Origin of the sequence: Tessaracoccus sp. ZS01 (genome assembly GCF_022342445.1) — a bacterium.
GTDB lineage: Bacteria > Actinomycetota > Actinomycetes > Propionibacteriales > Propionibacteriaceae > Arachnia.
The window spans coordinates 1-113295 of the sequence record NZ_PQFE01000008.1; the positions used below are offsets into that span (position 1 = coordinate 1).

Below are 113295 nucleotides of genomic sequence, written 5' to 3' on the forward strand. Positions count from 1 at the left end.
CCCCGGAGGCGCCGCCCGCTGAGTCCCCCACGCCGCCCCCGGCCGGCACCGGGCTGGTCGCTGCAGTGGAGCTGCCGGCCCCCGGCGTGCTGCCGGACCGCGCCGCGCTCGAGGCGAAGATCGGCGCCCTGGACACCTCCAAGCTCGTCCCGGCCGAGGGCGGTGAGCCCGTGGTGATCGGCTACGAGGTGATCGATGTCGCCAGCGGCGAAGTGGTGGCTGCGGCGCAGGAGAAGACCCCGCTCATCCCCGCGTCGAACACCAAGACGCTGACGGCGCTGGCCGTGATGAACGCGTTCGAGGGCTCTGAGACGTTCGCAACACGGGTCGTCCAGCCGGCCCCCGGTCAGCTGGTGCTGGTCGGTGGGGGCGACCCCATGCTGCGCAGCATCGCCAACGCGGAGGGCGCCTACCCCCAGCTGCCCACCACCGAGGAACTGGCCAAGCGCACCGTCGCGGCCCTGCGCGCCGCCGGGGTGACGTCGGTCACGCTCGGCTACGACGAATCGCACTTCGCCGGCCCGGGCTGGAACGAGACCTGGCCGGAGAACTACCGCGACCAGGTCACGGCCATCTCGGCCCTGTGGATCGACGAGGGGCGCGGCCCCAGGGGCGGCCCGCGAAGTCTCACCCCCGCCCTGTCGGCGGCCACCACGTTCGCCGCTCAGCTGAGCGCCCTGGGGGTCGCCGTGACCGGTGCCCCGGTCGCCGCGCCCGGCTCCGGCGACGCCGAGGAGATCGCCCGGATCGAGTCCCTGCCGGTGCACATCCTCGTGGAACAGTTCATGCAGCGCTCCAACAACTCCTTCACCGAGGTGATGGGTCACCAGTTGGCGGTCAGGACGGGGCACCCGGCCACGTTCGCCGGCTCGGTGGCAGCCATCCAGGAGCAGCTCACGCAACTGGGGATCTGGGATGAGGGCACCGTCCTGCACGACGCCTCGGGCCTCTCGCGGGGCAACCGCTTCACCCCGAACATGCTCGCGGCGGCCCTGGCCACGCTCGCGTCGGAGCCCCGGCTCTCCGTCATCCTCGACGGGCTGCCCACCGCAGGGGTCACCGGCACCCTCGCCGAGAGGTTCGCGGACCCCGTCTCGCGCCCGGCCCGCGGCATCGCCCGGGCCAAGACCGGCTCTTTGTCGCTGGTGGCCACTCTCGGCGGCACCACTCTCACTGCGGACGACCGGCTCCTGGCCTTCGCCTTCTTCATCAACGGCACGCCGGATGGCTTCGCCGCGCGGGTCTGGACGGACCAGGCCACCGGCACCCTCGCGTCGTGCGGCTGCTGATGGAACACGCCCCGAGCATCAACTGGCGCCTGGCCCACAAGGTCGCGGCGTTGCGCCCCGACGACCTCCCGGACCTCACCTCCCGGGAACTCACCCGCCTCGTCGCGGACCTCCGCGTGACCGCGCGGCGCGCGGGCGAGATCGCGGCGAAGCACCTGGGTCTGCAGGCGGTGGGCGCCACCCGCATCCGCGTCGTCGACTGGGACGGCTGGGGGAGGGGCGTGCGCGGCATGGTGGACGGCGCCGTGGCCGAACTCGGCCTCGGACCCGCCGACGCCGGTATCGCGGCACGGGGCACCGCGGTGCGCAACGGCCTGCTGATCGGCGTGGGGATGCGGGCGGTCAGCCGCCGGCTGCTGGGGCAGTACGACGCCTTCACCGGCTCGGACACCCTCTACCTGGTGGCGCCCACGATCGTCGCCCACGAACGCTCGCACCGCTTCACTCCTGCCCACTTCCGGATGTGGGTGGCGCTCCATGAGCAGACCCACGCCCTGCAGTTCCGGTTGGCGCCGTGGCTGCGTGACCACGTGGCCGAACGGATGCGCCTGGTGGTCCACGACGAGGTGCCGCTCGGCGAGGGCCTGCTCCAGTGGGCCCGCACGCGGGACGTCTCCGCCCTCCTGACCTCTGCCGACGCGGCCACCGCGATGGCCGAGCTCACCGCGACGATGACGTTCCTCGAAGGCCACGCGGACTACACCTCGGACTACGCCGGGCGGCGCCACGCACCCACCATCCCCGGCATGCGCCGGGCGTTCGCGAGGCCGGAGCGGGCGGGGCTGCTCGCCCGGCTGTCGAAGTCCCTGGACAAGAACGCCCAGTACCGCGACGGGCTCGAGTTCTGTCTGCGCGTACAGCGGCTGAAGAACCGCGCCGCCTTGAAGCGGGCCTTCGAACGGCCCGACAACCTGCCCACCGCGGAGGAGATCTCTGATCCGGCGCTCTGGCTGAAGCGGGTCCATGGCTAGGCGCGAGCTCGGCCAGGCCGCGCTGCGCGTCGCGCACGCCGTCCATGCCGTGCTGCCGGAGGCGGCCGTCGTCGGGTGCTCCGGTGGGGCAGACTCGCTGGCCTTGGCGCTCGGCGCCCAGTGGGCGGCGCGGCAGCGGGGCAGCAGCGTCAGGGCAGTGGTCGTGGACCACGGTCTCCAGGCGGGGTCCTCCGAGGTCGCGGTCAGGGTGGCTTCGCTGCTCGACGATCGGGGGATCGCGGCAGAGGTGGTGCGCGTCACGGTGGACGGGTCCGACGGTGGGCTGGAGGCCGCCGCACGGGAGGCCCGGCTGGGGGCGCTCACCGCCGCCGGCCTGCCGGTGCTGCTCGGCCACACGCTCGACGACCAGGCCGAGACGGTGCTGTTGGGCCTCCTGCGCGGCTCGGGTACGCGGTCGCTCTCGGGGATGGCCGCCTCCACCTCCTTCGCCGCAGCCCCGTCCGCCCCGGGGGGCGACGCCCGGGCCGTGACCCTCCTGCGGCCGCTGCTCGGGCTCCGGCGCGCGGACACGGAAGCCGCCTGTCGCGACTGGGACGTGACGCCCTGGGAGGACCCCATGAACGACGACCCCAGGTTCGCCAGGGTCGCCTTCCGGCAGCACCTCACGGAGTTGAGGCGGGCCGTCGGCCGCGACCTCGCGCCATCCTTGGCGCGCACTGCGCAGCTCGCCCGCGCGGATGCCGACCTGCTCGACGAACTGGCCGCCCGGGCGGTGCCGGTCGACGGCGACCTCACCGTCGACGACCTCGACCCCCTGCCAGACGCGCTGCGCTGGCGGGTACTGCACCGTTGGCTGGCCCGGGTGTCGCCCACGGTGGAATTCCAGCACGTGCTCGCCGTCGACGCGCTCGTCACGGACTGGCGCGGTCAGGGGGCCCTCGCCGTCCCGGGTGGCCAGGTGCTGAGGGTCGGACACCTGCTCACCGTGCGATAGGCTCGTCCTCGTGGATGCTGCAGACGTTTCAGGCGACCTCGAGAAGGTCCTCTTCACCAACGACGAGATCCAGGCCCGCGTGGCCGAGATCGCCGCCCAGATCGACGCCGACTATGTGGGTCGCAACCTGCTGTTGGTGGGGGTGCTGAACGGCGCGGTGATGGTCATGAGTGATCTGCAGCGCGCGATGCGCAGCCACGTGGAGATGGACTGGATGGCCGTGTCCAGCTACGGCGCAGGCACACAGTCCTCCGGAGTCGTGCGCATCCTGAAGGACCTCAACGCCGACCTCGAGGGCCGCGACGTCATCGTGGTGGAGGACATCATCGACACCGGCCTGACGCTGAGCTACCTGATGAGCAACCTGGCCACGCGCAACCCGGCGAGCCTCGAGATCATGACGATGTTCCGCAAGCCGGACGCCGCCCAGATGGATGTCGACGTCAAGTACGTGGGCTTCGAGATCCCCAATGAATTCGTCGTCGGCTACGGCCTCGACTACGCCGGCCGGTACCGCAACCTGCGCGACGTCGGCACGCTCGCCCCCCACGTCTACGCCTGAGCTCGCGTCCCGTCCGCTCTCAGCGGACCCGGAGGTCTTGCGGCCGCTGGTAATGTGACCGTGCGCCCGTGTCAACTCACGGCGCGTCCTTAACGCCGCCAGAGAGCTGACCCTAAGTTGCAGAGATTTTTCAAGAGCCCGTTCGCCTGGATTCTCATCAGCATCGTTTTCCTCATGCTGGGGATGCAGATGATCAGTTCAGTCACCGGCTACCAGACGGTCCCCACCTCGGAGACCCTGGAGTTGCTCGCCGGCGACACGAAGCTGACCGAAGTCATCCTGGTGGACGGCGAACAGCAGATCCAGGTCACGGACGACACCGGTAAGAAGACGCAGTCCCAGTGGGTGGGCAACCAGGTCGACGACGTGGTGCCGCTGCTCGAGAAGCGTGCCGAGGACGGCACCATCGACAAGTGGACCGGCCGCAACCCCACGCCCGGCCTGCTGCAGATGTTCCTCTACACTGGCCTGCCGTTCCTCATCATCATCCTGGTCTTCTTCTGGCTGATGCGTTCCATGTCCGGCGGCGGCGCCGGTGGGCCGCTGTCCTTCGGCAAGTCGAAGGCGAAGCTGGTGTCCAAAGACACCCCCAAGACGACGTTCGGCGACGTCGCCGGCGCTGACGAGGCCGTCGAGGAACTGGAAGAGATCAAGGAGTTCCTGGCGGAGCCCGCGAAGTTCCAGAAGCTGGGTGCCAAGATCCCCAAGGGCGTGCTGCTCTACGGACCGCCCGGCACCGGCAAGACCCTCCTCGCGCGTGCGGTCGCGGGGGAGGCGAACGTACCCTTCTTCTCCATCTCCGGCTCTGATTTCGTCGAGATGTTCGTCGGCGTGGGTGCCTCCCGGGTGCGTGACCTGTTCAACCAGGCCAAGGAGAACGCCCCCGCGATCATCTTCATCGACGAGATTGACGCCGTCGGCCGGCACCGCGGTGCCGGCATGGGCGGGGGCCACGACGAACGCGAGCAGACGCTCAACCAACTGCTGGTCGAGATGGACGGCTTCGACGTGCGCGGCGGTGTGATCCTCATCGCCGCCACCAACCGGCCCGACGTGCTCGACCCGGCGCTGTTGCGCCCCGGCCGTTTCGACCGCCAGATCGGCGTCGACGCCCCGGACGCCGACGGACGCGCCAAGATCCTCCAGGTCCACGCCAAGGGCAAGCCGCTCGCCAGCGACGTGGACCTCGTGTCCATCGCCCGCCGCACCCCCGGCTTCTCCGGCGCGGACCTGGCCAACGTGCTCAACGAGGCGGCGCTGCTGGCTGCCCGCATGAACGAGGAGATGATCCGCCAGCCCATGCTGGACGAGGCCATCGACCGCGTGATCGCCGGCCCCCAGAAGCGCACCCGCCTCATGGACGACCGCGAACGCCTCATCACGGCCTATCACGAGGGCGGCCACGCCCTGGTCGCCGCCGCGATGCCGGGCAACGACCCGGTGCAGAAGGTCACCATCCTTCCCCGCGGCCGCGCCCTGGGCTACACGATGGTCATGCCGGACGAGGACAAGTACTCCCGCACCCGCGGTGAACTCCTCGACCAGATGGCCTACATGATGGGTGGCCGCGCCGCGGAGGAACTCATCTTCCACGACCCGACGACGGGCGCCGCCAACGACATCGAGAAGGCCACCAAGGTGGCCCGGGCGATGGTGATGCAGTACGGCATGAGCGAGCGCGTCGGCTCCGTCAAGCTCGGCGGCGGCGACTCTGAGCCGTTCATGGGCATGCGCGGCACGGATTCCAGCCAGGAGTTCTCGCAGCACATGGCCGCGATCGTTGACGACGAGGTGGCCAAGCTGATCCACACCGCGCACCAGGAGGCGTTCGACGTGCTCGTGGAGAACCGAGCGGTCCTCGACGAGCTCGTGCGTCAGCTGTTCGCCAAGGAGACGCTGAACCGCAAGGAGGTCGACGAGGTGTTCAAGAGCCTGGCCCGGCGCGACAAGCGTCCCGCCTGGACGGGCTCCGATCTCCGCGTCCCGTCCACCGACCCCCCGGTCGAGGTGCCCCCCGCACCGGAACCCCTCCCCGAGCAGCCGACGAAGCTGCCGCTGCCCGAGACCGGTCCCTCCCCGTGGGGGCCGCCCACCGCACCCCCGAGCCACTGATGGCCGTGGACCAGCCGCGCGCCGCGGCCGCCATCCGTGAACTGCTCATCGCCCTCGGCGAGGACCCCGACAGGGACGGCCTGCGGGAGACCCCTGACCGGGTCGCCCGCGCCTGGGCGGAGCTGAGCGCCGGGTACCGCGCCGACGTGACCGAGGTCCTCGGCACCACGTTCGACATCTCACACGACGAGATGATCCTGGTGAAGGACATCGAGCTCGTGAGCCTCTGTGAACACCACCTCCTGCCGTTCACCGGCGTGGCGCACGTGGGCTACATCCCGTCCATGGACGGCCGGGTGGCGGGTCTGTCCAAGATCGCCCGCCTCGTGGAGATGTACGGCCGTCGCCTCCAGGTGCAGGAACGCCTCACGTCGCAGATCGCCGAGGCCCTCGTCGAGCACCTCGGTGCGCGGGGCGTCATCGTCGTGATCGAGGCCGAGCACACCTGCATGACCATGCGGGGCGTGCGCAAGCCCGGCTCGCGGACGGTGACCTCGGCGGTGCGCGGCCTGTTGCGCGACCCTGCCACCAGGGCGGAGGCCATGAGCCTGATCATCGGGCGGTGACCCGATGACACTCGTGATGGGCATCCTCAACGTGACGCCCGATTCGTTCTCCGACGGCGGCGCCTACCTGGACGCCGATGTCGCCATCACCCACGCCCGGGCCATGCTGGCCGCAGGGGCGTCCATGATCGACGTCGGGGGCGAGTCCACGCGCCCGGGCTCGGCCAGGGTGGGTCTGCGCGAAGAGCTCGGCAGGGTGGTGCCGATCGTCGCCGCGCTGGCCGCGGACGGCATCACCGTCTCCGTCGACACCATGCGCGCCAAGGTGGCCTCGGCCGCCATCGACGCCGGTGCCCGCATCATCAACGACGTCTCCGGTGGTCTGGCGGACCCGGACATGCTCGGGGTGGTGGCCCAATCGTCGGCGGATTTCGTGCTCATGCACTGGCGCGACCATTCCGCCCGGTTCCAGTCCACCGCGCAGTACGGCGACGTGGTCGCCGATGTGCTGGGCGAACTGCTCGGGCAGCGCGACAAGGCCCTCGAGGCGGGCATCCCGGAAGGCCGCATCATCCTTGACCCGGGCCTGGGATTCTCGAAGACGTGGGACCACAACTGGACGCTGTTGCGCCACCTCGACCGGTTCCAGGGACTGGGTCACCGGGTGCTGGTGGGTGCTTCCCGGAAGGCCTTCCTCGGTGAGCTGCTCGGCGGCCGCGAACCGTTGGGCCGCGACGGCGCCACGGCGGCCGTGTCGTTCTGGTCCGCGCTCCACGGGGTGTGGGCGGTGCGCACCCATGACGTCAGTGGACAGGCCGACGCCATCGCCGTCGCCCGTCGGCTGGACCGCGAGGCGCCCCTCGGGAAAGAGGTCCGGTAAGGTGCCAGTGGAAGCTAAGGGGGATCCCGCCATCGACCGAATCACGCTCACCGGGCTCACGGCCACCGGCTTTCACGGTGTCTTTCCGCAGGAACGCCGTGAGGGTCAACCCTTCGTCGTCGACGTCGAACTGGAGTTGACGGTTGACACCGTCAGCGACCAACTGGCCAACACCGTGAACTACGCCGAGATCGCCGCAGATGTCGAAGCCGTTGTCACCAGCGAACCGCGAAATCTCATTGAGACCGTCGCAGGCGAGATTGCGGACAGATGCCTCAGCCATGGGAGAGTGGACCGGGTCACGGTTACGGTGCACAAGCCCAAGGCCCCCATCAACCAGACCTTCACGGACGTATCCGTCACGATCAGCAGGAGCAGACATGTCTAACGGCCCCTTCGAAATCGATGTCGACACCCTCGGCAACCTGCGCCCCATCTCCAAGGTGGTGCTCAGCCTGGGTTCGAACCTCGGTGACTCGGCCGCAATCCTCCAGGAAGCAGTTGACTTCCTCGCAGAGACGCCTGACCTGATCCTCGTCGACGTGTCGCCCGTCTACCAGAGCGAACTGGTGGGGGAGGGCCCTGACCAGGGTGACTTCCTCAACATGGTGGTGGTGGCCGAGTCCACCCTCGAGCCCCTCACCATCCTGGACCGCTGCCTGGCGATCGAGGAGAACTTCGGCCGCAGCCGCGAGGTCCGCAACGGCCCCCGCACGCTCGACATCGACATCATCATGGTGGGGAAGCGCATCTCGGAGGGCGACATCGAGCTGCCGCATCCCCGCGCCCACGAGCGCGCCTTCGTGCTCGTGCCGTGGCACGACGTGGACCCGAACGGCGAGATCGCAGGTCACGGCCCCATCGCTGAGCTGCTGGACGACATCGACGCCAGCGTGCTCACGCCCCGCCGCGACATCACGATCCAAGCCAACACTGGCTTTTGACCAGTAGGGAGCCCAGGCCGAAGCTGGGGTTGACCACACCCCGGCAGGCCGTCGTATCGGTGCTGTCCGGGGCGGTGATCTTCGCCCTGGTCATCCTGGGGTTCGAGGCCGCCGGCCAGTTCCCGCCCGTGGTTCCCTGGTCCGTGCCCATCATGCTCGTCGGCCTCGCGTTGGCCGTGGCCATCTACAGCAGGGCTCTGCCCAAGCGGATCGAGGAGAAGCGCCTCGCGCCGCAGGAGGGCCTGGCCGCCCTCGCCGTCGGCAAATCGATGATCATGACCGGTGCGCTGTTCGCCGGTGGGCACATCGTCTACGTGATGCGCTATCTCTCCCAACTGGACGCGGCACTGCCGTCGGCCCGCGTGATCCAGGGCAGCGCCACCATCGTCGCGGCCCTTCTGCTGGCCGGCGCCGGCGCGCTGTTGGAACGGGCCTGCGTCATCCCCGACGACGACGATGACGAGGACAAGCCCGACGGGGCCTCGCCCTCGCCGGCCTGAGATAGCAGGCCGCCGGCAGACGCACGGGAAGACACGGCAACATGCCCGTTTCAATACACGGGTGTTTGTTCGACCGTACCTACAATGGGCGCCATGGTTGGTCGTCGCGCAGCTCACAAGTCCTCAGAGCGCACTATTGCACTCACAATTCTCGCCGTCGGCACCGTTGTCTCGCTCGCCTCGATGGCGGGCAACGTCTGGCTCGTCCGCGCGGGGGTCGTCGTCGCTGTCCTCATGGCGGTCGCTGCCGTCTATGTGGTGTGGCGTCAGCTCAGCTTCGAGCGGGTGCTGCACTCAGAAGAACTCAAGCACGAGGTGGATCTGCGCTCGCAGCAGGCGGACCGGCACCACGCCGAATCTGTTGCGATGATCGAGCGGTACAACGCCCGGGCAGACAACCTCAAGGCCGTGATCGCGAAGCTGCGTGGCCAGTTGGGAGCCGCCAAGTCGGAACTCAGCTCCATGCGCGGCAACAGCGTCTGGCTGCGCGCGGAGGTGGCTGAGCGGCAGGCCCGCATCGTCGCCCTGGAGAAGCGCATCGCAGACCTCGAGGCGGAGCGCGCCGAGCGTGAGGCCGAGAACACCGCCAACATCGTCGAACTGCCCAGCCGCGCGCTGCACCCCAGCATCGACGACATCTGGGGCGAGGACGAGCACCCCACGATGGTGGACATCGCCAAGCTCAACCTCGACGTACTGCCGGACCTGCGCAGGCACGCCTGAGAGGCGCAGTACCGCCCTACTTGTCCAGATCCCCGATGGAGTAGCCCAATGAGGCTATGACGTCGGGGATCTGCGCTGTGGTGGCGCCCTCGAGGGCCTTGCCCAGCGCGGACACGTTGGCGAACGACGGCGTGCGCAGCGCCACCCGCCAGGGAGTCTGCCCGCCCCGCGAGTTCATCAGGCACGAGGCGACCCCCCAGGGTGCCTCGATGTCGGTGCTGTGCTCGCCCTCCGGCACCCGGAGACGACGGGAGAGTTTGATGTTGACCTCACCAGGCGTCTGCGCCGCCAGGGAGAGGGCCACGCGGATCATGTCGACGGAGGTCCCCACCTCGTCGATCAGCACCCCGAGGCGGGCCTCGGCGTCTCCCGCGGTGCGGGTGTGGACTGGGCGGAAGACACTGCCGTAGGCGAGGTAGCCGTCGGCCCGCCGATCCGGGTCGAAACCGGCAGCCCGGGCCACCGGGCCGGTCAGCCCGAACCCCAGGCAGGCGGCCTCGTCCAGGATTCCCAGGCCGGAGAACCTGCTGGTCCGGTCGAGAGTCGCGCGGAGGTCAGCCGACAGCCGGGCCACGTCGTCCAACAATTCGTCCAGAGTGGCGAGCCACCCGTCGGGGGCGTCCGCGGAGAGGCCTCCCACCCGGTTCAGCATGGGGTGGACCCGGTTGCCGCTCCAGGCCAGGAAGCGGGTGCGGATCTCCTCAATCACCCGCCACAGGCGCTCATGTGGTTCCGTGCCGGGTGACACATAGCTGAGAAAGGAAAGGTGGGAGTGAATGCGGGCCAATTCGGCGAGGAGGGTGCGCAGAATGATTGCCCGTGGTGGGGCGCTGAGGCGCATGGCATTCTCCAGCGTGAGAGTCAGCGACAATTCACCACTGAATGCCGAGAGCCAATCATGCCTGTCCCCGAGCATGATCATGGTCCGGTAATCCCGCACCTCGAAGAGTTTCTCCGCACCCCGGTGGCCGTAACCGCTGGTCACATCCGCGGCGACAATGCGGCCGGCCTCAGTGTCGACGGCGATGGTGATCAGGCCGGCGCTCGTGGGGTGGCGTGGGCCTAGGTTGATTGGCCGGTGGTCAGGAAATGCGAGCCCGCCAACGCTGTATCTCGTGGAATTCATGGTGGCACCCTCTATTCATAGACCCGACCGAAGCGCTAATCTGCTGGTTATCCTAGCTTTCTAGGGATACATCCAATAAGGAGATTTCAATGGCCCGACTGGTCCGCGTGGTTCACATCGACGACTTCGACGGCGCCGAGGGTGCTAAGCCGGTGGAATTCTCCATCGGTGGTGACGCTTACACGATCGATCTCACGCCCGAGAATGAAGAGGCGCTGCGGGAACTGCTCGCCCCCTACATCGCCAAGGCGGACAAGGTCGGCCGCCGGCGTTCCTCCTCCGGTCGCGGTGGGGCCAAGAAGGTGACCAACTCCGACGTGCGCGACTGGGCTCGCGCCAACGGGTACAAGGTCTCCGATCGTGGCCGGATCGCCGCCGACATCGTCGCTGCGTACGAAGCCGCCAACTGATCTCCCGGCGGTGTACCACCGCCGGGCACCCTGGTCCATCCGCGGGTCTGTTCGCCGCGGGAGAAGCGTAGGACCTTTGTTCCTCTCCAAGCGTTAGTAAGCTTGAGACTCAAGTTGCCTCCGTGCGCGTCGCGCGGCAACGGGAAGGGAAGAAGTTCTTATGTTCGAACGGTTCACGGACCGAGCCCGCCGCGTGATAGTGCTGGCGCAGGACGAGGCTAAGCTGCTCAACCACAACTTCATCGGCACGGAGCACATCCTGCTCGGCCTCATCCATGAGGGCGAGGGCGTGGCTGCGAAGGCTCTGGAATCGCTGGGCATCGCGCTCGAGGCCGTGCGTGACCAGGTCGAGGAGATCATCGGCCAGGGCCAGCAGGTGCCAACGGGGCACATCCCGTTCACGCCGCGCGCCAAGAAGGTGCTCGAGCTCTCGCTCCGCGAGGCTCTGCAGATGAACCACAACTACATCGGTACCGAGCACATCCTGCTCGGCCTCATCCGCGAAGGCGAAGGTGTGGCCGCCCAGGTGCTGATCAAGCTCGGTGCTGATCTCAGCCGCGTGCGCAACACCGTGCTGCAGCTGATCACCGGCTACCAGGGGCGCGAGTCCTCCATGTCCGGTGCACCAGAGACCGGGGCTGAGAAGTCCAGCTCGCAGGTGCTCGACCAGTTCGGCCGCAACCTCACACAGGCTGCGCGTGAGAACCAGCTCGACCCTGTGATCGGCCGCGTGCACGAGATCGAGCGCGTCATGACGGTGCTCAGCCGCCGCACCAAGAACAACCCGGTGCTGATCGGCGAGCCCGGCGTCGGCAAGACCGCCGTCGTGGAGGGCCTGGCCCAGGCGATCGTGCGCGGTGACGTGCCGGAGACGCTGCGCGACAAGCAGATCTACACGCTGGATCTCGGCGCGCTGGTCGCCGGCTCCCGCTACCGCGGTGACTTCGAGGAACGCCTGAAGAAGGTGCTCAAGGAAATCAAGACCCGCGGCGACATCATGCTGTTCATCGACGAGATCCACACGCTCGTCGGGGCCGGTGCAGCCGAGGGTGCCATCGACGCCGCGTCGATCCTGAAGCCCATGCTGGCCCGCGGTGAGCTGCAGACCATCGGTGCCACCACGCTCGACGAGTACCGCAAGCACATCGAGAAGGACGCCGCGCTGGAGCGCCGTTTCCAGCCCATCCAGGTGGCTGAGCCCTCCGTCGCGATGACCATCGACATCCTCAAGGGCCTGCGTGACCGCTACGAGGCCCACCACCGCATCACGATCACCGACGAGGCCCTCGCGGCCGCGGCCACCATGGCAGACCGCTACATCCAGGACCGGTTCCTGCCGGACAAGGCCATCGACCTGATCGACGAGGCCGGCGCCCGCCTGCGCATCCAGCGGATGACGGCGCCGCCGGACCTGCGTGAATTCGACGAGATGATCGCTGCCAACAAGATGGAGAAGGACTCCGCGATCGACGCGCAGGACTTCGAGAAGGCAGCACGCCTCCGAGACGAGGAGCAGAAGCTTCGCGCGCAGCGTGCGGAGAAGGAGGAGGCCTGGAAGCAGGGCGACTCCGACATCCCCGCCGTCGTCGGCGAGGAGGAGATCGCGGTCGTGCTCTCCGGCTCCACCGGCATCCCGGTGTTCAAGCTCACTGAGGAGGAGTCCCAGCGGCTGCTCCGCATGGAGGACGAGATCGGCAAGCGGATCATCGGCCAGAGCGACGCGGTGCATGCGCTGTCGCGCTCCATCCGACGCACCCGCGCAGGCCTGAAGGACCCGAAGCGCCCCAGCGGCTCGTTCATCTTCGCCGGCCCCTCGGGCGTCGGCAAGACGGAGCTGACCAAGGCGCTCACGGAGTTCCTGTTCGGCGACGAGGACGCGCTCATCACACTCGACATGTCCGAGTACTCCGAGAAGCACACCGCCTCCCGGATGTTCGGCTCGCCCCCCGGCTATGTCGGCTACGAGGAGGGCGGCCAGCTCACGGAGAAGGTGCGCCGCAAGCCGTTCTCCGTGGTCCTGTTCGACGAGATCGAGAAGGCCCACCCGGACATCTTCAACTCGCTCCTGCAGATCCTCGATGAGGGTCGCCTCACGGACGCGCAGGGCAGGGTCGTGGACTTCAAGAACACGGTCATCGTGATGACGACGAACCTCGGTTCGCGCGACATCTCGAAGTCGGTCAACCTGGGCTTCTCCCGGGCCGACGACCATGGCTCGAGCTACGAGAAGATGAAGAACAAGGTGTCGGACGAGCTCAAGCAGCACTTCCGCCCCGAGTTCCTCAACCGCGTGGACGAGATCGTCGTGTTCCACCAGCTTCCGCAGGAGGACATCGAGCGGATCGTCGACCTGATGGTCGCCCAGATCGAGGGCCGCCTGAAGGACAAGGACATGGGCATCGAGCTCACGCCCGCGGCCAAGACGCTGATCGCCAAGCGGGGCTTCGACCCCGTGCTGGGCGCCCGTCCGCTTCGTCGCGCCCTGCAGCGCGACATGGAGGACATCCTCGCCGAGAAGATCCTCTTCGGTGACCTGACCGCCGGTCAGATCGTCCTGGTGGATGTCGCGGAAGAGGGAGCGGAGCTGCCGTTCACGTTCACCGGCGTCGTCAAGTCCGCCGTCGAGGCACTGGAACCGGCGAAGACCGCCGAGTAACCGTCCGTACAGCTGTCGCGGGGTGGGTCCGGAAGGGCCCATCCCGCGCTGCGTCCCGGCCCGCCTCAGGGTGGTGGGATGATGCCCACGCGCACGGCGGCGACGGCGGCCTCTGCCCGGCCGCGCACGCCGAGCTTGCGATAGATGGCGCTGGTGTGGTGCATCACGGTCTTCGGGGAGAGGACCAGGCGCTCGGCGATCTCCTTGTTGCGGTGCCCGCTCACCAGCAGGCGCAGCACGTCCCGCTCCCGGGCGGTCAAGTCGCCCGGCGGTGACGAGGTGGGTGCGGCAGCCGCGCCGGGGCTCGCGATCCGCAGTACATAATCGACTGCCTCCGCGGCGGCGCTCTCCAGCGACAGGTACGTACCTTCCTCCGCGCACCTGCCGAACTCGGCCTCGCCCAGGGAAGCGCTGGCCATCGCCACCGCCTCGTAGTACTGGGTCTGCAGCACTGAGGGGAGCGCGCCGAGGATGAGCTCGTTCCACTGCAGCAGTGAGCCGTGCAACCGAGCCGCGACCCGGGGATGCCCCATGCGGGCGGCCAACCGCAGCGTCAACAGCACGTGGGGCACCAGGGCGTTGCCGTTGCGGTTGCGGGCCACCAGCCGGTAGCGCGCGATCAGCCAGGGCGCGGAGCTGAGGGGGTCTGCGGTGGAGAGCGCCTGGACCGCGAGGAGCACCAGGGTGAAGGATTCGAGGCGCCGGTCACCCAGTTCCCGGGCGAGCGACAGCGCCCGGCGCAGGGCAGGCAGGCCGCCGGGGGAATCAGGTCTGGTGGACGGCAGCCGCCCGAGCAGCAGGGCGCTGTAGATCATCGCCTTCTGGTCTCGGGCGTTTTCGGCCCGCTGCCAGGCGGACATCGCGATGTCGGTGGCTCCCTTGTGGTCCCCCAGCACGTGGCGGATCGTGGCGACGCCGAACTCGAAGCGCGCCCGCCAGCCTTCCAGTCCGAGACGCGCGGCGATCGCCAGACCGTCAGCCGCGGACCTGCCGGCACGGTCGTAGTCGCGCAGCACGCCCAGCGTCAGGACTTCGGCGAGGCGTGGGAACAGCAGGTCCTCGGGGCGCCCCAGCGCTTCCGCTATCGCCACCCCGGCGTTGAGGTTCTTCTGGATGCGTGGCACCCGCTGGACCGCGTCCGGGGTGAAGGACTCGATGAGGGCCAACCAGGTGAAACCGTCCAGTTTCACCTCCAACGGGGTGTCGGCCCGGTTCAGGAGCCGGTACAGGACGTCGCCGATGATGTCCTCGTCGCCTCGGCGGTCCGCCTCCGGCAGGAGGTCGACGGCGAGCCTCGCGGCCATCGGGGGGTTGACCGCCTCCAGTTCGTGGACGGCGCCACGGGCGGCATCGTAGGTGGAGGCGAGCACGGCGATGGCCGACAGGTCGTCGCCGCTCGAGCGGTGGAGTGCTGCCTGCCGGGCGATGGCCGCGTACCGCTCGGGACCGACTGCTGCGTCGTGCTCCGCCGGCGCCCGGGGCGGTGGCTGCTGTTCCACCGGGCCGAGCGAGAGGGACGCGAGCAGCCCGCCGCTGAGGCGGTGCCGGGACACGGCGAGCACGGCCACTCCCTCGCGCTCCGCGGCCGCCGAGACCTGGGCCTCGCGTCCCGCCAGGTTCTCGGCGTGGTCTGCGACGAGGAGTTCCGGCTCCCACATGGAGGACCGCCCGGGAGCGGAGGTGCGGCGGGCCGGCAGCCTGCGCATCGCGGTGAGTACCCGCGCCAGCGCCTGGTCGGCGTCGAGCGTGGTCAGGTCGACGTGGGAGGGCTCCCGGTACTGGCCGGTCAGCCGCTGCAGCGCCCCCTCGACGACGGCGGAACGGTCACCTGCCGCGCCTCCGCTGACGCACACCACCCCTGGCGACAGCCGCGCGAGGACCGCGACCAGCCGATCTGCCATCTGTGGTGACATAGCCCCCGCACCTTCCACGCCCATCGGGCGCCGTTCGGGCAATCTTATCCCCGGTGTCCCTGGCGGGGCAGGGGGAAGGAAACTAATTTACGCGTGCGGCGGTGCCGGTTGCCGCGTCAACCAGGGCCCTGGCGGCGTCCACCACCGACGGAATCAGCTTCTCGGGTGGAAATCCACGATCAAGCTGCACGAACGCGGCCTGGAGGATGCCGCGGGTCAGGGCGACGTTGAGGCGCATCAGATCAGGGTCCGTCAACAGTGCGCGCCAGGCGCGGATCAGTGAGGCGCGCAGCACGTCGTGGGCCTGGTCCGCGATGGCGGAGGTCACCCTGGAGGCTCCAGGTTGCTGGGCCATCTGCATGAGCCACCCGTGGCCGGTGCTGGCGGCCTCCTCGAGGTTGGCTCGCACCCAGGCGACAACCTGGTCCCCGGGGTCCGACACCTCGGCGACGGCGTCACCGACCGTCTTGGACCACAGGGGGAGGTAGCGGGCCACGACCATGCCACGCAGGTCGTCGATGCTGTCCACGTAGCGGTAGATACTGTTGCGCGCGATGCCCGCGTCCTGCGTCACCTTCCCAGCGGTGAGGGGCAGCCCGGCGCGGAGCAGCGCCTCGGCTGCGTCGAGGAGTTTGACCTCCACCTGCGCGCGGTGCTCTGCGACGGAGGCAGCGGCGATCTTCGGCATGGCGACATTGTGTCACGCCGGAACGATCGCGCCCCCGACGAGGGTCAGCCGAACTGAGCGCGTGTCGAGTTTCGACGGCGAGGCCACCGTCGCCGTCTGGCCGTCGGGCAGCAGCACCTTCACCTCGACGTCGTCGATGGTGAGCGTCTGGTCGACGACCTGCAGTTCGACACCGTGCGGATCCAGCTGGAGCGAGGCCGGGCCGATGCCCAGCAGCTCGCCCGTGGCCAGGCTGCCCGTCCAGCCCAGGCGGCGTGCCTCGGCCTCGACGACGAACGCGCGGTAGCCCAGGAAGGCGGCCACCTGCCTGTTGTGCGGCCGCTCCCGCAGGATCTCGGGGGAGGCCAGCTGGAGCAGCCGGCCCTCGTCGAGCACGGCCACGAAGTCCGCGATGGTGTACGCCTCCTGGTGATCGTGGGTGACGTAGACGGCGGTGGTGTGGGTCTCGCGCAGGATCCTGGCGAGGTCGTCGGCCAGCCGGCGCCGCAGACCGGTGTCGAGCGCGGAGAGGGGCTCGTCGAGGAGGAGGGCCCGCGGCGACGGGGCCAGCGAGCGGGCCAGCGCCACCCGCTGGGCCTGGCCTCCGGACAGTTCGGTGGGCCTGCGGCTGCCGTAGCCTGCCAGGCCCACGAGTTCGAGCATCTCCTCCACGCGCTCGTGCTGCTCCGGCTTGGGGAGTTTGCCCAGACCGTAGGCGATGTTGCGGGCCACGTTCATCGTCGGGAACAGCTGACCGTCCTGGAACACGAGGCCGAAGTTGCGCTTGTGCACCTTCACGGGGGCGAGGTCCTCTCCGTCCCAGAGGATGGCCCCGGACGAGAGGGGTTGCAGGCCGGCGATGGCCCGCAGCAGCGTCGACTTGCCGGATCCGGACGCGCCCAACAGCGCCACGATCGTGCCCGGCTCCACCCGGAGCGAGACGTCGTCGACGGCGACGGTGCGGCCGTAGTGGACCGACACATCGCGCACTTCCAGACCGGTTACCACGCGGCCACCTCCTTCGGCCGCAGGCGTTCGGCGGCGGCCATCGTGATCCCTGCCAATCCTGCCAGCACCACGGAGGCGGCCAGCGCCACGCCGTAGTTCTCTGCGCCCGGGCGGCCGAACAGCCGGAAGATCAGCACCGGCAGCGTCGGGTTGTCCGGCCGGGCCAGGAAACTCGTGGCGCCGAACTCGCCCAGCGAGGTGGCGAAGGCGAACCCCACCGCCAGACCCACCGCCCGGCCGAGATGGGGCAGCTCGATACGGCGCACCACCTGCCAGGGCGTGGAGCCCAGCGTGGCCGCGGCCTCCAGTTGCCGGGGGTCGATAGCGCGCAGGGTGGGCAGCAGCGTGCGGACCACGAGCGGCAGGGCGACGACGGCCTGGGCCACGGGGATGAGCACGATGCTGGAGCGGAGGTCCAGCGGCGGCCGGTTCAGCGTGATGAGGTACCCGAAGCCCACGGTGACGGCGGACACGCCCAGTGGCAGCAGGAACAGTGACTCCAACACGGCCAGGGCCGATCTGCCCACGGCACGGCGGGGTCGCCGGGAGGCGATGAGCGCCACGAGCAGCCCGAGCGTCACGGCGATGGCCGTCGCTGCGAGGGCTGTGACCAGTGAGGTGCGGAGTGCTTCCCACACGCTGACTCCGGCGCCGCCCTCGGCGGCGAGTTGCAGGTAGTTGACGACGGTGAACCCACCGTCGCGGTGCAGTGAGCGCCACGCGAGGTTGGCGAGGGGGAGGCCGAGCAGCACCACGGCCACGGCCAGCGTCAGGCCGAGCGCCAGGCCGTCGCGGCGCAGGGAGAGGCCGCGCTCCGAGTCGACGTCGGGTTGCAGCCTCAGGGCGCGGGTCATGCGGGCCTGGGCGCGGCCGCTCAACCAGAGAGCGGCGGACACGATGATGAGTTGGGTGATCGACAGGGCGGCGGCGGACGGCAGGTCGAGGAGTTGGGTGGTGAGGAACCAGATCTCGGTCTCGATGGTGCGGTAGCGGGTCTGGCCCAGCACCATCACGATGCCGTAGCTGGAGGCGCTGAACAGGAACACCAGGGATGCGCCGGAGACGATCGCCGGCGTCAGCGCCGGCAGCGTCACGGTGCGCAGTGTGCGGAGGGGAGAGGCGCCCAGAGTGCCGGCGGCCTGGGCCAGGCGCGGGTCGAGGCGCGCCCAGAGGGTGCCCACCGTGCGCACGATCACGGAGTAGTTGAAGAACACCATCGCGGCGAGGATGGCGGCCGGGGTGCCGGCCAGGCCGAGCCAGCCGAGGAGCCCGTCGGGGCGCAGCAATGAGCCGAATGCGACGCCCACCACCACCGTGGGCAGCACGAAGGGGATGGTGATGAGGGCGCGCAAGGTGTCGCGGCCACGGAACCGGCAGCGGTAGAGGAGGTAGGCGCCCGGCAACCCGAGCACCAGACACAGCAGCGTTGAGGCGGTGGCCGAGCCGAGGGTGAACCAGATGGCCCCCCAGGTGCGGCGGGAGTCGAAGACTGAGCTGAAACCCTCGAGCGTCCATGAGGTGTCGTCGTGGAACCCCCGCAGCACGAGCGCGGCGGCGGGCCACGCGAAGAAGAGCGTCAGGAAGGCGGCCGGGACGAGCGCCGTCAGCGCCCATCCCAGCCGCCAACCCAGGGTCGATCTCACCCCATGGCCTCGGTCCAGTCACGGATCCACTGGTCACGGTTCGCGTCGATCTCTTCGGGGGAGACCTCCACCGGCGACGGCGCCAGCGGCGCGAAGCGGGCCCACTCCTCGGGCAGTTCGGTGTCGGTCACCGCGGGGTACATGTACATCTCGGTGGGGAACACGCTCTGCACATCGGGGCTGAGCAGGAAGTCGACGAAGGCGCGGGCGCCTTCCTCGTTCTGGGCGCCCGCGAGGACGCCGGCGTACTCGACCTGGCGGAAGCACGTGTCCAGCAGCGCCTCGGTGGTGGATTCGTCCCCGTCCACGGTGTACGCGGGGGAGGTGGCGTAGCTCAGCACCAGCGGGCGGGGCCCTGCGCCGTCGGCACCCGAGAAGTCCGTGTAGTAGGCCTCGGTCCAACCCGAGGCGACCTTCAGGCCGTTGTCCGCCAGGGCGGACCAGTAGTCGAGCCAGCCGTCGCCCTTCTCGCCGATGGTGGCGAGCAGGAAGGCCAGGCCCGGCGAGGAGGACGCCGGGTGGGTCACGACCAGGAGGTCCTTGTATTCAGGCTTCAGGAGGTCGTCGAGGGTGGCCGGGATCGCCACGTCGTGCTCGGCGAACCAGCGCTTGTCGGCGTTGATGCACACGTCGCCGAAGTCGATGGGCGTGAGGCCCTCGGTGGCCATGGCCTCGGCCTCCTCGGGAAGGGCCTCAGACTCGTAACCGGAGAGGACACCCTCCTCCGCGGCGCGCGAGGCGTAGGTGTTGTCGATGCCGAACACCACGTCGCCGAGCGGCGAATCCTTGGTGAGGATGAGCTGGTTGACGAGGGTGCCGCTGTCGCCGGGCTGGACGTAGGTCACGTCCAGACCCGATTCCTCGGCGAACTTGGCCTTGAGGTCGTCCGGCAGGCTGAACGAATCGTGGGTCACCACAGTCAGGGTCGACGACGAGGTGACCGCCTCGGACGTCTCGCCCGCAGGGCTGTCCGTGCCCCCCGGCGTGGCCGCGCCGCCGCAGGCCGCCAGCGCCAACACGGCGGTGCCCGCGATGGCCGAGTGTGCGAAGAACTTCATGTCCGCTCCTTCAAGAGGAGGGCTCGGCGGATGCCGAGGAGAATTCCCAACTCCCTACGCCGGTGCTAACCGGATCAGGTTTGAGGGTCTGCGGCCTCCCGCACTCTCAGCGCCCCGGTGGCGCTCCCCTGTGTTCGGCGTCCACCATAGCGCAGTCCGGGAAGCGCTCCGCAGGGGGTTCGGGGCTGACGGGCGTCTGTCAGGAACCGCTGGATTCCGTGATCCGCAGCAGAGCGTCGCGGATCTGGCGCGCACGGCGCGGGCCGATCCCGTCGATCTCCATCAACTGCGACACGGAGGCCCCGAACATCTCCTGCAGCGTGTACCTGCCCACCAGCTTCGACACCATCGGCGCCGGCAACCGGCCCACCCGGGAGAGGAGTCGCACGCCGCGCGTCTCCAGGCTCTGTTCCAGGTTGGCGTTCGCCCCGAACCCCAGCCGCTCCGCCACCAGGCCGCCGCTGAAGAGTTCCTCGGGGGAGAAGTTGTGCAGCGCCAGCAGGTCGAATTCCGAGGGGTCCGCCAGATTGTGCGCGTAGTCCTCCGTCAGCAGATCCGCGACCCCCTCGAAGTGGCTGGCCAGTTCCGTGTGCTGCAGCGCGACCAGCCTCCCCTCGACCCCGAGGATGTCCACATGGAACCGCATCTCGGTGGACAACCTGCGGGTGAGTTCCAGGCGGTGCGCGACGTGCGTGAGGTCGCGCAGGGTGACCTGCTCGCCGATCTCGAGCAGCGTGAACTGCTCCATCTGGTCCGTGAGCCGCGTGACCACGCGCGAGAGGGTGGCCAGCGTCTGGTTGGCCCGGCTGATCACCTGCGGCACGGTCTCGACGGGATGGCGCCGGCCGCCCAGGAACAGCGAGACGGTGCTCATCGAGGCCGACACGGTGACCACCGGCACGCCGGCCGACTGGGCGGTGCGGTCCGCCGACCGGTGCCTGGTGCCCGTCTCCGCCGTGGGCAGGTCGCCCTCCGGCACGAGGTGCACGCCGGCGGCCACGATGCGGCTGAGGTCGTTGGTGAGGATGATCGCCCCGTCGAGTTTCGCGAGTTCGCGGAGGTTCTGTTCGGTGCAGTCGACGCCCAGCTGGAAGCCTCCCGAGCAGACCTGCTGGACCTTCGTGTTGTTGCCCAGCACGATGAGGGCACCCGTGCGGCCGAGCAGGATGCGATCCAGGCCACCGCGCAGCTGGGTGCCCGGCGCGAGCAACCGCAGATAGCGGCGGATGGCGGACCTTGGCACCTGGACTCCTTACGTCGGGGTCAGTCTACGGGGGCGTCGTCGTACAGCTTGCGGCGCCTGTCACGACGCTTGACGCGACGGACCGGGGGCCGGTCCTCGAAGAGGATGCCGACCACCATGACCAGGCCGCCGATGGCGGCGATGAGGAAGAAGATCGCGCCCAGCGCCGGGTACCCCAGGAGGCGGGGCCCGACGTCGGCGACCATCAGCAGGGCGGCCGCCACCGTGATCGCGGCCAGGATCAGCGCGACCGACACCCGGTTGGCCACCTGGTGCAGCACCATGTGGAGCCGGTCCTCGTCGACGGCGTTGATGTTGAAGCTCAACTCGCCCTCGGCGAGGGAGTCGAGGATGCGGTTCGCGCGGCGGGGGAGCCGCTCGATGAACTCCTTGCCCTCCAGCCCGCTCAGCAGCGTCTGGCCGGCGCTCGGGCTGAAACCGGCGCGGAGGATGGTGGAGACGTTGGCGCGGATGGCCTCGATGGGCGTGAAGCCGGGATCCAGGTGCTGCGTGGCCTGATCCAGGTTCAGCAGCGCCTTGCCCACCATCGTCATCTCCGCGGGAGGACGGAGTCCGTGTTCCCCGGAGAGCCGGGCCAGTTCCATCAGCACGGTGCCCGCCTGGAGATCCGGGCCCATGGCGAGCGTGGTGGACACGAGGTGGGTGACGGAGTCACGGAAGGCCGCCGCATCGTAGTCCTCCAGCGGGTGGCCCATCCCGGCCAGCACCATGGCCGCGGCCTCGCCGTCGGCGTCGCCGATGGCCACGAGCAGCTTCACCAGCGACGTCCGGACCCGCGCGGGCAGACGCACCACCATGCCCACGTCGAGGATGGCGATGCGGTGGTCCGGGGTGAGGAACAGGTTGCCGGGGTGGGGATCCGCGTGGAGGATGCCGTCCACCAGCATGGCCTTCAGCATGAAGTGGAACAGCGAACCCGCCAGCGCCGGGCCGTCGACGTCGAGCAGTTCGATCCTGCCGACGTCGGTGATCTTCTTCCCGGGCATCAACTCGAGCGTGAGCACCTCGTCGGTGGAGTAGTCGTCGATGGGGGTGGGCACCACGAGGTCGCGTTCGTCCTCGGCGAGGTCCGCGAACAGGCGCAGGTTCGCCGCCTCCTTGCGGTAGTCCAGCTCGTCGGCCATGGAGCGCCGGAACTGGGCCAGCATCCGCGCGGCACCGAGGCGGGGGCCGACGGGTGTGTTGTGGTCCACGAAATCTGCCAGGCCTGCGAGGGAATCCAGGTCGTTGCGCACCCGGTCGCGCACGCCGGGGCGCAACACCTTCACGACGACGTCGCGGCCGGACTTCGTCACCCCCCGGTGCACCTGCGCGAGGGAGGCGGCGGCGATCGGCACGTCGTCGAACTCCGAGAACATCGCGTTCACGGACGCGCCCAGCGACTCTTCGATGCGCGCGCGAATCTGTTCGACGGGCACCACTTCGACGTCGTCCTGCAACCGGCTGAGCTCGTCGGTGTAGACGGCGGGCAGCAGGTCACGCCGCGTGGACAGGAGTTGCCCGAACTTGATGAAGGTGGGGCCCATCTCCTCGAGCGACCGCGTGAAGTTGCGCGCGTCCTCAGCCGTCTTGTTGCTGTCCGGCGAGTCACCAGGGATCTCGGAGCTCTGCGTGCTGAAGGCGCCCATGTGGCGCACCAGCAGCGTGCCCAACCTGGTGATCATGGCCATGTCCGGCATCGTTGCTCCCTGTCCCTGGTTCTGCCCACAGCGTAGTCGACCCCGGTTTCGCCGGTTGACCTTCACGCGACGTGAGGCTTTACGTTCTGAGGCATGACACGAAATGCCCAGACCCTGATCAATCAGCTCGATTCCCCCGTCGGCACCGACCGTCGCATGGCCGCGCTGGCTCTCGGGTCCATCAAGGACCCGGCCGTCGTCCCGGCGCTGCTGGCGCACCTGAAGACGGAGACCGACGGACGCGTGCGGGAGGACCTCACGTGGGCCGTCGTGCAGCACGCCGACGAGGCGAACGACGAGATCCTCGCCATGCTGCAGAGCGACTCCGAGCACGTCCGTTTCACCGGCGCCCACGTGGTGAGCAAGGTGGGCAACCCGGAGCACTTCGAGCACGTCCGTGCGCTGGTGGCGGACCCGCACAAGGACGTCGCACTCAAGGCGTACCGGGCCGCTGCCAACACGGGCGGCCATCTGGCCGCCGGTGACCTGGCCGCGCGTCTGGGTGACGGCGACGACTGGCAGCGCGACGCGCTGAGTGACGCCTTCCGCAAGCTGGGCGAGGGTGGTGTGGCCGCACTGGTGGCACGGCTGACCGACGAGTCGACGGCCGTGCGTGAGCACGCCGCCGAGGCGCTCGGCTACGTCGGCGGACCCGAGGCGGACAGCGCCGCTGAAGCCCTGGAGAAGGCCACGGCCGACGAGGACGCCGACGTGCGGCTCGCCGCCGTCTCCGCGCTCGGTCAACTGGGCTACGCCTCTGACGAAGCCCTGGCTCGCGTGGCTGAGGGCGACGACCGCTCGCTCGCGGCCGTCGCGCGTCGCTTCCTCGAGGAGCGGGTGCACAACCCCTCCTGAGCTCCCCCGGTCAGCCGCCGAGATGCTTGGGCTGGACGGGTGTGAACGGCACCGCGCCGAGGCGGTCGGTGCCGTCCTCGTCGATGTCGTCGTCAAGGTCGTCGTCGTCCGCATCCAGGATGGTGCCGGTGTCGGAGTCGATCGCCGGATCGTCTTCGAGTTCGTCGGCGATCTCCTCGTACGAGCGGCGGGGGTCCTCCGCTCCCGTGTCCGGGTCCTGCGCCTTCACACCGGGGAGGGGAGTGATGTCCTCTGGGAGCTGGCCGCTGCCGTGGTACTGGTCGCTGTTCATTGCCGTCCTCCTGTTTCGGGTGATCGACGCTACCAGCCGGGGCGCTCATTCGGCGGTCAGCGGCGACGCGACGTGGGGCGGCGGGCTAGGACGACCCGAGCAACCGCCGCGCCACCAACCGGGTGCGATCGTCTGTCGACGAGGCCTCCTCCCGGATGGCGGCGGCCGCCTCGGGTTCGGGTCGTTCGCCCAGCGCCAGCAGGGCGGCCAGGCGCACCTCGGGGTCCGCGTCGTGCAGCGCGGCGATGAGCACCGGCACGTCGGCCGGGTCCGCGTGACCTGCGAGGGCCTCGATGGCGTGCAACCGCGCGACGGCCGAAGCGTCCACGGCTGCGTCCCTGAGCAACCACCCAGCTTCGGGGATGCGCCCGAGGCTCCGGGTCACCTCCTCACGCACCGCGCCGCGCTCATCGGAGAGCAACGGCACCAGCAGCTTCGCTGCGGCCTCACCGCCGACCTGTCCCAGCCCGAAGGCAGCCTTGGCGGCGACCTCCTCAGAGTCGTCGTGCGCGAGTTCTCCCAGCGTGGCGATCCCCACCGGGTCGCGGAGTTTGCCCAGGACGTGGGCCAGTGACCGGCGGGCCTGCTCGTCACCGTCCCTGAGCGACGCGATGGCGTTCATCACGACGGCGCCGCGGTGCACCAGCGCCCAGGTGGCCGCCTCCCTGACGCCCGGCTCCGGATCTGAGCGGAGCCTCTCCACGAGGTCTTCGACGGCGGCCGCCCCCTGCTCGGTGAGCGCCGCCCGGAACCGCACATTGGGGTCCTCGTGTTGGAGTTGTTCGCCCAGCGACAGCACGTCGAGCACGTCGTCCCACCCGGTCTGCGCGGCTGCCCGCAGCCGCTGGAGCCGGGCCAGCCGTTCCTGCTCCTCGCCGATGCGCGCCTCGACGGCCACGATGTGCCGGCCGATCAGTTCAGCCGCGTCCGTTCCCGGGTCGTCCAGCACCTGCCGCACCTCGTCCAGGCTGAGGCCCAGCGACTTGAGGTGCTGAACGGCCAGCAGCCGCTCCATGTCTTCCGGCGAGTAGAGCCGGTAATCAGAGTAGGAACGGCCGCTTGGCACCAGCAGGCCGAGCTCGTCGTAGTGCCGCAACGTGCGGTGCGTCAGGCCGGTGAGGCGTGACACCTCGCCGATGCGGAGCCACTCAGTCACGGCCGGCCAGCTCGGTCAGAGCCCCGAGGATGATGTCGAGGTGGGCGTCGATGCTGTCGGCTGCCGTCCTGGCCGCCGCGTCGCCACGGCCGTACGGGTCCGGCACGTCATCAGCGGTGTCCGAGGTGCGGTGCCTCCAGAGGTGCTCCGTGACGCTGCTGAGGGTGGCGGACTCCGGCAGGGTGGCGAGTTCCCGGGCGATGTGCCCGATGACGAACACCTTGCGGCCCAGCGCCGGCCAACTGTCGAGGATGTAGCGACGGTGGTCTGCGGCCATCGCGATCACCAGGTCTGCCTCTTCGAGCATGGCCCGGGTCAGTTGCTGGGCGCGGTGGGTGGAGGAGTCGCCGTCCACGACACGTGCCGCCATGGGCGGGTCGATCTCATGCCCGACGAGGGCCTGGATTCCTGCCGAGAGGAAGCGGAGACCCGGCACCCTGCGCGCCCGGGCGACGACATCTGCATAGGCCGAGCGGCAGATGTTGGCCGTGCAGACGAACATGACCGTGTAGGGCCTGCCCGGCATCCTTGCCGCTGCTGTAGCGGCCTCCCCGGTGGCCTGCAGCGGTGCGGGCTTGGCCCCGGGCACCTTGTCGATGAGGCCCAGCCACGCGTTGTCCGGTGTGAAGCCGGTGGCCTTGATCTTGTCGAGCCGCAGCAGGGCGGGGGATGGGGCATCGGCAACAGCCGAACTGTGCACCAGAGCCGGATCTGCGCCGACGATCTGGAACACCCGCTGCGCCGCCTGCGCCCAGCTCACCGACCGGCCGTCACCGGTCAGGTTGTAGACGCCGGGAGCGGCCCCCGTCCGGACCAGGTGGATGATTCCCGCCGCGAGGTTGTCCGTGAAGGTCAACCGGCCGAAATGATCTCCCAGCACGGTGACCGACTGGTGGTGCCGGGCCCGGGCGGTCATGTCGCGGAGGAACCCCTCATCCGAGTCCATCACCCACCCGGTCCGGATGATCAGGTGCCTGGGGACTGTCGCGGCGATCAGTTCGCCAGCCGCGAGCACCTGTCCGTGCGGATGGCTGAGATCGAGCGCGTCGGTTTCGCCGTGCTCTGGACCCGGGCCCTGGAAGGCCCCGTCTGCCGAGAGGTGCACGTAGCGCAACCGGTGCGTGCGGGCGATCTCCGCGAGCCGGTGTGCCCGGCCGGCGGCGGACGACCACGTCTCTTCGCGCTCGAACTGGTCCGGGAGACCGGTGGGCAGTCTGCCGGCTGCTCCGATGATGGTGTCGAACGCCCAGAGGTCGACGGGGGCCGCTCCAGCATCGAAGGCGGAGGAGGGCAGGCCCACGGCCTGGGGGAGTTGGCGGGCCAGGGCCCTGCCCAACGAGGTGTCGGTTCCGACGACCAGCGTGCGTCGTGGGGGCATCGGCGGGGCGTCCCGCAGCAGCGGCAGCGACGCGTCACGCTGGGCGACGAGGGCCCGGTCCCGTGAGATCGGCCACGGGATGTTCAGCGCCGGGTCGAAGAGGTTCGCGGTGGCGGACTGCTTGCGCGCGTCTGGGGTCCAGTGGTGTTCCAACAGGTAGGAGAACGTGGTGCCGTCCTCCAGGACCTGGTGGGCGTTGGCCACCCCGCGCGGCACGAACACGGCCACCGAGGTGTCCAGGTCACAGTAGAAGGTGCGGCCGAAGGACTCGCCGGGCCGGAGATCCACCCAGGCGCCCATGGCGCGTCCGCTGGTGAGCGTGATAAGCCTGTCCCATGGCTCGGCGTGGAAGCCGCGCGTGACGCCGCGGTCCACGGTGTGCGTGACGTTCTGCTGCATCGGCCCGAAATCCGGCAACCCGGCCGCACCGAAGGACGCCCGGTGCCAGTTCTCCTTGAACCACCCGTCGTCGTTGTACTGCACGTTCAGGTGCAGCACCAACAGCCCCGGGATGGAGGTGGTGGTCTTCACGTGTTGCTGCCCTCCGTCTGCTGTCTGCGCCCTCGTATCCTAAGCCGCGCCGAGCGGTGGCGGCGTGCGCATCCTGTCACCGCGGCAAACCGCTCAACGGGGCCGGGCGAGGTCAGGGCCGCCGGAGATCCAGTACCCCCAGGGCGTCCGCCAGAGTGGGGACCTCGACCACGCGCAGGTTCCCGAGCTTGGGCACCCGGGCCGTGACGTCGCGCGAGCCGGTGGGGATGATGGCCAGTTCGAAGCCGAGCCGGCCCGCCTCTGCCAGACGACGCTCGGCACCCGGCACCCTGCGGAGGTCTCCGGCCAGGCCCACCTCGCCCAGGGCCAGGAGCCGTTTGGGGTAGTGCCTGTCCAGGGCGGCTGATGCGATGGCCACTGCCGCGGCGAGGTCTGCCGAAGGGTCTGTGACCCGGGCTCCGCCCACCGTCGAGGCGTAGACGTCGAACGCCGACAGCGGCAGCTTGACCTTGCGCTCGAGGACGGCCAGCACCATGGCGATGCGGGAGCCGTCGAGCCCGTGCGTGGTGCGGCGCGGCGACGACTGCGGCGAGGGGGCGATGAGCGCCTGGATCTCCGCCAGCAACGGACGCCGCCCTTCGAGCGTGACGGTGACGCAGGTGCCCGGCACCGGCTCGTTGTGGGCGGTGGTGAACAGCCCGGACGGGTCCGGCACCTCGACGATGCCGTTCTCGCTCATCTCGAAGCAGCCCACCTCATCTGCGGGGCCGTAGCGGTTCTTCGTGGCCCGCACCATGCGGAAACCTGAATGGCGGTCTCCCTCGAAGGTGAGCACCACGTCCACCAGGTGCTCCAGCGTGCGGGGACCGGCGATGCCGCCGTCCTTCGTAACATGCCCGACGATGATCGCCGCCATGTTCTCGCGCTTGGCGACGCGGGCGATGGCGGCGGTGATCTCGCGGACCTGGCTGGGGCCGCCCGGCGCGCCGTCCGCGTCCGCGGCCGAGATGGTCTGCACCGAGTCCAGCACCAGCAGGGAGGGGCGCACCTGTTCCATGTGGCCCAGCACCGTGCCGAGGTCTGTCTCTGAGGCGAGGTACAGCTCGTCGTCGACGGCGCCTGTGCGCTCAGCGCGCAGCCGCACCTGGGACGCGGACTCCTCGCCGGAGATGTACAGCGTCTTCTCCCCGGAGCGGGCCCACTTGGCGGCGACGTCGAGCAGGAGCGTGGACTTCCCGACGCCGGGCTCGCCCGCCAACAGCACCACCGCGCCGGGAACGAGGCCGTCACCCAGCACGCGGTCCAGTTCGGCGATGGTGGTCAGCTTGCGCTGGGCCGAATCTGTGGGCACCTGGGAAATGGGCACCGCCTGCTGCGTCGGCACGGAGGAGGCCACCGCACGCAGCCGTGGCGCCCCGCGCTCGACCACCGTGCCCCAGGCCTGGCATTCGCCGCAGCGGCCGACCCAGCGCACGGACGTCCAGCCGCACTCGGTGCAGTTGTAGGTGTCCTGTTTCTTCGCCACGCGCTTGAGCCTAGGTCACGGCGCAGACAAAGTGTGGACGAGCCGTCGTCGGTGGCCCCACGAACTAGATGGTGACGGTGCCCCTGGAGGGAGTGTCGAACGTGACGGAGTTGAGGCCGGGGGTGCCGTTGGGCGACACCAGGTCGAGCTTGATGCCGTCGATCTGGTCCGCCACGTCCACGCCGAGCCATTCCGAGAGGCGGTCCGCCGAGCCCGAGATCTGCAGTTCCTTCAACGCGCAGTCGCCGTGGAGAGCGGCGGGGCGCAGCGAATCATCCGACTTCCACTCGAGGAAGTAGGGGAGCTGCGGATCGGCGATGAGCCCGCGAATGCCGATCTGGACCCACTCGAGCCGGCGGCCGTCTGGGAACAGGCGTGAGCCGGGCACTGCGGAGCGGTCGAGGCGCTTCTCGTAGGGGGAGATGTCGTTGACGCTCAGCACCCAGCCGAGCCAGCCGCCGCCCATTTCGGAGCGGGCGCGGACCGCCTGGCCGAAGGCGGCCTTGTCGGCTGCGGGGTGGTCGAGCACCTCGACCACCTCGATGTAGCGGGCGTCCGCCAAGGGGATGATGTGGTTGCGCGTACCGAAGCGGGGGTGGAAACCGCCATCCTTGTATTCGGTGCCCAGTGCGTCAGCCAGTCGCTCAGCCTCACCCTTGAGACCTGCGGGACCGGTTGCGAAGATCAAATGGTCGACGTGCATACCGACATTCTTCCCCTCGTGGGGGCGAAACGACTAATCGGGGCTTGCCGGGGGCCATCCGGGCGGTACCCGCCCTCGCAATCCTGCGGGGGTTCGAGCGGATCGGTGTGCGCGGTAGGGTGGCGATGTGACCCAGTCGAAGGTTCTCTTGTCGACCACTTCCGTGTACCCGGAAGCCTCCGCGAGCGCGTTCGAGCTGGCGGCAGCGCTCGGGTACGACGGCATCGAACTGATGGTCGGCGTCGACGCCCTGTCCACAGACATCGGGGCCGTCGAGAAACTGGCGAACTACCACGGCATGCCGGTGCTGTCGGTCCACGCGCCCACCCTGCTGATCACCCAGGGCACCTGGGGCTCCGACGCGTGGGGCAAACTCAAGCGCTCCGGTGAGGCGGTGCAGCACCTGGGTGGCGACATCGTCGTGGTGCACCCGCCCTTCCGCTGGCAGCGTGAGTACGGTGCCGGCTTCGTGGACGGCATCAAGCGGCTCAACGCCGAGGGGGACGTGAAGTTCTGCGTGGAGAACATGTTCCCCTGGCGCACGCCCGCAGGTCCGATGCAGACCTACCTGCCGGGTTGGGATCCCACGCCCTATGACTATGACCACCTGGCCTTGGACCTGTCCCATGCCTCCACCTCGCAGCGCCAGTCGATGGACTTCGTGCACGCCTGGGGTGACAGGCTGGCCAACGTGCACTTCACGGACGGCCGCGGGTCCTTCAAGGACGAACACCTCCTTCCCGGGGAGGGGGACCAGAACGCCTGGGGCGTCCTGGCCGAGATCGCGCGTACCGGGTACACGGGGCACATCGTGCTCGAGGTGTCGACGCGCCGGGCCCGCTCACGGCACGAACGCGAAGACCTGCTGGGCGGGGCCCTCCAGACCGTGCGCGACACGCTCGCCAAGGCACAGGCCGGGGCCCGCTGACATGTCTCGGCTCAACAGCGCAGTGCGCTCCGTCATCCGTTCGCGCTGGGTGCAGGCTGCAGCCCTGAGCAGCGGCGTGGCAGAGGAATTCGCCAGCGCGTACGTGGTGCCTGCCGAATCCGACGCCATCGCGGTGGCCCGCAAGCTGCAGAAGCAGGGCCTCGAGATCTCGTTGGCCTACCTGCCCACCAGCGACGACGAGTCGGAGTCGCCGGGCCGCATCCTGGAGACGCTCGAGCACCTGGGCGACCTTGCCCGGGGCGCCGAACTGTCGGTCAAACCGTCGTCGCTCGGCCTGCGTGCCGACAGGGTGGCGGCAGCAGCAGTGCTGGACGGGTTGTGCCAGGCGGCAGATGACGCAGGGGCCCTGATCACGCTCGAGATGCAGGGGGCCGACGAGTACCAGCCCACGCTGGACCTCTGGCAGCGGGCCAGGTTGGACCACCCCCTCCTCGGCATCACGTTGCCGGCCGACATCCGACGCGCCGAGCGTGATGTGGCCAAAGCTGCCGGTGCCGGTGCCGGTGCCCGCGTGCGGCTGTGCGTCGGTTCCTACCCCGTGCCACCGTCGATGGGTTACCGCAGGGAGCGCGACAAGCAGTTGGCACTGGTGCGCTGCCTCCGCGTCGCCATGGAATCCGGTGCCTACGCCATGCTGGCCTCGCACGACCCCACGCTGATCGCCATCGCCCAGGACCTGGCGCGGCGCAACGCCATCCCTCGCGACGGGTTCGAATTCCAGATGTTCTACGGCGTGCGGCCGCTGGAGCAACGCCGCCTGGCGGACATCGGCTTCAGGTCGCGCACCTATGTCCCCTTCGGGCGGGGCTGGTTCGAGTACCTGACCACCCGCGTCGCCGCCCGCCCCCGCACAGCGTTCAGCTACCTGCGCGCGGTGGCCGACAAGAGTTGAGGCCATGACAGTCACGTCCGTTCCCCGCCCGGGGCTCCAGCGCCTGCGCACCGAGATCGTTGTGGTGCTGCTCATCTCCCTCGGCCAGTCGGCGGTCTACGCCCTGCTGTCGATCATCAACAAGCTCACCCGCCCGGAGCCGCTGGCGCAGCAGGTGACGCGGATGAACACGTCCACCACACCGGACCGGCCGTGGCTCGACCTCGCGTACCAGCTGGCCGGCCTCATCTTCCCGCTGATGCCCGTGGTGCTCGTCCTGTTCCTGCTGGCCGTGCACCACCGCCCGGCCGAGGGTCCCTGGCGCGTGATGGGTTTCGACCTCCGCAGACCCGGTTTCGACCTGGTGTGGGGGTTCGGCGTGTTCGCCGTCATCGGCGTCGCCGGCCTGGCCTTCTTCATCTTCGCCCTCCAGATCGGCATCAACACCCAGGTCCAACCGGCCAACCTCGCGGACAACTGGTGGACGGTGCCCATGCTGCTGGCCAGGGCGGTGATGAACGGCGTGCTCGAAGAGGTCGTGATGGTGGGCTACCTGTTCACCAGATGGGCCCAGCGGGGTGGCCAGATGTGGGTCATCCTCGTGGTGAGCGCCGTGATCAGGGGCGGCTACCACCTCTACCAGGGCTTTGGCGGCTTCATCGGCAACCTGGTGATGGGCCTGGTCTTCGGCTGGCTCTACCTGAAGATCAAGCGGGTCATGCCGCTGGTGGTCGTCCACACGCTGCTGGACATCGTCGCCTTCCTCGGTGCACCGCTGCTGCCCGTGGTGATGGGGTGGGTCGGGCTCTGATCAGCCTCTGTTCGCGGAGAGCGGACGTCGGACAACTCGGATGAGCGTTTGGGCGCCGCCCTAGGAATTGTTCATCCAAAATTCGTACGGTTGCGGTCTGCGAGACGACGAGTGGGCGCTGACGCCCACCTGCGAAAGGCCGACGATGAATGCAGCCCCCACGAGCGCTCAGTGCTCCCTCCGAACGATATTGACAGGGTTGCTGAGCGTAGCCCTCGCGTTGGGGAGCCTCTCCCTCGTTCCCACATCGGCGACGGCAGCAACGACCCCGGCGGTGGGGCAGTGGGTCGACGTCAACATCGGCCGGGTGAAGATCCAATCGGTCGCGCCCGACAAGGCAGAATATGCCGTGGGCGACGTCGTCACCCTTGAGTTCCGCATGGAGTCGAACGCTGCGGCACCGGCGCGGGACATCGTCGCCAGTTCCACCACGCTGGCCAACGCCACCAGCTGCAGCTGGCCCAATTCCAACTTCCCCGCGGGTACGGACGGCAAGTACACCTGCGCACTGACGGGAACGCCTGCCATCACCTACACGGTGACCGAAGCCGACGCCGCGGCAGGACAAGGGGCCTTCGACCTCACCTGGACGCAGTATCCCCTCGTCGGAGGTGTGCGCACCGGAGACCCGATCGTCACCACGCTGAACGGCACCCTCCCCGTCGCCAGGCCCGCCGCCCCCGAGGCGCCGGATCTCGCGGCCATCGCCGACGTGTCCGTCAACGTCGGCTCGCCGGTCTGGGTCACGCCCAGCGCCACCGGCACCGCCCCCATCGCCTACAGCGCCACCGGCCTCCCCGCGGGCGTCTCGATCAACGCCACCACGGGCGTCATCTCAGGCAACCCGGCCGCGGCCGTGGCCGCCGTCGTGACCGTCACGGCCACGAACTCCGTCGGCTCCGACACTGGCACCTTCACGCTCACCGTCAACGACACGCCGGCCGGAACCTGGGCGCCCGCTGACGGCCTGGCCGCAGGCCTCGAGCTGCACGACCTGGCCAACCGCGGCGAGAACGGCTGGCTCCGCTACCGCATCCCCGCGCTGTCGGTGGCCCCCAACGGCGACATCCTCGCCTTCTACGACGGCCGCCCCTCAATGGCCGACCTTCCCAGCAACATCACCATGCTGATGCGCCGCTCCACCGACGGCGGCGAGACGTGGGGCCCGCAGACGGTCGTCCGTCAGGACGCGGCCCCCAAGGGCTTCGGAGACCCGTCCGTCATCGTCGACCGCGAGACGAACCAGGTCTTCCTGTTCTACGCCGCGTCCATCAACCAGGGCTTCGCAGGCTCCGGTACAGGGGCGAGCCACGACGACCCGAACGTGCTGCACGCCGACTACTCCGTCTCCGCCGACAATGGCCTCACCTGGACCCACCACCGCATCACGGACCAGATCAAGGCCGGCAAGACCAACTGGGCAGGCATGTTCGCCGCCTCCGGCGAAGGCATCCAGCTGCGTCAGGGCGAGCACAAGGGCCGCCTCATCCAGCAGTACACGGTCAACATCCAGGGCACCGGCTTCAGCGCAGTGTCCGTCTACTCCGACGACCACGGCGCCACCTGGCAGGCGTCCGGGCCGGTCCCCGGCGCCGGTGCCGACGAGAACAAGTCGGTCGAGCTCGCCAACGGCGACGTGATGGTCAACACGCGCCGCGCCCCGCAGCGCGCCTACGCCATTTCCACGGACCAGGGTGAGACCTACGGCCCCTGGGTCAACGACTCGCAGCTGCCCGACCCGGCCAACAACGGCTCGATCATCCGCGCCTTCCCGGACGCCGCCCCGACGGACCCCAAGGCCCAGATCCTGCTGTTCTCCAACACCTCCAACAGCAACGTGCGCCGCAACCTCACGGTGCGGATGTCGTGCGACTCCGGTGCCACCTGGCCCGTCTCCAAGGTGGTCCAGTCCGGCGCCTCGGCCTACTCCACCCTCACCCCCCTGCCCGACGAAACCGGCGAGCTGGGCGCGGGCGGCTTTGGCCTCTTCTACGAGCGTGACGGGTACCGCCACCTCTCGTTCACGAAGTTCGACCTCGACTGGCTCGGTGGCGTCTGCGCCAAGCTCGCTGCCACCGCGCCGGCCATGACCGGTGGAGCCACCTCGCCGGTCACCGTCACCGTCACCAATCAGAGCGGCGCCCCCCTGGCGGCCGGCACCGTCAGCCCCGCCACCGCGGGCTGGGCCGCCGCACCCGTGGCCGTGCCGGCGCTCGACGCCGGGGCCTCGGCCCAGGTCACGCTCCAGCTCACCGCACCGGCCACAGCCGACGCCCGCAACCATCCCGTCAAGCTGACCTACACCAACCCTGTCGGCACCAGCGCGGTCACGGTCGGCATCGCGGTCACGCAGGGCGCCGGCTTCACCGCGCAGCCGCGCTTCGAGATCCGTCCCGTGCTGGACGCGATCTACTCCAACGCGCCCGACGGCCTGCTCGGCGACCGGATCCAGCCGTGGGTCGAGGTGTACAACACCGGCAACGTCCCGCTGACGGGCATCGCCTTCAGCGCGCCGACCGGGGCGACGGTCTGCAACTTCTCGTCGCTGGCGCCCGGCTCCAGCTACGCCTGCAAGAACAACAGCCCCAGCCGCATCGTCACCGAAGCCGATCTTCTGGCGGGGGTGTGGTCCACGACCTACACCGCAGCCGCCACGGGCGCAGGTCAGACGGTCAACGCAACCGCGGACCTGTTCCCGGTGGACCTCCGCGAGATGCGCACCGGCCTCGACGCGCAGGTCTGGGTACCCACCGGCTCCTTCGCCACCTCGTCGCTGACCCGCGTGCCGCGCGTCGGTGCCGTGGGTGATCCCGCGTCGGGGCCGCTGAAGCTGCAGGTTCCCGCCAACAGCCGCGGCAGCGCCCAGCTCGCCGTCACCGCCGGCGTGGACCTGACCGGTGTCAAGGCCACCGTCGCAGGGGGCACCCTCCCGGCCGGCTCGGTGGAAGTGCGCTACGCCCGCTACATCCCCAACACCGACCAGCCGGGCACCGTCATCGCCGACCCGCTGGAGGTCAAGGAATCCGTCGACCTGCCCTCGAGCATGAACCAGCCCATCTGGCTCACGGTCCGGGTGCCCGCGGGCACCGTGGCAGGGACCACCTACACCACCTCGGTGACGGTCAGCTCCGACGCCGGCGAGATCGGCAGCTACCCGCTGGAAGTGGTGGTCCCTGACCTCCAGTTCCGTGACGTGGCCGAACGCCCGTTCGTCCTCGACCTGTGGCAGCACCCCGACACCGTCGCAGACCACCTGGGCCTCGAGCACTGGAGCGAGGAGCATTTCCAGGCCCTCGTCCCGTACTGGGAGGACATGGCTGAGGCCGGTCAGGACGTGCTGAACCTCGTCATCACCGAGGACCCCTGGCTCGTCGACCACCAGGGCACCATCCGCCCGCAGACCGCGTCGAACTACCGCTCCACCGTCGAGTGGCGCCACGACGGCACCGACTTCACCTTCGACTTCGGCGTCTTCGACCGCCTGGTCACCGACGCGAAGGCCGCCGGCATCGCCCACCGGATCCACGCGTTCACCATGCTGCAGTTCCAGAGCCGCGACAGGCTCTTCTACCTCGACACCACCACCAACGAGTGGGTCGACGAACCGGTCACGGTGGGCAGCACGCGCTACAACGAGGCGTGGGGCGACTTCCTCTCTGCCTTCGAGACGCACCTGAAGGCCAAGGGCTGGTGGGAGGACACCTCCCTGGCGTTCGACGAGCAGACCCTCACGCGCATGAACGCCATGTTCGCCGTGCTCGAGTCGGTCAACCCCGAGTGGAGCGACAAGATCGCGCTCGCGGCCAACTCCCTGGCCGAGGCCGACATCGCCGACTACATCTCGTTCAACCTGTCCTTCCTCGGTTCGGTGTCGCAGCAGCTGATCGACTCCCGCCGGGCCGCCGGCGAACCCACCCTCTTCTACACCTGGGCCGAACCCGCCAACCCGAACACCATCACGGCCACCCGGCCGGTCAACGTGCGCGTACTGCCCTGGGTGGTCGAGCAGCGTGACCTCGACGGTTACCTCCGCTGGACCTACAACTCGTGGCCGGCATCCGTCTACGAGAACCCCACGTTCCGCTACGCGCAGGGCGACGAGTACCTCGTCTACCCCGGGGCCGACGGCCCGGTGACCTCCATCCGTTGGGAACTGTTCAAGGACGGCCAGGAGGACGCCGAACTGCTCGACCTCGCCAAAGCAGAACTCGGTTCGCAGCACGCCGCAGTGGCGGCCGCCCTCGCGCAGCCGATCAACTCGGCGGACACGCAGGCCGCCCGCTCGGGGCTGGTCGCCAAGCGCGACGCGGTCATCGACGCGCTGGCCAACGCCGAGGTGGTGGCGAGCTCGCTCATCACCGCCGACAAGCTGTCGGTCCAGCAGGTCGGTGACGCCGCGACGCTGAGCGTCGAGGTGCGCAACCGCACCGACGCGCCGCACGACGTGACGCTGGGCGCCGAGGGCAACGAGGTCTTCCTCGGGAGCCCCGTCACGGTCTCGGTCCCGGCCGGTGGCACCGTCACGGTGCAACTGCCCCTCAACGCCGGTGACCGCACCGGATGGGACGAGTTCACCGCGAAGCTCACCTACGGCGACGTCCTGCTGGCCTCCCGGGCCTTCGACCTGATCGCCGGGGGGACCTATCTCTCCGACATGGAATGGGTCTCGTCCACGAACGGGTGGGGACCGGTGGAGCGGGACTCCGCCAACGGTGAGGACGCTGGCGGCGACGGCGGTGCCATCACGTTGTCGGGCCGCACCTATGCCAAGGGCATCGGCGCCCACGCCGCCTCCCGCGTCGTGATCGACCTGTCCGCCGACTGCACGCTGCTGGAGTTCGACTACGGCATCGACGACCGCATGCGTACCAATTCCGCGGCCAACGTGACCGCTACCGTCGAAGACGGAAGCGGAACTCAGCTGTGGACCTCGGGTGTGGTGACCGGAGCCTCGGGCACCAAGCGCGCCACCGTCGACGTCACCGGCGTGAACCGCATCCAGCTCGTGCTGAACCCCAACGGTCACAACGGTCAGGACCACTTCGACTGGGCCAACGTCTGGGTCGGGTGCGCCCCGCCCGTCGTGCCCGATACGGACGGACCCGTGGTGGACGCCATCGTGGCCCCGGCCGATGCCCAGGTGGGCAAGGCGCTGAGCATCGCGGTCACGGCGACCGACGCGTCGACGCCGCTGACCTACGCCGCCACCGGCCTGCCGGCCGGCGTGACGATCAACGCCACCACCGGCGTGATCACGGGCACCCCGACGGCGGACGGCACGTTCAGCGTCACGGTGACGGTCACCGATGCCAAGGGCAACGCGACGGACTCGACGTTCACCCTCGTGGTGGCGAAGAAGGCGGCCCCCACGGTGTCGCCGAGTCCGTCGCCTTCGGTGTCGCCGAGCCCGTCGAAGTCGCCGACTGCCAGGCCGACGACCACGCCGACCAAGCCGGGGGGCGGGCTCGTGCGCACAGCGCCGTACACGCTGCCGGGCAGGCATGACGTCAACGGTCGTCAGTGGTTCACGCAGTGCGAGTCGTATTCGCAGACGGAGCGGTGCCGCACGGAAATCTGGGCCACGGTGGTCAAGGTCGAGGACGGCACGTTCGTCCGCGAGTCGGGGTGGGCGTTCAACAACCTGACGTACCTGCCGTACATGACTCGTCAGGCGTGGAAGGGCAACCCGCTCGGCCAAGCCGGCGAGTTCACGTCGGCCGGTCGGCAGTGGAAGACGGAATGCGACACTGCCGCCACCGGTCGGGGCGCGTGCCGCTCCTACACGATGACGACGGTGTACGCGGCCACTGCGAAGCCTGCGGGTGGGTATACCTTCTCGCAGAGCAACGAGTGGGTGTTCAACAACATCGTGATGTTCGGAGGACCCGAGTAGCTGAAACGGAACCCCGGCCTTCCAGGCAGCCAGCTTGGAAGGCCGGGGTTCTTCGCGCCATCCCCTCCGCTCCACTGCCGGGTTTGTTGCCGTCCTCGGCTCCAAACCCGGCACTGAAACCGGGCGGCCGTGTTCAATGCTGGCTTTGATTCCAAGGACGGGTTCAAACCCAGCACTTGTGTGACCTGAAGTCCGCCCTGGCGTCCACAGCGGCTCGACGACCAGGGCGACGTCGGCGTCGGCGGTTACAATGCGCCCATGCGTGTTGGAATTTTCGGTGCCACTGGGCAGGTCGGCGGAGTTCTTCGTACCCTGCTCGAGGAGCGCAACTATCCCGTCGATGAGATCCGTTACTTCGCCTCCGAGCGGTCCGCCGGCCGGACGCTGCCCTGGAAGGGCGAGGAGATCATCGTCGAGGACATGGCGAAGGCAGATTTCGCCGGTCTGGATGTTGCCCTGTTCTCCGCGGGAGGCTCCACCTCTAAGGCGTACGCCGAGAAGGTCGCTGCAGCGGGCGCCACCGTCGTCGACAACTCGAGCGCCTGGCGCCTCGACGAGCGCGTGCCGTTGATCGTCTCCGAGGTGAACCCGGAGGACGTCGACAAGGCCGAACTCGGCATCATCGCCAACCCCAACTGCACCACCATGGCGGCCATGCCGGTGCTCAAGGCCCTCCACGACGCGGCGGGCCTCGCCGCGCTGCAGGTGACCACGTTCCAGGCCGTCTCCGGCTCCGGCGTCGCCGGGGTGGAGGCGCTCGCAGGCCAACTCGGCCAGATCGAGGACCCCACCGTGCTCGCGCACGACGGCTCGCAGTTCCAGCCCACCAGCACCGGCCCGTACGTCGCCCCCATCGCGTTCAACGTGGTGGCGTTGGCGGGCAACCTCGTCGACGACGGTGAGGGCGAGACGGACGAGGAGAAGAAGCTGCGCAACGAGTCGCGCAAGATCCTCCATCTCCCTGACCTGCTCGTCGCCGGCACCTGCGTGCGGGTGCCCGTCTTCACCGGTCACTCGCTCAGCGTCCACGCCCGTTTCGACCGCGACATCACCCCGGACGAGGCGCGCGCCGTGCTGGCGGAAGCCGCCGGTGTCGAACTCTCCGACGTGCCCACGCCGCTGGCCGCCGCGGGCGGCGACACCTCGCTGGTGGGCCGCATCCGTCAGGACCGCAGCATCGAGGGCGACAAGGGCCTCGTGCTGTTCATCAGCAACGACAACCTGCGCAAGGGTGCCGCGCTGAACACCATCCAGATCGCAGAACTGCTCGTCAAATGATCGCGGTCATCGGCGCCGGGGCCATGGGGGAGGCCCTCATCGCCGGCTGGCTGGCTTCTGGCATCCCCAGCTCCGACATCGTGATCGTCGACGCCTACGAGCCGCGCGTGCAGGAGCTCGAGGAGCGCCACGGCGTCACCGGGGTGTCGCTCGCGAAGGCTGCGCAGGCCGACACCGTCGTCCTGGCGGTCAAACCCCACCAGATCGACGGCATCCTGAAGGTGCTGAAGGACGACCTGGCAGGGGAGAGCCTGGTGGTCTCCATCGCCGCCGGCGTGACCCTCGCAGCGCTGGAGAGCGCCGTGCCGGGGCGCGCAGTCATCCGCGTCATGCCGAACACACCCGCGCTGGTGGGCAAGGGGATGGCCGGTGTCGTCCGCGGCAACCAGGCCACCGTGGAGCACGTCGAGCGGGTCCGTGGGCTCCTCGACGCCGTGGGCCGCGCCGTCGTGATCGACGAGAAGCAGTTGGACGCGCTGACCGCATTGTCGGGCTCCGGTCCCGCCTACCTCTTCTATGTCGCCGAGGCCATGATCGAAGGCGGGGTGCACCAGGGGCTCACCCGCGCGGAGGCCACCGAGCTGGTGACGCAGACGTTCGTCGGATCGGCCGCAATGCTGGCTGAAACCGGCAAGTCGGCCACCCAACTGCGTGAGATGGTCACGTCGCCGGCAGGCACCACAGCAGCCGCCCTGCGCTCGCTCGACGACCACGGCGTGCGCGCCGCGTTCCTCGACGCCATCGAGGCGTGCCGCACCCGCGGCATCGAGATGGGCAAGAGCTAGTCACTGACCGTGCCCGCGCGGGAGCGGGATTGGTTGAACCTGCCCGGTGCAGGTTAAGATTGAGAGTCTGACCGTCCGCAGGACAGTCGATACGTCCGTAGTACAACCCCGGCTAGAAAGGCACACAGTGGGTTCTGTCATCAAGAAGCGCCGTAAGCGCATGTCGAAGAAGAAGCACCGCAAGCTGCTGAAGCGCACTCGTATTCAGCGTCGCCGCGCCGGTAAGTAGTGACTCCACCCTCCCGGGTACTGCTGTTGACCCGCGACGGTTGCCACCTCTGTGTGGAAGCCGAAGCTGTCATCCGCAGAACCTGTGAGGATATGGGAGTGGGCTGGCGCGTCATTGATGTCGACACCCACGAACATCTTCGGGCGCGGTTTACAGACCACGTCCCGGTGACCTTCGTGGATCAGGAGCTGCACGGCTACTGGTTCGTCGACGAGAAGGCGTTGCGTGCAGCGCTGGTTACCAGCGCGCCTCAGCTCACCTCCGCAGACTGGACCCCCTGAAGGCCTAAGAACGGAAAATCCTCGACGTGACCAGCTCCTTGGAACCAACCTCCCCGGCCTCCCCGCCGGAGTTTGAACCAACTGGAGGTTCTGTGACCTTCGTCGGCTCTGGCCCCGGAGACCTGGGCCTGTTGACGATGAGCGGGTCCCGCGCCCTCCGGATGGCGGATCTGGTCATCATCGACGAGGACGACGACGAGGAACCGGTCAGTCATCTCGTCCCTGCTCACGCAGAACTCCGGTTCGCGGGTGGCGACGACGAGGTCACGGCCATTCTCAGTGCGGTCGCCAAGGGGCGAAAGGTCGTCCGTCTCCACGGAGGAGACTTCTTCACCGATGCCGACGCAGGTGGGGTGTTGCCGGAAGTTCTCCAGGCCGCAGGCCTGCGCGTCAACGTCGTGCCGGGCATCAACCGGTGGAGCGCCGCCCTGTCGTTCGGTGCCGTTGCGGCGACGTCGTCGTTCGCTGCTCTCGACGCCACGCTCGAGGTGCCGGACATCAACAGATGGCCCGCCGCCGAGACGCTGATCGTGCGCGCCACCGGCGAATCCGCCGGCCGGCTGGCCGAGCAGGCCATCCAGCGCTACGGCGCCGACGGCTCCTGCCTCTCGCTCACGGGCGTGGGCAGCACCGGCCAGGTCAGCGAACTGCTCACCTGGGCCGAGGTGGACAGCTCGGACGCAGACGAGTGCTTCTTCATCGTCGGCCCCGGCATCGAGGAATCCCGCCGCCAGCGTTACGCCTGGTTCGAGGGCAAGCCCCTGTTCGACTGGCGGGTGGTCGCCCCCAGCACCAAGGACCCGCTCGATCCCCTCGTCGAGGAACTCGCCCACTACGGCGCCTCCACGGAGATCGTGGCGACCATGACCATTGAGCCGCCCCGCACCGAGCAGGCCATGGAACGCGCCGTTCGCGGCCTCGTCGACGGTCGCTACCTGTGGGTCGTGTTCACCTCGCCCCATGCCGTGGGCGCCATCGCCGAGCGGCTCGACGAGTACGGCCTGGACTCACGCGCGCTCTCCGGAATCAACCTCGCCGCCGTCGGTCGCGGCACTGTCGAGGCGCTCACCAGGCTGGGCATCAAGGCGGATCTCGTCCCCGTGGTTGAGAACACCACCGGCGCCCTCGCCCATGAGTTCCCGGCCTACGACGACCTCATCGACCCGCTGGACCGGGTACTCGTGCCCAGCGCCGACGTTTCCGTCGAGCCCCTCCTCGTCGGGCTGAGCAAGCTCGGCTGGGAAGTGGAAGAGGTCACCGCCTACCGCACCGTCCGTGCAGCGCCTCCCGCGCCGGAGGTGCGCGAGGACATCAAGACCGGCAACTTCGACGCCGTCGTCTTCACCTCCGCCACCGCGGTCCGCAACATGATCGGCATCGCGGGTAAGCCCCACGCCGCCACCGTCGTGGCCGCCATCGGGCCGGCAACTGCAGCCGCCTGCGAGATCCACGGGCTCCGCGTCGACGTGACCGCCGACGCCCCCACGTTCGAGTCGCTGGCCGAGTCGCTCGCCCGTTTCGCAGACCGCCGCAGGCAGGACCAGATCGACGCCGGCCTGCCGCTCACGAAGCCCTCGCAACGGAAGCGGCGTCGCCGGCGCAAGCCCGTTGAAGCCACTGCGTAGGCTCTCCCCATGACCACAGCTACGGTGCACGTCATGCGGCACGGCCAGGTGCACAACCCGGACGGGTTGCTCTACGGCAGACTCCCCGGCTTCGGCCTCTCAGAACTCGGCCACCAGATGGCCGCCCGCATGGCCGAACACTGGCGCGACGTGCCGTTGACGCACCTGCGCACCTCCCCGCTGCAGCGCGCCAAGGAGACCCTGGCGCCCACGGCGGCGCTGTTCCCGCAGCTCGAGGTGGTCGAGGACGAGCGGGTCATCGAAGCCGACAACAAGTTCGAGGGCAAGTCCTTCGGCCGCGACAACCGCGCCCTGCGGGACCCCAGGATGTTCTGGCACATGCGCAACCCCCTCCTTCCCAGCTGGGGTGAGCCGTACACGGAGATCGCCAAGCGGATGGCCGCCGCCATCCAGGACGCGGCCGTCGCCGCCGGTGACGGCGGTCAGGCCCTCGTCGTGAGCCACCAGCTGTCCATCTGGATCGCGCGGATGGCCGCGGAGGGCCGCCGCTTCGCCCACGACCCGCGGAAGCGGCAGTGCACGCTCTGCTCCGTGACCAGCTTCACCCTCCGTGACGGCCGGGTGACCGCCGTCGACTACGCGGAGCCCGCCGCAGACCTCCTGCCGGTCAAGGCCGGCCGCAGGTGGAGGGTGGGCACGTGACCCGACTGGTCGCCGGGCTCGCCGCTGCCGCGCTCCTCTTGAGCGCCTGTTCCACGGCAGAGGACGAAGGCGCCGGGGGCACGGCCGGTTTCGTCGGAGGCGACGGCAGCGTGACCATCATCGCGCCGGAGGAACGCTCCGAGGCCCCGGCGCTGGAAGGCGAGACGCTCGACGGGGAGACGCTCTCGACGGCAGACTTCGCCGGGCAGCCACTGATCATCAACGTATGGGGATCCTGGTGCGCGCCGTGCCGCGCGGAGGCCCCCGAACTGGTGAAGAGTTCCGAAGAACTCGAGGGCACGGCCAATTTCCTCGGCATCAACACCCGCGACACCGTTGCCGCCGCCCTGGCGTTCGAGCGCTCGTTCGGCATCGGGTACCCGTCGCTCCACGACCCCGACGGCGTCCTCCTGCTGGAATTCGCCCAGCTGCCGCCCAAGGCCATCCCCAGCACGGTGGTCATCGACGCGGAGGGCCGCGTCGCCGCACGCGTGCTCGGAGAGGTCAGCGCATCGACCTTGAAAGGCATCGTGGAGGACGTGAACGCCTCGTGATCCTGTTGGAGAGTTGGGTGCAGACGGCCCTCGGGTCGTCGATGCTGCTCGCCATCCCCGTCGCGGTGCTCGCCGGCCTGGTGTCCTTCGCCTCCCCGTGCGTGCTCCCGCTGCTGCCCGGCTACCTCAGTTACGCGTCGGGGTTGGGGGCCAGCGAGATCGCCGACGGCACGGCGAAGAAGCGGCTGCTGCTGTTGGGCACCCTCGGCTTCATCCTCGGCTTCTCCGTGGTCTTCGTGCTCACCGGGGCGCTGATCGGCGGCATCGGTGGCGCGCTCCTCAGCAACTCCTCGCTCATCACGATCGTGCTCGGTTTCATCATCCTGGTGCTGGGCGCTGCGTTCGCCGGCTTCCTCCCCATGCCGCGCATGTGGACGCCCAGCGTGACGCCGAAGATGGGGGTGTGGGCCTCGCCGCTCCTCGGCATGGTGTTCGGCCTGGGCTGGACGCCCTGCATCGGCCCCGCGCTGTCTGTGGTGCTCACCATGGCGCTCAATGAGGGCTCCGCCACGCGCGGCGGCATCCTGGCTTTCTTCTACGCCCTGGGCCTCGGCCTGCCATTCGTCGCCTTCGCGCTGGCCTTCACCGCCCTGGCGCCGCGGCTGAACTGGATGAAGCGCAACCAACGTCTGATGCAGCGCATCGGGGGCATCGTCATGATGCTGGTGGGCGTCGCGATGATCACCGGCCTCTGGGACATGCTGATGGTGGTGCTCCGCCAGTGGGCCGCCAACTTCGGGACGATCCTGTGAACCGGCGGCGCAACCCCGTCACGGAGACACTGAGGTGGGCCTGGGGCCAGCTCACGAGCATGCGCACGGCGCTGCTGCTGTTGTTCCTCCTGGCCATCGCCGCCATCCCGGGCTCGATCATCCCGCAGCGCAACACCGAACCCATCGAGGTCATCGACTTCAAAGCCGCCAACCCCTTCTGGGACCGCATCCTCGAGCCGCTGGGCTTCTACGACATCTACACCTCGGCGGTGTTCTCGGCCGTCTACCTCCTGCTGTTCGCCTCGCTCATCGGCTGCATCATCCCGCGCGTGACGAAGTACTGGCGCGCGGTGCGCAAACCCCCGCCGAACGTGCCGGCCCGCATCGAGCGGCTGCCGGTGACGGCACGCGCAGCCCTTGCCCCGACGGCGTCCCCGGGCCAGGCCCCCGAGGCGCGGGCGGAGGCGTGGCTGAAGTCCAAGCGGTACCGCACCCGGGTGACCGACGCGGGCGTCAGCGCCGAACGCGGTTACCTGCGCGAGTTCGGGAACCTCACCTTCCACCTGTCCCTCCTGGCCGTGCTCGTGGGGCTGGCCTGGTCCAACCTGTGGGGCTTCTCCGGCAGCGCGATCGTCGTCGAGGGCCGCGGCTTCTCCAACGTCATCACGCAGTACGACGACTTCACCTCCGGTGGTTTCCTCGACACGGACCACCTGGAGCGCTTCAGCGTCACCATCGACGAGTTCCATGCCGAGTTCGAGACGGGAGACGTTCAGCGCGGCGCCGCCCGGGTCTTCGACGCCGACGTCACGCTCTCGGATTCCCAGGGCACGCGCCCCGTGCAGATGACGGTCAACGAACCGCTCATCACGGCCGACGGCACCCAGGTGAACCTGCAGGCCCACGGCTACGCCCCCATCTTCACCGTGACGGACGGCAACGGCGACGTGGCCTTCAGCGGCCCCGTCGTGTTCCTGCCCCAGGACGGTAACTTCTCCTCCGCCGGCGTCATCAAGGTGCCGGACGCGCGCCCCCAGCGCCTGGCGTTCGAGGCCTGGTTCCTCCCCACGGCGGTGCTGGACGAGACCGGTCCCCATTCGGTGTTCCCGGATGCGCTCAACCCGGAGGTCTTCCTCAACGCGTGGTTCGGTGAGCCCGCCGCCGAGACCGGCGCGCCGGAGAACGTGTACGTCCTCAACAGCGAGGGCATGGAGCAGGTGCCGGGCGATGACGGACAGGTGCTGAGCGCCCGGATGTTGCCCGGCGCGCACATGTCGTTGCCGGACGACCTCGGCTCCGTGAGCTTCGACGGGTACAAGCGGTGGGTGCGCCTCCAGGTCAGTGAGACCCCCGGCAACCTGCTCACCCTCATCGCCATCTCGGTGGGCGTCATCGGCCTCACTCTCAGCTTGTACATCCGGCCCCGGCGGCTGTTCGTGCGCATCGCCGACGGTGAGGTCATCGTCGGCGGCCTCGACCGTACCGACACGGCAACAGGCCTCGACGAGGAGGTGGCCGCCCTGCTGGGGGCGGTGACCGGCGAACCGGGGCACAATGGTGGGGCCGCGCCCCACCCCGACAACGAGGAGCCCGTTGCATGACGACCCTGTCCGAGTGGTCCTACACCCTGATGGTCTATGCCGCGGTGGTGTACCTCATCGCGTTCGCCGCGCACACCGTCGAATGGTCCTCCGCGCGCGGACAGTCCCCGGTGCGTCCCCTCGACGGTTCTGAGGACGGTGCCCGCACCCGCGTGGACCTGTTCGGCCGGCTCGGTCTGATCTTCACCGTGGTGGCCGCACTGATGCAGGTGTCGGCCGTCGTGCTGCGGGGCGTGGCGGCCGGGCGTCCGCCATGGGGCAACATGTACGAGTTCATCACCTCGACGATGGCCTTCGCCGCGGTCCTGTACCTCGTGGTGGCCCTGAAGTGGGGGATGCGCTGGCTCGGGTTGGGCATGACGCTGCTGTTCACCGTCGGGGTCGGCCTGGCCGTCACGCAGTGGTACGTCGAGGTCGCGCCGCTCGTGCCGGCGCTGCACAGCGTCTGGTTCGTCATCCACATCGTGGCCGCGGCCATCGCCGGAGCGGCCTTCAACGTGGGGGCGCTCGCCTCGATCCTCTACCTGCTCCGGGAACGCGCCGAGAGCCGGGCCCAGGCGGGGCAGGGTGAAATCCGGGGCTACCTGGCGAAGGTGCCGTCGTCCGCGAAGCTCGACCTCCTCTCCTACCGGCTGCACGCGTTCGCCGTGCCCCTCTGGACGTTCACCATCGTGGCCGGCTCCATCTGGGCGCAGTACGCCTGGGGACGGTTCTGGAACTGGGACCCCAAGGAGACGTGGTCGTTCATCACGTGGGTGGTGTACGTGGCCTACCTGCACGCCCGCGCGACGGCGGGTTGGCGTGGCCGCCCGGTCGCGATCATCGCGGTCATCGGCGTGTTCGCCTTCTGGTTCAACTTCGTGGGCGTCAATCTGCTGTTCAGTGGGTTGCACTCGTACGCCGGTATCTGACCCGTGACCGGTGACGAGGCGGCAGACTGGCTGCCCAGGCTGTACGAGGAGGAAGGGCCGACCCTGCACCGGCTCTGCGTCCTCCTCGGCGCCGAGGACCAGTCCGCCACCATCGTGCGCAGCGCACTGCTGGCGCTGCAGCGCCGGTCCAACCGGCTCATCGACCCCCTCGAGCGGGTCTACTTCGTGCAGGAGCATGTCGTGCACCTGGCGCGGGCCACGCGGCCTGCGCTGCAGCCCCTGCACCTGCCGCGGGTGGATGAACCCCGGCAGGACGAGATCCTCCGCGCCGTGTCGGCCATGGCTCCGCGCACCGCGGAGCTCCTCATCGTCAGCCATTACCTCTCGGTGTTCGGCCCGGACCTGGCCGGCATCATGCGGCTCTCGGTGCGCGGCGCGAACGTCAAGCTCGAGGGGGCGCTCGAACAACTGCGTGCCAGGGCGGGTGCGCCGACGCTCGGCAGCCAGCCCGGTGTGATCGAGTCACTCTCCCAGGAGTTGACGGCCGCGCTGCGCTCCGCGGCCCGCGTCACCCCGGTGCCGGAGGCGGACATGCTCGAGGGTGAACTGGAGCACATCTCCGAAGACCGCGGCACGAGGTTCCGGCCGCGTGCCGTGGTGGTGTTGACGGTGCTCGCCGTCCTCGTCGGGATCGTGCTGGCCGCGTTGATGCGCGACGACATCGGCACCACCGTCGAACCCGCCCCTGAACCGGTGGTCACACCGACGGCGGTGGAGTCGCGGTCGATCAACGCCACGGTGCGCAACACACCGCTGTACTACGTGGCCAGCGACTGGCGGCTCTACCGGGAGCTGCGCGATCTGCCCTCCACCGGGAACCTGGTGCGGGCGGCGCTCAACTCGCTGCTGGGCCTCGTGCCGATGGACCCGGACTACCGCACCGTCTGGAGTGCCGGGAAGCTGCTGAGCGCCGAGATCCACGGCGACGAGCTGGTCGTGGACCTGTCGGCGGAGGCCTATGAGGGCCTGACGTCACCCGTGGCCATCGCCCGCGCGCGTGACCAGGTGATCTACACGGCCTCCGAGCTGGTGGGCAACCCGCGGCTGAAGGTGGTCTTCCGCTCCGACGGTGGCACCCCGCCCGAGGGCTTCGACGATCCTGAGGGGTACGGGCGCACCGGTCTGGCCCCGATGCCTGCGGTGTGGATCAGCTCTCCGCGCAACCAGGCGACGCTGAGCGCCGGGCAGGCCTCGATCATCGGCACGGTGAAGGAGGGAGTGGGCGTGCCCGTCGTCCGGATCACGGATCAGGACTCTGGCGAGGTCATCCTCGAGACCACGGCCCAGACCACGGCCGGCGTCAACGTCGAGGGCTGGCGGGTGTGGACGGTGACCACCTCGCTGCCGAAGGGCAGCCTCGACATCACCGTGACCGTCCTCGACGGTGATCCGCAGGTCGAGGTCAAGGAGAACAAGGCCGTCACGGTCTCCTAACGCGAGGCCGTGATCTCCTAACGCGAGGCCGTGATGACGCTGGCGACCTGCGTCTGCAGGTCCATCGGCACCAGGCGGGTGGCGAAGGCCATCACGCGGTTCATGGTGCCGTCCACGACGAACGGGCGGTGCTTCCGCAGCGCGTCGAAGGTCACCGAAGCGACCTGCTCGGGGGTACGGCGGTTGCGCATCATGTTGTCGTCGCCGCCCCTGGCCCAGAACTCGGTCTTCGTGGCTCCGGGGCAGCTGGCGATGACCCGCACGCCGGTGGGCTTGAGTTCGCGCCACAGCGCCACGCTGAAGCTCAGGACGTACGCCTTGCTCGCCGCGTAGGAGGCCATGTTCGGCGTCGGCTGGAACGCCGCGGTGGAGGCGACGTTGACGATGGCGCCGCGGCCACGCTCCAGCATCCCAGGCAGCACGGCGTGGGTGAGATCCGTGAGCGCCACGACGTTGAGTTCCAACATGTCGGTGGTGCCCTCGGGATCTGAGGCGGCGAAGTGGCCGAGTTGGGCGAAGCCGGCGTTGTTCACCAGGTGGCCCACCTTGGCCGCCCGGACCTCCTCGACGAACGCGCGGCGGGCCTCCCGGTGGGTCAGGTCCACCGTCGAGATACGGGTGGCGACGCCGTACTCGGACTCCAACCGGCGGGCGACTGCCTGCATCTGGTCCCCGCTGCGGGCCGCCAGCCAGACATCGCTGCCCTCGGCGGCGAGCCGTTCGGCGAACGCCACCCCCAGCCCTGTCGATCCTCCGGTAACCACAGACCACGTGTTGCTCATGGCCTTTACCTTACGCATGGAACAATGGGCGCCATGCAGCACTTCGATCTCGTGGTCATCGGTTCCGGCTCTGGAAACTCCCTCATCGATGAACGGTTCGACAAGTGGAACATCGCACTCATCGACCGGGACGAGACGTTCGGCGGCACCTGCCTCAACCGCGGCTGCATCCCCACCAAGATGTTCGTGCTGCCGGCAGACCTGGCGGCCTCGCCTCATGAGGCCGCCCGGCTCGGGGTGGACCTGGAGTACAAGGGTTCAGACTGGGCGGCCATCCGCGACCGCATCTTCGGCCGCATCGACCCCATCTCCGCCGGCGGCCTCGACTGGCGGATGCGATCGCCGAACGTGACCGTCTTCCGTGACGAGGCGCGCTTCATCGGCGAGCGCACCCTCCAGGTGGGGGATGTCCAGATCAGCGCGGACCGTATCGTGCTGGCCACGGGTTCGCGGCCCCGCATGGTGGACGTGCCGGGCATCGACGACATCCGCAGCAGCCTCTACACCTCAGACACCATCATGCGGGTCGACGAGCGCCCCAAGCGTCTGGTGATCCTCGGCGGTGGCTTCATCGCGGCTGAGTTCGCGCACGTGTTCGCCTCGCTCGGCACGAAGGTCACGCTGATCAACCGCTCGGAGGTGCTGTTGCGCGGCGCGGACCGCGAGATCTCGGAGCAGTTCGCCCACAAGCTGGGCCGGCGCGTGCAGCTGCGCCTCAACCAGGCGCTGTCGTCCTTCGAGCGCAGCGCCGACGGCGGGGTCACCGTCGTCACGACGGACCGCAACGGCATCGAGTACGAGTACTACGCCGACGCGGTGCTGGTGGCCGTCGGACGGGAGCGCAACTCCGATGTCCTGGACCCGGCCGCCGGGGGAGTGGAGATGCGCGCCTTCGGTCAGATCCGGGTGGACGCGCAGCAGCGCACCAGCGCCGAGGGCGTGTGGGCGTTGGGCGATGTCTCGTCGGACTACCTGCTCAAGCACGTGGCCAACGCGGAGATGCGCACGGTGCAGCACAACCTCCTGCACCCGGAGCGCCCCATCGAGACGGACCACCGCTACGTCCCCTATGCCGTCTTCACAGACCCGCAGGTGGCGGCCGTCGGCGCCACCGAGGAGCAGCTCAAGAACTGGGGGACCCCGTATGTCGCCGCCCGCCAGCGCTACGGCGACGTGGCCTACGGCTGGGCGCTCGAGGACGAGGGGCACTTCGTCAAGTTGCTCGCAGATCCGGGGAGCCTGCGGCTGCTCGGCGCCCACATCATCGGCCCTCAGGCGCCCACCCTCATCCAGCCCCTCATCCAGGCGATGAGCTTCGGCCTGCGGGTCGACGAGATGGCCCGCGGCCAGTACTGGATCCACCCCGCGCTGCCGGAGGTGGTGGAGAACGCGCTGCTCGGCCTGCTCTCCGCCCAGCGGCATGCGGAGCAGCACAAGTGAGGCGCATCCTGGCAGCGGCGGGGGTGGCGGCGCTCGGGCTGACCGGCTGCGCCACAGAACCGCTGATCCCGCCGCAGTACCGCACGGCTGATCCGGCCCTGGAGGCGGCGCAGTCCGCCCCCGTCGCGGACGGCGGGACAACCACACAGGAACTGATCTCGCCCGAGGCGGCGCCCGCCGACGAGTGCCGCGCGCTGGCGGAGGAGCTGTCGCTGGAGCAGCAGGTGGGCCAGCTGTTCATGGTCGGCGTCGACACCGGCGGGCTTGACCCGACGACGCGCTCGGCCATCTCGGATTCCCGCATCGGGTCGGTGGTGCTGCTGGGCAACACCACGGCGGGCACCAGCCAGCTGCGGAAGCTGACGGCGGAACTCGGCAGCCTCGGCACCGCGCAGCTACCGCTCCTCATCGCGGTGGACCAGGAGGGTGGCGCGGTCCAGCGGCTGAAGGGCTCGGGCTTCGACGCCATCCCGTCGGCACGCGACCAGGGCGCCCTGCCCGCGTCCGAACTGCGCGACGCAGCGGCCGGCTGGGCAGAGGAACTCCATGCGGCAGGGGTCCGCTACGACCTGGCCCCCGTCGCGGACGTGGTGCCCGAGGGCAAGCGCTCGTCGAACGAGCCCATCGGCAAGCTGAAGCGAGATTTCGGTGCCGATCCTGAAGCTGTCTCTGATTCGGTGGTGGGGTTCATCGAAGGCATGCGGTCAGCCGGGATCGCCACCTCGGTCAAGCACTTCCCGGGCCTGGGTGAGGTCACCACGAACACGGACCACGGCGCCGCGCAGGACACCGACACAACCCGGGATTCGCCGAACCTCGAGCCGTTCCGTGCCGCCGTCGAGGCGGGGGTGGATTCGGTCATGGTGTCGTCGGCCGTGTTCCAGGAGATCGATCCGGACAACGAGGGCGTGTTCTCGCAGACCGTCATCACGGAACTGCTGCGCGGGGAACTGGGTTTCGACGGTGTGGTGATCGCCGACGACCTCGGCGCCGCCGCCGCCGTGAAGGCCGTGAAGCCGGGGGAGCGCGCGGTCCGGTTCTTCGACGCCGGCGGTGACCTCGTGATCAACGCCAACCCGTCGATCATGCGCGACATGGTGACAGCCACCCTGGAGGCGGCGGGCGACGACGAGTCGTTCGCGGCTCAGGTGCTGGATTCCACCAGCCGCGTGCTGCGGCTCAAGTCGGCCGTCGGGCTGGTGGACTGCGCCTGAGTGTCGGGCTTACCGCCCGTCAGCGCGCGCAATGCGTAGAGAATGGCCGCGAGATCCACGACCTCCTGCGTGAGCGCCCCCGCCACGGGCGGGATGTACCCGAACGCGGCCACGACCATCAGGCCCAGCGACAGGACGATCCCGATCCAGATCGCGGTCAGCGCCACGCGATAGGTGTGCCGGCCGATCTCAACGGCGCGCACCACCCGGTGCACGTCGTCGCGCACGATGACGGCGTCCGCGGATTCGCTGGCGGCCGTGGAGCCGCGGGCGCCCATGGCGATGCCGACATCCGCCATGGCGAGCACGGGGGCGTCGTTGACGCCGTCGCCCACCATGATCACGGGGCCTGGCATCGCGCGGATCCGCTCCACCTTCTCTGCGGGCAGTAGTTCAGCGTGCACGTGCCCGATCCCGGCCTGATCGGCGAGGGTCCCGGCGGTGTCCTGGTTGTCACCGGTGAGCATCGCGATCTTCTCGAAACCGAGACCCCGCAATTGCTCGACGGTCTGGGCCGCGTTCTCCCGGAGCCTGTCCGCCAGCAGGAGGGTGCCGGCGAAGCGGCCGTCGACGGCGACCGCGACGGAGGTCTGGCCGGCGCCCAGCGGCACGGAGTGGGCGGCGGGGTCCTCGGCGCGCACGAAGGCGAGTTTGCCGATGACGACGCGCCGGCCGTCGATGCGCGCCCGCACGCCGTTGGTGGCGATCTCCTCCGCGTCGTGGGTGCTGCTGAGCGCCAGGCCACGCTCCCGGGCGGCCCGGATCACGCCCTTGGCGAGGACGTGCGACGAGTACTGCTCCGCGGACGCAGCCAGCCTCAGCAGTTCCTCCGGCGAGGTGCCGTTGGCGGTGATCACGTCGACGAGTTCGGGCTCGCCGTGTGAGAGGGTGCCGGTCTTGTCGAAGGCGATCGACTTCGCCCTGGCGAGGGCCTCGAGGGTGGCGCCGCCCTTGACGATGATGCCGGAGCGCGCGGAGGCGCTCATGCCGCCCATGAAGGCGACGGGTGCGGCGATGAGCAGGGGGCATGGGGTGGCGAGGACCAGGACGGAGGCGAAGCGGACGGGGTCGCCGGAGAGCCACCAGGCGAGGCCCGCCAGCACCAGCGAGATGAGGGTGAAGGGGATGGCGTAGCGGTCGGCGAGACGCACGGTGGGGGCCTTGGCGTCCTCCGCCTGCTGCACGAGCGCGATGATCTGCTGGTACTGCGACGACGCCGCGTCGGCGGTGGCCCGGATGCGGACCGCGCGCTGGGTGTTGAGCGAGCCCGAGAGGACGGGGTCGCCGAGGGTCTTCGCGACGGGCAGCGATTCGCCGGTGAGCGATGACTCGTCGAAGGTCGCCTCATCGGTGAGGAGGTCGCCGTCGACGGGCACCACCTGGGAGGGCTTGACGAGCAGCAGGTCGCCGGGGCGGACTTCGTCGACCGGGATGTCGGTGACGGCGGCGGTCGGTTCCTCGGAAGCCAGGCGGTGGGCGGTCACGGGGGCGCGCTTGAGGAGCGCGTCGAGGTCGCGGGTGGCCCGGGCCGCGGCGAAGTCCTCCAGCGCCTCGCCGCCGGTCAGCATCAGCACCACGATCATCGCCGCGATGTATTCCCCCACGCCGATGGCCGCTGCCATGGCGACGACGGCGAGGATGTCGAGGCCGTAGTGCCCCCGTGCGATGTCCCTGGCCATGCCCACGGCGGTGAGGGCGACGATGAAGATGACGTAGCCGGTGCCGATCCACTGGGCGGCGACGCCCTGCCCGGCGAAGTGGAGCGCGAGCACCGTGACCAGGGCGGTCACGGTGGCCGCTACGAGGGGGTACCGCCTGATGTAGCCAGCCATGACCCCAGTCTTCGCCATTCGAACTGCTTCTTCAATCAAGGTGAGGCTTACCTACGGGGGGTACCGGTCCGTGGTGTCACCCGGCGTCCAGGTGTCGAACGAGTAGTCTCGACCCCATGCTGCGTTGCTCGATGGAGTGGTCGCGCGCCGACCTCCCCGCCTGGGGCACCGCCGCGCGCGCCAACTTCTATGTCTGCCTGGAGATCCCCGGCCCCTGGGGCCCGCTCGCCGCGACGGGAGCCCGCCTGCTGGATCCTGCGGTGGGCGCGGAACTGGAGGCCACCATCGCAGAGCTGGGCGGCCGCTTCATCCTGATCCGGCACCCGGAGCGCCGCACGATCGGCACGGACCCCCTCGCCGTCCTCCTGTCCGGGGGATTCGACGACGGCGGCTGGCTGCGCCGCTCGGAGGTCTCGGACCCCACCGAACTCCTCGAACTGATCCGGGCCTGGGGTGGTGACGGTGTACCCGGGGGACGCGACGGCGGCGCGGCCATGCTGGTGTGCAGCCATGCGCGGCGCGACCAGTGCTGTGCATTGGCGGGCCGTCCCATCCTGGCGGCGCTCACCAGGGAGGTGGGTCCCGAATCCATCTGGGAGGCCTCCCACCTGGGCGGGCACCGCTTCGCCCCCACCATGCTGCTGCTGCCCACCGGCCAGGTCCTCGGGCGGCTCAACGCGGTGGCAGCGGTGAGCGCCTACCGCGCGGCTGAGGAGCATGCCCTGTGGCCCGGCGGCGCCCGCAAGGACCGGGGCCGCTCGCACCTCCCGCCGGAGCAGCAGGCCGCTGAGGCCTGGGCGCTGGCGGAGTTCGGACGCCGCGACGAGACCCCCCACCCGGACACGGCGGGCATCTCGCTCACGCCCGTCCCCGCCGTCGACCTCTCCAGCGAACTGCTGGACGGCGGTCCCGGCGTGCGCGTGCGGCTGCGGGGCTGGGAGATCACGGTGGATGTGCAGCGCGTCACGACGGACGGCGAGGCTCCCGCCAGTTGCGGCAAGCCTGCCGAGCCGCTCTACTACTGGCGCGTCGGCCCCCATTCCCCCGCATGAGTTCCCGTCGCTCGATCACCGCTCTGCTGCTGAGCAACACTTTCGGGGGGATCGGGGTGGCCTCCGGCATCGCGGTCGGGGCCCTGCTGGTGGCCTCGATGGGCGGCGACCACCTGGCCGGCACCGGGCAGGCGGTCAGCATCTTCGGCGCGGCGCTGCTGGCGGTGCCGTTGGCCAATCTGGCGTCGCGACGGGGTCGTCGGCTCGCGCTGGCCCTGGGCTACGTGATCGCGGCGGCGGGCGCTGTGGTCGTCCTGATCGGCGCCTGGCTGGGTTCCCTGTTGCTCGTGCTGGCGGGGCTCGTGGCGTTCGGCGCTGCGCAGGCGACCAACCTGCAGTCGCGCTACGCGGCGGCAGACCTGGCAAGCCCGGACCGTCGGGCCACCTTGATGTCCATCGTGCTGTGGGCGACGACGATCGGCTCGGTGGTGGGGCCGAACCTGAGCGGCGCCGGGGCGGCGCTCGGGTCGGGCATCCGGCTACCGGAACTCGCGGGTCCGTATCTGTTCAGCGTCGCCGGCTTCGCCCTGGCCGGGGTGGCCATCGTGGCCCTCTACCGCGGCAACCCGCCCTCCGCCGCGCCGGCGCTGACGGCGACAGAGGCGGTCCCGGCCTCCAAGACTGGCGCCGTGGCGGCACTGAGGTGGGCCGCCACGCACCCCGTGGCGCGGTTCGCGGTGCTGCTCATCGTCGTGGGGCACGCCGTGATGGTGGGCGTCATGTCGATGACCCCGGTGCATCTCGGGCACGAGGGGCACGGGCTGTCCGCCATCGGCCTGGTGATCAGCCTCCACATCATGGGGATGTACGCGCTGAGCCCCGTCGTCGGCTGGCTCGCCGACCGCTTCGGCGCCATGCGCACCGCTGCCGTCGGCCTGCTGCTCCTGGCGTCGACGGCCGGGATCATCCTCGTCGCCCCGAAGTCGTTCCCGCTGGTCACGGTGGCGCTGGTCCTGTTGGGCGTCGGCTGGTCGTTCACGATGATCTCCGGCTCCGCGCTGCTGGCGCGTACCAACTCCGGCGACATGCGCGTGCCCCTGCAGGGCGCCACCGATGCCCTGATGAACTACGCCGGCGCGGCTGCCGCGCTCATCGGCGGTCCCGTCCTGGCCTGGCTGGGGTATGGGGGACTGGCCCTCGTCGCCGCGGTGCTGATCCTGCCGGCCGGCGGCATGGGCTGGGTGGCGCGTCGCTCCCGGACCCGGGTCGCGCCGTCCGCTGCCGGGGCGAAGCACTGACGCACGGGGGAGAAGCCAAATCTTGATTCGGGGTCGCGGACGGACCCACATCAAGATTCGGTCCGACATGGCTCCGGTGGGCGATGGGCCCCGAATCAAGATTCGGGGTCGCGGACCGCACCAGATCCAGATTCGGGGACTCCCCGACGACGGGTTCAGGCTGCGCGAAGCGTATGCAGGTCGCACACCGCCCTGCAGGGGCGGGCTCGCCCGGGCCACCCCAGCTTCCGCAGACCGTCCTCGAGCTGCGCTGCCGTGCGGCACGCCTGCTTCGTGGACGAGTTCCAGCCATAGTGAAGCGTGTCTTCGTCGTTATGGATCTTGTGGGCGTTGTCCCTGTACCAGTCTCTACTTGCGTCTGTATGGTCGCGGCGACCATCCAGTTCGAACCGAAGTTTGAACTCTGGCCAATGGCCATCTGAGCGACCGTGGTCGCTCTTCGGCTGGAGTATCGGTTCCGGCAGCCCGTGCGCCGCGATCACCGAGCGACTGAAGTGCCATTCGAGGGCCGATTCGATGCCTCGGGCGGCATGCTGGCAAAGATCGTGCAGGTGCCGACGGTGCGCGTTGCGACCCCGAGCCGTCAGGGCTTCGAGAAGACGACTGGCCGTGGTTCTCCCATTGGTGAAACTCCGGACGACGGCGTCAGTCAGGTCATCCTGGGCAGCGTGGTCCGCCATATCCAGCAGGCTTTCCTCCACACGCGTCCGGGGGACGGTTCCGATCGCGGTGCGTTCTCCGCGCCTGAGCAGGATCGACCACTCGCCCAAGGCGAGATTGGCCCGGCTTTCGGTGCTCCACACGGTGACCAGCTCAGGGGGATCACGGAGGATCTCGTCCAGGTAGAGCGCCGCTGCGCCGCCCACGGAGGCGGAGGCCCCACCAGCCAAGAGGCCGGCCCAGACGGCCGACTTCCAGGTGGGTTGCTCCGTGCAGTACAAGCCGTACATGAGACGGGTCCACGGTCCGGTCAAGCGACGAATGACAGTACGGCTGAGGCCACCGTCGAGCATTTGCCTCGTGGTGATCATGCCGGCCTGTTGCCTGGCGAGGGAGACCAGGTTGATGGGCAGAGACTGACGCGGGTACATGTGCCGACGCTCGCATGCGAGGTGGCTCGTTGTCTGTGCCTGGGCCGCAACGGACAACACCAGGAGGCGGAGGGACAACACCTGGCACCCGTTGGACAACACCGTGCCCCACTCGGACAACACTGCAGCACACCGCCGCGCACCTCCGTGGTGTCCGTCGTCGGCTCCCCGGGGGTGATGGCGCAACCATAGCGAGCGACCTGCGGGTGGTCCCGGAGGACCTGGATCTGGATCTGGGGTGCTGGACGACCCCCAATCCAGATTTGGGGTGTGCGGCGTCGCTCCTGGCCGAAGGCAGGCAGCAACGGCATCTGGATCTGGGGTGCTGGACGACCCCGAATCAAGATGTGGCGGCACCGACGCCGACCCCAGACGGAAAACGGCGCCGCCACAGAGGCGACCCCGTCACACGGTGGTTCCCAGGCTCAGCCGAAGCGGCCGGTGATGTAGTCCTCCGTGGCCTTCTGCTCAGGGTTGTGGAAGATCTTCTCCGTCGGGCCCATCTCGATGAGCTCACCCGGCTGGCCGTGGGCCTTCAGGTTGAAGAAGGCCGTCCGGTCGGACACCCGTGCAGCCTGCTGCATGTTGTGCGTCACGATGACGACCGTGTAGTCCTCCTTGAGGTCCTTGATCAGGTCCTCGATGGCCAGGGTCGAGATGGGGTCGAGCGCGGAGCAGGGCTCGTCCATCAGCAGCACGTCGGGCTCGACGGCGATGGCGCGGGCGATGCACAGACGCTGCTGCTGGCCGCCGGAGAGGCTCGAGCCGGGACGCTCCAGGCGGTCCTTGACCTCGTTCCACAGGTTCGCGCCGCGCAGCGACTTCTCGACGAGTTCGTCGGCGTCCTTGCGGGAGATGCGCGCGTTGTTCAGGCGAACGCCGGCCAGGATGTTCTCCTTGATCGACATCGTGGGGAACGGGTTGGGGCGCTGGAACACCATGCCCACCTGGCGGCGCACCCGCACCGGGTCCACGTTGGCGGCGTACAGGTCTACGCCGTCGAGGAGTACCTGGCCGTCGACGTAGGCGCCGGGGATGACCTCGTGCATGCGGTTCAGCGAGCGCAGCACGGTGGACTTGCCGCAGCCGGACGACCCGATGAACGCGGTGACCGCGCGGGGCTCGATGGTCATGTTGACCGACTTCACGGCATGAAACTTGCCGTAATAGATGTCAAGGTCTTTGATCTCAATACGCTTGGACATTTCCAGGTTCCTTAACTCAGCGTCCGGCCTTGGGGGCGAACTTCCAGGCGATGAATCGCCCGATGGCGTTCAGTCCCATAACGATCAGAATGAGGGTGAGCGCGCCGGCCCATGCACGTGCATGGTACGCCGCCGTATCAATGCCGGGCGCGTACATGTACTGGTTGTACACGAACACCGGCAGGGTGGCCATGGGGTTGTCGAAGGGGTCGAGGTTCATCGACGACGTGATGGAGGCCGTGACCAGCAGCGGCGCGGTCTCGCCGATGACGCGGGCGATGGCCAGCACGACACCGGTGACGATGCCCGCGATCGAGGTGGGGAGGACTACCTTCACGATGGTGCGCCACTTCGGCACACCCAAGGCGTAGGAGGCTTCGCGCAGTTCGTTGGGGACGATCCGCAGCATCTCCTCGGTGGAACGCACCACCGTCGGGATCATGAGGACCGACAACGCGACGGCACCCGACATGCCGGACTTGTGGCCGGCGCCGAAGACCATGGAGAACAACGTGTAGGCGAACAGGCCCGCGACGATGGAAGGAATGCCCGTCATCACGTCGACGAAGAATCGGATCGCCGCTCCGAGCTTGCCGTTGCCGGCATATTCGACGAGGAAGATCGCCGTCATCAGGCCCACGGGCACCGAGATCAGCGTGGCGATGCCGGTGACGATCAGCGTTCCCCAGATGGCGTGGACGGCGCCGCCGCCCTCACCGAGGACGTTGCGCATCGACCAGGAGAAGAAGACGCCGTCGAAGCGGGCCAGACCGTTGGCCACCGTGCCCCAGACCAGGGAGACCAGCGGGGTCAGCGCGATCAGGAAGAACCCCGTCACGACGTACTTCGCGAGGCGGTCCTTGGCCCGGCGGCCGCCCTCGACGGCGCTGGAGAGCACGAACATCGCCAGCAGGAACAGCACGGCGGCCACCGAGACCACACTGGCGATGTTGGCCGACTTCAGGAGCGCCAACAGGCCCGCGGCGACGGCCACGGACACGACGAGCGCCGCCACGCCCGTGTACGCGGGGAGGCTGCCGTGTGTCAGGGGGGTGGGCTTCGGCGTCATGCTCGTCTTCGGGGACGGTGCGGTCTGTGTCGTGCTCATCAGTTGGCTCCCGAGAATTCCTTGCGGCGGTTGATGATCCACCGCGCGGTCATGTTGACGATCAGGGTGATGATGAACAGCACCAGGCCGGTTGCGATGAGCTCGTTGCGGCCGATGTCGTGCGCCTCGGGGAAGGACTGCGCGATATTGGCCGCGATGGTGTTGGGGTTCTGGCTGGTGAGGAGCTTGAAGCTGATGATGCCCGAGCCGGACAGCACCATGGCGACGGCCATCGTCTCACCGAGCGCACGGCCGAGGCCGAGCATGCAGGCCGACACGATGCCCGGCATGCCGAACGGGATCACGGCCTGCTTGATCATCTCCCAGCGGGTGGCTCCGAGCGCCAACGAAGCCTCCTCATGGAGCTTCGGCGTCTGCAGGAACACCTCCCGGGAGATGGCGGTGATGATCGGCAGGATCATGACGGCCAGCACGACGGAGGCGGTGAAGATGGTGCGGCCGGTGCCGGACACCTGGCCGCTGAACAGCGGGATCCAGCCGGCGTTCTCGTTGAGCCAGAGGAACAGCGGGCGCATGGCCGGCGCCAGCACCGCGATGCCCCACAGGCCGAAGACGACGGACGGCACGGCGGCCAGCAGGTCGATGATGTAGCCGAACGACGAGGCCACCCGCTTGGGCGCGTAGTGCGTGAGGAACAGCGCGATACCGACGGCGACAGGGACGGCCATCACCATGGCCAGCAGGGCGGACCACATCGTGCCGAAGGCGTACGGGGCGACGTAGGACCAGAAGCTCTGACCGCGCCCGAACTGGAACGTCTCGGGGTCTGCCAGGAGTGCCGGCAGCGCCAGGCCCACGAGGAAGGCAGCCACGGCGGCCAGGATGACGAGGATCAGGACGCCCGATCCGGTGGACAGACCCCGGAAGAAGGAATCGCCGAAACGCTTCTTGCTGCGGGTGAGCGAATGGGACTCGGACTCGGGTCCGGTGTCTGTCTGCGGGGCTTCGGGGGCTTCCGTTGCCGACATGGGCGCTCCTGAATCGAAACGAGAGTAGCGGTTTGCAGATTACACGCCCCTGATCGTGCAAAGTCGCGTCACCCGTTTCGGGCGACGCGACTTTGCATCGATCAGAGGCTGATGATCACTGGATGGAGTCGATCGAGGCGGTGACCTCATCGGACAGCGCGGCGGAGAGCGGCGCGGAACCGGCGCGCTCGGCGGAGGCCGACTGGCCCGCTTCCGAAGCGATGTAGGTGGCGTAGGCCTTCACGAGCTCAGCCTTGGCGTCGTCCTGGTAATCCTGGCAGGCGATCAGGTACGACACGAGCACGATGGGGTAGCCCTCGGCCTCGCGGTCCACCTTGATGGCCATGTCGTTCTCGGCGCGGCCATCTTCCACCGGCGAGTTCTCGACGATGGCGGCGGCGGCCTCAGTGGTGGGGCCGTGGAACGACCCGTCCTTGCCGAGCTTGGCGGTGGAGAAGTCGCCGGCCTGCGAGGCATCGACGTAACCGATGGTGCCGACACCGCCGGAGACGGCGGAGACAACGCCCTGGGTCTGAGCGGCGGCCTCGCCACCCTCGTACGGCCAGTCACCGGACTTCTCGGCGTCCCACACGCTGGGGGCAGCGGCGGCGAGGTAGTCCGTGAAGTTCTCGGTGGTGCCCGAGGTGTCGGAGCGGTGCACGGCGGTGATGTCGAGGTCGGGGAGTTCGACGCCCTCGTTCAGCGCGGCGATCTTCTCGTCGTTCCACTTGGTGATGTCACCCTTGAAGATGGCAGCCAGCGTGCCGGCGTCCAGGTTCAGGTCCGTGACACCCTCGACGTTGAAGACAACGGCGATGGGGGAGATGTAGACGGGCAGGTTGATCGGCTTGTCGACGCACTGCGAGAAGGTGTTCTCGTCGATCTCTTCCTGCTTGAAGGCCCGGTCGGAGCCGGCGAAGTCCGCGCCGCCGCCGATGAAGGCTTCGCGCCCGGCGCCGGAGCCCTCGGGGGAGTAGTTGATGGTGACGCCTTCGTTAGCGGTCTGGAAGCCGGCGATCCAGGTTTGCTGGGCGACTTCCTGCGCCGAGGCGCCGATGCCCGAGAGGGTGCCCTCGAGGTTCGAGGCGGGGGCGGCCGCTTCCGTGCTGGCGGTTTCTTCGGTGCCAGCCGATTCGGAGGCGCTGGCGGCGGTGGTGTTCTCCGCGGGAGCGTTGGTGGTGCCCTCGTTGGCGGCGCAGGCCGACAGGAGGAGGGCGGCCGAGAGGCCGGCAGCGGCGGTCAGGCGGATCTTCATTTCGGGATACCTTCCGAGACGGGAATGGGCCGCAAGTTGGCCCTGGAACTGAACGAACTGTGTGTTCCTGCATGTGAACGTAGGACGACCAGGTAACCGAATGGTCCGGGTTTGGTTAACAGATGATGAACGGAGGGCGAGTTCTCGCCCCTCCCGGGGTTTTCTCGGGTAGTTGTGACGGGATCGTTACCCCCGGGGCATCCCAGGACAGAGATCCGGGCTCAGGCCGTCGGCTTGTGCACTTCGACGGCGACGAGGTCACCGTCGTCGTCCCGGTGCACGACGACGACCTCGCCCACGACCATGGGCTTGGCCTTGATCCCCAGACCCTCGAACATCGCCGGTAGCACGGGGCGGTGCCCACAGAGCGCGGTGGGGGCCGTGGTGCGCTTGAAGAGGCGGGCGACGAAGCGGCGGACCTCCCTCGGATGCACCGTGCCCTCCTCTTCGGTGAGCACGTCCTCCGTGACGATCTCCAGCCCGCGCTGTTCCGCGTAGGGTCGCAACGTCTCCACGCACCTGGTGGAGGAGGAGCTCACCAGGTTCTCCACGCCGTAGGCGCCGAACAACTGGGCCAGTTCCCTGGCCTGGCGCCGGCCGCGCCCCGTGAGGCGACGCTCCTGGTCCGGCCCGCTCCAGTCCTTGCGGAGCATGGCCTTGCCGTGGCGCACCAGCAGCAGGGGGGTGGTGCGCGGCTTCAGCAGCGCCGTCGACAACAGGCGCCGCTCGTCGGCGTAGGTGAGGGTGCGCATGGCCTTGTCGATCCGGGCCCAGCGGATCTTGTCGACCTCGCGGTTGGGTTCGAAGGGCTGCTCCGCCAGCACCTCGGCACGCCAGTACTGGACGGCCTTGAGCCCCTTGGAGAGTTTGTACTCGATGGGGGGCAGCCGCAGCCCCAGTCGGACGGCGACCCCGGCTTCTTCGAACACCTCGCGCACCGCCGTCCGGGGTGCGAGCTCGTCGACGGTGCCCTTGCCCTTCGGCAGTGACCAGTCGTCGTAGGCCGGGCGGTGGATCATCAGCACCTCGACGTCCTTGCCGGTGCCCCTCAGCACGACGGCACCCGCCGCGCGGATGGCGACGCGACGGCTCATCGGGTCGAGCGCCTGGCCGCGGTCTGCTGGATCAGCCATTCCTGGATGTCTCTCAACGGGGTGCCGTCCGGGCCGGTGGTGTGCACCGACCATGTCGAATCATTGAGTTCCCAGTGCACGGTGCCGGGGTCGAACGCCATCGCGAAGAGTTCGTCGATGTGCCGCAGGTGCGCCGGGTTGCTGAGCCCGACGATGGCCTCGACCCGGCGGTCCAGGTTGCGGTGCATGAGGTCTGCCGAGCCGATGCCCACGATGGGCTGGCCGCCACCCACGAAGGAGTAGATGCGGGAGTGCTCGAGGAACCTGCCCAGGATGGAGCGGACCCTGATGTTCTCGCTCAGCCCGGGGACTCCCGGCCGGATCGTGCAGATGCCGCGCACCCACATGTCCACCGGCACGCCAGCCTGGGACGCGCGGTAGAGGCCATCGATGATGGCCTCGTCGACGATGGAGTTGACCTTGATCTTGATGCCCGACGGCAGGCCCCGTCGCTGATTGGCGATCTCGCCGTCGATGTAGTCCAGCAGCCCGCGCCGGATACCGTCCGGGGCCACCAGCAGGCGGCGGTAGTGCGTCTCCTGCGTCATGCCCGAGAGGTGGTTGAACAGCCGCGCCAGGTCGTCGGTGATGATGGGGTGCGCCGTCAGCAGGCCCATGTCCTCATACAGTCGGGCGGTCTTCGGGTTGTAATTGCCGGTGCCGATGTGGGCGTAGCGGCGCAGGCCGTCGGCCTCCTCGCGCACCACCAGCGACAGTTTGCAGTGGGTCTTGAGCCCGAGCATGCCGTAGACGACGTGGACGCCTGCCTTCTCCAGCTTCCGCGCCCAGCCGATGTTGTTCTGCTCGTCGAAGCGGGCCTTGATCTCGACGATGGCCAGGACCTGCTTGCCCATCTCGGCCGCCTCGATGAGGGCGTCGACGATGGGGGAGTCGCCGGAGGTGCGGTACAGCGTCTGCTTGATGGCGAGCACCGCGGGATCAGCTGCCGCCTGCTCGATGAAGCGCTGCACCGAGGTGGCGAACGAGTCGTACGGGTGCTGCACCAGAACGTCGCGCAGCTTCAGCGCCTTGAACATGTCTGCGGGGCTCGCGCTCTCCACCTCCGCCAGGTCCGGGTGCGTGATGGGCAGGAAGTTGGGGTACTTGAGGTCTTCCCGGTTGGAGTCGTCCAGCGAGAACAGGCCCGTGAGGTCCAGCGGCGCCTGCACCCGGTAGACCTCGTTGGCCTTGATGTCGAGCTCGTTGATGAGCATGTCGAGCATCTTCTCGTCGATGTCGTCCTCGACCTCGAGGCGGACCGGAGGGCGACCGACCTTGCGTCGCAGCAGTTCCTTCTCCAGGGCGAACAGGAGGTTCTCGGCGTCGTCCTCCTCCACCTCGATGTCCTCGTTCCGGGTGACCCGGAAGGTGGTGTGGGACAGCACCTGCATGCCGCTGAACAACTGCCCGAGATGGCGGGAGATGATCTCCTCCAGGGGCAGGTAGCGGCCCTCCGCGAGGCGGACGAAGCGCGACAGCACCGGCGGCACCTTCACGCGGGCGAACTGCCTGGTGCCCGTGACGGGGTTGCGCAGCAGCACCGCCAGGTTCAGCGAGAGGCCCGAGATGTAGGGGAAGGGGTGCGACGGGTCCACGGCGAGGGGGGTGAGCACGGGGAAGATCCGCTCGGCGAACAGCGCCCGCATCGCGTCCTTCTCGTTGGCCGTGAGTTCCTCCCACTTGAGGATCTCCACGCCCTCGGCGCGCAGCGCGGGGCGGACGTCCTTCTGGAACACCAACGACTGCTCGTTCACCAGGCGACCCACCTTGGCGAGCAGTTCGGCATGCAGTTCGCCGGGCATCTTGCCCAGCACGGTGGGGACGGCCACGCCGGCCGCGATGCGGCGCTTCAGGCCCGCGACGCGCACCATGAAGAACTCGTCCAGGTTCGACGAGAAGATCGCCAGGAACTTGGCGCGCTCGATCAGCGGGACGCGGAGCGCGTCCTTGGCCTGGTCCAGGACGCGGTCGTTGAAAGCCAGCCAGCTCAGTTCACGGTCGAGGTAGCGGTCTGCCGGCAACCGTGCGTTGTCGGTGGCGTCGATGGCGGGATCGCTCATGCAGGGGTCCTCTCGGCGTGGAAGCTCGTGTCGGTCTGGACGATCTCGAAGCCCGCCTTGCGGTACATGGCCACCACGCGCTCCTGGCTCCCCTCGACATAGAGCTGGATGCGGTCGTCGCCCTGCTGTGCGAGGTGGTGGAGACCGGCGGCCAGCAGGATGCGACCCAGGCCCTTGCCCTCGTGCTCCGGCGCGACGGCCATCACGTAGACCTCCCCGAGGCCGCCGCCATGGCGTTTGGTCCAGTGGAAGCCCACCACGTCGCCGTCCTGACGGGCGACGAACAGGCCGTGGGGATCGAACCACGGCTGGCGGGTGAGGTCGTCGAACTCCGCGAGGGTGAGCCGGCCCTGCTCGGGATGCTGGGCGAACGCGGCGGCGTTGACGGCGACCAGCTGTTCCCGGTCTGCGGGGGCGAAGGTGCCGAGGGTGTAACCCTCAGGCAGGGAGCCGGTGACCGGCTGCGAATAGTCGGTGCGGGATTCCATGCGGAGCAGGGACCGGACCGGCCGCATGCCGACGCGGGTGGCGAGTTGGGGCGCGCCGGGCAGCGTCCCGAAGGCCCATGCCGACGACTCGGGGTGGGCCCGCAGAGCCTCCGTGAGCAGTTCGGTGCCGATGCCCTCGCGACGGTGGTCCGGATGGACGCCCACGAGCAGCGTGCCGTCACGCTCGTCGCAGACGACGAAGCCGTACGGGTCCTTCCGCTTGCCCATGAAGAAGAAATCGGCCTCGCGCACGCCGTCGATGCCGAGCGAGCCCGACTCGTTGACCGGGGAGATGCCGTCATGCTCAGTGATCGCGTCGACGAGGCCGCGCAGGGCGTCGCGCATCGTCGGTGTCAGCGTCGTCAAGCTAACCAGCACGGTGAGCCTCCCTCGCACTGGCGAAGCGGTAACCAACGTTGCGCACAGTGCCGATGTAGTAGTCGAATTGGCCGAGCTTAGCCCGAAGCCGGCGCACGTGGACATCCACCGTGCGGGTGCCACCGTAGTAGTCGTACCCCCACACCTGGCTGACCAGGGTCTCCCTCGACAGCACGCGGCCGGGGTGCTGCATCAGGTAGCGCAGCAGTTCGAACTCCGTGTAGGTCAGGTCGAGCGGTGCCCCGTCGAGGGTGGCGGTGTAGGCGGCCCCGTCCACGCGGATGGGCCCGGCCACCAACAGGTCCGGGTCTGCGCTGGAGCGGGTCAGCACCCGGATGCGCGCGTCGATCTCTGCGGGTTCACTGCCCGCGGCGACGAAGTCGTTGAATCCCCAGTCCGGTGACAGCACGGCCAGGCCGGACAGCGCCACGATCAACAGCACCGGGGCGTTCCCGCCGCGCGAGAGCGCCTGACAGGTGGAGCGGGCGCCCGCGAGGTCCACGGTGCCGTCCACCACGACGACATCAGCGCCCTCGGCGTCGATCAAGGCTTGGGCCGCCGACGTGACAGTGGTGATCTGGTGGCTCAGCAGCGCCAGTTCCGGAGGCGTTTCCTTGGAGGAGACGAACACGATGTTGCTCATGGCTGCCCTCCTTCCGCGCTCCGCGGGACGACCTCATCCTAGTGGTACGTCGCCCCCCGTGGTACGCACGTTCCGGGGTGGCCTGAGCTCCACCGCTACCATGTTCCCCATGACGCAGGACCTTCCGGACGATCTGTTCCGGCAAGGGGCCGAAGAAGGCCCCGAGGAGGCGCGCGGGGAGCCGGAGCGGTCCCACGTGCCTGAACGGTCGTCGGTCAAGACGGTGCCGCTCGGACAGGACGGGATTTCGCTGCGCATGCTGGCCGGCATCCTGGTGCTCGCAGTGCTGCTGGCCTTCGCCGTCGGGCGTCTGTTCTTCTTCCGCGGCAACCAGGATCCGATGGTGACCGTGAGCCCTGCTCCGCTGCCCACCGCGACGGCCTCCGCCCCGCCCAGCACCGAGGGGGTGCCGTATTCGGACGCCGTGGTGGTCGCCAACGTGGTGGCTGCCGAGGGGCAGTGCCTTGAGGGCGGCACGCGGGACACTCCGGCGATGCTCATCGACGACGACTCGGGCACCCTGTGGCGCTGCCACGGCGAGGGCGTGGGGGAGCAGGTGACGTTCACATTCAGCGGGCGCCGGCCCCTCGTCGGCGTGCGAGTGGTCAACGGCAACACCGCCTGGTCAGACCGGTACCTGATGGAGCGCCGCGTCCTCAGCATCAGGTGGGAGTTCGACGACGGGTCCTTCTTCGTGCAGGGCCTGGCTGCGAACAACCGCAATCCGCAGGAAGTGCGCTTCCCGCCGCTGTCCGCCACGGGCGTGACCATGACGGTCTTGGATGCCACCGCTCCCGGCGACGGCGAAGCCAATGCCGACGCCGTGTCGCTCAGCTCGGTGGAGTTCCTCACCCCAGCCTGAGCCGGCTCACTCCCAGTTCTTCGTGTCCATGGTGATGGTCACGGGGCCGTCGTTGACGGAGCTGACGAGCATGTGGGCGCCGAACCTGCCCCGCGCCACCGTCGCGCCCAGCGACTCCAACTGCCGGCACAGTTCCTCGACGAGCGGCTGACTCACGCCGCCGCCGGCCGCGCGGCTCCAGGACGGGCGGCGCCCCTTCCGCGTCGAGGCGTAGAGGGTGAACTGGCTGACGACGAGCAGGGGCGCGTCGACGTCGCTGGCCGACTGTTCGTCGGCGAGGATCCGCAGCGACCAGATCTTCCGGGCCAGCGCCGCGGCGTCGTCGGGGGTGTCGTCGTGGCCGACGCCCGCCAGGACGAGCAGGCCGGGGCCGTCCAGCTCGCCGACCACCTCACCGTCGACCTTCACGGAGGCCTCGAGCACCCGGGTCACCACAACACGCATGGTGCCCATTGTGGCTGCTTCGTATACTGGCCCGCATGTCGACCGAACCGCAGATGAATATTGACATCGAGGTCCCTGAGGGGCTCAATCCCGCACTGACGGCGCTGGGCTGGATGGTCGGTCGCTGGGAAGGCACCGGCCACGGCACGGACCACGAGGGCAACGGCTTCCAGTTCGAGCAGCGCATGGAGTTCCAGCACAACGGCGATGACTACCTCTACTACATCTCGCAGACCTTCCTGCTCGATGAGGGTCCCGCCGGGCAACAGGAGGCCACGGAGGGGATCGGCCGGGCCACCAAGGTGCTCGGCATGGAGACCGGGTTCTGGCGCCCGAAGCCCGACGCCTCCGTCGAGGTGGAACTGGCCAACTCCGAGGGCTGGACCGAGATCCTGATCGGCAAGATCCAGGTGACCCGCATCGACTTGACCACCGACGCGGTGGTGCGCGGCGAGTCCGCCGCGGTCGAGCACATGTCCGGGCAGCGCCTGTACGGCAAGGTCGAGGGAGACCTCATGTACGCGCTCGACCGCTCCACCACCGCCCACGACCTGCGCCCGCACATGTGGGCCCGCCTGAAGAGGGTCTGATGGCCGCCGTCGCCATGGATGAGGGCCTCGACGCGGGGCTGATCTGGCACTTCGGGAACCCCGTCGCAGAGGCCCGCTCGCTCGCCTCGGGCGAGGGTGTCGTGGACCTGCGCAACCGCGAGGTCGTCGAGATCTCCGGCGCGGACCGCCTCACCTGGCTGCATTCCATCACCACGCAACACCTGTCCGGCCTGGGGGCGGGGCAGTCAACCACGGCGCTGATCCTGTCTCCCACGGGGCACATCGAGCACGTGCTCTACGGCACCGACGACGGCACCAGCTTCCTCGCCTGGACCGAACCGGGCAGGGCCGAAGCGCTGGTGAAGTTCCTCGACTCCATGCGGTTCGTGATGCGCGTGGAGGTCACCCGGCGCACGGACCTGCGCCTCGCCTGGGTCGGGCACAGGGTGCCACTGGATCCCCGGTGGCGCGTCCGCGACTCCGACGTCGGCGGGCTGGACGTCTTCCTCCCGGTGGACGCAGAGGTGGAGCCCACCGTCGGCACCTGGGCGTTCGACGCCCTGCGCGTGGCCGCCGGTGTGCCGCGCCTCTTCGTCGACACGGACCACAAGACCATCCCGAACGAGATCGGCCTGGTGGGCACTCACCTCAACAAGGGCTGTTACCGCGGGCAGGAGACAGTCGCCCGCGTGCACACGCTGGGCCGGCCGCCCCGTCGGTTGGTGCAGCTGCACCTGGACGGTTCGCTGTCGCAGCTGCCGGAACAGGGCTCCCCGGTTGAGTACGGCGGCCGCACCGTCGGCTTCGTGGGCTCGTCGGCCCGCCACCATGAGCTGGGCCCCATCGCCCTGGCCCTGGTGAAGCGCAACGTGCCTGTCGACGCGGAACTGCTGGCCGACGGAATCGCCGCGGCCCAGGAGGTGCTGGTGGACCCGGAGGTCGGCCTGCACGTCCGGCCCGTGCTCGGCTGACGCCGCCGCCAACGACACACCCCCACGCTCAGCATCAGCCGGGCGTGGGGGTGTCGCGTTCAGGTCAGTTCAGCGCGGCCAGCGCGGCCTGGTAGTCCGGCTCCTGGCCGATCTCCGGCACCTGCTCGGTGTAGACGACCTTGCCGTCCTCGTCGATCACGATGACGGAGCGCGAGAGGAGGCCCTTGAGCGCGCCGGTCTCCAGCGTGACGCCGTAGTTCTCGCCGAAGTCGGTGCGGAAATCGGAGGCGACCACGACGTTGTCGATGCCCTCAGACTCGCAGAACCGGGCGTGCGCGAACGGTAGGTCGCGCGAGACGTTCAGGACGGTGGCGCCCTCGAGGCCGGCTGCGCTCTCGTTGAAGGTGCGAAGCGAGGTGGCGCACACTCCGGTGTCGAGCGACGGGAAGATGCTGATGAGCAGCTTCCTGCCGGCGAAGTCGGACAGCCGGACCTCGGCGAGGTCGGTGCCGGTGACCACGAAATCCGGGGCGGTGGAGCCGACTGCGGGCAGTTCGCCTACGGTACGGACGGGGTTTCCTTTGTGGGTGATATCAGCCATGCCCCGATCCTTGCCCATGCAACCAAACGGCGACCGGTGCGTCTCGTCCCCTGTCGGCGAACAGGGGTGGTCGCGCGTGTGTTCGCCCTCTGTTCACCCGGAAGTGGTTGGATCCTGCTATGAGTCAATCGAGCCTGCGCGAATACATCGACCAACTCCTCGCGGATGGTTTCGCCGTCACTGATGTGCACGGCGAGGACCCATACCTCATCGACCCGCTCGGACAGGCCGTCGAGACCTGGCGCGACCGCTACCCGTACGACGTCCTCCTGGGGCGCAACGAGTACGAGATCGAGAAGCGGCAGCTGCAGATCGAACTGTTGAAGTTCCAGTATTCGGCGCAGGACCGCGGCACCAAGCACGTCGTCCTGTTCGAAGGCCGCGACGCGGCGGGCAAGGGTGGCGCCATCAAGCGATTCACCGAGCACCTCAATCCCCGCTACGCCCGCACCGTGGCACTGGGCGTGCCCACGGAACGGGAGAGGGGCCAGTGGTACTTCCAGCGCTACATCCAGCATCTCCCGACGGCGGGCGAGATCGTGATGTTCGACCGCTCCTGGTACAACCGGGCAGGCGTGGAGCGCGTGATGGGGTTCTGTTCGGACCAGGAATACGACACCTTCGTGCGGCAGGCGCCGTTGTTCGAGGAGATGCTCATCGAGGCCGGCACCACGGTGACGAAACTGTGGTTCTCCGTCACGCAGCGCGAGCAGCGCACGCGCTTCGCCATCCGTCAGATCGATCCCGTGCGGCAGTGGAAGTTGTCGCCGATGGACCTGGAGTCGCTGGGCCGGTGGGACGACTACACGGCCGCGAAGAACGCGATGCTGAAGCACACCGACACGGCGATCGCCCCCTGGTACCGCATCAAGTCCAACGACAAGAAGCGCGCCCGGCTCAACGCCATGCGCCTGTTCCTCGGCCTGCACGACTACGACGGCAAGGACCCCTCGGTCATCAAGCCGGTCGACCCGCTGATCGTGACCATGGGCCGCAAGAACCGGATGGCCGAGGAGCCAGAGGAGCACGAGGACTGAGCCTCGGGCTAGCAGCCCGTGACCGCCCGGATGGCGTCGGCGAGCGGCCGGAGGTCGTTGTTGATCACCCGCTGGGAGTTCGCGGACTCCGAGATGGACTCCCGCTCCGCGATCTCCGCGTTGCTCAGCCCGTCGAGCAGGCCCAGCAGGGACCCGACGGTGGCCCCCCGGAGCCGGGCGAGGTGCGCGTCGATGAGCCCCACCGTCGAGGGCAGGACCGACGGGGGCTCAAGGCCCACGATGGCCGTCCGGGTTCCCCGGTAGCCGGCGTCAGAAGCCTGGGCGCGCACGGCGTCGACCGCCTCCCGGGCGCGCCACCAGGCGGTGCCGTCCTGAATGCCCCGCTCTTCGTCGATCACCTTCACCTCGCCCACGCCGAGGCCCACGCGCAGGTCCACCTCCGGCGCCAGGGTCAGGCGCAGGAAGTAGGCCGCCCGTAGCGCCTCCTCCAATGAGGCGTAGATGCCCTGCAGTTCGTCGCCGACGGTGAACCGCAGGGCGTCCAGCGCCGACACCCGCCTGTTGGTGTCGTCGACGGCGGACAGCAGGGCACGGTGACGTTGCGCGCGGGATTCACCGCGGGAGCCGACGACGTCGAAGAGGACACCGACCACGTTAGACCAAGCCTTCATTTGTGCCATATGAAGATATTAGCTTAAGAACGGCGAAGTGAAGGTCCCGTGCAGCGATCAGATCAGCGCAGCACGCCCGGCTCAACCACCTCGGTGACAGCGGCGTAGGCCCTGCGCATCGGGCAAGTGCCCCATCTTCCGGCCCCCGGGTGTCGGTGTCGCCGTGTAGCGTCTGACGCGTGCTGGATCTGCTGATGAAGGGTGCCGTCCTGGTGGCGGGCGGAGCGTTCGCGCTGCTCGGCAACGGGGTGATCCGTTGGCTGCTGCGCCGCATCGACCAGGTTGCCCGCAGGGTGGAAGACGATCTGGAACAGACCCGGAGGAATCTGGGCCTGGTGGCGGCCCAGCAGGAACTGCCCGGCGGGCGGTGGGTGGGCATCCTCGAGCGCATCGCCATCTACTGCTGCCTCGTGGCGGGGTTCCCGGAGGGCATCGCCATCGTGCTCGCGGTCAAGGGGCTCGGGCGTTACGCGGACCTCAAGACCACCTCTGCGTCCGGCACTTCCCGTAAGGGTGAGTTGTTCATCATCGGCACCTTCGCCAGCGTGCTGTGGGCCGCGCTGTGGGCGGGCATCGCCTACGGGGTGGTGCGGTTGTGGTGACGGACCCGCTCCCGGAGGAGGTGGCGGCGGAGCTGCTGGCCCGCTGGCGCGAACCCCACCGTCGCTACCACGGCGTCTCGCACCTCGCCGACGGGCTGGAGGCCCTTGAGCTGCTGGGGGCCGGTGACCTCGAGCGTCTGGCCTACTGGTGCCACGACGCGGTGCACACCAACACCTCCCCCCAGGACGAACTGGCCTCGGCAGAGGTGGCCCGCGCTCTCCTCGCACCGCACCTGACTCCCACGGAGGTGGATGAGGTGTGCCGGCTGGTGTTGATCACGATTTCCCACGCGCCCACAGCCGGGGACCAGCGGGCCGCCCGCGTCGCGGATGCGGATCTGCACGGTCTGGGGCTCACCTGGGAGCGGTACCTGGCCAACGTGCAGGCGATCAGGGCGGAGCTCCCGGGGCTGCCTCCGGCGCAGTGGCGGGCCCGCCGTCGGGCCTTCGCCCAGCGCATGCTGGAGCGGCCCCGTATTTTCGCCACGGAGCTTGGCCTGGAGCGGTGGGAGGGCTCCGCGCGGGCCAATCTTGAGCGTGAACTGGCCGGAGAATCCTTGTAAATGACCCTCCCGCCGTCGTACCGTAGATGCACACGGTTTTCCACCGTCGGCGGAGTGTTTGCCTAGCGGCAACGTGGCCGCAACATGGACGCCGGGCGTGCAGATCCCCCCAAGGCACGCCCGGCGTTCTACGTGTCCGGGCTAGTTCTTCTTCTGGCGGTTGCGCTCGCGCTGACGCTCGTTGCCGTTGAGGACCACCTTGCGGATGCGCACGACGGCCGGGGTGACCTCGAGGCACTCGTCGGCCGCGCAGAACTCCAGTTGCTGTTCCATCGACATCTGCTTGGCGGGGATCAGCCGCTCGAGCTCGTCACCGGTGGAGGAGCGCACGTTGGTGAGCTTCTTCTCCTTGGTGGGGTTGACGTCCATGTCCTCGGGACGCGGGTTCTCGCCCACGATCATGCCCTCGTACACCTCCGCGCCGGGGGAGACGAACAGCGTGCCGCGCTCCTGCAGGTTGAACAGCGCGTACGACGTGACCGAGCCGGTGCGGTCCGCAACCAGCGAGCCGGTGGGACGGGTGCGGAAGTCGCCGGCCCAGGGCTCGTAGCCCTCGGCGACGTGGTTCATGATGCCGGTGCCGCGCGTCTCGGTGAGGAACTCCGTACGGAAGCCGATCAGGCCGCGTGCCGGGACGATGAACTCGAGGCGGACCCAGCCGGTGCCGTGGTTGACCAGTTGTTCCATGCGGCCGCGGCGCAGCCCCATGAGCTGGGACACAGTGCCGACGAACTCTTCGGGGATGTCGACGGTGAGGCGCTCGATCGGCTCGTGGACCTTGCCGTTGATGACCTGGGTGACCACCTGGGGCTTGCCCACGGTGAGCTCGAAGTTCTCGCGACGCATCATCTCGACGAGGATGGCGAGCTGCAGTTCGCCTCGGCCCTGGACCTCCCAGGTGTCGGGACGCTCGGTGGGCGAGACGCGGATGGAGACGTTGCCGATGAGTTCCTGGTCCAGGCGGGCCTTGAGGAGGCGGGCCGTCAGGTTCTTGCCGGACTTGCCGGCGAGCGGCGACGTGTTGATGCCGATGGTCATGGAGATCGACGGCTGGTCGACCGCGATGAGCGGCAGCGGCTTGGGGTTCTCCGGATCCGAGAGGGTCTCGCCGATCATGATGTCCGGGATGCCGGCGATGGCGACGATGTCGCCCGGGCCGGCGCTCTCCGCGGGCACCCGGTCGAGGGCCTCGGTGCGCAGCAGTTCGGTGAGCTTGACGTTCTGGATGGTGCCGTCGGTCTTGCACCAGGCCACCTGCTGGCCGCGCTTCAGTTCACCGGCGACGACGCGCAGCAGCGCGAGGCGACCCAGGTACGGAGAGGCGTCGAGGTTGGTGACGTGCGCCTGCAGCGTGGCGCCCTCTTCGTATTCGGGGGCGGGGATGGTGTCGAACAGGGTGTCGAACAGCGGTTCCAGGTTGGGGCTGTCGGGCATGGTGCCGTCCGCCGGCTGGGTCGTCGACGCGCGGCCCGCCTTGGCGGAGGCGAAGACGATGGGGAAGTCGAGGCCATCGGCCGCGTCGTCGTCGAGCAGGTCGATGAACAGGTCGTAGGTCTCTTCGACGACGGCGGAGATGCGGGCGTCCGCGCGGTCCACCTTGTTGACCACCACGATGATCGGGAGCTTCTTCGCGAGCGCCTTGCGCAGGACGAAGCGGGTCTGGGGGAGCGGGCCCTCAGAGGCGTCCACGAGAAGGATCACACCGTCGACCATCTCGAGGCCGCGCTCGACCTCACCGCCGAAGTCGGCGTGGCCGGGCGTGTCGATGATGTTGATGATGGTGTCCTCGCCGTTGGGACGGCGGTGGTGCACGGCGGTGTTCTTCGCGAGGATGGTGATGCCCTTCTCGCGCTCGAGGTCCATCGAGTCCATCACCCGGTTGTTGACGTCCGAGCCTTCCCGGAAAGCACCCGACTGCCACAGCATGGCATCGACGAGGGTGGTCTTTCCGTGGTCGACGTGGGCGATGATCGCCACGTTACGCAGATCGGAACGTTGGGGCATGGGGGTCTCCCAGAGATAGAAGGCGGAGGGCCGCGGGAAAGTGTACGGCCCGCAAGCGGCCACGGAGAAAAAGGCCCACACTGGTGGCATGCCGCGACGCTTCGACTTCCAGGTTACCTTCGACTGCGCTGACCCCCTGGCGCTCGGCCAATTCTGGTGCGAGGTGCTGGGCTACGTGCGTGAGGCGCCGCCGGAATTCGACACCTGGGAGGAACAGCTCGTCGCCTGGGGTGTGCCCCGGGACCAGTGGAACTCGATCAACGCGATCATCGACCCGGACGGCGTGCGCCCGAGGGTCTTCTTCCAGCGGGTGCCGGAGGGCAAGGTGGTCAAGAACCGGCTCCATCTCGACGTGCGGGTGGCGCCCGGGCAGGTGGGGGCCGACCGGATGGACGTGCTCGAAGCGGAGTGCGGGCGGCTCGTCGACCTCGGCGCCAGACGGGTGCGGCGGGAGGAACCTGCGCCCGACAACGGGGACGCGGGCTGGATCGTGATGCAGGACCCCGAGGGCAACGAGTTCTGCCTCGACTGACGCAACTGACGTGTCGGCCCGCATACGCCACGTAGCTCCATGGTGTCGCCGGTCGGCGGGGAACAGGCTGGAGGTACCAGCGAGGTGCATGAGCAACGTCTGAGCATCGGTGCTGGACGCCGGGGGGTCGCCGGGGACCGACGCGGAGTGCCTTCGGGGTGCTGTGACGCGGGCTGTGTAGGCTGTCGCCATGAGCGAGACGCACCCCAATCTCATGGCATCCGACGTCGTGGTCCACCTGCCCGAGGACCCCGCTCTCGAAGCGATCGTGGAGCGGGGCAGCGGGGGCTTCCTCGACGTCGTGGCGTCGCATCCTGAGAGCTCGCTCTGCTGGGCACTGCTCGCCGAGACCTGCCTGGCTGAAGGCGACCTGGGCAACGACATCGCCGCCTATGCCTACGCCCGCACCGGCTACCACCGCGGGCTGGACCTGCTGCGTCGCAACGGTTGGAAGGGCAGCGGTCAGATCCCCTGGGCGCACGAGCCCAACCGGGGCTTCCTCCGGGCGTTGTACGCGCTGAGCGTTGCGGCGGGTCGGATCGGTGAAGCCCAGGAACAGGACCGTTGCGCGCAGTTCCTGCGTGACTCGTCCGAAGAGGCGTACCAGGCGCTCGCCACCGAGCCTGCCTGAAGGCTCAGCCTGCGAAGTCGGACTCGATCAGACGCACCAGTGCGTCGACGGCTTCCTGCGCCTGAGCGCCGGTGGCCTCGATGAAGAGGGAGTCGCCCATCCGGGCGTCCAGCGTGGCGAGCCCGATGCTGCTCGTGGCGGGAGCCGGGCCGATGACGCCCTTGCTGACCAGGACCTGGGCGTCGAACTGACGGGCCTTTGCGACGAACATCGCAGCCGGCCGGGCGTGGAGCCCTGCCTCGTTCACCAACCGCGCCTCACCGCGCGCCTGCGCCGATCGGTTCGATTCGGGGGCCGCACTCACCTGTTCCGGGGTGCCGAGGTGGGCCTGCTTCGGGCCCATCGCCGCCACGCACTCGGCCTCCACCTCGTCGATGCCGGCTCCGCTGGCCACCTTGATCACCCCGGCCATGATGCCCTCAACGAAGGGCGCGGCGAGGACGCGGATGTCGTGGCCGCCGAAGCCGTAGAGCTCGATACCCAGCTCCGCGCTCATCACGGCGGACCCGATGTCGACGAAGATCACCACGCCGTCGCCCTGGTCCACCTCTGAGATCGCAGAAGTCACCGCCGTCGCGTCCGTGCCGATGCCGCCGTCGATGGTGCCGGCCGCCAGGGCAATCGGCGGCGGGTCGTCGTGGACCATCTGCAGCGCGAGGTCGACGGCCGCCTCAGCGAGCCGGCGCGAGTGGGAGACGACGACGATGCCGACAGCCATCAGGCCTGCACCACGTGCGACAACGCGTCCCAGAGGTAGGTGGCCGAGGCTGCTCCCGGGTCCATGTGGCCGGCCGAGCGTTCACCGAGGTAGCTGGCCCTGCCCTTGCGGGCGACCAGCGGGACGGTCGCGTCACGACCGGCGGCCGAGGCCTCCTGTGCCGATTCGATGGCGTCCTTCAGGGTGGCGCCCTCGTCCAGCGCGGCGTCGAGGGCGTCGATGGCCGGCAGCAGCGCGTCGACCATCGTCTTGTCCTCGAGCTCCGTCTTCCCGCGGGCGATCAGGCCGTCGATGCCGGAGCGCAGGGCCTTCGCGAAGTCTGCCGCGCGTAGCGTGACGACCTGGCCCGTGGCCATGCCCATCTTCATGAACAGCGTGCCGTAGAGCGGGCCGGCGGTGCCGCCGACCGTGCTGACCAGCGTCATCCCCGCCTTCTTCAACAGCGCATCGATGCTGTTGGCCTCGTCCAGCGTGGTCACGACGGCCGCGGTGCCGCGGGCCATGTTGGCACCGTGGTCTGCGTCACCGATGGCCGAATCCAGATCGGTCAGGTAGATCTTGTTCTCGTCGACGATCTGCGCGAACCGGCGCAGCCACTCCGCGAGGTCGTCGAGGGTCAGTTCGTTCTCGCTCACAGGCCCCACCGTAGCCCGGCGGTCCGCACTGGCGCGTCCCACAGGCCGATGATGTCGTCATCTGCACGCAGCAGAGTGAGCGAACAGCCGGCCATGTCCAGGCTGGTGATGTAGTTGCCCACCAGGTTGCGCTCGACGCGGACGCCGGCCTCGCCCAGCAGGTCGATGACTTCGCCGTACATCAGGTACAGCTCGATGAGCGGGGTGCCGCCCATGCCGTTGAGCATGGCGATGACCGGGGCGCCGGTGAAGTCGAGGTCGTGCAGGATGGGCTCCACCAGTTGCCTGGCCACGGACTTCGCGTCGCCGATGGGCTCGCGGTGCCGCCCCGGCTCGCCGTGGATGCCGATGCCGATCTCCATCTGGTCTTCCGGGAGGTCGAACGTGGGGCGGCCCGCGGCGGGGACGGTGCAGGAAGTGAGCGCCATGCCCATCGAACGGCCGTTGTCGGCGACCTTCTGCGCCAGTTCCTTCACTGCCGCGAGGTCGCGGCCCTCCTCGGCGGCGGCGCCGACGATCTTCTCCAGCAGCACCGTCGTGCCGACACCGCGGCGGCCGGCCGTGTAGAGGGAGTCCTGCACCGCCACGTCGTCGGCCACGATGACCGTCTCGACGGTGATCCCGGCGTCGGCGGCGAGCTCGGCCGCCATCTCGAAGTTCATGATGTCGCCGGTGTAGTTCTTCACGATGTGCAGCACGCCCGCCCCGCCGTCGACGGTGGTGGTGGCCTCGAGCATCTGGTCCGGGGTGGGGGAGGTGAAGATCTCACCGGCGCACGCTGCGTCGAGCATGCCGAACCCGACGAAGCCGCCGTGCATCGGCTCATGGCCGGAACCGCCGCCGGAGATGAGGGCGACCTTGCCCTGGTCCTTCTGCTGGGCGCGGTAGACGATGCGGTTGTCGTGATCCACGCGGACTTCCGGATCTGAGGCCTCGACGCCCTTCAGAGCATTCCGGACGACGTCGTCAGGGGAATTGATCAATTTCTTCATCACGCTACTCCTGCGTCTTTGCACGGCGCGCGTGCGCGCGTCAGGTTCTATTCTTCCATCCGTGCGCAATCGGTGGGGGCTCTGTGCCCAACCTTTCGCCGCCCTTTGAGGAGCGCCGCGTGGGGTCCACCCTGGAGGGGTAGACTGCGGTGGCACGGCCCCAAGCGACGCGCGGGGCCATCTCTATGTACGAATGGGAGTAGCCAGATGCCGAGTGTGGTGGTTGTCGGAGCGCAATGGGGCGACGAGGGCAAGGGCAAGGCGACGGACCAGCTGGGCGACAGGGTGGATCTCTGTGTGCGCTACTCCGGCGGCAACAACGCCGGACACACGCTGGTGGTGGGCGGCGAGAAGTTCGTCCTGCACCTGCTGCCGTCCGGCATCCTGAACCCCGGAACCACGACGGTGATCGGCAACGGCGTCGTCGTCGACCTCGACGTCCTGGCCGGTGAACTGCGCGTGCTGAAGGACCGCGGCGTCGACGTGCCGCACCCCTACGTGTCGGCCAACGCGCACATCATCACCGAGTACCACAAGGTGATCGACAAGGTGACCGAGCGCTTCCTCGGCAAGCGCCGCATCGGCACCACCGGCCGCGGCGTCGGCCCCTGCTACTCCGACAAGGTCAACCGCCTCGGCATCCGCATCCAGGACATCCTGGACGAGTCCATCCTGCGGCAGAAGATCGAAGCCTCGCTCGACCAGAAGAACCAGCTGCTGGTCAAGGTGTACAACCGCCGCCCGATCATGCCGGAGGAGATCGTGGAGTCGCTGCTCGCGCACGCCGACACCATCCGGCCCTACATCATCGACTCCGGCCGCTTCGTCAACGATGCGCTCGACGAGGGCAAGGTCGTGCTGTTCGAGGGCGCCCAGGCGCACCACCTCGACGTCGACCAGGGCACCTACCCGTACGTGACCTCGTCGAACCCCACGGCGGCCGGTGCCACCACGGGCGGCGGCGTCGGCCCCACGCGGATCGACCGAACCGTCGGCATCGCGAAGGCCTACACCACCCGTGTCGGCGAGGGCCCGTTCCCCACCGAACTGTTCGACGAGGACGGGGAGAAGCTGCGCGAGATCGGCGGCGAGTTCGGCGCGACCACCGGACGCCCCCGTCGCTGTGGCTGGTTCGACGCCCTGCTGGTGGAGCAGGCCTGCAAGATCAACGGCTTCACCGACGTGTTCCTCACCAAGCTCGACATCCTCAGCGGCTGGGACAAGATTCCCGTGTGTGTCGCCTACGAGGTCGACGGCGTGCGCCACGACGTCATGCCGATGACGCAGTCCGAGTTCCACCACGCCAAGCCCGTCTACGAATACCTCGACGGCTGGCACGAGGACATCTCGGGCGTCCGCACGTTCGACGAGCTGCCGGTCAAGGCGCAGGAGTACGTGAAGCGGCTTGAGCACCTCATCGGCGTGCGCATCAGCGGCATCGGGGTGGGGCCGGGCCGCGAGCAGTCGGTCGCCATCCACAACCTGATCTGACGTGCGGGTTCGTCCCCTGGTCATTGCGCTCATCGCGCTGATCACCGTGTTCATGATCGGCACGGTGATCATCGCCGTGACCCAGGAGAGCATCGGCTGGGGCTGGTGGTGGGCCGTGCCCCTCGGCGGCGCGTTCATGGCGGTGATCGTCGGGTTCCGCCTGGTGATCCAGCGCTCCCAGGAAGCTGCCGACCGTGCGGACGCCGAGTACGACGCCCAACACCCTGGAGACGCCCCCTAGCCGCCGGGCCGCGCCAGGAATTGTCCGAGTGTCCTAATAGCGTCGTTCCCAACCGGATGAGGGGGAGCGACCATGCATCAGCGGATCAGCGCCGAGCGGGGCACGTGGACGGCTATCGAGGCTGGGCTCTACGCCACCCACCTGCTGGCGCAGGGGGATCGACGGTGGGCCCGGGCCGAACTGGAACGGGTGACCGAGGCGGGGGCCGAGGCCAAGAGGCGGGTGATCGAACGCCACCTGCCCTTGGCGCTGCGGGTGGCTGGCGCGTCGGGGAACGGCCGGCTGCCGTCGGAGGACCGGGCCCAGGAAGCCGCCGCAGCGCTGGTCCGCGCCGTCGAGAAGTTCGACCACACACTGGGCGTCACGTTCGCCTCGTATGCCCTCTGGTGGCTGGCGCAGACGGTGAGGCGCGCCGAAGCCGACCAGGGGGGCCTCATCCGCATCCCGGTCCACGCGGATGCGGTGTACCGACGCGCGGCGGGCCTCTTCGCCGCCCAGGGCAGCGGCTCTTGGCGCCGGTTCACCGAGGACAACCGGGATTTCCTGGAATCGGAGGGGATCAACCCGGAGATGATCAGGTGGCTGGCGGAGCTACGCACCCCCGTCGGCCTGGAATTCTGCGAGGACGGGCTGGGCGCAGAATGGCTCGGCGGGGTACTCGTGGACGAGACGGCCGGGGTCGGCGAGGCGCTCGAGGGGGAGTGGCTGCGTCGCGTGCTCCTGGACCCGCTCGTCTTCAGCGATGCGCGCGCCGTGGACGTGCTGCGCCGCCGGTTCGGGTTCTGCGGGGAGCCGCAGACCCTGGAGGAGATCGGACGGGCCTACGGCGTGGGCCGCGAGCGCATCCGGCAGATGGAGAAGGTCGCCGTCGGCGAACTGCGGGCCTGCGTCAGCCTGCGGGACGGGTGCGTCCAGGTCGCCTGGCCGGTGGTGGAGCCCGCCCGTGGCACCTCTCGGGGTGGTGATCGTGACCCGTCGGATGCGTAGGGTCGGACCATCAACCATCCGAGGAGGGGCCGTGCAGCCGAGAATGAAATGGATCGTGATCGCCCTGGCGGTCGGGGCCGCCCTGTTCGGCCTCGGGTTCATCATCGCCGCCACCAGTGAGGGCGGCTTCCCGTGGAACTGGTGGTGGGTCATCCCCGTGGGAGCCACAGCTCTTGTGGCCTGGTTCGGCATGCGGATCGGCACCCAGAAGCACATCGAAGAAGACGTCGAGCACGAGCCCATCGCCGACGACGAGCATCCGCCTGCGCTCTGATTTCGCGGTGGCCCACTAGGCTGTCGCGGGTGAAGATCCTCCTGCTGGGCTCGGGCGGCCGCGAACATGCGCTCGGCCGCGCCCTCGTCGCTGATCCCTCCGTCACTGAGCTGCACGCCGTGCCCGGCAACCCGGGGCTCGCCGCCATCGCCACGCTCCACTCCGCGGATCCCGCGGACCCCGAAGCGGTGCTGGACCTCGCGCGACGGCTCGCCATCGACCTCGTCGTGATCGGCCCCGAGGCGCCGCTGGTGGCCGGAGTCGCGGATGCGTTGCGCGCCGAAGGCATCGACGCGTTCGGCCCCGGGAGCGAGGCGGCGGTCCTCGAAGGCTCCAAGGCGTTCGCGAAGGAGGTCATGCACGCAGCAGGCGTGCCGACGGCCGATGCGCGCGTCTGCACCACGCGCGACGAGTACGAAGCGGCGTTGGACGAGTTCGGTGCCCCCCACGTCGTGAAGAACGACGGCCTCGCGGCCGGGAAGGGCGTCGTCGTCACCAACGACCGCGACGAGGCCCTCCGGCACGCGGAGAGCTGCGGGCACGTCGTGATCGAAGACTTCCTCGACGGCCCCGAAGCCTCGCTGTTCGCCATCTGCGACGGCGAACGTGCGCTGCCCCTGCTGCCCGCCCAGGACTACAAGCGGGTGGGCGACAACGACGCCGGCCCCAACACCGGCGGCATGGGCGCGTACTGCCCGCTGCCGTGGGCCGAGCCCGGCCTCACCCGGCAGGTGATGGACGAGGTCATCAACCCCACCCTCGCCGAGATGCGTCGACGCGGTACGCCCTTCGTCGGGCTGCTCTACGCGGGCCTGGCCCTCACGTCGAAGGGGCTGCGGATCGTCGAATTCAACGTCCGCTTCGGTGACCCGGAGACCCAGGCTGTCCTGGCCCTGCTGAAGACCCCGCTGGCCGGGGTGCTCCGGGCCGCGGCCCGCGGTGAGCTCGACACCGTGGGAGAGCTCGAGTGGCGCGAGGGTGCCGCGTTGGTCGTCGTGCAGGCCGCAGCAGGTTATCCCGGTGTCCCCGCTCCCGGCGGTGCGATCAACCTGCCCGCCGACGAGGCGGATGCCTACGTGCTGCACGCCGGAACCCGCCTCGACGGAGACCAGTTGGTCGCGGCCGGCGGGCGCGTGCTGGGCGTCGTGGGTAGGGGCATCGACGTGGATGAGGCCCGCGCCAACGCCTACGGACTGCTGGGTCGCATCGACTACGCCGACGGGTTCAACCGCACAGACATCGGCATCCCGCACTGATCACTTCTGGCGGCGATCGCCTCCCGCGCTGATCGGCCGCGTTCGCCTCCGCTAACATGAGGCGATTTTGTAAGCGACCAAGGGGGACGTCAGTGACGACGCGTCGACACCTACTGCTCGGCATGCTCGGCGGCACCGCCGCACTGGCGGGCTGCGCGGCGGATCAACAGCCCACGGTGGAGTCGCCGACGCCCAGCCCGTCCCCGTCGAAGAAGGCGTCGCCGAAGCCGTCGCCCTCGCCCAGCCCGTCGCCTGCCCCGGTGACACGCGCGCCCCTCACCTGGCTGCCGGTGGAGGACGCCGCGACGCTGCTCGGCCCCGCCGTCGCGCTGAAGGTGCCCAACCTCAAGCAGGAGAACCCCCAGACCGCCGGCTTCGCCGACGCGGACATGTGGTTCTGCCAGCCCAACGGCGATTCGTACACGCGCCTCGTGCCGGTGTTCCACAGCCGGTACCCCGAGGCGGTGGGACCCATCCGCTCCATGCGCCCGGTCGACGTCCCGCTGCTGAGCCCCATGGGCCCGGTACTGGGCAACACCGGGGCGGCGGAATGGGTGATGAACTACGTCAAGGCCCACGACGAGCACCTCGAGCGGATGACCTACCTCGAGTGGCGCGACAAGGGTGCATACAGCGTCGACCGGTCGCGGGTCTACAAGGCCAACGGCAAGAGCCAGTTCGACCGGGCGATCATGGCCCACCCGGCGGAGATGGCACGGCTCGCCGAACGCATGACGGCGCCGCCGCCGGCCGACTACCTGCCCTTCGTGGCAGACCCGGCGCAGTCGTCGGCGACCGCGGGCAGCGCCGGCCACAGGGTGGAGGTGCCCTACGGCCGCGACTTCGCCATGAGCTACGAGTACGACCCCGGCAGCCGGCAGTACGCCCGCACGCAGCCCTGGGGGCCGCACATCGTTGAGGGTGACATCCAACTGGTCTGCGACAACGTGCTCATCATCCAGGCTGCCTGGCGGATGGACAAGATCTGGAAGGGCGGCGGCGCGGCCGACCCCGTCGTCGACATCGTCGACAACAGCGGTCCGTTCTTCTACCTCCAAGGCGGCAAGGCCGTCACGGGAACCTGGGCGAAGGGCGCCATCGCGGAGAAGTTCACCTTCACGGTCGCCGGCGGCAAACCCCTGGCGATGGCGCCCGGAAGGACCTGGGTGGAGTTGCCCCACACCCGGTCCGAGATCGCGATCAGCTGACCCTGCGCAACTCCTCCGCTTCGGCGACGGGGGCCTCAGCCTGCATCATCGGGGGCACGGCCCTGCGCGGGTGGACGAGCCATTCCTCCGGCACGCCCAGACCCTCCGCAAGCGCCAGCGACTGCGGGCGCAACTCACCGCACAACGCATCGACGGTGGACGTGATCGTCTTGCTGCGCTTGGCGTCGAACACCTCGTGCTCGAGGAACCAGGCCCGGTTCGTCTCGATGGTGGCCAGCGCGTACAGGTCACACACCTTGATCAGCAACGCCTTGACGTAGTCGTCGCCGCACTCCTCGATGCCCTGGATGAAGGCTTCCAGGACCACGCGGTCGACGTGGGCCTTGGCCGCCTCGATCATGTGCGGCTGGCAGGCGTTGATCGCGTCGAACGACTTGGCCCTGCCCGCGGCGCGCATGCGCTGGGCGAGGCCCTCGACCATGTGCCGTTCGCGGTACTCGAACATCTCGACGTGCCAACCGCGGGCCCGCAGCTGCTCCGCCTCCGGCCTACGCTTGGCGGTGGCCACCAGCCTGTCGATGGCCGACCGGGCGGTGGTCCGCTCCAGGAAGCGGCCGCCCAGGAGCTTGGCCGTCTTCTGCGCGGTGCCGGCCAGGTCCATGTCGCCCCAGGTGGACTTGTAGTCCAGGAGCAGCGCCTTGGCAACCAGTTGCAGCAGCACGGTGTTGTCACCCTCGAACGTGGCGAAGATGTCGGCGTCCTGGCGGGCGAGCGTGATGCCGTTGTCCGACATGTAGCCGGCGCCCCCGCTGGCCTCGCGGCACTCCTGCAACGTGTCGTTGGCCCAGCGGGTCAGCACGGCCTTCATGCCGGCTGCGCGCGTCTCGAGTTCGCGGGCGGCCTGCGGATCCGAGCCGTCGGCCTCCATGATCCGCTGCAGTTGCAGCGACACCTCGTTCTGCGCGAAGCCGTAGGCGTAGGCGCGTGCCACGTCCGGCAGCAGCCTGCGCTGGTGCTGCAGGTAGTCCATCAGCAGGATCTCCTCGCCCAGACCCGGCTGGCGGAACTGGCGGCGGCGGTTGGCGTAGCGCACCGCGATGCTCAGCGCCTTGCGGGTGGCCGACGCGGCGCCGCCCCCCACGCAGATCCGGCCGCGCACCAGGGTGCCCAGCATCGTGAAGAAGCGCGCGTTCTGCGACTCGATCGGCGAGTGGTAGTCGCCGGTCTCGTCGACGCCGCCGTAGCGGTCCAGCAGCATCCGGCGCGGCACGCGCACGTGCTCGAACATGAGGGTGCCGTTGTCGACGCCCAGGAGACCGCCCTTGTGGCCGTGGTCGCCGATGGTGACGCCGGGCATGGGGTTGCCCTGCTCGTCGCGGATGGGCACGAGCGCCACGTGGACGCCATGGTGCACGTCGTTGACCCACAGCTGGCCGAAGACCGCGGCCATGCGGCCGTCCCTGGCGACGTTGCCGATGTAGGCCTTCGCCGCCGTCGGGCTGGGGGAGTGGACGACCAGTTCGCCGGTTTCCGCGTCCCAGGTGATGGAGGTCTCGATGGACTGCACGTCCGAGCCGTGGCCCAGTTCCGTCATGGCGAAGCAACCGGGCAGGGACGCGTCGATCGCGCCCGGCAGGAACGTCTCGTGGTGCCACTGGGTGCCGAGGTTGGTGATGGCCCCGCCGAAGAGGCCGTGCTGGACGCCGGACTTGATGGTGAGGGAGAGGTCTCCCATGGCCATCATCTCGAAGTTCGCCACTGATTCGGCCGAGGTGCCGGTGCCGCCCTGCGCGGCGGGGAAGCCGGCGGTGACGAATTCGCGCTGGGTCAGCCGCTTGAGCCTGTCGAAGGTCCATTCGCGGGCCTCTTCGATGGTGAGGTCGGTGTCGCGGACCACGTCGTCTGCGCTCACCTCGTTACGCCAACGCTGCTTCAGCGCATGGAACGGACCGTCCAGGGCACGTCGCAGGCCTTCGCCGGTGGGGGTGATGGTCATGGGGTGTCACTCCTTTGTGTCTTTTGTGCTTCGAAAGCCGGGGTGAAGAACTGGTTGATGTAGGCCACGACGTCGGCCCTGGGGCGGCGCAGATTGGTGACGATCCACCGGTCTGCCACGGCCCAGATGTAACCGACGGCGCCGTGGGCCCAGATGTTGGCGGGGTCCTCGTCGAGCCCTTCGCGTCGTAGCCAGGCACGCATCGCTTCCGCGACCTGGTCGCCGATCCGGGCGGTGATGGAGCCCACCGGGTCTGACGTGGGCGTGTCGCCCGTGGGCCGCGAGGTGACGAACAGGTACAGGTTGCGGTCGCGTTCCACCACGGCCAGGTAGGCGTCGGCCACCTGCGAGACGAGCTCTGCCGGGTGCATGTGCTCGCCCTTCTCCAGCGGCAACTTCCGCAGGATGAACGTGTGCACCGACGCGACGACGGCCTGGTACAGCCCTGCCTTGTCGCCGAAGTGGCGGTACAACACGGTCTTGGAGGTCTGTGCCATGGCGGCGATCTCATCCATGCCGACGCCCGGGCCGTGCTTGCGGATCGCCTTCACGGCGCCCTCCACCAGCGCCTGCCGACGCTCGGTGTTGTGCTGCTCCCAGCGGGCGGCGCGACCGTCGACGATCTGCTCAACCTTGTTCATGTAACTCACGGTACCTGAAACTCTACGTACCTGCTACCCTCGGTCACAGATAATGTTTCCGCGCTCCGGAGGATCCCTCATGAACTCACGCACTGCGGTGGTGGTCGGCGGTAACCGCACCCCCTTCGTCAAGGCCGGCGGCAAGTACGCCGCGGCCTCAGCCCAGGACCTGCTCACAGCCGCCCTCGACGGGCTGGTCGCCCGCTTCGGGCTGGCCGGGCAGAAGGTCGACGAGGTGGTGGCCGGGGCCGTCCTGAAGCACACCCGCGACTTCAACCTCACCCGCGAGGCGGTGCTCGGCTCGGCACTGTCGCCGTTGACGCCGGCGTGCGACCTCCAGCAGGCCTGCGCAACGGGCCTGGAGGCCGTCGTCTACGCCTCGAACAAGATCCGGCTCGGCCAGGCCGACGTGGCGATCGCCGGCGGTGTTGACTCCGCCTCGGATGCCCCCATCGTCGTCACCGAACCGCTGCGCCGGGCCCTGCTCGCCCTGAACCGGGCGAGGAACGTACCCGAGAAACTGGCCGCGCTGAGCAAGCTGCGCCCGGCGGACCTGATGCCGGTACCGCCCGCCGTCGTGGAGCCCCGCACCGGGCTCAGCATGGGCGAGTCCCAGGCGATGACCACCACCAAGTGGGGCGTCAGTCGCGAAGAGCAGGACGAGCTGGCCTACCAGTCGCACCAGCGGCTCGCCGGGGCCTGGGACGAGGGCTTCTTCGACGACCTCGTCACCCCCTATCTGAAGGTCGCGAAGGACGGCATCCTGCGGCCCGAGACCACCATGGACGCGCTGGGCAAGCTGCGCACCGTGTTCGGCAGGGACAACGCCACCATGACGGCCGGCAACTCCACGGCACTCACCGACGGTGCCGCGCTGGTGCTGCTCGCGGAGGAGGAACATGCCCGGGCCAAGGGGTGGCCGGTGCTGGCGAAGGTCGTCGATGCGCAGGTCGCCGCGTCGGATTACGTGACCGGCTCCGAGGACCTCCTGATGGCCCCCGCCCGGGCCATCCCGGAACTGCTGAAGCGCAACGGGCTCACGCTGCAGGACTTCGACCTCTACGAGTTCCACGAGGCGTTCGCATCCACCGTGGTGGCCACCCTCAAGTCGCTCGAGGAGCAGGGGCTGGGCGAAGTGGACCGCGCCAAGCTGAACGTGAAGGGGTCGTCGCTGGCCACGGGGCATCCGTTCGCCGCCACCGGCGGCCGGATCGCCGCCTCGCTCGCGAAGATGCTGGCAGCCAAGGGGCCCGGCTCGCGCGGGCTGATCTCGATCTGCGCGGCCGGTGGCCAGGGCATCGTCGCCATTCTGGAGGCCTGACATGGACGTCCTCGAAATGATCTACGGCACGCCCGCCGGAAAGTTCGTCGCCGGCAAGCTGGGCGTGTCAGAACCCCCCGCCCTGCGTCGTGGCCGCACCATGCCGACGGGCGAGGTGCTGCTGGGTGAACTCGACGGCGGCGGCATCGCCCGCGAAACGCTCGCGCTGTTGGGCGTGACGCCAGGGGAGCCGCTGCTGGACGTGGCCGACAACCGGACCAAGGACGAGAAGGGGCGCGCCCAGGCGCCGCGCTATCCCCAACGACCGGGTGCCCTCGTCGTCGACGCGACGGGGCTGCGGGAGATCACCCAGCTGGAAGGTCTGCGCCAGTTGCTGCGCCCCGTCATGCGCGGGCTGGAACCCTCCGGGCGCGTCATCCTCCTCGCCACCGATGCCTCGGAGGTCGAGGGCCTCGAGGCGAAGACCGTGGCCCAGGCGATCGACGGCATCAACCGCACCGTCGGTAAGGAACTGCGGGGCGGCGCCACGTCCAACCTGGTGTTCCTGCGCGGTGGGGCGTCTGCCTCGGACCTCGCGTCGACGATGTCGTTCCTGTTGGAGGGCCGCTCGGCGTTCGTCTCCGGCCAGGCGTGGCGCGTCGGGCCGGCGAAGATCGCCCATGACGTGACGGACCGGCCGTTCGCGGACCGCATCGTCGTGGTGACGGGCGCCGCCCGGGGCATCGGTGCGGCGATCGCACGCACCTTTGCCCGCGACGGCGCCCTGGTGGTCGCCGTCGACATCCCCGGTGCCGGGGACGCGCTGGCCAAGGTCGCCAACGAGGTGCACGGCTCCGCGCTGCAGCTCGACATCACGGTTCCCGACGCGGGGGCCCGCATCGCTGCGCATGTCGCCTCCCGGTACCCGGGCCGCGAAATCTGGGCCGTCGTCCACAACGCGGGCATCACCCGCGACAGGATGCTCGCCAACCTCGACGAGAAACTGTGGGGCTCCGTCCTCGACGTGAATCTCGCCGCCGAGATGCGTATCAACGAGTACCTCCTGAACAACGACGTGCCCGGCGGGCTCAGCGAGGAGGCCCGAATCGTCGGGATCGCCTCCACCTCCGGTGTCGCCGGTAACAAGGGCCAGACCAACTACGCGGCCTCGAAGGCAGGCGTCATGGGCCTGGTGTGGGCGATGCGCGACGAACTCAAGGACCGGCCCATCACGACCAACGCGGTAGCTCCGGGTTTCATCGAAACGGAGATGACCGCGGCCATCCCGTTCCTGCAGCGCGAGATCTTCCGCCGCACCAACTCGCTGAGCCAGGGTGGTCAGCCCGTCGATGTCGCCGAGACGCTCGCCTACCTCTGCGGCCCCGCCTCCGGCGGAGTCGACGGCCAGGTCATCCGGGTGTGTGGCCAGAACCTCGTGGGGGCGTGAGCCATGGGACGCGATGTGATTGAGCTGCGGGAACTGCCCGACGTCAACAAGTTGCTGCTCAAGGCCCTGACCGGTGCGGTGACCAAGAAGGGCCGACGCGCCCAACTGCCGGACCGATCCTTCCTGGTGATGGACCACCAGCAGGACGTGGCGCGGCTCGCCCAGTACTGCCGGGTCACCGGTTTCTCCCTCCGCGACGAGGTGCCGGCCACGTGGCTGCACGTGCAGACGTTCCCGCTCCAGGCGGCGCTGATGGCGCAGGACGACTTCCCGTTCTCGCTGGCGGGGCTCGTGCACGTGACCAACACGATGCGTCTCCACCGGGCGGTCCGGGTGGGGGAGCGCCTGAGGATGTCGGTGCGGACGGAGAACTTGGCGCCCCATGCGAAGGGCGCGGCGTTCGACATGGTCGGCGAGATCCATGCGGGCGACGAACTGGTGTGGAGCGGCACCTCCAACTATCTGGCCACCGGCGCGAAGGTCGACGGCGAACCAGGGAAGTCGGTGCGTCTGGCTGCGCCCACGACGGCGCCGTCTCAACTGTGGCGGCTGCCCGCGGATCTCGGCCGGCAGTACGCCAAGGTCTCCGGTGACTCGAACCCCATCCACCTGTACCCGCTCACGGCGAGACTCTTCGGCTTCCCGCGCCCGATCATCCACGGCATGTGGACGCACGCGCGGGCGGTGGCCGCACTGGGAGGTCGCCTGCCGGAGGCGTACGAAGTGCAGGTGCAGTTCGCCAAACCCATCATGTTGCCCGGCAAGGTGGGCTTCACCGCCGCGGGTCAGGACGGCACCTCCACCTTCGCCGTGGTGAACAAAGAGGGCAAGCCCCACCTCGTGGGAGCGCTCACCGCGCGGTGACATAGCTGGAGCGTGCGAGACAGGCACACGTCGCCCCCTGCCGGGCACGGTGCCTGTTTTTCGCGCGGTCAAATGTCCGAAGGTGCCCGGACGATAGGATTACGCGCCATGAGCGTCCCCAATGTGCTGGCCAACCGTTACGCATCGACGCAGATGCGCCAGATCTGGGCCCCGGAGGCCAAGATCATCTCCGAACGGAAGCTGTGGCTCGCCGTGCTCCGCGCCCAGCACGACCTCGGCGTCGACTTCGGTGGCGCTGATGCCGACCAGGTCATCTCGGCCTACGAGGGCGTCGTCGACCAGGTGGACCTGGCCTCCATCGATGAACGCGAACGCGTCACCCGCCACGACGTCAAGGCCCGCATCGAGGAGTTCAACGCGCTCGCCGGGTTCGAGCACATCCACAAGGGCATGACCTCGCGCGACCTCACCGAGAACATCGAGCAGTTGCAGGTGCTCGACTCGCTGCGGGTGGTGCGCGTCCGCGTCGTCGCCACGCTCTCCGAGCTCGCCCGCCTGGCCACGCAGTACGCCGACCAGCCCCTCACCGGCCGCTCGCACAACGTCGCCGCGCAACTCACCACGCTCGGCAAGCGGTTCGCCACCGCCGCCGACGAACTGCTCGTCTCGCTGGACCGGCTCGACAACCTCATCGCCCGCTACCCGGCCCGCGGCATCAAGGGCCCCGTCGGGACGGCGCAGGACATGCTGGACCTCCTGGGCGGCGACGCCGACAAGCTGGCCGAGCTGGAGCGCCGCATCGCCGAGGAACTGGGCTTCGGAGCGGTGTTCACCTCCACCGGTCAGGTCTACCCGCGCTCGCTGGACTACGACGCGGTGACCGCCCTGGCGCAGATCGCCGCCGCCCCCTCGAACGTGGCCACCACCATCCGCCTCATGGCCGGCATCGAACTGGTCACCGAGGGCTTCAAGGAGGGCCAGGTGGGCTCGTCGGCCATGCCCCACAAGATGAACACCCGCTCCTGCGAGCGCGTCAACGGCCTGGCCGTCATCCTGCGCGGCTACGTCTCGATGCTCGGGGAGTTGGCCGGCGACCAGTGGAACGAGGGCGACGTCTCCTGTTCCGTGGTGCGCCGCGTCGCGCTGCCCGATGCGTTCTTCGCCCTCGACGGCCTGTTCGAGACCTTCCTCACGGTGCTGGCAGACTTCGGCGCCTTCCCGGCGGTCATCGAGGCCGAACTCGAGCGCTACCTGCCCTTCCTCACCACCACCAAGGTGCTGATGGCGGCGGTGCGCAAGGGCGTCGGCCGCGAGGTGGCGCACGAGGCGATCAAGGAACACGCCGTCGCCGTGGCGCTGGATCTGCGCAAGGGCGCGCGCACCAACGACCTGCTCGACAGGCTGGCCTCCGACGACAGGCTCGGCCTCACGCGCGACGAACTGGGCGGGCTCGTGGGCAGCCCACTCGAGTTGGCCGGCACGGCCCAGGCGCAGGTGGCGCGCATCTCCGCCCGGGTGGCTGAGATCGTCGAGGCTGATCCCGAGGCCGCGGCCTACCGCCCGGGTGCCGTGCTCTGAGTTGTCCACACCCTGACCCGCGGCGCCGGACACGGTGACCCGGGAGGCCTGTTCAATGGCGGCATGCGCCGCAGAAACGAGAGAGGGCTGTCGCTGTCCGTCTGGACGGCGGTGGCCCTCCCCGCCTTCATCGTCACCGTCGGCCTCGGCGTCGACTTCGCCGGCCACGCCGCAGCCGAGCAGGAGGCCCGTGAGATCGCGGCCCAGGCAGCCCGCGCCGCCACCCACCAGGTGTCGTTGACGGACGCCGGCGTCAGGCTGGACATCGCGGCCGGCAAGCGCGCGGCCCTCGGGTTCGCCCAGGCAGCCGGCTACACCGCGGACGTCCTGCTCACGCAGGCCTCGGGCGCGCAGGTCACGGTGCGGGGCACCTATGACACCGTGTTCCTCGGCCTCATCGGCATCCACGGCATCGCCGTCGAGGGCGGGGGTACCGCACGGGGCGTACCCGTGACGCGTAGTTGAACGATTGACATGTTCGCTGGAGGCGATGTGGGGAATGACGTGGGCCCCCTGGGAGGTTGTGGGCGGGTGACAAGGCCCTAGAGAAGGACCCCCCATGACTGATGTGGCAGCGCGGCCCAAGCGCGTACAGGTGACTGGCGCGTGGGCGGACGGCGACAAGACCCCGCTCAACCCGAACGAGGCACTCAAGCAGGCCGACGACGGCCTGAACGTCCGCCAGCGGATCATCGACGTGTACTCGAAGCAGGGTTTCGCGTCGATCCCTGGTGACGACCTCCGGGGCCGCATGCGGTGGTGGGGCCTCTACACGCAGCGCAAGGAGGGCATCGACGGTGGCCAGACGGCCACGCTGGCGCCCGAGGAGCTCGACGCCGAATTCTTCATGATGCGCGTGCGCTCCGACGGCGGCGCCCTGTCCAACGAACAGCTGCGGGTGATCGGCGGTATCTCCTCCGAGTTCGCGCGCGACACCGCGGACATCTCGGACCGCCAGAACATCCAGCTCCACTGGATCCGCATCGAGGACGTGCCGGAGATCTGGGAGCGTCTCGAAGCGGTGGGGCTCTCCACCACCGAGGCCTGCGGCGACGTGCCCCGGGTGATCCTCGGCTCCCCGGTGGCGGGGATCGCGGCCAATGAACTGGTCGACGGCACCCCGGCCGTGCGGGAGATCCTGGAGCGCTACATCGGCAACCCGGAGTTCTCCAACCTGCCGCGCAAGTTCAAGACCGCCATCTCCGGCAACACCACGCTCGACATCGTGCATGAGGCCAACGACATCTCGTTCGTCGGCGTGGTGCACCCGCAGCACGGGCCCGGCTTCGACCTCTGGGTGGGCGGCGGCCTGTCCGTCAACCCGATCTTCGCGCAGAGGTTGGGCGCGTGGGTCCCGCTGCACGAGATCCCCGACGTGTGGGCCGGCGTCACGTCGATCTTCCGCGACTACGGCTACCGCCGCCTCCGCAACAAGGCACGCCTCAAGTTCCTCATGGCGGACTGGGGCCCTGAGAAGTTCCGGAAGGTGTTGGAGGACGAGTACCTCCACCGCCGCCTCGTGGACGGTCCGGCCCCCGACGTGTCGCAGGCACGCCGCGACCACATCGGCATCCACCCGCAGAACGACGGGCTGTTCTGGGTGGGCGTGGCCCCCATCGCCGGCCGCGTATCCGGCACGCGTCTCAAGCGCATCGCCGACCTGGCATTGCAGTACGGGTCCGGGCGCGTCCGCCTCACCCCGCACCAGAAGTTGCTGGTGCTCGACGTCCCCCCGGAGAACACGGAGGCCCTCGTCGCGGCGCTCAACCCGCTGGACCTGCAGGCGCGACCCTCGGAGTTCCGCCGCGGCGTGATGGCCTGCACCGGCATCGAGTTCTGCAAGCTGGCGCTCGTCGAGACCAAGGCGCGGGCCCGCACCGTCGTCGAGGAACTCGAGGCCCGCCTGCCTGATTTCGACGTACCGTTCACCATCCACGTCAACGGCTGCCCGAACGCCTGCGCCCGTACGCAGGTGGCGGACGTCGGCCTCAAGGGCATGGTGCAGCAGGACGCCGACGGCAACCTGACGGAGATCTTCCAGGTGCACCTGGGCGGCGGCCTGGGCTTCGAGCCCCAGCTCGCGCGCAAGACGCGGGCGCTGAAGGTCACCGCCGAAGACCTGCCGGAGTACATCGAGCGGCTCGCGCGCACCTTCCTCGCGCAGCGCATCGACGGCGAATCCTTCCGTCAGTGGGCGCACCGCGCAGAAGAGGACGACCTCCGATGACCCTCATCGACACCGCGGCTGAGGCGCAGGCGCGTTTCACGGCGCTGGAGGCCGATGAGCGGTATCAGGGGCACCTCGGGCGGGTGGCGCTGACCCGCGAGGTGCTCATCTGGGCGGCAGACGCGTTCGGTGGCGATGTGACGGCCGCCTCGTCCATGGGCGACGAGGTGCTCGTCGAGCTCATCGCCCAGAGCGCCCCGTCGCTCGACGTGTTCTTCCTCGACACGGGCTTCCACTTCCCGGAGACCCTCGAGACGCGCGACCACTACGCCGGCCGGGTCCGGCTCCGCACGGTCCTGCCGCTGCTCACCGTCGACGAGCAGGACGCGCAGCACGGGCCACGGCTCTTCGAGTCCAACCCCGACAACTGCTGCGCGATCCGCAAGGTCGAGCCCCTGGAGCGCGCCATCAGTGGGCACAGCGCCTGGGTGACGGGCATGCGCCGCGTCGACGCGCCCACCCGCACGGACATCACGCTCGTGGGCTGGGACGCCAAGCGCGACATGATCAAGATCAACCCCATCGCGGCGTGGACGGACGACGACGTGGAACGGTTCGCCTTCGAGGAGGACGTCCACCTCAACCCGCTGCGCCAGAAGGGCTACCCGTCCATCGGTTGCCAGCCCTGCACGCGGCCGGTCGCGGCCGGTGAGGATCCCCGGGCCGGCCGTTGGTCGGGCAAGAACAAGACGGAATGCGGACTACACACATGAGCTACATCCTGAGTCACCTGGAACACCTCGAGTCAGAGGCCATCCACATCTTCCGCGAGGTCGCGGGCGAGTTCGAACGGCCGGTGATCCTCTTCAGCGGCGGCAAAGACTCCGTCGTCATGCTGCACCTGGCGCTCAAGGCTTTCGCGCCGGCGCCGCTGCCGTTCTCGCTCCTGCACGTCGACACCGGGCACAACTTCCCCGAGGTGCTCGACTACCGTGACCGCACGGTCGAGCGCGTTGGCGCCCGGCTCCACGTGGCCAGCGTGCAGGACTACATCGACGACGGCCGGCTCCGCGAGCGCGCCGACGGTACGCGCAACCCGCTGCAGACAGTGCCGCTGCTCGACGCCATTGAGAAGGGCCGGTTCGACGCCGTCTTCGGGGGCGGCCGCCGCGACGAGGAGAAGGCCCGAGCCAAGGAGCGCGTCTTCTCGCTGCGCGACTCGTTCGGCGCCTGGGACCCCCGTCGGCAGCGCCCCGAACTCTGGGACCTGTACAACGGCCGGCACGCCCCGGGCGAACACGTGCGGGTGTTCCCGCTGTCCAACTGGACGGAGCTGGACGTCTGGCGCTACATCGAGCGGGAGCAGATCGAACTGCCCAGCCTGTACTACGCCCACCGACGCGAACTGTTCCAGCGTGACGGCATGTGGCTCGCGCCAGGCGATTGGGGCGGCCCGACCAACGGGGAGACGCTCGAGACCCGCACGGTGCGCTACCGCACCGTCGGCGACATGAGTTGCACCGGCGCCGTCGAATCCGACGCGCGCGAGGTGTCGGACGTCATCCTCGAGGTGGCTGCCTCGCGGATCACGGAACGCGGCGCCACGCGTGCCGACGACCGCCTCTCCGAGGCTGCGATGGAAGACCGTAAGAAGCAGGGGTATTTCTGATGAGCACGCATGACCTTCTCCGTCTGGCCACCGCGGGCTCCGTCGACGACGGCAAGTCCACGCTCGTGGGCCGGCTGTTGTACGACACGAAATCCGTGCTGGCGGACCAGCTCGACGCCGTGGACCGGGTTTCCCGCGAGCGGGGGCTCGAGGGCCCGGACCTGGCGCTGCTGACCGACGGTCTGCGCGCCGAGCGCGAACAGGGCATCACCATCGACGTGGCGTACCGCTACTTCTCGACGGCGAACCGCTCCTACGTACTCGCCGACACCCCCGGCCACGTGCAGTACACCCGCAACATGGTCACGGGCGCCTCGATGGCAGAGCTGGCGCTGATCCTGGTGGACGCGCGCCACGGCGTCGTCGAACAGACGCGCCGGCACCTCGCGGTGACCGGGCTGCTCGGCGTGCGGCACGTGGCGATCGCGGTGAACAAGATGGACCTCGTCGGCTGGGACGAGGCCCGTTTCACCGAGATCGTCGCCGATGCCCGCACAGTGGCCGCGCGTTTCGACATCCAGGACGTGCTGGCGGTGCCGCTCTCGGCGCTGCTGGGCGACAACGTGGTGGAGCGCTCGGCCAACACCCCCTGGTACTCGGGCCCCACTCTGCTCGAGCACCTCGAAGCGGTGCCGGTGGGCACAGACCCGGCTACTCAGCCGCTGCGGCTCCCCGTCCAGGCAGTGCTCCGCCCGCAATCCGAGGGGCACCGCGATTACCGGGGCTACGCGGGGCGCATCGCTGCCGGCATCGTCAGGGTGGGCGAAGAGATCGCTGTGCTGCCCTCCGGCCGCCGCTCGCGCGTCATCGGCATCGACCAGGGCCAGGCCGACGGCACGGTGCGCGAGCTCACTGAGGCCTTCGCGCCGCAGTCCGTGACGGTCAGGTTGGCAGATGACATCGACATCTCGCGCGGCGACCTGCTCGCCTCTGCGGAAGCGCCCGGGCACGTCACCCGCACCGTCAGCGGCATGGTGTGCGTGCTCTCCGAGCGTCCGGTGCGCCCCCGCGACCGCGTGCTTCTGCGGGCCGGCACCCGCACCGTCCGCGCGTTGGTGGAGGAGATCCTGGACCAGCTCGACATCGAGGCCGTCGAATACACCCGAGCCCCTCAGCAGTTGGAGCTCAACGACATCGGCCGCGTCCGCATCCGGCTGGCCGACGACCTGCCCATCGACGACTACCACGAGCTGCGGCGCACCGGAGCGTTCCTGTTGATCGACGAAGCCGACGGTGCCACCATGGCCGCCGGGATGGCAGACGCCCCGGACCGCTACGCGGGGGCGGAGATCTGATGGACGTCGTGCTCATCGCGCACGGCTCGCCGGACCCGCGCCACGCGGCCGCCATCGAGCGGATCGCCGACGCCGTGCGGCTGCGCCAGCCGGGCCGCGAGGTGCACACGTCGTACCTGGACCACCACGGCCCGACGATCGATGACGTGGCCCACGCACTGCAGGGCCGGCCCGCCGTCGCGGCCCCCGTGCTGCTGACCAAGGCCTACCACGCGAGGGTCGACATCCCGGCCGCCGTGGCGGCGCTCGGGGCGCACGGTTCCCCGGTGACGCCGACGCCGCCCCTCGGCCCGGACTCTCGCCTGCTCGCGGCCTGCGAGGAGGCGCTCGCTGCGGCCGGTGTGCCGCCGGAACCGGACACCGCGGTGCTGGTGTTCGTCGCAGGATCCTCCGACCGCCCCGCCGTGACTGCGGTGGCCGAGACCATCGCCGCCTCGCCCCGGCTGGGTTGGGGCCGCTGGGCCGTGGCGGCGCTCGACGGTGGGGACGCCGTCGAAGAGGTCGTCCCGCGCCTGCGCGACGAGGCGTCGCGGGTGGTCGCGGTGAGCTTCATGGTGGCGGAGGGCATCCTGCGCGACCGCATGGTTGAGCGGTGCGCGGCGCTCGGCATCGACATGGTGCCCGGCGCCCTCGGCGACACCGGGGCCCTCGCGGATCTCCTGGTGGCGCGGGTGAACGGGGACCACACCGTCACTGTGCCGCGGCACGCGGATCCGGCGGCGCCAGCGCTGGTCGCCTGACGGGGCCTCGGTGCGCCCTCAGGCGATTCTGAAGAATGCCTGGCAGATCTCCGGCATGGGCACGCCGGTCGTCGGGTCCTCGTGGTGGACATTGGCAGCCCACACAACCCCTAGGCGGCGCACATGCGCGGCGGGCTGGGAGCCGGGGGCATGACGGGCGGTGCGGTGAACAGGGCGCTGATCGAAGAGGACTTCGATCAGGCGCAGGGCGACGGCGCGGGGATTGGTACGCTCACCCGGTGAGTCAGTACGGGCACCTCCTCAACCTCCCCCTCCTGCACGCGGGCAAGGTCCGCGAGTTGTACGAAGCGGACGGCCGCATCCTGATGGTCGCCACGGACAACATCTCGGCCTACGACCACGTGCTGAGCACGCTCATCCCCGACAAGGGCGCGATCCTGACCCAGTTGTCGCTGTGGTGGTTCGCCCAGCTCACGGACCTCGTCGAGAACCACGTCGTCTCGACGGAGGTACCCGAGGCGGTTGCCGGCCGCGCCACGCTGGTGGAGTCGCTGGACATGGTCGAGGTGGAGTGCGTCGCGCGCGGCTACCTCACCGGGTCCGGATGGACGGAGTACCAGGAGTCGCGCACGGTGTGCGGGGTGCCGCTGCCCGAGGGCCTGCGCGACGGCGACAAGCTGCCCGAGCCCATCTTCACGCCGGCCATCAAGGCGCCGATGGGGGAGCACGACATGAACGTCGACTACGCCACCATCGCCGGCATCCACGGCGAGGAGCTCGCTGCACAGCTGCGCGACCTCACGCTGCGGATCTACTCGCGGGCAGCCGAGATCGCCGCAGAGCGCGGCATCATCCTGGCCGACACCAAGTTCGAATTCGGCCGCCGCCCCGACGGCACGCTGGTGCTGGCCGACGAGGTGCTCACCCCGGATTCGTCGCGCTTCTGGGACGCGGCCCTCTGGGCGCCGGGCGAGTCGTTGCCCAGCTTCGACAAGCAGTACGTGCGTGACTGGCTGGCGAAGGACTCCGGCTGGGACAGGGCCTCCGACACCCCGCCGCCGGCACTGCCCGAGCACGTGGTCGACGCCACCCGCAGCCGTTACCTCGAGGCTTACCGCCGGTTGACGGGCGAGGACTTCACGGCGGCCTGACATGACACCTGGCCAGGACATCGACCGCTCGGACGCCGTGGACCGCGCCTGGGTCCACGAGGCCATCCGCAAGGTGGAGGCCGACGCGAACCGCTCCGCGGAGACGCATCTGCTCAGGCTCCCGCTGCGGGCCTACCCCGACGTCGACATCTACCTCAAGGACGAGTCGACGCACCCCACGGGTTCGCTCAAGCACCGGTTGGCGCGCTCGCTGTTCCTCTTCGCGCTGTGCAACGGGCAGATCCATGAGCACACCACCGTCATCGAATCCTCCAGCGGCTCCACGGCCGTCAGTGAGGCCTACTTCGCGCGGCTGCTGGGGCTGAAGTTCATCGCCGTCATCCCGCGTTCCACCAGTGGGGAGAAGATCGGCCTCATCGAACGCGCCGGCGGCACCTGCCACCTCGTCGACGACCCGACGGCCATCTCCGACGAGGCCGCCCGCCTCGCCAGCGAGACCGGGGGGCACTACCTCGACCAGTTCACGCACGCCGAGCGGGTCACGGACTGGCGGGGCAACAACAACATCGCCGATTCGATCTTCTCCCAACTGGAGCTTGAGCGTCATCCCATCCCGTCGTGGGTCGTGGTGAGCGCCGGCACCGGCGGCACGGCCGCCACCATCGGGCGGTACGTGCGCTACCGCCGTCACTACACCCGCCTCGCGGTGGCAGACCCGGACTTCTCCGCGTTCCTGCCCGGCTGGCGCGACGGCGACCCTGGCGTGCACACGGACCGCGGCTCGCGCATCGAGGGCATCGGCCGCAGCCGGGTGGAACCGAGCTTCGTCCCAGGGGTCGTCGACCGCATGATCGCCGTGCCGGACAGTGCCTCCGTCGCGATGGCCCGGGCCGTCACCGGCGTGCTGGGAAGCACCGTCGGGCCCTCCACCGGCACCAACCTGTGGGCCACCCTGCAGATCGCCCGCCAGATGCAGGAGGCGGGGGAGAGCGGCAGCATCGTGTCGCTGATCTGTGACTCCGGCGAGCGCTACGCGGCCACCTACGGCCACGACTCCTGGCTGGCCGAGCACGGAATCGACCCGGCCGCCCACCGGCGGCAGGCCGAGGACCTCCTCGGCCAGGCAGGCCCCGCCTGAGCGGCGGCCGCGTAGAGTGCCAGCCATGGCTATCCGCATGGTTGCACTCCTTGACGGCACGATCATCGACCCCTCCCAGCCCATCGTCCGCGCAGACGACCAGGGCGTCGTCCGGGGCGACGGGGTGTTCGACGCGCTGCTCGCCGTCGACGGGGCCGCGCTCCATGTCGAGGAACACCTCGCGCGTCTGGCGAGGTCTGCCGAGATCCTGCACCTGCCTGCGCCGGATGCCGCCGGTTACCGGCGGGCGATCGAGGCCGTCGTGCGGGCGTGGGACTGGCACGCCGACCGGGAAGCAGTGCTGCGCCTCATCATGACCCGTGGGGCCGAGGGCATCGAGGAGCCCAACGGTTGGGTCATGGCCGCCCCCATGGACGAGCGCACGTTGCGCGAGCGCCGCGACGGGGTGCGCGTCCTGATGCTCGACCGCGGCTTTGAAGGCTCCGGCATCGTCGACCTGCCATGGCTGCTGCCCGGCGCCAAGTCCCTGAGTTACGGCATCAACATGGCCGCGCGCCGCTACGCCATCGCCAACGGCGCGGACGACGTCATCTTCATCACCCCGTCGGGCACCATCCTCGAGGGCCCCACCTCCAGCGTCGTGCTGGACCTCGACGGGGTGCTCACCACGCCGCCGCTCGAGGGCATCCTGCGCTCCATCACAATCGCCGAGCTGCTCGACGAGGGCCCCGCGGCCGGGCTGAGCGTGGAGGTGAAGCCCATCACCCGCGAGGACCTCTTCCGGGCCCGGGGTGTCTGGCTGTTGTCCAGCGGCCGTCTGGCCGCGCGCGTCACGCAGGCCGATGGCCGTGAGCTGCCCGTGTCGCCGCTCCACGACGACGTGTGCCGCCTGCTGAAGATGCCCGGCTACTCCTCGTAGCAGCCCGACGACCGGCGGACCACCAGCACGGGTTCCAGCACCACCCTCTGGTGCTCGTGCCCGGGATGGGTCACGTGGTCGATCAGCAGCCGCGCGGCGGTCTCGCCCATGTCGCGGGTGGGCTGACGCACCGAGGTGAGCGGCACGATCCAGTTCGCGGCGAAGTCGACATCGTCGTAGCCGACCAGCGCGACGTCCTCCGGCACCCGCACACCGGCGCCCGCGAGGCCGCGGTAGACGCCGAAGGCCAGCATGTCGTTGCCGCAGATGATGCCGGTGGGCAGTGTCCCCGCCTCCAGCATGGCCCCGGCGCTCAACCTGCCGGACTCGATGCCGATGCCGTCGCTGCGGATCTCGCGCAGGGTGCCTGGGTCCAGGCTGCCGTCGGCCATCGCCTCCTGACAACCGCGGACGCGTTCCTCGAACTGCCGCAGCGTGGGGAGGCCGCCGACGAAGGCGATGTCCCGGTGCCCCAGGCCGATCAGGTGCTGCGCCGCCATCCGGCCCCCGGCGACGTGGTCCACCCGCACCGAGCAGGGGTGGTCGTCGTCCTCGTAGTCGATCAGGACGGTGGGCGTGCCGGCCTCCGCGGCGGGGGAGCCGCCGCCGGCCGGGCTCACGAGGGCGCCCGCCACCCGCTGTGCGGTCAGGACCTGCAGGAGTTCCGCCTCGCGGTCGTGCTCGTTCTCGGAGTTGCAGAGGATCATCACGTAACCGGCCGCGGATGCGGTGCGCTCCACCGCGTGGGCGACCTCCATATAGAACGGGCTGAGCACGTCCACCACCACGAGCCCGAGGGTCTTGCTCGGCGCACCCGTGAGGACGCGGGCGGACTGGTTGGGGATGAATCCCAGTTCGCGCACCGCTGCCATGACGCGTTCACGGGTCGTCCCCGTGACCCGTTCGGGATGGTTCAGCGTGTTGGACACGGTGCCGGTCGAGACGCGCGCCCGGGCAGCGACGTCAGCGATGCTGACTCTGAGGCGGGCCACTTGGTCTGGAACGGTATCTCTCATGGCTGCTCCGATGAATGTCACAGAAATGCATCGATCTTCGCGGAGCCCTTCCGGGCCCTCGAATGTGAGAGTACATTCTTGCGCAAGACATTTGAAGCGCTTCAATCACGGCAGTGTTGCCGGATTGACCGTCGAAAGGACCCACTCATGAAGCGGCGCTTTTTCATCCAGATCAGCGGCCTCGCAGGCGCGGCTGCGATCGGCTTGACCGCCTGTGGAGGTGGTGGGGACACCACCTCCACCGGAGCACCTGCGGCCGGTGAATCCACCGGCGCGGGCGGCGACGGCGGTGGCGAGTACACCATCGTGATCGTGCCCAAGGACTCCACCAACCCCTGGTTCGTCCGCATGGAGGAGGGCGTCAAGAAGTACGCCGCGGACTCTGGCCTGGACGTCTACCAGAAGGGCCCCTCGGAGACCGACGCCACCATGCAGGCCCAGGTCATCCGCGACCTCATCGCGCAGAAGGTCGACGCCATCGGCGTGGTCCCGGTCGATCCCGGGGCACTGGAGCCTGTCCTCAAGGAGGCCATGGACGCCGGCATCGTCGTCGTGACCCACGAGGGCGCGAGCCAGCAGAACACCCAGTACGACATCGAGGCCTTCAACAACACGGCCTACGGCGGCTTCATCATGGACAACCTCGCCGAGGCCATGGGCGAAGAGGGCGTCTACACGACGATGGTCGGCCACGTCACCAATGCGTCCCACAACGAATGGGCCGACGGCGGCGTCGCGCACCAGAAGGAGAAGTACCCCAACATGACGCTGCTCGAGGCCGAGGCCCGGGTGGAGTCGCAGGACGACGGCGAAGTCGCCTACCAGACGGCCAAGGAACTGCTCAAGAAGTATCCCGAGCTCAAGGGCATCATGGGCACCTCGTCGTTCGACGCCCCCGGCGTCGCGCGGGCCATCGAGGAACTCGGCCTCAAGGGCAAGGTCTTCACCGCGGGCACCGGTATGCCCGCCGCCAACAAGGAGATCCTGGAGAAGGGCCTCGTCGCCGCACTCACCCTGTGGGATCCGGCCGATGCCGGCTACGCCATGGCCTCCTTGGCCAAGGCCGTCCTCGACGGGACCCCGATCGAGGACGGGCTGGACCTCGGCGTCAAGGGCTACGAGGACCTCAAGTTCGCCGAGGGGAGCGACAAGGTACTCGAGGGCGCCGGCTGGATCGTGATCAACGCGGAGAACGTCGACAGCCTCGGCTTCTGATCCACCCGCACCCAAGGCGTACGGGGTCCGCACCGGGCCCCGTACGCCCCTACCTCTGGAGGAACAACAATGACGCAACCGGTGATCGCGGTCCGGGGAGTCAGCAAGGCCTTCTCGGGAGTGAAGGCGCTCGATCACATCGATTTCGAGATCCATCCCGGCGAGATCCATTGCCTTGCCGGCGAGAACGGCTCAGGGAAATCGACCCTGATCAAGGTCATCTCCGGTGTGTATGAGCCCGACGAGGGCGAGATCATCCTGAACGGTCGCTCGCACTCGAAGCTCACACCCATCGAGGCGATCCACCACGGCATCCAGGTGATCTACCAGGACTTCTCGGTGTTCCCGAACCTCACCGTGATGGAGAACCTGGCCCTCACCAGCGAACTGTCCGAGCGGCGCACGTTCGTCAACTGGAAGCGGTTCCGGCAGATCGCGGAGAAGGCCGTCAAGAAGATCAACTTCTCGATCGACCTCGACGCCCGCGTCTCGGACCTGTCGGTGGCGGACAAGCAACTCGTCGCCATCTCCCGGGCTCTGCTGACCGACACCAAACTCATCATCATGGACGAACCGACCACCGCGTTGACCGACCGCGAGGTCGCCGCGCTGTTCCGGGTCATCCTCGACTTGCAGGCGCGTGGCATCGCGATCCTGTTCGTCAGCCACAAACTCGATGAGGTCTTCGAGATCTCGGAGCGGTTCACGATCATCCGCAACGGCAAGCTCGTGATCACCTCCCTCCCGGAGGAACTCACGCACCAGAAGTTCGCCCAGTACATGACGGGCCGCGACGTCAGCGAGGAGACCACCGCGCCGACGGGTGGGCCTGGCGAGATCGCCCTCGAAGCCGAGGGCCTGAGCCTCAAGGACGCGTTCCACGACGTGAGCTTCACGCTGCGCAAGGGCGAGGTGCTGGGTGTCACCGGCCTCCTGGGCTCGGGCCGCACCGAGCTCGCCCTCACCCTCTTCGGCGTGTTCACCCCCGACAGCGGTCAACTCAAGGTGGGCGGGAAGCCCGTCACGCTCCGCAGCATCCGCGACGCCATCGCCAACGGGATCGGTTACGTGCCCGAGGACCGCCTCAGTGAGGGCCTCATGCTCGAGCGGTCCATCGGGGACAACATCGTGATCTCCGAGATCGACAAGCTCTCCACCGGCATGGGAGTGACCCGGCCGGGCCGTCGTCAGGCTGAGGTCGACCGCTGGGTCGACGAGTTGGCCATCGCGACGAAAAACCCGTACAACGCGGTGAACACGCTCTCGGGTGGTAACCAGCAGCGCGTGGTGCTGGCCAAATGGTTGGCCACCGACCCGGACGTCCTCATCCTCAACGGCCCCACCGTCGGTGTGGACATCGGCTCGAAGCACGACATCCACGTGATCCTGAAGGAGTTGGCCGAATCAGGCATGGGCATCATCGTGATCTCCGACGACATCCCCGAACTGCTCCGCGTCACCAACCGGGTGCTGCTGCTCCAGGAGGGCCGCATCGTCGCCGAGGTGGACCCCACGGAGATCTCACAACACGACCTGTCGGCCATGATCACCGGCGCCACGAAGGAGAACTGACATGGGTCTCCTGAACAAGGTCGTCCGCGCCAACGAATTCTACGTCTTCCTGGTGATCGTGGTGGTGAGCCTCATCATCCAGGCCCGCAGCGGTCAGTTCTTCACCCCCAACAACCTCGTCGACCTCGCCAACGCGATGGTGGTCCCCGGCCTGTTCGCGGTGGGTACCTACATGGTGCTGGTGTCCGGCGGCATCGATGTGTCGTTCCCCGCGCTGGCCTCGCTCGCGGTCTACGCGGTGACCCGGTACCTCGTGGACAGCGGGTTCCAGGGCAGCATCCTCATCCCGTTTGCGCTGGTGATCGTCCTCGGCGCGCTGCTCGGTGCGTTCAACGGCGTGTTCACCGCCAGGCTGGCGGTGGCGGTGCCCACGCTTATCATCACGCTCGGCACCGCCAACGTCTTCTCCGGCGTCATGCAGGGCGCGCTGTCATCGGTGCAGATCCCCAAGCTGCCCCAGTCCATGGAGGACTTCGGCCGGGCGACGCTTTTCACGGCGACGAACCCGACGTCGGGGCTCACGTCGTCGATGCCCGTGTCGTTCCTGATCCTGGTGGCCGTGGTGGTCATCGTCTTCTTCGTGATGCGCTACACCATGTTCGGCCGCGGCATCTACGCCATCGGCGGCGATGAGTCGTCGGCCATCCGTGCGGGGTTCAAGGTCCGCAACATCAAATTCTGGCTCTACGTCATCGTCGGCGTCATCGCCGCCCTGGGCGGCCTGGTGCGGACCTCGATGATGGGGCAGATGCACCCCACCAACCTGCTCGGCATGGAGATGATGGTCATCGCCGCCGTCGTGCTGGGTGGCACTGCGATCACCGGCGGCACCGGCTCCCTGACCGGCGTCATGCTGGGCACCCTGCTGATCGTCATCGTCCAGAACTCCATGATCCTGATGGGTATCCCCACCTTCTGGCAGCGGTTCGCCCTCGGCATGCTGATCATCGTCGGCACCGGCATCTCCGCCGTGCAGTTGACGCGTAGACGCAGACGGCAACGTCTGGTGGCGGAGTGAGAGGCAACTGACATGAGTACAGCCACCGTTTCCACCAGCCGGCGCCGCGCCCGGGTCACCCGGGACGCGCACCTCATCCGGCTCTTCGGCATCCTCATCGCGTTGACGGCGTTCTTCCTCATCGTGAAGACCGACGCGTTCATCAGCGTGGGCACCTGGCAGTCCATGGGTGTTCAGTTCCCCGAGTACGGCCTGATGGCGTTGGGCGTGATGCTCACCATGATCACCGGTGGCATCGACCTGTCGTCGGTCGGCATCGCGAACATGACAGCCATCGCCGCCGCGTCCATCATGCTCACCATGGCACCGGCCGGCGCAGACACGGGGCAACAGGCCACCGGTGTCGCCGTGGGTGTCGTCGTTTCCCTCGTGATGGGAGCGCTGGCCGGGCTCTTCAACGGGTTCCTCGTGGCCAAGGTACGGATCCCCGCGATCCTGGTCACGCTCGGCACCCTCGAACTCTTCACCGGCATCGCGATCATCATCACCGCGGGAAAGCCGCTGTCGGGCCTGCCGCCTGTCTACGGCGAGACGTTCGGGGGGAAGGTCCTCGGCGTCCCCACACCACTCGTGGTGTTCGTCGTCGTGGCGGTCATCATCTGGTTCATCCTGCATCGAATGGCGTTCGGCTCGAAGCTTTACATGCTCGGCAGCAACGCCACCGCCGCAAAGTTCAGTGGCCTCAACGCCACCAGCCTCCTGCTGCGCACCTACATGATCTCCGGCCTCGCCTCCGCGATGGCGGGCCTGGTCATGCTGGCCAACTACAACTCGGCCAAGGCCGACTACGGCGTGGCCTACACGCTGCTGACGATCCTGATCGTGGTGCTCGGTGGGGTGCACCCCAACGGCGGCAGCGGCAAGCTCATCGGCGTCGTACTGGCCATCGCCATCCTCCAGATCCTGTCGTCGGGCCTCAACATGTTCCCCGACATCAGCAACTTCTACCGCCCCCTCATCTGGGGAGCGGTGCTGCTGACCGTCATCAGCACGCAGGACCTGGGCCGTGACTTCTGGAGCCGCTTCAGGAAGAGAAAGGAGCAGTGATCGAGATGGCCACTGAGGAGCGCCGTGTCGTGATGGGGGCGGACTTCGCCGGGTTCCCCCTGAAGGAGCATGTGAAGAAGCACCTGGAGGAGAAGGGCTGGACGGTCACCGACCTGACCCCGCTCAAGGATGGGCTCCCCATGTACCACCGGGTGGGATTCATGGTCGGGTCCAAGCTCGCCGAAGGGGAGTTCACCAAGGCGCTGGCCTTCTGCGGCACCGGCATGGGCATCCATGTCGCCGCCAGCAAGGTGCCGCACGTGCACGCCGCCGTCGCCGAGACGGTGCACAGCGCCAAGCGCGCCGCTGCCGCCAACAACTGCAACCTGCTGGCGATGGGCGGTTTCTGGATCGCTCCGCGCCTGGGGATGGCGATGGCCGACGCGTTCCTCGAGACCGAACTCGGCGACGGTTACGAGGACTGGGACGGGTTCTACGACTACCACCGCATCGGCTACGACGAGTGCGAGAACTTCGACTACGAGGCCTACAAGGCCAACGGCTTCCAGGTGGTGGACCCGCAGGAGGCGGATCTCGGGCCGGAGCCCGAGCGCCTGTCGTTCTAGGCTGTCACCCCGCCAGCCAGGTCACCGCATTCCCGAACAGACGGCCGTACCCGGCCCACGCCATGAACTCCTTCGGCGCCCAGTGCGGCGAGATGTCAGAGGCGTAGGCCAGGGTGCGGCCGGCCCCGATCTGACGCACCACCAGCAGGGGCCGCCCCTCGACCTCCGCCAGCACGGTGGCGTCCTCGCGCGCCGTGAGCTTCTGGTAGCCGAGGATCGCGGGCCAGGTGCCATCGAGGCCGCGGGTCACGTCATGGTCCGCGACGACGACGGTGCCCTCCACCCCTTCCGGTGCTTCCACGCGGTCGTCGTAGGGGAGGATCGTGACGGGGAGGACCTCTTCGACGGCGGTGTCGTGGTAGTTGGCCTTGGCCTGGAAGCCCTGGAAGCTGAGATAGCCGCCCGCCATCATCAGGCCGCCGCCGCGCAGCACCCACTCCCGGAGCAGTTTCAGCCGGTTGGGCGCCCTCCGTCCCTCTTCGAAGACGACCGGCGGCAGGAGCAGGGTGTTGGCGCCGACGTCGGAGAGGATCACCACGTCGTAGGCTTCCAGGCCCTCCAATGTGAGGGGGAAATCCGTGGCCACGTCGTGGGAGCGCAGGTGGGTGACCTCGTGCCCCGCCTCCGCCAGCGCCACGAGCAGTTCAGCGCAGCCGATGTGGACCTGCGTATGGGGGAAGACGTCGTAGCCCTTGTGGTCGTCCACGGCACTGACCCAGGACTCGCCCGCCAGTAACACCCTGCTCATGTTGCCTCCGCTCGTCATTGAACTGGCTCTCAGGCTAGCGGAGACACGTAGAGTCGGAGGGGTGCTGGTTCCCCGCGACATCCTGTTCACCCACCTGGGTGCCGACGCCCTGGCGGCCCTCGACCTCGTGGCCCGGGAGGCCCGGGGCCTGCTGGGCGCCCACCTCACGGTCGACCGCGAACCGGGGCCGGTGACCCTGCGGATCACGGAGGTGGAGGCGTACGCGGGGCCGCACGACCCGGCCTCGCACGCCTACCGCGGCCCCAACCCGCGCAACGCGGCGATGTTCGGCCCACCCTGGCACGCCTACGTCTACCGGCATATGGGGCTCCACACCTGCTTCAACATCAAGGTGGGACCTGAGGGCACGGCCACCGGTGTGCTGGTGCGCGCCGGGGAGGTCGTCGAGGGAGTGGACACAGCGCGTGCCCGCCGCTCCGCGCAGGGGCGGACCCGCACCGATCACGACCTCGCCGCAGGCCCGGCCAGGCTCACCGTGGCCATGGGCATCACGCTCGCGGACACCGGGGCGCCGCTCGACGGCTCCACCGGGCTGCTCCTGAGCCCCCGCACCGGCCCCGCGCCCGTGACAGTGTCCGGTCCGCGCGTGGGCATCAGCGTGGCCACGGATTACCCGCTGCGGTTCTCCATCGCCGATGACCCCACCGTCTCCCGCGGGCGCGCCTAGTCGGGCCCCCTGGCCGATCCTGATCCCCTACGGGTGAACACCGAATGCCTGTCGGGCGGGACGACTCTGGGCCTTTGGGTGAGGGGGTCCATGATGACCTTCCACTGATCGGATCGCCGGTACCTGTCCGGTTCGACCTGGGAGTGGTGGAAGGGACACAACAACGCCAGGTTTCGGAGCGAGGTGGCACCGCCGGCCCACCAGGGGATCACGTGGTGGGCCTCGCATGAGGCGTCGGGTTTGCAGCAACCGGGGAAGATGCAGCCCTTGTCGCGGATTGTCAACGCCCGTCGCATCGCCGGGGTCACCAGCCGCTGCGCCTGGCCAACGTCCAGCACCTCGGAGCGGCCACCCAGGACGGCGGGCATCACGTCGGCGTCACACAGCAGCCGCCGCAGGTCCCCTGCCGCGACCTGCTTCCCCTCAGGCAGGAGCCGGGCTTCCTCCGCCTGCCCCCGCAGCTCCTGGAGCGTCATCTCAACGACAACTCGTGGCCGGTCTCCGGAGGTGACCGGCCTCTCTCTGTGGTCGGCGACCAGGGCGAGGAGGGCGTCGGCGCGACGCTGCCCGGGGGTCCGGTTCAGGTCCAGCACCCGCTGGGATCGGATGTCCGAGGCGCTGGCCCTGGCCCCTGCCAGCCCGGCCAACCGGCGGCGCTGGGCGCGGCGATCACGCTCGACGTAGCCCTCCACCAGTTTCAACAGTGGCACGGCCTCGAGTTCGGGTAGGCAGCCGTGGAACTTCACCGCACCCGCACCGTCGTCCGAGTAGTCGAAATACCGCCTGGCCCTGGCGCGCTCCGCCTGGGCGGCCAAGTGCTCCTGCGCCGACTCCCGTGAGGGGAGCAGTTCCGGCGCCACCTCCGCCAGCACCAAGGGCGCGATGTCCCTCAATTTGCGTGGTGTGGCGCCGATCTCCAGCGCCCTGCCGACGTAGGCCTCTTCGACCTTGCGTTGAATCTCCACCGGCAACTCGGGGAGTGTGGCCATGCCCTTGGCCACCGCGACGGCCTGCTTCGGTGAGATATTGCCGGCCAGGGCGGCGTCGCGCACGGGTTCGTGTCTGCTGATCTCCGCCGCCTGAAACACCTGACCCGCTGCATCCCGTGAATCCAGGCCCTCCGTCGTGGAGATCAACGCGGTCAGTTCCGTGCCGGTGGCCTCCCGCGCAGACCTGCGGCGGTCCACCTCGCTGGTCACCGTCGATGCCAAGGCGGAGAACCGGTCCGCCAGGTTGCGGGCCAATTGCATCAGCCCCACCAACTCCGCCGCGGTCAACCCCTCGCGCTCGCTGTGATCGATCGACGACAACGCCTCCCGGGCGACCTCCAGGGCCCCCTGAGTACTGCGTCGATTCACGTGCATGTTCTAAAAGATAGAGCCCCCGGCGATCTTCACAAGGGCTATCGATGCAGCTGTGGATAACTCCAGGACCGGCTAGGACTGGAAGGCCACGATCCGCTCGATCGCCTCAGCGATCGCGGGGGCGCCGGCAGCGAACGACAGCCGGACGGTGCGGTCACCGAGCACGGTGTCGAAATCCCGTCCAGGCGTCACGGCGACCCCGGTAGCCTCCAGCAGCGCCGAGGCGTAGGCCCCAGAGTCGGCCCAGCGCTCCAGCTGCGGGCCGAGGTCCGCGTAGTAGTAGAAGGCGCCGTCCGCTGGCGCAGCCACGCCCCAGTTCAGCCGGTCCTCCGCGGCCAGCAGCAGCCCGCGCGCCCCCGCGAACCCGGCGACTGCGGCGTCGCACTGCGCGTAGGACTCGTCGGTGAATGCCTCGAGCGCCGCGTACTGCGCCGGTGCCGGGGGACAGAGGGCGAGGTTGCCGGCCAGCGCGTCCACCGCGGGGGCCAGGTCGGCAGGCAGCAGCAACCACCCGATCCGCCAGCCCGTCATGCCCCAGTACTTCGAGAACGAACTCACCACGACGGCGTCCCCACTCAGTTCCCAGGCGGAGGTGCCGCGGTGGCCGCCGACGGGGTACGTCACGCCGTGGTAGATCTCATCGCTGATCAACCGCACGCCTTCGGCCCGGCACCAGTCCACCAGGGCCGCCAGTTCGTCGCGGCTGACCATGGTCCCGGTGGGGTTGGCAGGGGAGGCGAGGATCAGCCCCTGCAACGGCCGTTCAGCGTGTGCTGCGGCGAGCTGCTCGACGGTCGGCTGGAACCGCACGTCGGGGCCGCACTCGATGTCGACCACCTCGCACCCGAGCGACGTGAGGATGTTGCGGTAGGCCGGGTAGCCCGGGCGCGCCAGCGCCACCCGGTCACCGGCCTCGAACGCGGCCAGGAAGGTCAGGAGGAAGCCTCCTGATGAACCCGTGGTGACTGCCACCTGGGCAGGGTCGATGTCCAGCCCGTACCAGCGTCGGTAGTGCTCTGCGAGGGCCACGCGCAGGGGCCAGATGCCCAGCGCCGAGGTGTACCCGAACACCCGCCCCGAAGCATGGAGCGTTGCCGCGGCGCGATTGACGGCCGCTGGCGCACCGCCCGCGGGTTCGCCGGCGCAGAGGGAGATCACATCGCGGCCGGCGGCGCGCATCGTGGCGACCTGGTCCAGGACGGTCATCACCTCGAACGGTGGCACTGCAGAGCGACGGGAAGGCATGCAGCAGAGCGTATCGCGCGGGCATTCTAGGCTGTTATTGTTGATAATCGGTGGATTTCCACCCGTGTCGATTCTTGGGGGGCAAGATGACCACATCCGAAGGTGCAGTTGTATTGGCGTTGCCGCAGTTCCTGGAACTGTTGGCCTCTGGGGAAGAAGGCCGGCTCGCGCTCAGCCTGCTGGGTATGACGCCGGAGGATCTCCCGCTGTCGCCGGCCGTCTCCACGAACAGCGCCCGAGGGCTGGAACGCCAGCTGGCCTCGACGGTGGCGGCAGCCACCGAGCACCTGCAGGTCATCGCGCCGCTGGGCGAGACCCAGTCGATCTTCGCCTTCCGGTACGAGGATTCCTGCGCCGTGTTCCTGATGGGCCAGGAGGAGACGCTCGGGCTCAACTGTTCGGTCACTGAAGCCGGAGAGCTTGTGGACCGCACCATCGAGAAACTCCTGACGGCCCGGGTCGACTGGAGCGTCTGTTGGCATTCGGACGACGCGCTGCACCAGGTCGACGTCAACCCGGACGGCACCGTCGCGGGTGAACCGCAGGTGAGCCTGGAAGAGCTGGTGGCGGCCTTCGCCGCCTGACCCCGTCCGCACAGAAGGGATAGGGTGCTGCCCAGACAGGTGGCGAACTGGGTGCAAATCCCAGGCTGACCCGCAACCGTGACCGGAGTCCCGCACTCCGGCGAGCCGGACCAAAACCTGTTCCAGGAATCAGTACTCGCCGCGGATAGCGAGCTGCGTCCGGTGCGGCTCTGCTGCCCTGGTCACGCTCGTCGCGAGAAGGACAGGCAGCATGAAACACGCCACCATCATCAAACGCGCCCTCGTGGGCGCCCTCACCCTCGCCCTGGGGCTCTCGCTCCCGCCGGTCGCCCGGGCCGACACCGAGTTCACCTTCACGGACACGGACGTGCTCGAATGCATCTACGACGACAACGTCTGGGTCCCTCGTTGACCCCGGGGCCGGTGAACTCCTGGGCGGCTGCGCGACGGAATTCGCCACCGGTTCAGCCGCACTTGCCTCAGCCGGTTTCACGGTGGACAACCCGTCGTTCGTGAAGGTCATCAACGGCATCCGGGCCGATTTCGTGCTCGACGGGCAGTGGTGGACCTACTGGCACCGGCACTGGAGTGACGACTCCGGCTGGGGAAGCTGGACGTTCTCCGACCTGGGTGCCGGCAGCTACACCCCCGAGCCCGGAAGTGTGGAGGGCTGGTCGGTGTCGCCGTCGTCGGTGTTCGGCGGGGTTGCTCCGCGCTGGGCCGGCTACGCGCCGGGCGAGCTACCGGACCCCGCACCGTTCGCCCCGGTGATCGCGGCCCAGCCGGTGGATGTGGTCACCGAGACCGGGTACGACGCGCGGTTCACCGTAGCGGTGAAGGCACGGCCCACGCCTGTCATCACCTGGGAGTCCTCCACCGACGGCGTCGCCTGGGTCCCCGTCGACGGCGCCACAGGCGCCACCCTCACGCTCGCCTCCGTTGCGTTGGCCGATGACGGCCGCCAGGTGCGTGCTGTGGCAACGAACGAGGCCGGGACGCTGCGCAGTGAGCCTGCAGGCCTGGCCGTGACCGACCCGACGGCGGTGGAGGTGCCGGACGCGAAGTTCCGTCTGTGCCTGACCGACCGGCTCGGGATCGCGGCTGACAAGCCACTCTCGCAGAAGCTCCTGACTGGGCTGACCGGTGAACTGACCTGCGCCGCGTCGAAGTACCGCACCATTACGGACGTCACCGGCGCTGACCACCTCACCGGGATCTCGTCGCTGTCGTTCAGCGGCCACAAGGTGGCGGACCTGACGCCCCTGAGCGGGCTCAAGAACCTCGAGACGCTCACCCTGACGGGCAATGGCCTGACCGACGTCTCGGCGCTGGCCGGCCTCACGGGGCTGACCTCCCTGTGGCTGGCGACCAACCAGATCGCCGACGTCACGCCGCTGGCTGGGCTGACCGATCTGACCTCGCTCATGCTGAATTCCAACGCAGTCTCCGATGCCGGCGCACTGTCATCCCTGCTGCGGCTGAAGACCGTGGGCCTCAGCCGTAACCAGTTGACCAGCATCAGCAACCTGGTGAGCGACTCGATCGGCGACCTGACCATCGACGCCAACTCCATCGCCGAGCTGGACCTCTCCGGGATGCCCAACCTCACCCGGGTGGTGGCGCACGACAACGGCTTCTCCTCGCTCGAGTCGCTGCGCGGGCTCACGTCGTTGCAGACCTTCGCCGCCCAGGGCAACCAGATCTCCGATCTGGCTCCGCTCAGCGGGTTGCCTTCCCTGACGTCGCTGCTGGTGTCGAAGAACACGATCTCGGACGTGACGCCGCTGGCGGCCTTCGACTCGCTCACCTCCCTCGACCTGAGCAGCAACGCCATCGTCGACCTCAGCCCGCTGCAGGACCTCGTCGTCACGGATGCGAGCAAGGTACGGGCGCGCTACCAGAGCGTGGAGCAGCAGGTGGACACCGGCCGAGCCGTGAGCGCGACGTCCATCACGCACCTCGACGGGACGGACGTGGCCCTGACGCTGCCCGCCACCGTCAGCCGCACTGTCGGCGGGCGGCTGGTGTTCGAGGAGCCGGGGGCGTACACGCTCACCTGGAACAGCACGGTGACCGGCCGGGGTACCTTCGCGGGCTCCGTGCTCGTGACGGCCGCTGACCCGGTACCCGTCCCCACGCCCACCGTGACCGCCACAGCCGTGGTCACTGAGACCGCCACACCGGAGCCGGCGCCCACCGTCACCGCCACAGCCGTGGTCACGCACACCGTGCAGGCGACGGCTGGGCGCACCGCCCCGTACACGCTGCCCGGGCTCCACGACGTGGGAGGCCGGCGCTGGTACACCGACTGCGAGACCTACTCGGTCACGGAGCGCTGCCGCACCGACATCTGGGCCACCACCGTGACCCAGATGGACGGCCGGTACGAGGTGCGCCAGGGCTGGGCGTTCAACAACCTCACCTACCTCCCTGTGGAACGCGCGGTCTGGGAGGGCAACCCCCTCGCGCGCACGGGCGAGTGGCGGGCCTCCGACGGCCGGGACTGGCGAACCGAGTGCGATACGGCCGCCACCGGCCATGGCGCCTGCCGCTCCTACGTCCGGGCGACGGCGGTCTCGGCCAAGCCCGGACCCGCCGGGGCCTACCGGTTCG

Annotated in this window: 105 protein-coding genes, 1 pseudogene and 2 riboswitches (1 of these 108 only partly in view); of the genes and pseudogenes, 69 read left to right on the forward strand and 37 right to left on the reverse strand. The window is 69.0% G+C overall.

The window, feature by feature from the left end:
* From dacB to C3E87_RS09020, 11 genes are all read left to right on the forward strand, one after another.
* Positions 1–1289: D-alanyl-D-alanine carboxypeptidase/D-alanyl-D-alanine-endopeptidase (dacB, locus tag C3E87_RS08970; protein ID WP_083665516.1), on the forward strand; the 1289-nt coding region annotated here is incomplete at its 5' end.
* Positions 1277–2260, forward strand: a complete 984-nt coding sequence (locus C3E87_RS08975) for a zinc-dependent metalloprotease (RefSeq protein ID WP_076061839.1) — start codon at positions 1277–1279, stop codon at positions 2258–2260. The genes dacB and C3E87_RS08975, both read left to right, overlap by 13 nt.
* Positions 2253–3215, forward strand: a complete 963-nt coding sequence (tilS, locus tag C3E87_RS08980) for a tRNA lysidine(34) synthetase TilS (protein WP_076061841.1) — start codon at positions 2253–2255, stop codon at positions 3213–3215. Before C3E87_RS08975 ends, tilS begins: the two co-directional genes overlap by 8 nt.
* 10 nt (positions 3216–3225) lie before the next feature.
* A complete protein-coding gene (hpt, locus tag C3E87_RS08985; RefSeq protein ID WP_076061843.1) occupies positions 3226–3777 on the forward strand; it encodes a hypoxanthine phosphoribosyltransferase in 552 nt (183 codons plus the stop codon).
* A gap of 117 nt (positions 3778–3894) precedes the next feature.
* Entirely contained in the window at positions 3895–5889 is a 1995-nt protein-coding gene (gene ftsH / locus C3E87_RS08990; protein WP_076061845.1) for an ATP-dependent zinc metalloprotease FtsH, read from the forward strand.
* Complete coding sequence (folE, locus tag C3E87_RS08995) at positions 5889–6455, forward strand: GTP cyclohydrolase I FolE (protein WP_076062043.1); 567 nt, start codon at positions 5889–5891, stop codon at positions 6453–6455. Before ftsH ends, folE begins: the two co-directional genes overlap by 1 nt.
* Positions 6456–6459: 4 nt before the next feature.
* On the forward strand, positions 6460–7275 hold the full coding sequence (gene folP / locus C3E87_RS09000; protein WP_233120769.1) for a dihydropteroate synthase: 816 nt from the start codon (positions 6460–6462) through the stop codon (positions 7273–7275).
* Between the two features lies 1 nt (position 7276).
* Positions 7277–7663, forward strand: coding sequence for a dihydroneopterin aldolase (gene folB / locus C3E87_RS09005; RefSeq protein ID WP_369819266.1), 387 nt, complete (start codon positions 7277–7279; stop codon positions 7661–7663).
* Positions 7656–8219, forward strand: a complete 564-nt coding sequence (folK, locus tag C3E87_RS09010) for a 2-amino-4-hydroxy-6-hydroxymethyldihydropteridine diphosphokinase (protein ID WP_076061850.1) — start codon at positions 7656–7658, stop codon at positions 8217–8219. Before folB ends, folK begins: the two co-directional genes overlap by 8 nt.
* A 29-nt stretch (positions 8220–8248) precedes the next feature.
* Positions 8249–8719 carry a DUF3180 family protein gene (locus tag C3E87_RS09015; protein ID WP_076061852.1) on the forward strand — a complete coding sequence of 157 codons (471 nt, stop codon included), beginning with the start codon at positions 8249–8251 and terminating at the stop codon, positions 8717–8719.
* Positions 8720–8812: 93 nt separating this feature from the next.
* A complete protein-coding gene (locus C3E87_RS09020; RefSeq protein WP_143570963.1) occupies positions 8813–9442 on the forward strand; it encodes a hypothetical protein in 630 nt (209 codons plus the stop codon).
* Between the two features lie 16 nt (positions 9443–9458).
* On the opposite strand, the gene C3E87_RS09025 is transcribed toward C3E87_RS09020, so the two are convergent.
* Entirely contained in the window at positions 9459–10568 is a 1110-nt protein-coding gene (locus C3E87_RS09025) for an NADH-quinone oxidoreductase subunit D (RefSeq protein WP_076061856.1), read from the reverse strand.
* A gap of 89 nt (positions 10569–10657) precedes the next feature.
* On the opposite strand from C3E87_RS09025, the gene C3E87_RS09030 reads away from it, so the two are divergent.
* Together C3E87_RS09030 and C3E87_RS09035 are read left to right on the forward strand one after the other, a co-directional pair.
* The gene (locus C3E87_RS09030) at positions 10658–10978 is read left to right on the forward strand and encodes an Lsr2 family protein (protein WP_076061858.1); all 321 of its coding nucleotides are present in this window, start codon (positions 10658–10660) and stop codon (positions 10976–10978) included.
* 160 nt (positions 10979–11138) lie between these two features.
* Positions 11139–13634: an ATP-dependent Clp protease ATP-binding subunit gene (locus C3E87_RS09035; RefSeq protein ID WP_076061860.1), complete on the forward strand. Its 2496-nt coding sequence runs from the start codon at positions 11139–11141 to the stop codon at positions 13632–13634.
* 65 nt (positions 13635–13699) lie between these two features.
* On the opposite strand, the gene C3E87_RS09040 is transcribed toward C3E87_RS09035, so the two are convergent.
* From C3E87_RS09040 to C3E87_RS09070, 7 genes are all read right to left on the reverse strand, one after another.
* Positions 13700–15535, reverse strand: coding sequence for a LuxR C-terminal-related transcriptional regulator (locus C3E87_RS09040; protein WP_076061862.1), 1836 nt, complete (start codon positions 15533–15535; stop codon positions 13700–13702).
* 94 nt (positions 15536–15629) lie between these two features.
* Positions 15630–16235, reverse strand: a complete 606-nt coding sequence (locus C3E87_RS09045) for a TetR/AcrR family transcriptional regulator (protein ID WP_076061864.1) — start codon at positions 16233–16235, stop codon at positions 15630–15632.
* A 12-nt stretch (positions 16236–16247) separates the two neighbouring features.
* Positions 16248–17222, reverse strand: a complete 975-nt coding sequence (locus tag C3E87_RS09050) for an ABC transporter ATP-binding protein (RefSeq protein ID WP_083665520.1) — start codon at positions 17220–17222, stop codon at positions 16248–16250.
* Positions 17216–18865: an iron ABC transporter permease gene (locus C3E87_RS09055; protein WP_076061866.1), complete on the reverse strand. Its 1650-nt coding sequence runs from the start codon at positions 18863–18865 to the stop codon at positions 17216–17218. Before C3E87_RS09055 ends, C3E87_RS09050 begins: the two co-directional genes overlap by 7 nt.
* Positions 18862–19923 (reverse strand): thiamine ABC transporter substrate binding subunit, encoded by a 1062-nt coding sequence (locus C3E87_RS09060; protein ID WP_076061868.1) that lies wholly within the window; start codon positions 19921–19923, stop codon positions 18862–18864. The genes C3E87_RS09055 and C3E87_RS09060 overlap by 4 nt, the downstream gene beginning before the upstream one ends.
* Before the next feature lie 33 nt (positions 19924–19956).
* A riboswitch (TPP riboswitch) is annotated at positions 19957–20063 on the reverse strand.
* Between the two features lie 59 nt (positions 20064–20122).
* Complete coding sequence (disA, locus tag C3E87_RS09065; protein ID WP_076061870.1) at positions 20123–21166, reverse strand: DNA integrity scanning diadenylate cyclase DisA; 1044 nt, start codon at positions 21164–21166, stop codon at positions 20123–20125.
* Positions 21167–21186: 20 nt separating this feature from the next.
* On the reverse strand, positions 21187–22857 hold the full coding sequence (locus tag C3E87_RS09070; RefSeq protein WP_198928265.1) for an AarF/ABC1/UbiB kinase family protein: 1671 nt from the start codon (positions 22855–22857) through the stop codon (positions 21187–21189).
* Positions 22858–22959: 102 nt separating this feature from the next.
* On the opposite strand from C3E87_RS09070, the gene C3E87_RS09075 reads away from it, so the two are divergent.
* Positions 22960–23721 carry a HEAT repeat domain-containing protein gene (locus tag C3E87_RS09075; protein WP_076061874.1) on the forward strand — a complete coding sequence of 254 codons (762 nt, stop codon included), beginning with the start codon at positions 22960–22962 and terminating at the stop codon, positions 23719–23721.
* Between the two features lie 10 nt (positions 23722–23731).
* Here C3E87_RS09075 and C3E87_RS09080 read toward each other — a convergent pair whose 3' ends face one another.
* The 5 genes from C3E87_RS09080 to C3E87_RS09100 form a co-directional block, all read right to left on the reverse strand.
* Positions 23732–24013 carry a hypothetical protein gene (locus C3E87_RS09080; RefSeq protein ID WP_076061876.1) on the reverse strand — a complete coding sequence of 94 codons (282 nt, stop codon included), beginning with the start codon at positions 24011–24013 and terminating at the stop codon, positions 23732–23734.
* Positions 24014–24098: 85 nt separating this feature from the next.
* Positions 24099–25169, reverse strand: a complete 1071-nt coding sequence (locus C3E87_RS14910) for a HEAT repeat domain-containing protein (RefSeq protein ID WP_076061878.1) — start codon at positions 25167–25169, stop codon at positions 24099–24101.
* Positions 25162–27078: a dTDP-4-dehydrorhamnose 3,5-epimerase family protein gene (locus C3E87_RS09090; protein ID WP_076061880.1), complete on the reverse strand. Its 1917-nt coding sequence runs from the start codon at positions 27076–27078 to the stop codon at positions 25162–25164. Before C3E87_RS09090 ends, C3E87_RS14910 begins: the two co-directional genes overlap by 8 nt.
* A 112-nt stretch (positions 27079–27190) precedes the next feature.
* Positions 27191–28564, reverse strand: a complete 1374-nt coding sequence (gene radA, locus C3E87_RS09095; RefSeq protein ID WP_076061883.1) for a DNA repair protein RadA — start codon at positions 28562–28564, stop codon at positions 27191–27193.
* A 64-nt stretch (positions 28565–28628) separates the two neighbouring features.
* The gene (locus C3E87_RS09100; protein WP_076061885.1) at positions 28629–29267 is read right to left on the reverse strand and encodes a VOC family protein; all 639 of its coding nucleotides are present in this window, start codon (positions 29265–29267) and stop codon (positions 28629–28631) included.
* A 127-nt stretch (positions 29268–29394) separates the two neighbouring features.
* On the opposite strand from C3E87_RS09100, the gene C3E87_RS09105 reads away from it, so the two are divergent.
* The 15 genes from C3E87_RS09105 to C3E87_RS14915 all read left to right on the forward strand — a co-directional run bounded on the left by C3E87_RS09105 (position 29395) and on the right by C3E87_RS14915 (position 47886).
* Positions 29395–30195: a sugar phosphate isomerase/epimerase gene (locus tag C3E87_RS09105; RefSeq protein ID WP_076061887.1), complete on the forward strand. Its 801-nt coding sequence runs from the start codon at positions 29395–29397 to the stop codon at positions 30193–30195.
* A gap of 1 nt (position 30196) precedes the next feature.
* Positions 30197–31108 (forward strand): hypothetical protein, encoded by a 912-nt coding sequence (locus C3E87_RS09110; protein WP_076061889.1) that lies wholly within the window; start codon positions 30197–30199, stop codon positions 31106–31108.
* Positions 31109–31112: 4 nt separating this feature from the next.
* The gene (locus C3E87_RS09115; protein ID WP_076061891.1) at positions 31113–31898 is read left to right on the forward strand and encodes a CPBP family intramembrane glutamic endopeptidase; all 786 of its coding nucleotides are present in this window, start codon (positions 31113–31115) and stop codon (positions 31896–31898) included.
* A 274-nt stretch (positions 31899–32172) separates the two neighbouring features.
* A complete protein-coding gene (locus C3E87_RS09120; RefSeq protein ID WP_076061893.1) occupies positions 32173–37791 on the forward strand; it encodes a glycoside hydrolase domain-containing protein in 5619 nt (1872 codons plus the stop codon).
* A 258-nt stretch (positions 37792–38049) separates the two neighbouring features.
* Positions 38050–39069, forward strand: a complete 1020-nt coding sequence (locus tag C3E87_RS09125) for an aspartate-semialdehyde dehydrogenase (RefSeq protein ID WP_076061895.1) — start codon at positions 38050–38052, stop codon at positions 39067–39069.
* A complete protein-coding gene (proC, locus tag C3E87_RS09130; protein WP_076061897.1) occupies positions 39066–39854 on the forward strand; it encodes a pyrroline-5-carboxylate reductase in 789 nt (262 codons plus the stop codon). The genes C3E87_RS09125 and proC overlap by 4 nt, the downstream gene beginning before the upstream one ends.
* A gap of 127 nt (positions 39855–39981) precedes the next feature.
* A complete protein-coding gene (locus C3E87_RS09135; protein WP_074436903.1) occupies positions 39982–40083 on the forward strand; it encodes a 30S ribosomal protein bS22 in 102 nt (33 codons plus the stop codon).
* Positions 40083–40364: a glutaredoxin family protein gene (locus C3E87_RS09140; protein WP_076061899.1), complete on the forward strand. Its 282-nt coding sequence runs from the start codon at positions 40083–40085 to the stop codon at positions 40362–40364. The genes C3E87_RS09135 and C3E87_RS09140 overlap by 1 nt, the downstream gene beginning before the upstream one ends.
* Before the next feature lie 26 nt (positions 40365–40390).
* Entirely contained in the window at positions 40391–41989 is a 1599-nt protein-coding gene (locus C3E87_RS09145) for a uroporphyrinogen-III synthase (RefSeq protein WP_143570966.1), read from the forward strand.
* 9 nt (positions 41990–41998) lie between these two features.
* Positions 41999–42652, forward strand: coding sequence for a histidine phosphatase family protein (locus C3E87_RS09150; RefSeq protein WP_076061901.1), 654 nt, complete (start codon positions 41999–42001; stop codon positions 42650–42652).
* The gene (locus tag C3E87_RS09155) at positions 42649–43206 is read left to right on the forward strand and encodes a TlpA disulfide reductase family protein (RefSeq protein ID WP_076061903.1); all 558 of its coding nucleotides are present in this window, start codon (positions 42649–42651) and stop codon (positions 43204–43206) included. The genes C3E87_RS09150 and C3E87_RS09155 overlap by 4 nt, the downstream gene beginning before the upstream one ends.
* Positions 43207–43247: 41 nt before the next feature.
* Complete coding sequence (locus C3E87_RS09160) at positions 43248–43958, forward strand: cytochrome c biogenesis CcdA family protein (RefSeq protein ID WP_076062053.1); 711 nt, start codon at positions 43248–43250, stop codon at positions 43956–43958.
* On the forward strand, positions 43955–45520 hold the full coding sequence (locus C3E87_RS09165) for a cytochrome c biogenesis protein ResB (protein WP_233120771.1): 1566 nt from the start codon (positions 43955–43957) through the stop codon (positions 45518–45520). The genes C3E87_RS09160 and C3E87_RS09165 overlap by 4 nt, the downstream gene beginning before the upstream one ends.
* The gene (ccsB, locus tag C3E87_RS09170) at positions 45517–46431 is read left to right on the forward strand and encodes a c-type cytochrome biogenesis protein CcsB (protein ID WP_076061905.1); all 915 of its coding nucleotides are present in this window, start codon (positions 45517–45519) and stop codon (positions 46429–46431) included. Before C3E87_RS09165 ends, ccsB begins: the two co-directional genes overlap by 4 nt.
* 3 nt (positions 46432–46434) lie before the next feature.
* A complete protein-coding gene (locus C3E87_RS14915) occupies positions 46435–47886 on the forward strand; it encodes a GerMN domain-containing protein (RefSeq protein WP_076061907.1) in 1452 nt (483 codons plus the stop codon).
* Positions 47887–47903: 17 nt separating this feature from the next.
* Here C3E87_RS14915 and C3E87_RS09180 read toward each other — a convergent pair whose 3' ends face one another.
* Positions 47904–48668 (reverse strand): SDR family oxidoreductase, encoded by a 765-nt coding sequence (locus C3E87_RS09180; protein ID WP_076061910.1) that lies wholly within the window; start codon positions 48666–48668, stop codon positions 47904–47906.
* 33 nt (positions 48669–48701) lie between these two features.
* On the opposite strand from C3E87_RS09180, the gene C3E87_RS09185 reads away from it, so the two are divergent.
* Both C3E87_RS09185 and C3E87_RS09190 read left to right on the forward strand, forming a co-directional pair.
* The gene (locus C3E87_RS09185) at positions 48702–50108 is read left to right on the forward strand and encodes a mycothione reductase (RefSeq protein ID WP_076062060.1); all 1407 of its coding nucleotides are present in this window, start codon (positions 48702–48704) and stop codon (positions 50106–50108) included.
* A complete protein-coding gene (locus C3E87_RS09190) occupies positions 50105–51322 on the forward strand; it encodes a glycoside hydrolase family 3 N-terminal domain-containing protein (RefSeq protein ID WP_083665523.1) in 1218 nt (405 codons plus the stop codon). Before C3E87_RS09185 ends, C3E87_RS09190 begins: the two co-directional genes overlap by 4 nt.
* Here C3E87_RS09190 and C3E87_RS09195 read toward each other — a convergent pair.
* Entirely contained in the window at positions 51253–53154 is a 1902-nt protein-coding gene (locus C3E87_RS09195) for a heavy metal translocating P-type ATPase (protein WP_076062058.1), read from the reverse strand. The two genes, C3E87_RS09190 and C3E87_RS09195, sit on opposite strands and share 70 nt — an antisense overlap.
* 116 nt (positions 53155–53270) lie before the next feature.
* Between C3E87_RS09195 and C3E87_RS09200 the strand changes: the two genes are divergently transcribed.
* The gene (locus C3E87_RS09200; RefSeq protein ID WP_076061912.1) at positions 53271–54206 is read left to right on the forward strand and encodes a sucrase ferredoxin; all 936 of its coding nucleotides are present in this window, start codon (positions 53271–53273) and stop codon (positions 54204–54206) included.
* Complete coding sequence (locus C3E87_RS09205) at positions 54203–55444, forward strand: MFS transporter (RefSeq protein ID WP_076061914.1); 1242 nt, start codon at positions 54203–54205, stop codon at positions 55442–55444. The genes C3E87_RS09200 and C3E87_RS09205 overlap by 4 nt, the downstream gene beginning before the upstream one ends.
* Positions 55445–55599: 155 nt before the next feature.
* Here the strand turns inward: C3E87_RS09205 and C3E87_RS09210 are convergent, their stop codons facing one another.
* From C3E87_RS09210 to C3E87_RS09250, 9 genes are all read right to left on the reverse strand, one after another.
* Positions 55600–56535, reverse strand: coding sequence for a type IV toxin-antitoxin system AbiEi family antitoxin domain-containing protein (locus C3E87_RS09210; protein ID WP_143570968.1), 936 nt, complete (start codon positions 56533–56535; stop codon positions 55600–55602).
* 425 nt (positions 56536–56960) lie between these two features.
* Positions 56961–57740 carry a phosphate ABC transporter ATP-binding protein PstB gene (pstB, locus tag C3E87_RS09215; RefSeq protein ID WP_076061919.1) on the reverse strand — a complete coding sequence of 260 codons (780 nt, stop codon included), beginning with the start codon at positions 57738–57740 and terminating at the stop codon, positions 56961–56963.
* Between the two features lie 16 nt (positions 57741–57756).
* Positions 57757–58848 carry a phosphate ABC transporter permease PstA gene (pstA, locus tag C3E87_RS09220; RefSeq protein ID WP_076061921.1) on the reverse strand — a complete coding sequence of 364 codons (1092 nt, stop codon included), beginning with the start codon at positions 58846–58848 and terminating at the stop codon, positions 57757–57759.
* Entirely contained in the window at positions 58848–59837 is a 990-nt protein-coding gene (gene pstC / locus C3E87_RS09225; protein WP_076061924.1) for a phosphate ABC transporter permease subunit PstC, read from the reverse strand. The genes pstA and pstC overlap by 1 nt, the downstream gene beginning before the upstream one ends.
* Positions 59838–59952: 115 nt before the next feature.
* Positions 59953–61092, reverse strand: coding sequence for a phosphate ABC transporter substrate-binding protein PstS (gene pstS, locus C3E87_RS09230; protein WP_076061926.1), 1140 nt, complete (start codon positions 61090–61092; stop codon positions 59953–59955).
* Between the two features lie 221 nt (positions 61093–61313).
* Positions 61314–62225: an NUDIX hydrolase gene (locus C3E87_RS09235; RefSeq protein ID WP_158069065.1), complete on the reverse strand. Its 912-nt coding sequence runs from the start codon at positions 62223–62225 to the stop codon at positions 61314–61316.
* A complete protein-coding gene (locus C3E87_RS09240; protein ID WP_076061928.1) occupies positions 62183–64285 on the reverse strand; it encodes an RNA degradosome polyphosphate kinase in 2103 nt (700 codons plus the stop codon). Before C3E87_RS09240 ends, C3E87_RS09235 begins: the two co-directional genes overlap by 43 nt.
* The gene (mshD, locus tag C3E87_RS09245; RefSeq protein WP_158069066.1) at positions 64282–65151 is read right to left on the reverse strand and encodes a mycothiol synthase; all 870 of its coding nucleotides are present in this window, start codon (positions 65149–65151) and stop codon (positions 64282–64284) included. The genes C3E87_RS09240 and mshD overlap by 4 nt, the downstream gene beginning before the upstream one ends.
* On the reverse strand, positions 65141–65794 hold the full coding sequence (locus C3E87_RS09250) for a response regulator transcription factor (protein ID WP_076061934.1): 654 nt from the start codon (positions 65792–65794) through the stop codon (positions 65141–65143). Before C3E87_RS09250 ends, mshD begins: the two co-directional genes overlap by 11 nt.
* A gap of 109 nt (positions 65795–65903) precedes the next feature.
* On the opposite strand from C3E87_RS09250, the gene C3E87_RS09255 reads away from it, so the two are divergent.
* Positions 65904–66656 (forward strand): hypothetical protein, encoded by a 753-nt coding sequence (locus tag C3E87_RS09255; RefSeq protein ID WP_143570969.1) that lies wholly within the window; start codon positions 65904–65906, stop codon positions 66654–66656.
* Between the two features lie 6 nt (positions 66657–66662).
* Here the strand turns inward: C3E87_RS09255 and dtd are convergent, their stop codons facing one another.
* Positions 66663–67100, reverse strand: coding sequence for a D-aminoacyl-tRNA deacylase (gene dtd, locus C3E87_RS09260; protein WP_076062067.1), 438 nt, complete (start codon positions 67098–67100; stop codon positions 66663–66665).
* Between the two features lie 59 nt (positions 67101–67159).
* Between dtd and C3E87_RS09265 the strand changes: the two genes are divergently transcribed.
* Positions 67160–67690 (forward strand): FABP family protein, encoded by a 531-nt coding sequence (locus C3E87_RS09265; protein ID WP_143570976.1) that lies wholly within the window; start codon positions 67160–67162, stop codon positions 67688–67690.
* Positions 67687–68622: a folate-binding protein YgfZ gene (locus C3E87_RS09270; RefSeq protein WP_143570977.1), complete on the forward strand. Its 936-nt coding sequence runs from the start codon at positions 67687–67689 to the stop codon at positions 68620–68622. Before C3E87_RS09265 ends, C3E87_RS09270 begins: the two co-directional genes overlap by 4 nt.
* Before the next feature lie 64 nt (positions 68623–68686).
* On the opposite strand, the gene tpx is transcribed toward C3E87_RS09270, so the two are convergent.
* A complete protein-coding gene (gene tpx / locus C3E87_RS09275) occupies positions 68687–69184 on the reverse strand; it encodes a thiol peroxidase (protein WP_076061941.1) in 498 nt (165 codons plus the stop codon).
* 119 nt (positions 69185–69303) lie between these two features.
* On the opposite strand from tpx, the gene ppk2 reads away from it, so the two are divergent.
* A complete protein-coding gene (gene ppk2, locus C3E87_RS09280) occupies positions 69304–70221 on the forward strand; it encodes a polyphosphate kinase 2 (RefSeq protein ID WP_076061944.1) in 918 nt (305 codons plus the stop codon).
* An 8-nt stretch (positions 70222–70229) separates the two neighbouring features.
* Here ppk2 and C3E87_RS09285 read toward each other — a convergent pair whose 3' ends face one another.
* On the reverse strand, positions 70230–70853 hold the full coding sequence (locus tag C3E87_RS09285) for a SatD family protein (protein ID WP_233120772.1): 624 nt from the start codon (positions 70851–70853) through the stop codon (positions 70230–70232).
* A 179-nt stretch (positions 70854–71032) separates the two neighbouring features.
* On the opposite strand from C3E87_RS09285, the gene C3E87_RS09290 reads away from it, so the two are divergent.
* Together C3E87_RS09290 and C3E87_RS09295 are read left to right on the forward strand one after the other, a co-directional pair.
* The gene (locus C3E87_RS09290; protein ID WP_198928266.1) at positions 71033–71455 is read left to right on the forward strand and encodes a hypothetical protein; all 423 of its coding nucleotides are present in this window, start codon (positions 71033–71035) and stop codon (positions 71453–71455) included.
* Positions 71452–72018, forward strand: a complete 567-nt coding sequence (locus C3E87_RS09295; protein WP_143570970.1) for a metal-dependent phosphohydrolase — start codon at positions 71452–71454, stop codon at positions 72016–72018. The genes C3E87_RS09290 and C3E87_RS09295 overlap by 4 nt, the downstream gene beginning before the upstream one ends.
* 141 nt (positions 72019–72159) lie before the next feature.
* Here C3E87_RS09295 and typA read toward each other — a convergent pair whose 3' ends face one another.
* Positions 72160–74022: a translational GTPase TypA gene (gene typA, locus C3E87_RS09300; RefSeq protein WP_076061951.1), complete on the reverse strand. Its 1863-nt coding sequence runs from the start codon at positions 74020–74022 to the stop codon at positions 72160–72162.
* 88 nt (positions 74023–74110) lie between these two features.
* Here typA and C3E87_RS09305 point away from each other — a divergent pair, with 88 nt between their 5' ends.
* Positions 74111–74554 (forward strand): VOC family protein, encoded by a 444-nt coding sequence (locus C3E87_RS09305; protein WP_076061954.1) that lies wholly within the window; start codon positions 74111–74113, stop codon positions 74552–74554.
* Positions 74555–74744: 190 nt separating this feature from the next.
* Positions 74745–75185: a DUF3151 domain-containing protein gene (locus C3E87_RS09310; protein ID WP_083665527.1), complete on the forward strand. Its 441-nt coding sequence runs from the start codon at positions 74745–74747 to the stop codon at positions 75183–75185.
* 4 nt (positions 75186–75189) lie between these two features.
* Here the strand turns inward: C3E87_RS09310 and dhaM are convergent, their stop codons facing one another.
* Genes dhaM through dhaK form a run of 3 tightly spaced genes read right to left on the reverse strand, consistent with a single transcriptional unit; the run spans position 75190 to position 77530 of the window.
* Positions 75190–75903, reverse strand: coding sequence for a dihydroxyacetone kinase phosphoryl donor subunit DhaM (gene dhaM, locus C3E87_RS09315; protein ID WP_076061957.1), 714 nt, complete (start codon positions 75901–75903; stop codon positions 75190–75192).
* Positions 75903–76538 carry a dihydroxyacetone kinase subunit DhaL gene (gene dhaL / locus C3E87_RS09320; protein WP_369819267.1) on the reverse strand — a complete coding sequence of 212 codons (636 nt, stop codon included), beginning with the start codon at positions 76536–76538 and terminating at the stop codon, positions 75903–75905. The genes dhaM and dhaL overlap by 1 nt, the downstream gene beginning before the upstream one ends.
* Positions 76535–77530, reverse strand: a complete 996-nt coding sequence (gene dhaK, locus C3E87_RS09325; protein ID WP_076061959.1) for a dihydroxyacetone kinase subunit DhaK — start codon at positions 77528–77530, stop codon at positions 76535–76537. The genes dhaL and dhaK overlap by 4 nt, the downstream gene beginning before the upstream one ends.
* A gap of 207 nt (positions 77531–77737) precedes the next feature.
* Here dhaK and C3E87_RS09330 point away from each other — a divergent pair, with 207 nt between their 5' ends.
* From C3E87_RS09330 to C3E87_RS09355, 6 genes are all read left to right on the forward strand, one after another.
* Positions 77738–79021, forward strand: a complete 1284-nt coding sequence (locus tag C3E87_RS09330; RefSeq protein ID WP_076061961.1) for an adenylosuccinate synthase — start codon at positions 77738–77740, stop codon at positions 79019–79021.
* A gap of 1 nt (position 79022) precedes the next feature.
* Entirely contained in the window at positions 79023–79262 is a 240-nt protein-coding gene (locus tag C3E87_RS09335) for a hypothetical protein (protein ID WP_076061963.1), read from the forward strand.
* Positions 79263–79334: 72 nt separating this feature from the next.
* Complete coding sequence (locus tag C3E87_RS09340) at positions 79335–80249, forward strand: sigma-70 family RNA polymerase sigma factor (RefSeq protein ID WP_076061965.1); 915 nt, start codon at positions 79335–79337, stop codon at positions 80247–80249.
* A 43-nt stretch (positions 80250–80292) separates the two neighbouring features.
* Positions 80293–80523 carry a hypothetical protein gene (locus tag C3E87_RS09345; RefSeq protein WP_076061967.1) on the forward strand — a complete coding sequence of 77 codons (231 nt, stop codon included), beginning with the start codon at positions 80293–80295 and terminating at the stop codon, positions 80521–80523.
* Positions 80524–80552: 29 nt separating this feature from the next.
* Positions 80553–81779, forward strand: a complete 1227-nt coding sequence (gene purD, locus C3E87_RS09350) for a phosphoribosylamine--glycine ligase (RefSeq protein WP_076061969.1) — start codon at positions 80553–80555, stop codon at positions 81777–81779.
* Positions 81780–81871: 92 nt separating this feature from the next.
* Entirely contained in the window at positions 81872–82987 is a 1116-nt protein-coding gene (locus C3E87_RS09355) for a DUF3048 C-terminal domain-containing protein (protein ID WP_143570971.1), read from the forward strand.
* Here C3E87_RS09355 and C3E87_RS09360 read toward each other — a convergent pair.
* Both C3E87_RS09360 and C3E87_RS09365 read right to left on the reverse strand, forming a co-directional pair.
* Positions 82980–84944, reverse strand: coding sequence for an acyl-CoA dehydrogenase (locus C3E87_RS09360; protein ID WP_076061973.1), 1965 nt, complete (start codon positions 84942–84944; stop codon positions 82980–82982). The genes C3E87_RS09355 and C3E87_RS09360 overlap by 8 nt on opposite strands.
* Positions 84941–85585, reverse strand: a complete 645-nt coding sequence (locus tag C3E87_RS09365; protein ID WP_076061975.1) for a TetR/AcrR family transcriptional regulator — start codon at positions 85583–85585, stop codon at positions 84941–84943. Before C3E87_RS09365 ends, C3E87_RS09360 begins: the two co-directional genes overlap by 4 nt.
* Positions 85586–85664: 79 nt before the next feature.
* Here C3E87_RS09365 and C3E87_RS09370 point away from each other — a divergent pair, with 79 nt between their 5' ends.
* The 13 genes and pseudogenes from C3E87_RS09370 to C3E87_RS09430 all read left to right on the forward strand — a co-directional run bounded on the left by C3E87_RS09370 (position 85665) and on the right by C3E87_RS09430 (position 99658).
* Positions 85665–86906, forward strand: coding sequence for an acetyl-CoA C-acetyltransferase (locus tag C3E87_RS09370; protein WP_143570972.1), 1242 nt, complete (start codon positions 85665–85667; stop codon positions 86904–86906).
* Position 86907: 1 nt separating this feature from the next.
* Positions 86908–88293: a 3-oxoacyl-ACP reductase gene (locus C3E87_RS09375; RefSeq protein WP_076061979.1), complete on the forward strand. Its 1386-nt coding sequence runs from the start codon at positions 86908–86910 to the stop codon at positions 88291–88293.
* Positions 88294–88296: 3 nt separating this feature from the next.
* The gene (locus C3E87_RS09380; protein WP_076061981.1) at positions 88297–89157 is read left to right on the forward strand and encodes a MaoC family dehydratase; all 861 of its coding nucleotides are present in this window, start codon (positions 88297–88299) and stop codon (positions 89155–89157) included.
* Positions 89158–89265: 108 nt separating this feature from the next.
* The gene (purB, locus tag C3E87_RS09385) at positions 89266–90696 is read left to right on the forward strand and encodes an adenylosuccinate lyase (RefSeq protein ID WP_076061984.1); all 1431 of its coding nucleotides are present in this window, start codon (positions 89266–89268) and stop codon (positions 90694–90696) included.
* A 63-nt stretch (positions 90697–90759) separates the two neighbouring features.
* Entirely contained in the window at positions 90760–91161 is a 402-nt protein-coding gene (locus C3E87_RS09390; RefSeq protein WP_076061986.1) for a hypothetical protein, read from the forward strand.
* A 94-nt stretch (positions 91162–91255) separates the two neighbouring features.
* Positions 91256–92923: a nitrite/sulfite reductase gene (locus tag C3E87_RS09395; RefSeq protein WP_076061988.1), complete on the forward strand. Its 1668-nt coding sequence runs from the start codon at positions 91256–91258 to the stop codon at positions 92921–92923.
* Positions 92920–93636, forward strand: a complete 717-nt coding sequence (locus tag C3E87_RS09400) for a phosphoadenylyl-sulfate reductase (protein WP_076061991.1) — start codon at positions 92920–92922, stop codon at positions 93634–93636. Before C3E87_RS09395 ends, C3E87_RS09400 begins: the two co-directional genes overlap by 4 nt.
* A complete protein-coding gene (gene cysD / locus C3E87_RS09405) occupies positions 93633–94532 on the forward strand; it encodes a sulfate adenylyltransferase subunit CysD (RefSeq protein ID WP_198928267.1) in 900 nt (299 codons plus the stop codon). Before C3E87_RS09400 ends, cysD begins: the two co-directional genes overlap by 4 nt.
* The gene (locus C3E87_RS09410) at positions 94532–95827 is read left to right on the forward strand and encodes a sulfate adenylyltransferase subunit 1 (protein ID WP_076061995.1); all 1296 of its coding nucleotides are present in this window, start codon (positions 94532–94534) and stop codon (positions 95825–95827) included. Before cysD ends, C3E87_RS09410 begins: the two co-directional genes overlap by 1 nt.
* Entirely contained in the window at positions 95827–96567 is a 741-nt protein-coding gene (locus C3E87_RS09415; protein WP_076061997.1) for a sirohydrochlorin chelatase, read from the forward strand. The genes C3E87_RS09410 and C3E87_RS09415 overlap by 1 nt, the downstream gene beginning before the upstream one ends.
* Before the next feature lie 239 nt (positions 96568–96806).
* Positions 96807–97658, forward strand: a pseudogene (locus C3E87_RS09420) (phosphoribosylaminoimidazolesuccinocarboxamide synthase); the annotation flags it as partial.
* A 22-nt stretch (positions 97659–97680) separates the two neighbouring features.
* The gene (locus C3E87_RS09425; protein ID WP_076062001.1) at positions 97681–98778 is read left to right on the forward strand and encodes a PLP-dependent cysteine synthase family protein; all 1098 of its coding nucleotides are present in this window, start codon (positions 97681–97683) and stop codon (positions 98776–98778) included.
* A 25-nt stretch (positions 98779–98803) separates the two neighbouring features.
* Complete coding sequence (locus C3E87_RS09430) at positions 98804–99658, forward strand: aminodeoxychorismate lyase (RefSeq protein WP_076062003.1); 855 nt, start codon at positions 98804–98806, stop codon at positions 99656–99658.
* Here the strand turns inward: C3E87_RS09430 and C3E87_RS09435 are convergent.
* Complete coding sequence (locus C3E87_RS09435) at positions 99646–100650, reverse strand: LacI family DNA-binding transcriptional regulator (RefSeq protein ID WP_158069067.1); 1005 nt, start codon at positions 100648–100650, stop codon at positions 99646–99648. The genes C3E87_RS09430 and C3E87_RS09435 overlap by 13 nt on opposite strands.
* A gap of 171 nt (positions 100651–100821) precedes the next feature.
* Between C3E87_RS09435 and C3E87_RS09440 the strand changes: the two genes are divergently transcribed.
* The 5 genes from C3E87_RS09440 (at position 100822) to C3E87_RS09460 (ending at position 106092) form a co-directional block, all read left to right on the forward strand.
* On the forward strand, positions 100822–101889 hold the full coding sequence (locus C3E87_RS09440; protein WP_083665530.1) for an autoinducer 2 ABC transporter substrate-binding protein: 1068 nt from the start codon (positions 100822–100824) through the stop codon (positions 101887–101889).
* A gap of 69 nt (positions 101890–101958) precedes the next feature.
* On the forward strand, positions 101959–103461 hold the full coding sequence (locus C3E87_RS09445; protein WP_076062007.1) for a sugar ABC transporter ATP-binding protein: 1503 nt from the start codon (positions 101959–101961) through the stop codon (positions 103459–103461).
* A gap of 1 nt (position 103462) precedes the next feature.
* Complete coding sequence (locus C3E87_RS09450) at positions 103463–104479, forward strand: ABC transporter permease (protein WP_076062009.1); 1017 nt, start codon at positions 103463–103465, stop codon at positions 104477–104479.
* Positions 104480–104491: 12 nt separating this feature from the next.
* The gene (locus tag C3E87_RS09455; RefSeq protein ID WP_076062011.1) at positions 104492–105526 is read left to right on the forward strand and encodes an ABC transporter permease; all 1035 of its coding nucleotides are present in this window, start codon (positions 104492–104494) and stop codon (positions 105524–105526) included.
* A gap of 5 nt (positions 105527–105531) precedes the next feature.
* On the forward strand, positions 105532–106092 hold the full coding sequence (locus tag C3E87_RS09460) for an RpiB/LacA/LacB family sugar-phosphate isomerase (protein ID WP_076062079.1): 561 nt from the start codon (positions 105532–105534) through the stop codon (positions 106090–106092).
* A gap of 4 nt (positions 106093–106096) precedes the next feature.
* Here the strand turns inward: C3E87_RS09460 and C3E87_RS09465 are convergent, their stop codons facing one another.
* Positions 106097–106840: a glutamine amidotransferase gene (locus C3E87_RS09465; RefSeq protein WP_076062013.1), complete on the reverse strand. Its 744-nt coding sequence runs from the start codon at positions 106838–106840 to the stop codon at positions 106097–106099.
* A gap of 61 nt (positions 106841–106901) precedes the next feature.
* On the opposite strand from C3E87_RS09465, the gene C3E87_RS09470 reads away from it, so the two are divergent.
* On the forward strand, positions 106902–107528 hold the full coding sequence (locus tag C3E87_RS09470; RefSeq protein WP_233120773.1) for a DNA-3-methyladenine glycosylase: 627 nt from the start codon (positions 106902–106904) through the stop codon (positions 107526–107528).
* Here C3E87_RS09470 and C3E87_RS09475 read toward each other — a convergent pair.
* Together C3E87_RS09475 and C3E87_RS09480 are read right to left on the reverse strand one after the other, a co-directional pair.
* A complete protein-coding gene (locus C3E87_RS09475) occupies positions 107525–108892 on the reverse strand; it encodes an HNH endonuclease signature motif containing protein (protein WP_076062015.1) in 1368 nt (455 codons plus the stop codon). The two genes, C3E87_RS09470 and C3E87_RS09475, sit on opposite strands and share 4 nt — an antisense overlap.
* Positions 108893–108964: 72 nt before the next feature.
* Positions 108965–110137, reverse strand: a complete 1173-nt coding sequence (locus C3E87_RS09480; RefSeq protein ID WP_076062017.1) for a pyridoxal phosphate-dependent aminotransferase — start codon at positions 110135–110137, stop codon at positions 108965–108967.
* A gap of 86 nt (positions 110138–110223) precedes the next feature.
* Here C3E87_RS09480 and C3E87_RS09485 point away from each other — a divergent pair, with 86 nt between their 5' ends.
* From C3E87_RS09485 to C3E87_RS09495, 3 genes are all read left to right on the forward strand, one after another.
* Complete coding sequence (locus C3E87_RS09485; protein WP_143570973.1) at positions 110224–110721, forward strand: hypothetical protein; 498 nt, start codon at positions 110224–110226, stop codon at positions 110719–110721.
* Between the two features lie 5 nt (positions 110722–110726).
* Positions 110727–110861: riboswitch (cobalamin riboswitch) on the forward strand.
* A gap of 71 nt (positions 110862–110932) precedes the next feature.
* The gene (locus C3E87_RS09490; protein ID WP_158069068.1) at positions 110933–111094 is read left to right on the forward strand and encodes a hypothetical protein; all 162 of its coding nucleotides are present in this window, start codon (positions 110933–110935) and stop codon (positions 111092–111094) included.
* A gap of 82 nt (positions 111095–111176) precedes the next feature.
* Positions 111177–113295, forward strand: partial view of a leucine-rich repeat domain-containing protein gene (locus C3E87_RS09495; protein ID WP_076062021.1) — the 5' portion only. It continues 47 nt past the right edge of the window; the window shows 2119 of its 2166 coding nt (coding positions 1–2119); its start codon is at positions 111177–111179; its stop codon lies beyond the right edge, outside the window.

What these genes read in the sequence shown, in the direction of transcription:
- tilS (WP_076061841.1), top strand. Translation starts at nt 2,253, where the DNA reads ATGGCTAGGCGCGAGCTCGGCCAGGCCGCGCTGCGCGTCGCGCACGCC.
- folE (WP_076062043.1), top strand. Translation starts at nt 5,889, where the DNA reads ATGGCCGTGGACCAGCCGCGCGCCGCGGCCGCCATCCGTGAACTGCTC.
- folP (WP_233120769.1), top strand. Translation starts at nt 6,460, where the DNA reads ATGACACTCGTGATGGGCATCCTCAACGTGACGCCCGATTCGTTCTCC.
- folK (WP_076061850.1), top strand. Translation starts at nt 7,656, where the DNA reads ATGTCTAACGGCCCCTTCGAAATCGATGTCGACACCCTCGGCAACCTG.
- C3E87_RS09020 (WP_143570963.1), top strand. Translation starts at nt 8,813, where the DNA reads ATGGTTGGTCGTCGCGCAGCTCACAAGTCCTCAGAGCGCACTATTGCA.
- C3E87_RS09025 (WP_076061856.1), bottom strand. Translation starts at nt 10,568, where the DNA reads ATGAATTCCACGAGATACAGCGTTGGCGGGCTCGCATTTCCTGACCAC.
- C3E87_RS09030 (WP_076061858.1), top strand. Translation starts at nt 10,658, where the DNA reads ATGGCCCGACTGGTCCGCGTGGTTCACATCGACGACTTCGACGGCGCC.
- C3E87_RS09035 (WP_076061860.1), top strand. Translation starts at nt 11,139, where the DNA reads ATGTTCGAACGGTTCACGGACCGAGCCCGCCGCGTGATAGTGCTGGCG.
- C3E87_RS09040 (WP_076061862.1), bottom strand. Translation starts at nt 15,535, where the DNA reads ATGGCAGATCGGCTGGTCGCGGTCCTCGCGCGGCTGTCGCCAGGGGTG.
- C3E87_RS09045 (WP_076061864.1), bottom strand. Translation starts at nt 16,235, where the DNA reads ATGCCGAAGATCGCCGCTGCCTCCGTCGCAGAGCACCGCGCGCAGGTG.
- C3E87_RS09060 (WP_076061868.1), bottom strand. Translation starts at nt 19,923, where the DNA reads ATGAAGTTCTTCGCACACTCGGCCATCGCGGGCACCGCCGTGTTGGCG.
- C3E87_RS09070 (WP_198928265.1), bottom strand. Translation starts at nt 22,857, where the DNA reads ATGGCCATGATCACCAGGTTGGGCACGCTGCTGGTGCGCCACATGGGC.
- C3E87_RS09075 (WP_076061874.1), top strand. Translation starts at nt 22,960, where the DNA reads ATGACACGAAATGCCCAGACCCTGATCAATCAGCTCGATTCCCCCGTC.
- C3E87_RS09080 (WP_076061876.1), bottom strand. Translation starts at nt 24,013, where the DNA reads ATGAACAGCGACCAGTACCACGGCAGCGGCCAGCTCCCAGAGGACATC.
- C3E87_RS09100 (WP_076061885.1), bottom strand. Translation starts at nt 29,267, where the DNA reads ATGCACGTCGACCATTTGATCTTCGCAACCGGTCCCGCAGGTCTCAAG.
- C3E87_RS09110 (WP_076061889.1), top strand. Translation starts at nt 30,197, where the DNA reads ATGTCTCGGCTCAACAGCGCAGTGCGCTCCGTCATCCGTTCGCGCTGG.
- C3E87_RS09115 (WP_076061891.1), top strand. Translation starts at nt 31,113, where the DNA reads ATGACAGTCACGTCCGTTCCCCGCCCGGGGCTCCAGCGCCTGCGCACC.
- C3E87_RS09125 (WP_076061895.1), top strand. Translation starts at nt 38,050, where the DNA reads ATGCGTGTTGGAATTTTCGGTGCCACTGGGCAGGTCGGCGGAGTTCTT.
- proC (WP_076061897.1), top strand. Translation starts at nt 39,066, where the DNA reads ATGATCGCGGTCATCGGCGCCGGGGCCATGGGGGAGGCCCTCATCGCC.
- C3E87_RS09150 (WP_076061901.1), top strand. Translation starts at nt 41,999, where the DNA reads ATGACCACAGCTACGGTGCACGTCATGCGGCACGGCCAGGTGCACAAC.
- C3E87_RS09160 (WP_076062053.1), top strand. Translation starts at nt 43,248, where the DNA reads ATGCTGCTCGCCATCCCCGTCGCGGTGCTCGCCGGCCTGGTGTCCTTC.
- ccsB (WP_076061905.1), top strand. Translation starts at nt 45,517, where the DNA reads ATGACGACCCTGTCCGAGTGGTCCTACACCCTGATGGTCTATGCCGCG.
- C3E87_RS09180 (WP_076061910.1), bottom strand. Translation starts at nt 48,668, where the DNA reads ATGAGCAACACGTGGTCTGTGGTTACCGGAGGATCGACAGGGCTGGGG.
- C3E87_RS09185 (WP_076062060.1), top strand. Translation starts at nt 48,702, where the DNA reads ATGCAGCACTTCGATCTCGTGGTCATCGGTTCCGGCTCTGGAAACTCC.
- C3E87_RS09195 (WP_076062058.1), bottom strand. Translation starts at nt 53,154, where the DNA reads ATGGCTGGCTACATCAGGCGGTACCCCCTCGTAGCGGCCACCGTGACC.
- C3E87_RS09200 (WP_076061912.1), top strand. Translation starts at nt 53,271, where the DNA reads ATGCTGCGTTGCTCGATGGAGTGGTCGCGCGCCGACCTCCCCGCCTGG.
- C3E87_RS09205 (WP_076061914.1), top strand. Translation starts at nt 54,203, where the DNA reads ATGAGTTCCCGTCGCTCGATCACCGCTCTGCTGCTGAGCAACACTTTC.
- C3E87_RS09210 (WP_143570968.1), bottom strand. Translation starts at nt 56,535, where the DNA reads ATGTACCCGCGTCAGTCTCTGCCCATCAACCTGGTCTCCCTCGCCAGG.
- pstB (WP_076061919.1), bottom strand. Translation starts at nt 57,740, where the DNA reads ATGTCCAAGCGTATTGAGATCAAAGACCTTGACATCTATTACGGCAAG.
- pstA (WP_076061921.1), bottom strand. Translation starts at nt 58,848, where the DNA reads ATGAGCACGACACAGACCGCACCGTCCCCGAAGACGAGCATGACGCCG.
- pstC (WP_076061924.1), bottom strand. Translation starts at nt 59,837, where the DNA reads ATGTCGGCAACGGAAGCCCCCGAAGCCCCGCAGACAGACACCGGACCC.
- pstS (WP_076061926.1), bottom strand. Translation starts at nt 61,092, where the DNA reads ATGAAGATCCGCCTGACCGCCGCTGCCGGCCTCTCGGCCGCCCTCCTC.
- C3E87_RS09235 (WP_158069065.1), bottom strand. Translation starts at nt 62,225, where the DNA reads ATGGCTGATCCAGCAGACCGCGGCCAGGCGCTCGACCCGATGAGCCGT.
- C3E87_RS09240 (WP_076061928.1), bottom strand. Translation starts at nt 64,285, where the DNA reads ATGAGCGATCCCGCCATCGACGCCACCGACAACGCACGGTTGCCGGCA.
- C3E87_RS09250 (WP_076061934.1), bottom strand. Translation starts at nt 65,794, where the DNA reads ATGAGCAACATCGTGTTCGTCTCCTCCAAGGAAACGCCTCCGGAACTG.
- C3E87_RS09255 (WP_143570969.1), top strand. Translation starts at nt 65,904, where the DNA reads ATGACGCAGGACCTTCCGGACGATCTGTTCCGGCAAGGGGCCGAAGAA.
- dtd (WP_076062067.1), bottom strand. Translation starts at nt 67,100, where the DNA reads ATGCGTGTTGTGGTGACCCGGGTGCTCGAGGCCTCCGTGAAGGTCGAC.
- tpx (WP_076061941.1), bottom strand. Translation starts at nt 69,184, where the DNA reads ATGGCTGATATCACCCACAAAGGAAACCCCGTCCGTACCGTAGGCGAA.
- ppk2 (WP_076061944.1), top strand. Translation starts at nt 69,304, where the DNA reads ATGAGTCAATCGAGCCTGCGCGAATACATCGACCAACTCCTCGCGGAT.
- C3E87_RS09285 (WP_233120772.1), bottom strand. Translation starts at nt 70,853, where the DNA reads ATGAAGGCTTGGTCTAACGTGGTCGGTGTCCTCTTCGACGTCGTCGGC.
- typA (WP_076061951.1), bottom strand. Translation starts at nt 74,022, where the DNA reads ATGCCCCAACGTTCCGATCTGCGTAACGTGGCGATCATCGCCCACGTC.
- C3E87_RS09305 (WP_076061954.1), top strand. Translation starts at nt 74,111, where the DNA reads ATGCCGCGACGCTTCGACTTCCAGGTTACCTTCGACTGCGCTGACCCC.
- C3E87_RS09310 (WP_083665527.1), top strand. Translation starts at nt 74,745, where the DNA reads ATGAGCGAGACGCACCCCAATCTCATGGCATCCGACGTCGTGGTCCAC.
- dhaM (WP_076061957.1), bottom strand. Translation starts at nt 75,903, where the DNA reads ATGGCTGTCGGCATCGTCGTCGTCTCCCACTCGCGCCGGCTCGCTGAG.
- dhaK (WP_076061959.1), bottom strand. Translation starts at nt 77,530, where the DNA reads ATGAAGAAATTGATCAATTCCCCTGACGACGTCGTCCGGAATGCTCTG.
- C3E87_RS09330 (WP_076061961.1), top strand. Translation starts at nt 77,738, where the DNA reads ATGCCGAGTGTGGTGGTTGTCGGAGCGCAATGGGGCGACGAGGGCAAG.
- C3E87_RS09340 (WP_076061965.1), top strand. Translation starts at nt 79,335, where the DNA reads ATGCATCAGCGGATCAGCGCCGAGCGGGGCACGTGGACGGCTATCGAG.
- C3E87_RS09345 (WP_076061967.1), top strand. Translation starts at nt 80,293, where the DNA reads ATGAAATGGATCGTGATCGCCCTGGCGGTCGGGGCCGCCCTGTTCGGC.
- C3E87_RS09360 (WP_076061973.1), bottom strand. Translation starts at nt 84,944, where the DNA reads ATGACCATCACCCCCACCGGCGAAGGCCTGCGACGTGCCCTGGACGGT.
- C3E87_RS09365 (WP_076061975.1), bottom strand. Translation starts at nt 85,585, where the DNA reads ATGAACAAGGTTGAGCAGATCGTCGACGGTCGCGCCGCCCGCTGGGAG.
- C3E87_RS09370 (WP_143570972.1), top strand. Translation starts at nt 85,665, where the DNA reads ATGAACTCACGCACTGCGGTGGTGGTCGGCGGTAACCGCACCCCCTTC.
- C3E87_RS09375 (WP_076061979.1), top strand. Translation starts at nt 86,908, where the DNA reads ATGGACGTCCTCGAAATGATCTACGGCACGCCCGCCGGAAAGTTCGTC.
- C3E87_RS09380 (WP_076061981.1), top strand. Translation starts at nt 88,297, where the DNA reads ATGGGACGCGATGTGATTGAGCTGCGGGAACTGCCCGACGTCAACAAG.
- purB (WP_076061984.1), top strand. Translation starts at nt 89,266, where the DNA reads ATGAGCGTCCCCAATGTGCTGGCCAACCGTTACGCATCGACGCAGATG.
- C3E87_RS09390 (WP_076061986.1), top strand. Translation starts at nt 90,760, where the DNA reads ATGCGCCGCAGAAACGAGAGAGGGCTGTCGCTGTCCGTCTGGACGGCG.
- C3E87_RS09395 (WP_076061988.1), top strand. Translation starts at nt 91,256, where the DNA reads ATGACTGATGTGGCAGCGCGGCCCAAGCGCGTACAGGTGACTGGCGCG.
- C3E87_RS09400 (WP_076061991.1), top strand. Translation starts at nt 92,920, where the DNA reads ATGACCCTCATCGACACCGCGGCTGAGGCGCAGGCGCGTTTCACGGCG.
- cysD (WP_198928267.1), top strand. Translation starts at nt 93,633, where the DNA reads ATGAGCTACATCCTGAGTCACCTGGAACACCTCGAGTCAGAGGCCATC.
- C3E87_RS09410 (WP_076061995.1), top strand. Translation starts at nt 94,532, where the DNA reads ATGAGCACGCATGACCTTCTCCGTCTGGCCACCGCGGGCTCCGTCGAC.
- C3E87_RS09415 (WP_076061997.1), top strand. Translation starts at nt 95,827, where the DNA reads ATGGACGTCGTGCTCATCGCGCACGGCTCGCCGGACCCGCGCCACGCG.
- C3E87_RS09425 (WP_076062001.1), top strand. Translation starts at nt 97,681, where the DNA reads ATGACACCTGGCCAGGACATCGACCGCTCGGACGCCGTGGACCGCGCC.
- C3E87_RS09430 (WP_076062003.1), top strand. Translation starts at nt 98,804, where the DNA reads ATGGCTATCCGCATGGTTGCACTCCTTGACGGCACGATCATCGACCCC.
- C3E87_RS09440 (WP_083665530.1), top strand. Translation starts at nt 100,822, where the DNA reads ATGAAGCGGCGCTTTTTCATCCAGATCAGCGGCCTCGCAGGCGCGGCT.
- C3E87_RS09445 (WP_076062007.1), top strand. Translation starts at nt 101,959, where the DNA reads ATGACGCAACCGGTGATCGCGGTCCGGGGAGTCAGCAAGGCCTTCTCG.
- C3E87_RS09450 (WP_076062009.1), top strand. Translation starts at nt 103,463, where the DNA reads ATGGGTCTCCTGAACAAGGTCGTCCGCGCCAACGAATTCTACGTCTTC.
- C3E87_RS09455 (WP_076062011.1), top strand. Translation starts at nt 104,492, where the DNA reads ATGAGTACAGCCACCGTTTCCACCAGCCGGCGCCGCGCCCGGGTCACC.
- C3E87_RS09460 (WP_076062079.1), top strand. Translation starts at nt 105,532, where the DNA reads ATGGCCACTGAGGAGCGCCGTGTCGTGATGGGGGCGGACTTCGCCGGG.
- C3E87_RS09465 (WP_076062013.1), bottom strand. Translation starts at nt 106,840, where the DNA reads ATGAGCAGGGTGTTACTGGCGGGCGAGTCCTGGGTCAGTGCCGTGGAC.
- C3E87_RS09475 (WP_076062015.1), bottom strand. Translation starts at nt 108,892, where the DNA reads ATGCACGTGAATCGACGCAGTACTCAGGGGGCCCTGGAGGTCGCCCGG.
- C3E87_RS09480 (WP_076062017.1), bottom strand. Translation starts at nt 110,137, where the DNA reads ATGCCTTCCCGTCGCTCTGCAGTGCCACCGTTCGAGGTGATGACCGTC.
- C3E87_RS09485 (WP_143570973.1), top strand. Translation starts at nt 110,224, where the DNA reads ATGACCACATCCGAAGGTGCAGTTGTATTGGCGTTGCCGCAGTTCCTG.
- C3E87_RS09490 (WP_158069068.1), top strand. Translation starts at nt 110,933, where the DNA reads ATGAAACACGCCACCATCATCAAACGCGCCCTCGTGGGCGCCCTCACC.